Annotated in this window: 94 protein-coding genes, 1 tRNA gene, 5 pseudogenes and 3 riboswitches (1 of these 103 running past the window's edge); of the genes and pseudogenes, 60 read left to right on the top strand and 40 right to left on the bottom strand. The window is 37.8% G+C overall.

Going from position 1 to position 115,343, the window contains the following annotated elements; genetic code table 11:
* The 15 genes from HMPREF9456_RS15150 to cbiD form a co-directional block, all read left to right on the top strand.
* A protein-coding gene (locus HMPREF9456_RS15150; RefSeq protein WP_006844439.1) for a sensor histidine kinase crosses the window boundary here: on the top strand, nucleotides 1-412 show its end. The gene continues 935 nt to the left of window position 1, outside the view; 412 of the gene's 1,347 nt are visible here — the last part of the coding sequence; the start codon falls outside the window, past its left edge; its stop codon occupies nucleotides 410-412.
* Between the two features lie 74 nt (nucleotides 413-486).
* Nucleotides 487-1,785 (top strand): TolC family protein, encoded by a 1,299-nt coding sequence (locus HMPREF9456_RS15145; RefSeq protein WP_006844438.1) that lies wholly within the window; start codon nucleotides 487-489, stop codon nucleotides 1,783-1,785.
* Nucleotides 1,782-2,873 carry an efflux RND transporter periplasmic adaptor subunit gene (locus HMPREF9456_RS15140; protein WP_006844437.1) on the top strand — a complete coding sequence of 364 codons (1,092 nt, stop codon included), beginning with the start codon at nucleotides 1,782-1,784 and terminating at the stop codon, nucleotides 2,871-2,873. Before HMPREF9456_RS15145 ends, HMPREF9456_RS15140 begins: the two co-directional genes overlap by 4 nt.
* Before the next feature lie 2 nt (nucleotides 2,874-2,875).
* Nucleotides 2,876-5,974, top strand: a complete 3,099-nt coding sequence (locus HMPREF9456_RS15135) for an efflux RND transporter permease subunit (protein ID WP_006844436.1) — start codon at nucleotides 2,876-2,878, stop codon at nucleotides 5,972-5,974.
* 109 nt (nucleotides 5,975-6,083) lie between these two features.
* Entirely contained in the window at nucleotides 6,084-6,908 is an 825-nt protein-coding gene (locus HMPREF9456_RS15130; protein ID WP_006844435.1) for a helix-turn-helix domain-containing protein, read from the top strand.
* Nucleotides 6,909-6,978: 70 nt separating this feature from the next.
* On the top strand, nucleotides 6,979-7,326 hold the full coding sequence (locus tag HMPREF9456_RS15125) for a YciI family protein (RefSeq protein ID WP_006844434.1): 348 nt from the start codon (nucleotides 6,979-6,981) through the stop codon (nucleotides 7,324-7,326).
* Between the two features lie 264 nt (nucleotides 7,327-7,590).
* On the top strand, nucleotides 7,591-8,919 hold the full coding sequence (gene nhaA, locus HMPREF9456_RS15120) for a Na+/H+ antiporter NhaA (protein WP_006844433.1): 1,329 nt from the start codon (nucleotides 7,591-7,593) through the stop codon (nucleotides 8,917-8,919).
* A gap of 142 nt (nucleotides 8,920-9,061) precedes the next feature.
* A complete protein-coding gene (locus HMPREF9456_RS15115; RefSeq protein ID WP_006844432.1) occupies nucleotides 9,062-11,431 on the top strand; it encodes a TonB-dependent receptor in 2,370 nt (789 codons plus the stop codon).
* Nucleotides 11,432-11,561: 130 nt separating this feature from the next.
* Nucleotides 11,562-12,356 carry an AraC family transcriptional regulator gene (locus HMPREF9456_RS15110; RefSeq protein ID WP_006844431.1) on the top strand — a complete coding sequence of 265 codons (795 nt, stop codon included), beginning with the start codon at nucleotides 11,562-11,564 and terminating at the stop codon, nucleotides 12,354-12,356.
* A 171-nt stretch (nucleotides 12,357-12,527) separates the two neighbouring features.
* Nucleotides 12,528-12,932, top strand: a complete 405-nt coding sequence (locus HMPREF9456_RS15105) for a RidA family protein (protein ID WP_006844430.1) — start codon at nucleotides 12,528-12,530, stop codon at nucleotides 12,930-12,932.
* A 12-nt stretch (nucleotides 12,933-12,944) separates the two neighbouring features.
* Nucleotides 12,945-13,146: riboswitch (cobalamin riboswitch) on the top strand.
* Nucleotides 13,147-13,429: 283 nt separating this feature from the next.
* Nucleotides 13,430-14,137, top strand: coding sequence for a precorrin-2 C(20)-methyltransferase (locus HMPREF9456_RS15100; protein WP_006844429.1), 708 nt, complete (start codon nucleotides 13,430-13,432; stop codon nucleotides 14,135-14,137).
* 5 nt (nucleotides 14,138-14,142) lie between these two features.
* Complete coding sequence (locus HMPREF9456_RS15095) at nucleotides 14,143-15,273, top strand: ABC transporter substrate-binding protein (RefSeq protein ID WP_006844428.1); 1,131 nt, start codon at nucleotides 14,143-14,145, stop codon at nucleotides 15,271-15,273.
* On the top strand, nucleotides 15,274-16,305 hold the full coding sequence (locus HMPREF9456_RS15090; protein ID WP_006844427.1) for an iron ABC transporter permease: 1,032 nt from the start codon (nucleotides 15,274-15,276) through the stop codon (nucleotides 16,303-16,305). It begins immediately after the preceding gene.
* Nucleotides 16,306-16,309: 4 nt separating this feature from the next.
* Complete coding sequence (locus HMPREF9456_RS15085; protein WP_006844426.1) at nucleotides 16,310-17,311, top strand: ABC transporter ATP-binding protein; 1,002 nt, start codon at nucleotides 16,310-16,312, stop codon at nucleotides 17,309-17,311.
* A complete protein-coding gene (gene cbiD / locus HMPREF9456_RS15080; RefSeq protein ID WP_006844425.1) occupies nucleotides 17,308-19,131 on the top strand; it encodes a cobalt-precorrin-5B (C(1))-methyltransferase CbiD in 1,824 nt (607 codons plus the stop codon). The genes HMPREF9456_RS15085 and cbiD overlap by 4 nt, the downstream gene beginning before the upstream one ends.
* A 6-nt stretch (nucleotides 19,132-19,137) precedes the next feature.
* Here cbiD and cobM read toward each other — a convergent pair whose 3' ends face one another.
* The 9 genes and pseudogenes from cobM to HMPREF9456_RS15040 form a co-directional block, all read right to left on the bottom strand.
* Nucleotides 19,138-20,955, bottom strand: a complete 1,818-nt coding sequence (gene cobM / locus HMPREF9456_RS15075) for a precorrin-4 C(11)-methyltransferase (RefSeq protein WP_006844424.1) — start codon at nucleotides 20,953-20,955, stop codon at nucleotides 19,138-19,140.
* Nucleotides 20,952-22,145, bottom strand: coding sequence for a bifunctional cobalt-precorrin-7 (C(5))-methyltransferase/cobalt-precorrin-6B (C(15))-methyltransferase (locus tag HMPREF9456_RS15070; protein ID WP_006844423.1), 1,194 nt, complete (start codon nucleotides 22,143-22,145; stop codon nucleotides 20,952-20,954). The genes cobM and HMPREF9456_RS15070 overlap by 4 nt, the downstream gene beginning before the upstream one ends.
* A gap of 10 nt (nucleotides 22,146-22,155) precedes the next feature.
* The gene (cobJ, locus tag HMPREF9456_RS15065) at nucleotides 22,156-23,565 is read right to left on the bottom strand and encodes a precorrin-3B C(17)-methyltransferase (RefSeq protein ID WP_006844422.1); all 1,410 of its coding nucleotides are present in this window, start codon (nucleotides 23,563-23,565) and stop codon (nucleotides 22,156-22,158) included.
* Between the two features lies 1 nt (nucleotide 23,566).
* Complete coding sequence (locus tag HMPREF9456_RS15060; RefSeq protein WP_006844421.1) at nucleotides 23,567-25,069, bottom strand: PepSY domain-containing protein; 1,503 nt, start codon at nucleotides 25,067-25,069, stop codon at nucleotides 23,567-23,569.
* A 2-nt stretch (nucleotides 25,070-25,071) separates the two neighbouring features.
* Nucleotides 25,072-26,661, bottom strand: a complete 1,590-nt coding sequence (locus tag HMPREF9456_RS15055) for a TonB-dependent receptor (RefSeq protein WP_420864505.1) — start codon at nucleotides 26,659-26,661, stop codon at nucleotides 25,072-25,074.
* 309 nt (nucleotides 26,662-26,970) lie between these two features.
* Nucleotides 26,971-27,246, bottom strand: a pseudogene (locus tag HMPREF9456_RS17685) (TonB-dependent receptor plug domain-containing protein); the annotation flags it as partial.
* Between the two features lie 219 nt (nucleotides 27,247-27,465).
* Entirely contained in the window at nucleotides 27,466-28,401 is a 936-nt protein-coding gene (locus tag HMPREF9456_RS15050; protein ID WP_006844419.1) for a sirohydrochlorin cobaltochelatase, read from the bottom strand.
* A gap of 5 nt (nucleotides 28,402-28,406) precedes the next feature.
* Nucleotides 28,407-29,528 (bottom strand): ABC transporter substrate-binding protein, encoded by a 1,122-nt coding sequence (locus tag HMPREF9456_RS15045; protein WP_006844418.1) that lies wholly within the window; start codon nucleotides 29,526-29,528, stop codon nucleotides 28,407-28,409.
* Nucleotides 29,529-29,536: 8 nt separating this feature from the next.
* On the bottom strand, nucleotides 29,537-31,732 hold the full coding sequence (locus HMPREF9456_RS15040) for a TonB-dependent receptor (RefSeq protein ID WP_026177122.1): 2,196 nt from the start codon (nucleotides 31,730-31,732) through the stop codon (nucleotides 29,537-29,539).
* Nucleotides 31,733-31,781: 49 nt separating this feature from the next.
* Nucleotides 31,782-31,977: riboswitch (cobalamin riboswitch) on the bottom strand.
* A gap of 110 nt (nucleotides 31,978-32,087) precedes the next feature.
* On the opposite strand from HMPREF9456_RS15040, the gene HMPREF9456_RS15035 reads away from it, so the two are divergent.
* The 3 genes from HMPREF9456_RS15035 to HMPREF9456_RS15025 all read left to right on the top strand — a co-directional run bounded on the left by HMPREF9456_RS15035 (nucleotide 32,088) and on the right by HMPREF9456_RS15025 (nucleotide 35,772).
* Nucleotides 32,088-33,389: a cobyrinic acid a,c-diamide synthase CobB gene (locus tag HMPREF9456_RS15035; protein WP_026177123.1), complete on the top strand. Its 1,302-nt coding sequence runs from the start codon at nucleotides 32,088-32,090 to the stop codon at nucleotides 33,387-33,389.
* Nucleotides 33,390-33,537: 148 nt separating this feature from the next.
* Nucleotides 33,538-34,410 (top strand): endonuclease/exonuclease/phosphatase family protein, encoded by an 873-nt coding sequence (locus HMPREF9456_RS15030; protein ID WP_006844415.1) that lies wholly within the window; start codon nucleotides 33,538-33,540, stop codon nucleotides 34,408-34,410.
* 138 nt (nucleotides 34,411-34,548) lie between these two features.
* Complete coding sequence (locus HMPREF9456_RS15025; protein WP_006844414.1) at nucleotides 34,549-35,772, top strand: GNAT family N-acetyltransferase; 1,224 nt, start codon at nucleotides 34,549-34,551, stop codon at nucleotides 35,770-35,772.
* Nucleotides 35,773-35,874: 102 nt separating this feature from the next.
* On the opposite strand, the pseudogene HMPREF9456_RS15020 reads toward HMPREF9456_RS15025, so the two are convergent.
* The 3 genes and pseudogenes from HMPREF9456_RS15020 to HMPREF9456_RS15010 all read right to left on the bottom strand — a co-directional run.
* A pseudogene (locus HMPREF9456_RS15020) lies at nucleotides 35,875-36,447 on the bottom strand (transposase); the annotation flags it as partial.
* 613 nt (nucleotides 36,448-37,060) lie between these two features.
* Nucleotides 37,061-38,143, bottom strand: coding sequence for a sirohydrochlorin cobaltochelatase (locus tag HMPREF9456_RS15015; protein ID WP_006844412.1), 1,083 nt, complete (start codon nucleotides 38,141-38,143; stop codon nucleotides 37,061-37,063).
* A 20-nt stretch (nucleotides 38,144-38,163) separates the two neighbouring features.
* Complete coding sequence (locus HMPREF9456_RS15010; protein WP_006844411.1) at nucleotides 38,164-40,224, bottom strand: TonB-dependent receptor plug domain-containing protein; 2,061 nt, start codon at nucleotides 40,222-40,224, stop codon at nucleotides 38,164-38,166.
* 117 nt (nucleotides 40,225-40,341) lie between these two features.
* Nucleotides 40,342-40,541: riboswitch (cobalamin riboswitch) on the bottom strand.
* Between the two features lie 158 nt (nucleotides 40,542-40,699).
* Here HMPREF9456_RS15010 and pdxR point away from each other — a divergent pair.
* Entirely contained in the window at nucleotides 40,700-42,106 is a 1,407-nt protein-coding gene (pdxR, locus tag HMPREF9456_RS15005) for a MocR-like pyridoxine biosynthesis transcription factor PdxR (protein ID WP_006844410.1), read from the top strand.
* Between the two features lie 24 nt (nucleotides 42,107-42,130).
* On the opposite strand, the gene HMPREF9456_RS15000 is transcribed toward pdxR, so the two are convergent.
* Genes HMPREF9456_RS15000 through glyA form a run of 4 tightly spaced genes read right to left on the bottom strand, consistent with a single transcriptional unit; the run spans nucleotide 42,131 to nucleotide 45,485 of the window.
* The gene (locus tag HMPREF9456_RS15000) at nucleotides 42,131-42,799 is read right to left on the bottom strand and encodes a phosphatidylserine decarboxylase family protein (protein ID WP_006844409.1); all 669 of its coding nucleotides are present in this window, start codon (nucleotides 42,797-42,799) and stop codon (nucleotides 42,131-42,133) included.
* Between the two features lie 4 nt (nucleotides 42,800-42,803).
* Entirely contained in the window at nucleotides 42,804-43,448 is a 645-nt protein-coding gene (locus tag HMPREF9456_RS14995) for an HAD family hydrolase (RefSeq protein ID WP_006844408.1), read from the bottom strand.
* Nucleotides 43,449-43,466: 18 nt separating this feature from the next.
* Nucleotides 43,467-44,201: a YggS family pyridoxal phosphate-dependent enzyme gene (locus tag HMPREF9456_RS14990; protein ID WP_006844407.1), complete on the bottom strand. Its 735-nt coding sequence runs from the start codon at nucleotides 44,199-44,201 to the stop codon at nucleotides 43,467-43,469.
* Between the two features lie 3 nt (nucleotides 44,202-44,204).
* Entirely contained in the window at nucleotides 44,205-45,485 is a 1,281-nt protein-coding gene (gene glyA, locus HMPREF9456_RS14985; protein WP_006844406.1) for a serine hydroxymethyltransferase, read from the bottom strand.
* Nucleotides 45,486-45,740: 255 nt separating this feature from the next.
* On the opposite strand from glyA, the gene HMPREF9456_RS14980 reads away from it, so the two are divergent.
* The 5 genes from HMPREF9456_RS14980 (at nucleotide 45,741) to HMPREF9456_RS17280 (ending at nucleotide 47,653) form a co-directional block, all read left to right on the top strand.
* Nucleotides 45,741-45,971 carry a hypothetical protein gene (locus tag HMPREF9456_RS14980; RefSeq protein ID WP_006844405.1) on the top strand — a complete coding sequence of 77 codons (231 nt, stop codon included), beginning with the start codon at nucleotides 45,741-45,743 and terminating at the stop codon, nucleotides 45,969-45,971.
* 79 nt (nucleotides 45,972-46,050) lie between these two features.
* Nucleotides 46,051-46,121: transfer RNA gene (locus HMPREF9456_RS14975), tRNA-Cys, on the top strand.
* Between the two features lie 17 nt (nucleotides 46,122-46,138).
* Complete coding sequence (gene pdxY, locus HMPREF9456_RS14970) at nucleotides 46,139-47,011, top strand: pyridoxal kinase (RefSeq protein WP_050797502.1); 873 nt, start codon at nucleotides 46,139-46,141, stop codon at nucleotides 47,009-47,011.
* Nucleotides 47,012-47,037: 26 nt separating this feature from the next.
* A complete protein-coding gene (locus tag HMPREF9456_RS14965) occupies nucleotides 47,038-47,454 on the top strand; it encodes an NUDIX hydrolase (RefSeq protein WP_006844403.1) in 417 nt (138 codons plus the stop codon).
* Nucleotides 47,455-47,485: 31 nt separating this feature from the next.
* A complete protein-coding gene (locus HMPREF9456_RS17280) occupies nucleotides 47,486-47,653 on the top strand; it encodes a hypothetical protein (protein WP_157182006.1) in 168 nt (55 codons plus the stop codon).
* Between the two features lie 16 nt (nucleotides 47,654-47,669).
* Here HMPREF9456_RS17280 and HMPREF9456_RS14955 read toward each other — a convergent pair whose 3' ends face one another.
* The 9 genes from HMPREF9456_RS14955 to HMPREF9456_RS14915 all read right to left on the bottom strand — a co-directional run bounded on the left by HMPREF9456_RS14955 (nucleotide 47,670) and on the right by HMPREF9456_RS14915 (nucleotide 57,967).
* Nucleotides 47,670-48,203 carry a GNAT family N-acetyltransferase gene (locus tag HMPREF9456_RS14955; RefSeq protein WP_006844401.1) on the bottom strand — a complete coding sequence of 178 codons (534 nt, stop codon included), beginning with the start codon at nucleotides 48,201-48,203 and terminating at the stop codon, nucleotides 47,670-47,672.
* Nucleotides 48,204-48,224: 21 nt separating this feature from the next.
* The gene (locus HMPREF9456_RS14950) at nucleotides 48,225-48,983 is read right to left on the bottom strand and encodes a LytR/AlgR family response regulator transcription factor (protein ID WP_006844400.1); all 759 of its coding nucleotides are present in this window, start codon (nucleotides 48,981-48,983) and stop codon (nucleotides 48,225-48,227) included.
* 1 nt (nucleotide 48,984) lies between these two features.
* On the bottom strand, nucleotides 48,985-50,076 hold the full coding sequence (locus HMPREF9456_RS14945) for a sensor histidine kinase (protein WP_006844399.1): 1,092 nt from the start codon (nucleotides 50,074-50,076) through the stop codon (nucleotides 48,985-48,987).
* 14 nt (nucleotides 50,077-50,090) lie between these two features.
* Nucleotides 50,091-51,485 carry a TolC family protein gene (locus tag HMPREF9456_RS14940; RefSeq protein WP_006844398.1) on the bottom strand — a complete coding sequence of 465 codons (1,395 nt, stop codon included), beginning with the start codon at nucleotides 51,483-51,485 and terminating at the stop codon, nucleotides 50,091-50,093.
* 7 nt (nucleotides 51,486-51,492) lie between these two features.
* Nucleotides 51,493-54,642 carry an efflux RND transporter permease subunit gene (locus HMPREF9456_RS14935; RefSeq protein WP_006844397.1) on the bottom strand — a complete coding sequence of 1,050 codons (3,150 nt, stop codon included), beginning with the start codon at nucleotides 54,640-54,642 and terminating at the stop codon, nucleotides 51,493-51,495.
* A 13-nt stretch (nucleotides 54,643-54,655) separates the two neighbouring features.
* Nucleotides 54,656-55,756, bottom strand: a complete 1,101-nt coding sequence (locus HMPREF9456_RS14930) for an efflux RND transporter periplasmic adaptor subunit (RefSeq protein ID WP_006844396.1) — start codon at nucleotides 55,754-55,756, stop codon at nucleotides 54,656-54,658.
* Nucleotides 55,757-55,888: 132 nt separating this feature from the next.
* Nucleotides 55,889-56,713: a phosphatase PAP2 family protein gene (locus tag HMPREF9456_RS14925; protein ID WP_018075059.1), complete on the bottom strand. Its 825-nt coding sequence runs from the start codon at nucleotides 56,711-56,713 to the stop codon at nucleotides 55,889-55,891.
* A gap of 383 nt (nucleotides 56,714-57,096) precedes the next feature.
* Entirely contained in the window at nucleotides 57,097-57,474 is a 378-nt protein-coding gene (locus HMPREF9456_RS14920; RefSeq protein ID WP_006844394.1) for a site-specific integrase, read from the bottom strand.
* Complete coding sequence (locus tag HMPREF9456_RS14915; protein WP_006844393.1) at nucleotides 57,443-57,967, bottom strand: hypothetical protein; 525 nt, start codon at nucleotides 57,965-57,967, stop codon at nucleotides 57,443-57,445. The genes HMPREF9456_RS14920 and HMPREF9456_RS14915 overlap by 32 nt, the downstream gene beginning before the upstream one ends.
* Before the next feature lie 900 nt (nucleotides 57,968-58,867).
* On the opposite strand from HMPREF9456_RS14915, the gene HMPREF9456_RS14910 reads away from it, so the two are divergent.
* From HMPREF9456_RS14910 to HMPREF9456_RS14855, 12 genes and pseudogenes are all read left to right on the top strand, one after another.
* Nucleotides 58,868-59,326 carry an HYC_CC_PP family protein gene (locus tag HMPREF9456_RS14910; RefSeq protein WP_006844392.1) on the top strand — a complete coding sequence of 153 codons (459 nt, stop codon included), beginning with the start codon at nucleotides 58,868-58,870 and terminating at the stop codon, nucleotides 59,324-59,326.
* Between the two features lie 122 nt (nucleotides 59,327-59,448).
* On the top strand, nucleotides 59,449-59,868 hold the full coding sequence (locus HMPREF9456_RS14905) for a rhodanese-like domain-containing protein (RefSeq protein WP_006844391.1): 420 nt from the start codon (nucleotides 59,449-59,451) through the stop codon (nucleotides 59,866-59,868).
* Between the two features lie 10 nt (nucleotides 59,869-59,878).
* Nucleotides 59,879-63,703, top strand: coding sequence for an efflux RND transporter permease subunit (locus tag HMPREF9456_RS14900; RefSeq protein WP_006844390.1), 3,825 nt, complete (start codon nucleotides 59,879-59,881; stop codon nucleotides 63,701-63,703).
* A 14-nt stretch (nucleotides 63,704-63,717) separates the two neighbouring features.
* Nucleotides 63,718-65,223, top strand: a complete 1,506-nt coding sequence (locus HMPREF9456_RS14895) for a TolC family protein (protein ID WP_006844389.1) — start codon at nucleotides 63,718-63,720, stop codon at nucleotides 65,221-65,223.
* Nucleotides 65,210-66,661 (top strand): annotated as a pseudogene (locus HMPREF9456_RS14890) (efflux RND transporter periplasmic adaptor subunit); the annotation flags it as partial. The gene HMPREF9456_RS14895 and the pseudogene HMPREF9456_RS14890, both read left to right, overlap by 14 nt.
* Nucleotides 66,662-66,742: 81 nt before the next feature.
* Entirely contained in the window at nucleotides 66,743-67,141 is a 399-nt protein-coding gene (locus tag HMPREF9456_RS17515) for a heavy-metal-associated domain-containing protein (RefSeq protein ID WP_006844387.1), read from the top strand.
* Nucleotides 67,142-67,175: 34 nt separating this feature from the next.
* Entirely contained in the window at nucleotides 67,176-67,586 is a 411-nt protein-coding gene (locus tag HMPREF9456_RS14880; protein WP_006844386.1) for a heavy-metal-associated domain-containing protein, read from the top strand.
* A gap of 108 nt (nucleotides 67,587-67,694) precedes the next feature.
* Nucleotides 67,695-69,989 carry a copper-translocating P-type ATPase gene (locus HMPREF9456_RS14875; RefSeq protein ID WP_006844385.1) on the top strand — a complete coding sequence of 765 codons (2,295 nt, stop codon included), beginning with the start codon at nucleotides 67,695-67,697 and terminating at the stop codon, nucleotides 69,987-69,989.
* Between the two features lie 213 nt (nucleotides 69,990-70,202).
* Nucleotides 70,203-71,054 carry an RteC domain-containing protein gene (locus HMPREF9456_RS14870; protein ID WP_006844384.1) on the top strand — a complete coding sequence of 284 codons (852 nt, stop codon included), beginning with the start codon at nucleotides 70,203-70,205 and terminating at the stop codon, nucleotides 71,052-71,054.
* 179 nt (nucleotides 71,055-71,233) lie between these two features.
* Nucleotides 71,234-71,593, top strand: coding sequence for a helix-turn-helix domain-containing protein (locus tag HMPREF9456_RS14865; protein ID WP_006844383.1), 360 nt, complete (start codon nucleotides 71,234-71,236; stop codon nucleotides 71,591-71,593).
* Complete coding sequence (locus tag HMPREF9456_RS14860; protein ID WP_006844382.1) at nucleotides 71,556-73,592, top strand: AAA family ATPase; 2,037 nt, start codon at nucleotides 71,556-71,558, stop codon at nucleotides 73,590-73,592. The genes HMPREF9456_RS14865 and HMPREF9456_RS14860 overlap by 38 nt, the downstream gene beginning before the upstream one ends.
* Before the next feature lie 12 nt (nucleotides 73,593-73,604).
* On the top strand, nucleotides 73,605-73,910 hold the full coding sequence (locus HMPREF9456_RS14855) for a helix-turn-helix domain-containing protein (protein WP_006844381.1): 306 nt from the start codon (nucleotides 73,605-73,607) through the stop codon (nucleotides 73,908-73,910).
* Nucleotides 73,911-74,004: 94 nt separating this feature from the next.
* Here HMPREF9456_RS14855 and HMPREF9456_RS14850 read toward each other — a convergent pair whose 3' ends face one another.
* The 4 genes from HMPREF9456_RS14850 to HMPREF9456_RS14835 all read right to left on the bottom strand — a co-directional run bounded on the left by HMPREF9456_RS14850 (nucleotide 74,005) and on the right by HMPREF9456_RS14835 (nucleotide 83,819).
* Entirely contained in the window at nucleotides 74,005-79,599 is a 5,595-nt protein-coding gene (locus HMPREF9456_RS14850; RefSeq protein ID WP_006844380.1) for an N-6 DNA methylase, read from the bottom strand.
* Nucleotides 79,586-80,032, bottom strand: a complete 447-nt coding sequence (locus HMPREF9456_RS14845) for a DUF1896 family protein (RefSeq protein WP_006844379.1) — start codon at nucleotides 80,030-80,032, stop codon at nucleotides 79,586-79,588. The genes HMPREF9456_RS14850 and HMPREF9456_RS14845 overlap by 14 nt, the downstream gene beginning before the upstream one ends.
* A gap of 159 nt (nucleotides 80,033-80,191) precedes the next feature.
* Nucleotides 80,192-82,291, bottom strand: a complete 2,100-nt coding sequence (locus HMPREF9456_RS14840) for a type IA DNA topoisomerase (RefSeq protein ID WP_006844378.1) — start codon at nucleotides 82,289-82,291, stop codon at nucleotides 80,192-80,194.
* Between the two features lie 28 nt (nucleotides 82,292-82,319).
* A complete protein-coding gene (locus HMPREF9456_RS14835) occupies nucleotides 82,320-83,819 on the bottom strand; it encodes a DUF3945 domain-containing protein (RefSeq protein ID WP_006844377.1) in 1,500 nt (499 codons plus the stop codon).
* Nucleotides 83,820-84,123: 304 nt separating this feature from the next.
* On the opposite strand from HMPREF9456_RS14835, the gene HMPREF9456_RS14830 reads away from it, so the two are divergent.
* Nucleotides 84,124-84,915, top strand: coding sequence for a DUF2971 domain-containing protein (locus HMPREF9456_RS14830; protein ID WP_006844376.1), 792 nt, complete (start codon nucleotides 84,124-84,126; stop codon nucleotides 84,913-84,915).
* Between the two features lie 94 nt (nucleotides 84,916-85,009).
* On the opposite strand, the gene mobC is transcribed toward HMPREF9456_RS14830, so the two are convergent.
* Complete coding sequence (gene mobC, locus HMPREF9456_RS14825) at nucleotides 85,010-87,016, bottom strand: conjugal transfer protein MobC (protein ID WP_006844375.1); 2,007 nt, start codon at nucleotides 87,014-87,016, stop codon at nucleotides 85,010-85,012.
* Nucleotides 87,017-87,200: 184 nt separating this feature from the next.
* Between mobC and HMPREF9456_RS14820 the strand changes: the two genes are divergently transcribed.
* Nucleotides 87,201-87,674 carry an HU family DNA-binding protein gene (locus HMPREF9456_RS14820; protein WP_006844374.1) on the top strand — a complete coding sequence of 158 codons (474 nt, stop codon included), beginning with the start codon at nucleotides 87,201-87,203 and terminating at the stop codon, nucleotides 87,672-87,674.
* 261 nt (nucleotides 87,675-87,935) lie between these two features.
* Nucleotides 87,936-89,180, top strand: coding sequence for an SMEK domain-containing protein (locus HMPREF9456_RS14815; RefSeq protein WP_006844373.1), 1,245 nt, complete (start codon nucleotides 87,936-87,938; stop codon nucleotides 89,178-89,180).
* A 147-nt stretch (nucleotides 89,181-89,327) separates the two neighbouring features.
* Here the strand turns inward: HMPREF9456_RS14815 and HMPREF9456_RS14810 are convergent, their stop codons facing one another.
* The 3 genes from HMPREF9456_RS14810 to mobA all read right to left on the bottom strand — a co-directional run bounded on the left by HMPREF9456_RS14810 (nucleotide 89,328) and on the right by mobA (nucleotide 92,889).
* Nucleotides 89,328-91,109 (bottom strand): MFS transporter, encoded by a 1,782-nt coding sequence (locus HMPREF9456_RS14810; protein WP_006844372.1) that lies wholly within the window; start codon nucleotides 91,107-91,109, stop codon nucleotides 89,328-89,330.
* A 98-nt stretch (nucleotides 91,110-91,207) separates the two neighbouring features.
* Entirely contained in the window at nucleotides 91,208-92,467 is a 1,260-nt protein-coding gene (mobB, locus tag HMPREF9456_RS14805) for a conjugal transfer protein MobB (protein WP_006844371.1), read from the bottom strand.
* Nucleotides 92,452-92,889, bottom strand: coding sequence for a conjugal transfer protein MobA (mobA, locus tag HMPREF9456_RS14800; RefSeq protein ID WP_006844370.1), 438 nt, complete (start codon nucleotides 92,887-92,889; stop codon nucleotides 92,452-92,454). The genes mobB and mobA overlap by 16 nt, the downstream gene beginning before the upstream one ends.
* Before the next feature lie 650 nt (nucleotides 92,890-93,539).
* Between mobA and HMPREF9456_RS14795 the strand changes: the two genes are divergently transcribed.
* From HMPREF9456_RS14795 to HMPREF9456_RS14715, 18 genes are all read left to right on the top strand, one after another.
* Nucleotides 93,540-94,292 (top strand): ParA family protein, encoded by a 753-nt coding sequence (locus tag HMPREF9456_RS14795; protein WP_006844369.1) that lies wholly within the window; start codon nucleotides 93,540-93,542, stop codon nucleotides 94,290-94,292.
* Nucleotides 94,293-94,298: 6 nt separating this feature from the next.
* A complete protein-coding gene (locus tag HMPREF9456_RS14790; protein ID WP_006844368.1) occupies nucleotides 94,299-94,760 on the top strand; it encodes a DUF3408 domain-containing protein in 462 nt (153 codons plus the stop codon).
* Between the two features lie 18 nt (nucleotides 94,761-94,778).
* Nucleotides 94,779-95,234 carry a DUF3408 domain-containing protein gene (locus HMPREF9456_RS14785; RefSeq protein WP_006844367.1) on the top strand — a complete coding sequence of 152 codons (456 nt, stop codon included), beginning with the start codon at nucleotides 94,779-94,781 and terminating at the stop codon, nucleotides 95,232-95,234.
* A gap of 2 nt (nucleotides 95,235-95,236) precedes the next feature.
* Nucleotides 95,237-95,995: a hypothetical protein gene (locus tag HMPREF9456_RS14780; protein WP_006844366.1), complete on the top strand. Its 759-nt coding sequence runs from the start codon at nucleotides 95,237-95,239 to the stop codon at nucleotides 95,993-95,995.
* A 154-nt stretch (nucleotides 95,996-96,149) separates the two neighbouring features.
* Complete coding sequence (locus HMPREF9456_RS14775) at nucleotides 96,150-96,452, top strand: DUF4134 domain-containing protein (RefSeq protein WP_018075063.1); 303 nt, start codon at nucleotides 96,150-96,152, stop codon at nucleotides 96,450-96,452.
* Between the two features lie 24 nt (nucleotides 96,453-96,476).
* Nucleotides 96,477-96,809: a DUF4133 domain-containing protein gene (locus tag HMPREF9456_RS14770; RefSeq protein WP_006844364.1), complete on the top strand. Its 333-nt coding sequence runs from the start codon at nucleotides 96,477-96,479 to the stop codon at nucleotides 96,807-96,809.
* Nucleotides 96,802-99,306 carry a TraG family conjugative transposon ATPase gene (locus tag HMPREF9456_RS14765; protein WP_018075064.1) on the top strand — a complete coding sequence of 835 codons (2,505 nt, stop codon included), beginning with the start codon at nucleotides 96,802-96,804 and terminating at the stop codon, nucleotides 99,304-99,306. The genes HMPREF9456_RS14770 and HMPREF9456_RS14765 overlap by 8 nt, the downstream gene beginning before the upstream one ends.
* 71 nt (nucleotides 99,307-99,377) lie before the next feature.
* On the top strand, nucleotides 99,378-99,614 hold the full coding sequence (locus tag HMPREF9456_RS17130) for a DUF3876 domain-containing protein (protein ID WP_157182004.1): 237 nt from the start codon (nucleotides 99,378-99,380) through the stop codon (nucleotides 99,612-99,614).
* 38 nt (nucleotides 99,615-99,652) lie between these two features.
* Nucleotides 99,653-100,273: a DUF4141 domain-containing protein gene (locus tag HMPREF9456_RS14760; RefSeq protein WP_006844361.1), complete on the top strand. Its 621-nt coding sequence runs from the start codon at nucleotides 99,653-99,655 to the stop codon at nucleotides 100,271-100,273.
* Nucleotides 100,274-100,293: 20 nt separating this feature from the next.
* A complete protein-coding gene (traJ, locus tag HMPREF9456_RS14755; protein ID WP_006844360.1) occupies nucleotides 100,294-101,280 on the top strand; it encodes a conjugative transposon protein TraJ in 987 nt (328 codons plus the stop codon).
* Nucleotides 101,281-101,325: 45 nt separating this feature from the next.
* A complete protein-coding gene (traK, locus tag HMPREF9456_RS14750; protein WP_006844359.1) occupies nucleotides 101,326-101,949 on the top strand; it encodes a conjugative transposon protein TraK in 624 nt (207 codons plus the stop codon).
* 3 nt (nucleotides 101,950-101,952) lie between these two features.
* The gene (locus tag HMPREF9456_RS14745) at nucleotides 101,953-102,231 is read left to right on the top strand and encodes a TraL conjugative transposon family protein (protein WP_006844358.1); all 279 of its coding nucleotides are present in this window, start codon (nucleotides 101,953-101,955) and stop codon (nucleotides 102,229-102,231) included.
* Entirely contained in the window at nucleotides 102,224-103,573 is a 1,350-nt protein-coding gene (gene traM / locus HMPREF9456_RS14740) for a conjugative transposon protein TraM (protein WP_006844357.1), read from the top strand. Before HMPREF9456_RS14745 ends, traM begins: the two co-directional genes overlap by 8 nt.
* Before the next feature lie 69 nt (nucleotides 103,574-103,642).
* Nucleotides 103,643-104,605, top strand: a complete 963-nt coding sequence (gene traN / locus HMPREF9456_RS14735) for a conjugative transposon protein TraN (protein WP_006844356.1) — start codon at nucleotides 103,643-103,645, stop codon at nucleotides 104,603-104,605.
* On the top strand, nucleotides 104,605-105,207 hold the full coding sequence (locus tag HMPREF9456_RS14730; protein WP_006844355.1) for a conjugal transfer protein TraO: 603 nt from the start codon (nucleotides 104,605-104,607) through the stop codon (nucleotides 105,205-105,207). The genes traN and HMPREF9456_RS14730 overlap by 1 nt, the downstream gene beginning before the upstream one ends.
* 13 nt (nucleotides 105,208-105,220) lie before the next feature.
* Entirely contained in the window at nucleotides 105,221-105,745 is a 525-nt protein-coding gene (locus HMPREF9456_RS14725; protein WP_006844354.1) for a DUF3872 domain-containing protein, read from the top strand.
* A 95-nt stretch (nucleotides 105,746-105,840) separates the two neighbouring features.
* Nucleotides 105,841-106,437 carry a M23 family metallopeptidase gene (locus HMPREF9456_RS14720; RefSeq protein WP_026177125.1) on the top strand — a complete coding sequence of 199 codons (597 nt, stop codon included), beginning with the start codon at nucleotides 105,841-105,843 and terminating at the stop codon, nucleotides 106,435-106,437.
* Between the two features lie 13 nt (nucleotides 106,438-106,450).
* Nucleotides 106,451-106,894 (top strand): PH domain-containing protein, encoded by a 444-nt coding sequence (locus HMPREF9456_RS14715; RefSeq protein WP_006844352.1) that lies wholly within the window; start codon nucleotides 106,451-106,453, stop codon nucleotides 106,892-106,894.
* A gap of 401 nt (nucleotides 106,895-107,295) precedes the next feature.
* On the opposite strand, the pseudogene HMPREF9456_RS17655 reads toward HMPREF9456_RS14715, so the two are convergent.
* Nucleotides 107,296-107,583: pseudogene (locus HMPREF9456_RS17655) on the bottom strand (hypothetical protein); the annotation flags it as partial.
* 437 nt (nucleotides 107,584-108,020) lie between these two features.
* Here HMPREF9456_RS17655 and HMPREF9456_RS14705 point away from each other — a divergent pair.
* The 3 genes from HMPREF9456_RS14705 (at nucleotide 108,021) to HMPREF9456_RS14695 (ending at nucleotide 112,518) form a co-directional block, all read left to right on the top strand.
* A complete protein-coding gene (locus tag HMPREF9456_RS14705) occupies nucleotides 108,021-109,037 on the top strand; it encodes an IS110 family RNA-guided transposase (protein WP_006844350.1) in 1,017 nt (338 codons plus the stop codon).
* A 504-nt stretch (nucleotides 109,038-109,541) separates the two neighbouring features.
* On the top strand, nucleotides 109,542-111,719 hold the full coding sequence (locus tag HMPREF9456_RS14700) for a TonB-dependent receptor (RefSeq protein WP_006844349.1): 2,178 nt from the start codon (nucleotides 109,542-109,544) through the stop codon (nucleotides 111,717-111,719).
* Nucleotide 111,720: 1 nt separating this feature from the next.
* Nucleotides 111,721-112,518: a cation diffusion facilitator family transporter gene (locus tag HMPREF9456_RS14695; protein ID WP_018075067.1), complete on the top strand. Its 798-nt coding sequence runs from the start codon at nucleotides 111,721-111,723 to the stop codon at nucleotides 112,516-112,518.
* Between the two features lie 86 nt (nucleotides 112,519-112,604).
* Here HMPREF9456_RS14695 and HMPREF9456_RS14690 read toward each other — a convergent pair whose 3' ends face one another.
* From HMPREF9456_RS14690 to HMPREF9456_RS14680, 6 genes and pseudogenes are all read right to left on the bottom strand, one after another.
* Nucleotides 112,605-113,279, bottom strand: a complete 675-nt coding sequence (locus HMPREF9456_RS14690; protein ID WP_006844347.1) for a hypothetical protein — start codon at nucleotides 113,277-113,279, stop codon at nucleotides 112,605-112,607.
* Between the two features lie 11 nt (nucleotides 113,280-113,290).
* Nucleotides 113,291-113,509: a DUF3873 family protein gene (locus tag HMPREF9456_RS17125; protein ID WP_006844346.1), complete on the bottom strand. Its 219-nt coding sequence runs from the start codon at nucleotides 113,507-113,509 to the stop codon at nucleotides 113,291-113,293.
* A 12-nt stretch (nucleotides 113,510-113,521) separates the two neighbouring features.
* Nucleotides 113,522-114,373, bottom strand: a complete 852-nt coding sequence (locus tag HMPREF9456_RS14685) for an SLOG family protein (protein ID WP_006844345.1) — start codon at nucleotides 114,371-114,373, stop codon at nucleotides 113,522-113,524.
* 42 nt (nucleotides 114,374-114,415) lie between these two features.
* Nucleotides 114,416-114,622 (bottom strand): hypothetical protein, encoded by a 207-nt coding sequence (locus HMPREF9456_RS17120; protein WP_006844344.1) that lies wholly within the window; start codon nucleotides 114,620-114,622, stop codon nucleotides 114,416-114,418.
* 24 nt (nucleotides 114,623-114,646) lie between these two features.
* Nucleotides 114,647-114,862: pseudogene (locus HMPREF9456_RS17115) on the bottom strand (PcfJ domain-containing protein); the annotation flags it as partial.
* Between the two features lie 114 nt (nucleotides 114,863-114,976).
* On the bottom strand, nucleotides 114,977-115,343 hold a 367-nt coding region (locus tag HMPREF9456_RS14680), incomplete at its 5' end, for a tyrosine-type recombinase/integrase (RefSeq protein ID WP_006844343.1).

The following is a 115,343-nucleotide window of genomic DNA, read 5'->3' as shown; positions in this document are numbered from 1 at the left end:
ATCCGTTATTCATTATTTAGAGCAATCGAAATATAAGGGAAGGATTTCGTTCATGAAAAATGAAAGCTCCTTCTATATTCGATCGAATAGCCACTTGTTATTTGTTGCCCTACAAAATATGATTGACAATGCTTGTAAATACTCAAATGATGAGGTTAAAATTGAAACCCTCAAAAACAAATCCGGCTTTCATCTTTTAATCTCGGATAAAGGTATTGGCATACCAGCAAAAGAGAAAGATAAAATATTCGAGACATTTTACCGAGCACAAAATACTCATTCATATAAGGGAGCCGGAATAGGCTTATCTCTTGCACATAAAATATTAAAACTTTCAGGAGCTGATATTAGCATAACATCTATAGAAAATAAAGAGACAACTGTTACAATTACCTGGAATATCAATTTCTAATCCTATTCTAATCTCGGTTTAATCTCTTTCTAATTTCAAGAGTCTAGTTTTGTACCTAAAATTAGATTTTGAAGATGAGAAAGTTACTATTATCAATTCTGCCCTGTCTTATATTTACATTTTTCGGATTACCGGTCTTTGCTCAAGAGTTTCAAGTACTAAAGTATACTCCTGTGGAAATTGAGGCTTTGTTCCTAAAACAAAACCTACAGTTGTTAGCCGAAAAAATGAACATCACTCTTGCCGAAGCAGAAATTGCACAATCGAAACTATGGGATAATCCACAACTATCTATTGGTTCGATGAATTTATGGAGCACCGCCAAACAAAGAGAAGAACTTGGAGCTGAAACCTTTCCCCGAAACACACAATTTAGTATAGAACTGAGTCAACTAATTTTAACTGCCAATAAGCGTAGCAAGCTTGTCAACAGCCAAAAAGTTTCAAGAGAAATTGCTATTTTAAATTTTGAGGATGTACTGAGAGGTTTGAAAGCAGAGTTTCGAAAATTAATTTACGAAACAGAATACCTGCAATCATACGAAGATGTCTTATCAGTTCAACGAGAGTCTCTTGAGCTACTTATTTCTGCCTATAAAAGACAAGCTGCACTAAATAATATTGCAAAAAATGAATTACTTAGGCTTCAATCAGGCTTAATAGAACTTAAAAATGAAATAAATGAGACAGAAGTAGCTTTGAATGAACAACAAAAAAGTTTGAAATCCTTACTTAATATCTCACCTTTCTATATCATAACAATAGAAAACACAAACTTCAATTATATTGATCCTAATCAGGTCTCACTCGTGTCTTTATTAGAAAAAGCGCACGAGTTACGTCCTGATATAAAGCGTGAACAACAGCAAACTCTGTTTTACGAAAAATCCTTGATCTACGAAAAATCACAACGAATTCCGGATATAACACTAAGTGCCTCTTATGATAGATATGGAGGCGTATGGAAAGACTTTATCGGATTTGGTGTCAGTTTCGATTTGCCCTTTTTGAATAGGAATCAGGGGAATATTAAAGCTGCTAAAATAAATATTGAGCAAAACAAACTTATTGCTTTGCAGCTACAAAATATTGCTGAACATGAAATAACTGAGGCTTTCTACAATTATAGTCGCACGTACAAATTTTATGAAGAAATAGAGAATAATGATTTGTTAACAGAGTTGGATGAGATGCTTGGTATATATACAAAAAATTTCCTAAATAGAAATATCAGTATGCTCGAATACCTCGACTTTATGGAATCGTATAAAAGCAATAAACAAATAGTTCTCTTATCTCGCAAAAACATGTACAACTCATTCGTAGAGTTTCAATATGCAGTTGGCACTGAAATAAATAAGCAACCATTATGATAACAAAGAAAATTCCATTATTTACATTAACTATTCTTTTTTTATCGCTTGTTTCCTGTACGGGGAATGGAGAAGGTAATTCAGATAAACAAGCAGAAATTGTTCCTGCTTTCTATTCGTCAGTGAAGACTGTAAAGGCAGCATACGAGACAAGGATAGAAATGCTCACTCTTACAGGACAGGTAGAATATGATTCGGATAAAGTAATCAATTATTATCCTCTAACTGAAGGAGTAGCTGGCAGGGTTTATTTTTCTCTCGGAGATAAAGTTGAAAAAGGACAAGCGCTGTTAGATATTCATAGTAAAGATTTATCTGAGCTGCAGAGTGAGCAAAGCTCTCTACAGGCTGAAATACGTATCATAGAGCGTGAACTTAAATCTGCCAGGGAGATGTTTAAAGACAAGATGCTTTCGGAAAAAGAGTTGTTGGAAATAGAAGCTAAACTAAAGCAATCACAGACTTCCTTATCAAAAGTAAAAAATGATATGCAACTATTCGGCTCAGACAAAGGAAATGGTGTCTTTTCGATAAAGGCTCCCATGTCCGGATATATTGTAGCCAAAAATGTAACATCAGGAAGTACATTATCTTCCGACAACGGCTCTCTTTTTACGATTGCCGATCTATCTACAGTGTGGGTAGTTGTTAATGTATATGCCGGTAACCTACAGCTGGTTAAGGAGGGAATGGATGTGAATTTTACAACATTATCTTATCCTAATGAAACATTCGAAGGTAAGATCAACTTGATGTCACAAGTTTTTGACCCTGAAGATAAAGTATTAAAGGCAAGAATTATTATATCGAATAAAGACCTGAAGTTGAAACCCGGAATGTCTACTATTGTTTATCTGAAAAATGAAGTCGGAGAGAAAAATATAGCTATCCCATCTGATGCATTAATATTCGATAAAGACCACTATTTTGTTATAATAAAAAATACCGATGGTGATTTTCAAATAAGAGAGGTCTTTTTAAAAGGGCATAGCGGACAAACAACTTATATTAAGTCCGGATTGTCTGAAGGGGAGGAAGTTGTGATCTCAAACCATTTACTAATCTATTCGGGCCTTAACAATAAATAATTATGCACAAATTTGTTGAGAATATCATTGCATTTGCACTACGCAACCACATATTAGTGCTTTTTCTAACATGTATACTGGCAATAGCGGGAGTTATCTGCTTCCAAAACACTCCTATAGAAGCATATCCTGATGTTACTAACACACGCGTAAAATTAATTGCTCAATGGCCGGGGCGAAGTGCCGAAGAAGTTGAAAAATTTGTCACTTTACCTATTATGCAGCAACTAAATACCATTCCTCGTAAAACGGATGTGCGTTCGACTTCCCTTTTTGGCTTGTCGGTAATTACTGTTTTATTCGAAGATGGAGTTGATGATTTCTTTGCCCAGCAATATGCCTCCAACAGGATGCAAGATCTTGATCTCCCAGAGGGGGTCGAATTATCTATTGAGCCGCCTTCGGGTGCTACAGGTGAAATTTTTCGTTATATTCTCAAGAGTGATTTGCCTGTACGCGAGGTAGCTGCTATCAACTCTTGGGTCGTAGAGCGTGAATTATTGTCTGTGCCGGGAGTCGCAACAATAGCCAGCTTTGGTGGAGAAGAAAAAATTCTAGAGGTGAAAGTAAATCCTGCTGAGCTTGCAAACTATAACCTTTCCCCTTTGGATGTATATGAAGCCGTTGAGCGAAGTAATATCAATGTTGGTGGCGATGTTATACAAAAAGGAAGCCAAGCATTTGTTGTTAGGGGGATAGGCTTACTTGAAAGTGTAGAAGATATTGAGAATATACTCATTGAAGTAAAAGGAAGCTCACCCATACGTGTAAAGCAGGTTGCCGAAGTGGGTATATCCTCTAAACCACGTTTAGGGCAAGTCGGTCTAAATGACGACGAAGATGTGGTACAAGGTATTGTAATTATGTTGCGAGGACAAAATCCAAGTGAGGTGATTATCCATCTGAAAGAAAAAATAGCAGAGCTCAACGAGCGTATTCTACCGGATAACGTTAAGATAGAGCCTTTTCTTGACCGTACTAACCTTGTGAATGCAACCGTGCATACTGTTCTTCGTAACCTCCTCGAAGGTATTTTGTTAGTATCTCTTGTGGTCTTCATATTTCTTTTCAACTGGCGTACATCACTCATTGTGGCATCTGTCATCCCATTATCATTCTTGTTTGCTATTATTATGCTACGCATACAAGGTTTACCTGCAAATCTCATATCGATGGGGGCTCTAGATTTCGGGCTGTTACTGGAAGGAACACTGGTTATTGTAGAAAGCGTGTATGTAGCAATGGAAAAGCGATCGCATGATCTTGGCAGCCGTTTTAATCCGATGTTGAAAGGTGGATTGATCCGCAAAAGTGCTGGAAGTGTAGCTTCATACATCTTTTTTGCACAGATAATATTGGTAGTTGCATTATTCCCTATATTTTCGTTTCAGAAGGTTGAAGGGAAGATGTTTCAACCTTTGGCTTTTACCCTAGGCTATGCGCTATTAGGCTCACTAATTTTATCTTTAACCTATGTGCCGGTTATGTGTAAACTGTTGTTGACAAAATCGGTAAAAGAGAAAACAAATTTCATTAGTCGTTTCTTTACTCGAGTCTTATACAGTCTGTTTGCGTTTGCAAGTAGACATCGTATACAGACTATAGTGGTATTTTTAGTGATACTGACCGCTTGCGTTATTCGTTTTTCATTTTGGGGCACTGAATTCATTCCTCAGATGAACGAAAGTGCAATATATGTGCGTGCTACGCTACCGAATAGCATTAATTTGGACGAATCGGTACGCATAACAAAAGAAATGAAAAAGAAACTTCAAAGCTTTGAAGAAGTGGATTTTATTTTAACGCAAACGGGACGTCCAAATGATGGAACTGATGCTACCGGATTTTTTAATATAGAATTTCACACAGAACTGAAACCTGAAAAAGAGTGGAAACACAAAATAAGTAAAGGTGATCTGATAACACAAATGCAAGACTCATTAAATATCTATCCGGGTGTTGTATTAGCATTCAGTCAACCTATACAGGACAATGTAGAAGAATATGTTGCCGGTGTAAAAAGCTCTCTGGTTATAAAAATATTCGGCTCAGACCTACATCAGCTTGAAGATCTTGCTGATCAGACAGCGGCTACCATCAAAAATATACGGGGGATAGAAGATGTTAACGTATTTCATAGTATTGGGCTACCCGAACTCCGAATAAAATTAGAAGAATCTCATATGGCTCGCTATGCTGTATCTATGAAAGATGTACAAACGGTTGTTGAAATGGCGATAGGTGGTAAGGCTGCGACATCTTTCTATGAAAACGAACGTACATTTGATGTGATGGTGCGTTTTCAAAAAGAGTTTAGAGACAATGAAGATAAAATAGGAAATATTCTTATCCCGACAATGGATGGCAAACAAGTCCCGCTGAAAGAAATAGCTAGTATTGATTTTATTACCGGACCTGCATTTATCTACCGTGAAGGTAGCAGCCGTTATGTAGGAGTTGGTTTTAGTATACGAGACAGAGATTTGGGATCAACTATAGACGAAGCTCAAAAAGCTGTTGGACAAAATATAAAGCTTAAGTCTGAAAATAAAATAGTATGGGCAGGCGAATTTGAAAGCCAACAACGCGCCACAAAACGTTTAACATTTATTATTCCTGCTGCACTTTTGATGATTATATTTCTATTATATATGAACTTCATGACAGTAAAAGACACACTGATAGCCGTAAGTGCTATGCCATTTGCATTTATCGGTGGTTTTGTATCTTTATGGTTAACAGGTACAGTCTTCGGTATATCGGCAGGCATCGGATTCATTATCTTGTTCGGTATCGTTTCTATAGATAGCATCTTGTTGGTAACACTCATGAAGAAAAAAGTACAACAAACGCATAACCTCCGCACAGCAATCAATGAAGCCGTATCTCAACGTGTACGACCTGTTCTGATGATTGCCCTAATGGGATCGATGGGGCTACTTCCGGCAGCTTTATCTACCGATATGGGGTCTGAGATCCAACGTCCGCTAGCTATAATGATTGTAGGTGGAATAATTATATGCATGATTCTTTCTTTTACAGTATTACCTCAAGTATTTTATTTTGCTTATAGAAGGGATAAAAGACTAAGAAAAGAATAGAATCGTTTAATAAAAGAAATTTGTAAAGATTGTGTAAATTTGCTGCAATAGGCAGTCTGTGATTAGACTCTTATAATTCATATAGTATTACCTGTATAAACAATCATATATGATAAAAGAATACTCTATGGCAGATGCTCTTCCTGATAATGCCTTATCAAAATCATTTTTTATAAGGCATTTCGAATCAGGAGAAAATGTAGAGATCGAATGGCCTCATAGCCACTCCTTTTTTTCTTTTGTTTGGTTTACTCATGGAAGTGGATTTTATGTGATTGATTCTGAAGAATACACAATAAGACCACAGAGAGTATTTTACGTTGCACCAAAGCAGATTCATAATTGGAGCTTCTATGATAATGTACAGGGATATATTATTTTTATAGACCAATTAGCCGGTTTAGATATGAATTTGAGCTATAGCTCTCCTTATATTGATATCGACAATGTTGATGTATCGCTTCACTTATCTATTCTTGAGGATATAAAAAAAGAACTACTTTATAAAGATGATGCATCAGAAGAAAATATAAAAGCAGGGCTACTGTACTATTCTCGCTTATTATATAGGATAGCCAAAAGGAAGCAGATAAAAACATATCAAAGTAATACACTAATAGAGCAATTTAAAGAGTTAATTTTATCCGATTATTCGAAATTAGATACAATCTCTCATTATGCAAATAAACTAAATGTACGGGAAGAGAAATTGAATGAAACATGTAAAAAGATACTTGGTATCTCATCCAAGCAATATCTACTTAATCTTAAAATAACCGAAGCTAAACGGCTATTGATATACTCAGACTACAATATAAGTGAAATCACTTATCAGATTGGATTTGAAGATTCTTCGTATTTTGCCCGAATTTTCAAGAAAAAAACAGGACTTTCTCCTAGTGCTTTTCTTAAAAAGTACCGAAAACAGCTCTAAAAGTGCTGATATATTTTTTATTGACATCTTTATATTTGTATTTGTTTTTAATATTAATAAAATGTGTAATATGAAAGATTTTCTATTGATATTCAGATTAAATAAAGATTCGGAGATAAAACCATCTCCCGAACAAGTGAAAGAAAGAATGGAGTGGTTCAGCAATCTAATGAAGCAAAATAAAGTATCTGATAAAGGAAATACCTTATCTCCCACAGGTGTAAAAACAATTCATTCGGATGGAAGTATTGCAAATAGTGCTCATTCAGAAGGTAAAGAGATTGTAACAGGATATGTAGTCATAAATGCAGAAACAATTGAAGAAGCAGTAGAGCTTGCCAAAGCGAATCCTATTTTTAAAATTGGCGGTAGTGTTGAAGTTCGAGAAGTAGCCAAATTCATAAAAGGGAACGATTAATTTATAATTAGATTATACAACTAAAAAAGTCGTGATTTATACTAAAAATCACGACTTTTTGTCTATTAGTTAGTTTTATCGGAAATCATAAATTCATTTACAGAATAAGACGTAAACATTAAACATCTTAAATGTCGATAAATGTTAAAAAATATATGAAGTGGAAAAATATTTTTATTTTTGACTTTTACTTAAGTTTACAACTAAAAATACATTGTCCTTTTATTTTATTGTAGATAAAACATTTTCATAAAAACGATATCGATGACAGAAGAAAAAAGAGAACCCATTGACAAGGTTGTTCAGCCCATTCAAAGGTTTATATTACAAGAAAAGGCGGGAGGGATTATTCTTGGACTAAGTGTTATAATTGCAATGATCCTTGCTAATTCTTCTTGGTCGGAAGATTATTTTCATTTTTTAGAACATAAATTAGGATTTGTATTTAATAGTATTCCTTTTTTTGAATATAGTATCCATCATTGGATCAACGATGGCCTGATGGCGGTATTTTTCTTTGTTGTTGGACTAGAACTTAAACGGGAAATAGTAGGAGGGGAGTTGTCCAATCCTCGTAAGGCTCTTTTACCAATTGGTGCAGCAATAGGAGGAATGCTTGTCCCTGCGCTCATCTATATAAGTCTAAATCCATCCGGAGAAGCCCATCATGGATGGGGTATCCCTATGGCTACCGATATTGCTTTTGCCTTAGGCATTTTGTATCTGTTGGGGAGCAAGATACCTCTCTCTTTGAAAGTCTTTCTTACGGCACTCGCCATTGTTGATGATCTGGGAGCTGTTTTAGTTATTGCATTTTTTTATACCTCCGATATCTCTTTCATAAGCCTTGCTATGGGTTTCGGCTTTGCTTTTATTATGTTTGTTGGCAATAAAATGGGAGTCAGAAGTATTTTGTTTTATGCTATATTCGGAATTCTTGGCGTATGGACATCATTCTTGCTATCTGGTGTTCATGCTACAATAGCTTCTGTTATTGCTGCTTTTATGATTCCTGCCGATGTGAAAATAAGAGAAAATCTATTTGTTGAACGAATAAAGAAATACCTGAATAAATTTAGGGAAGTCGATCCAAAAAGTGAAATTCCGACACTTACTAATGATCAGTTGCATTTACTGGAAGAAATAAAAATAGACACGAATAAAGCAATTCCTCCGTTGCAACGCTTAGAGCACAGAATGCATCCTTTAGTGACTTTCGTTATAATTCCGATATTTGCTTTAGCGAATGCGGGAGTTTCCCTAAACATTGATATAGAGCAGTTATTCAGCACAAATATAGCTTTAGGTGTGGCACTAGGTCTGTTATTAGGAAAAGTGTTGGGAGTTGTAGGTTTTACGCTTTTACTTATTAAATTAAAGGTTGCTCCTTTTCCGGAAGGAATGAATGTGCAGAACCTGTTAGGTATAAGTTTGCTCGCATCTATCGGTTTTACAATGTCGCTATTCATCACATCATTAGCATTCACCGATCCTGAATATATGGTACAAGCAAAAATTGGTATTTTTGCAGCTTCTATTATAGGCGGAGTGTTAGGCTATCTGACATTAAGTCGTTCCGTAAAACAGAAATAGTGTTATCTCCGATTATACTTCTATTTATTTGCAAACAAAATCATGCAATAAAAGATTTCTCTTAGAAGTTTAAATGGTGAACTTATTTCTTTATATAAATGTTGAATTTGTGAGTTTTAATTAATTCGCATATTAAATATTTATGAAAACGATTCTATTTGCATTTATATCACTTTTTAGCATTAGTGTATTCTCCCAGCAGAAGCATTCATTAAAGGGAACAGTCATAGACAAAGGAGACAGAAGCCCTATTCCTTATGCCAGTATAATAGTAAAGGGTACAACTATTGGTACACAAACAGATGAAGACGGGCGTTTTTCTATTCAAAATCTATTACCCGGACCTTATACCCTTCTAGTATCATTTGTTGGGTATAAAGCTGAACAAACCCCAGAATATTTATTGACTGTAAAAGATTTACAAATAATCGTTGAATTAGAAGAAAATAAAAATGAGTTAGCCGATGTTAATGTTTATCCTATGCCTTTCAGGCGTTCTATTGAAAGCCCGGTTGGATTACATGTTATAAGTACACAGGAAATAGAAAAAAGCCCTGGAGCTAACCGCGATATATCCCGCATTGTACAATCTTATCCGGGTGTAGCTTTCTCGCCAGGAGGTTACCGAAACGATTTAATTGTAAGAGGCGGTGGACCTTCCGAAAATAGTTTCTTTCTGGATGGTATAGAAATACCTAACATTAATCATTTTAGTACACAAGGAGCTTCTGGTGGGCCTGTAAGTATCATAAGTGCAGATTTGATCAAGGAAGTAAACTTCTATACAGCAGCTTTTCCTTCGTACAGTAGCGATGCATTAAGCTCTGTCGTAAGCTTCAAATTAGCTGATGGAAATCCGGAAAAGCAATCTTTCAAAGCAACTTTAGGTGCATCGGAAGCGTCTGCAACAGCCAATGGACCTTTGAGTAAAAAGACAACATATACAGTATCCATAAGGCGATCTTATCTGCAACTTCTTTTCGATCTCATAGGGCTCCCTTTCTTGCCGACATACAATGATGCCCTGTTCAAGATAAAAACTCAATTGTCACCCACTAACGAGCTTACATTTATAGGTGTTGGCGCAATAGATGATATGAAGCTAAATAATAAAGCTACTACAGAAGATGCCGAATACATACTCGGCTATTTGCCAACAATAAAGCAGGAAACTTTTACCTTGGGTGCTGTTTATAAACATTACAACAAACGCAATAGACAGACTCTTACTCTCAGCCATAGTTACCTGAATAACCGTAACACGAAATATCAGGACAATTTGAATAACGACCCTGATATGCTAAGGTTAAAATATAAATCGTTGGAACAAGAATCGAAACTTAGATTCGAAAACCTTACGCCGCTTGGTCAATGGAAAATTAATACAGGACTAAATATAGATTACGTGCAATATAGCAATAATAGTTTTCAGGTATTTTTTAATAATGATGAAGAAACGGCTCTCCAATATGATACACAACTAAGCTTTTTCAAATGGGGTCTATTCTCCAATATAGATTATGTTTCAACAAATGAGAGATTCAAATCATCTTTTGGAATAAGGTTAGATGCTGCATCTTATTCACATAATACCAAGCAAATATTCAATCAGATTTCGCCCCGTCTATCTTTATCATATAGGCTTATAGCCAACTTGAATGCCAACGCTAATATCGGACGTTACTTCCAGCTTCCACCTCTTACTGCAATGGGATTGAAAGATAACAATGGTATGTTTGTAAACAAGGGATTGGATTATATGCGTGTTGATCAGGTATCGGCAGGCTTCAATTATCAGTCAATAAAGAATTTCGAAATATCTCTGGAAGGTTTTTATAAATATTACAACAATATGCCATTATCTGTGCAAGACGGTATACCCTTGATGAGTAAGGGTGACGACTACGGAGCTATAGGCAACGAACTACTTGTATCGGATGCAAAAGGTAAAAGCTACGGAGTAGAATTGTTAGCTAGGTGGGTGGTAGCACGTAAAGTAAATGTTTTATCTTCATTTACTTTATTCAAAAGTCAATTTGCAAAAAAAGAAGGCAAGTATCTTCCTTCGGCCTGGGATAATGGATATATATTTAATCTTACAGGAACCTATTATTTTAATTCTAATTGGGGTGTAGGAGCAAAGATAAAGTCGATAGGTGGAGCACCTTTTACTCCTTACGATCAAGACAAATCCTCGCTGGTTTTGGCTTGGAATGCTTCGGGAAAACCTTATCTCGACTATACTCAATACAATACTTTGCGTAACCCTTCATATAGTCAGCTAGACTTGAGAGTAGATAAAACTTTTTATCTGAACAAGTATATGCTTGGCCTTTACCTCGATTTACAGAATGTAACACGCAGTTCATTCAAAAGACAAGATGTTATTGTAAGTACGGGAAATATCATAAATCCGCAAGCACCAATAGAAGAGCAACGTTACGAGATGAAAAACTTGAAACGTTCGAGTGCATCTGTAATCCCTACCATTGGAGTGACATTTGAATTCTAAAAATTAGTAAGATTAATTCATTTTAAAAGATTTATCTTTGTAATATAAAATAGCCTTCACTTAGCATTGATATGTATTGTGCAACATTCTCTCATATTTTAGATTATCTATTTTACATATATAAAGATAAATGTTTTATAAAAAAATTATTCCAATAAAGGCTCTGCAAGATTACATCCAATATTTTTGGATATTGGAGGACTTTACGAATAATTCTAGTGATAGATGTTTTAAGATTATCCCGGATGGATTACCGGCATTAATATTTCAACAAGAACCAAATTTGTTTTTTGATAGTAAGGGACAGGCGTTGCCTCAATTGTATTTATATGGGCAATATTCTAAATATACAGAGCATACAGTTAGTGGATACTTTAGCGTTATTGGCGTATATTTGCAGTCAACGGCTTTAAAAACAATTTTTGGATTAGATGCTTTTGAGTTAAATCATCAAAATATTTCACTTGAAGACATTGTGAGAGATGCTATTCTTGAGCAACTTGTTAACGCAATTTCTTTAGAAGAAAAAATAAGCCTAATTTCTTCTTTCTTTCTTAAGCAAATAGAAAGAGTCAAAAATAATCATAAGAAGTTGGTGCATGCTTCCACATTATTACAAAATGGAAAAGCTCTTAAAGAAGTCCAATTAGAAATGAATTTGTCGGAGCGAACATTAGAAAGAATTATAAAACAGTCTGTTGGATTATCACCAAAGATATTTTCACGGATTATGCGTTTTCAAGAGGGTTTAAATTCTTTGCGTCAAATAAATTTTGAAAACTTTACAGAACTTGCTTATCAATATGATTATTTTGATCAATCGCACTATAACAGGGAATTTAAAGAATTTACAGGAACTAATCCTAGAAACTTCATACTAAATTCAAAAGAGTATTTAGCTAACTTTCCTCAATGGCTTATCTAGAATTTGCTAGCGATGTACTCTTTCTACAATTCTATTTACGAGAACTATTGTATTTCTTTTTCTGAGAGTTGTCGGTTTTATCCAATTTCAAATAATACACTACCTATACTTTTGTATTAAAAGAGAAATACCGCTTTGGTATTTGGATTGTTTATTTAAAGAAAAATTGAAATGAATAGTGATAAAAACAAAAAAATCGTCAGATTAAATCCTGGAAATATTTCAGAGCCTGTTGGAAAATATTCACATGTAACTATAATTCCTAAAAATTCAACTCTATACACTTTCTCCGGACAGATTGGAACTGATAATTATGGAGTTATTCCTGATAGTATGAATGAACAGGTATACAATACATTTAGGAATATTGAACAAATTCTGAAAAGTCAGAATTTAACTTCCGATGATGTTATAAAAGTCAATATCTGGGCTACAGAAGAAATTGATTGGGACTTTTTGGACGCAAGATGGGAAAATCTATTTGGTACAATATACCCATCTATGACTATCGCTTATGTGAAGGCATTAGGTTTACCAGAGCTTAAAATTGAAGTTGAAATTTGGGCTTCAAAATAAAAAAATATTAATACCTTTGCACTCAGATTTCGGTATTGCAATTTCAAAATCGTGAAGTTGTAATAAAAGGGAACCCGGTGTGAATCCGGGGCTGTACCTGCAGCTGTAATTTCTCATAAAATCGGTTGAAAATTCCATGCCACTGTTTCGAAAGAAATGGGAAGGCTTTTAACCGGAGAATAGCCAGAAGACCTGCCAAATCTGTCAAATAAACACCAAGCTTCCAGGGATAGGAGTGGTTGTGCAATACATCTTGTATTCATTGCTATTTTATTAATTTTCAGGAAACTCGTTGTTTTATTTTATTAGTTTTTTACAATGATAAAATAAGATATGAGGCATTACATGTTTTTGAAGGCAGTATTGGTATGCTGCGGAATATACCAACATACAAAATCCGTATCTCTAAACATATTTATTGTAACTACTACAGGTATTCAGTTGCTTACCTTTTGTTGAATTAAGCAGATTGTAACTATAATAATTAAAAAATAAATATGTCTGATTTCGTTACATTTGTATCTCTTGGACCAGGTGATGCAGAACTTATAACACTAAAAGCACTGAAAGCTTTGCAGCAAGCGGACATTATTTTCTGCCCCTCGACTGTTTCACCTGTCGGAAATATGATATCCCGTAGCCGTGATATTCTTTTGGGACTGAATATCGATGATTCCGTTATTTCTCTTTTTGATGTACCGATGAGTAAAGACCGTTCACAGGCTATACTCTGTTATAAGGAGGTTGCTGGACTTATAGAAAAGTATTTTGACAAAAAGTTGAAAATAGTTGTAGTAGCAGAAGGAGATGCCGGATTCTACTCTTCAACTCATTATATATCAGACAATCTTCTATCAAAAAACATTTGTACAAAACGCATTTCCGGCATTCCGGCGTTTATTGCCTGTGCAGCCCTTGCCAATATCCATATAGCTAAACAAGAAGAAGAATTACATATCATTCCCGGGATAATATCATCCGATGATTTAAAGAAAAGAATAGAAACCGGAAACTCTATCGTGATAATGAAGCCTTCTCTATCGGAACAGGCTATAAAGCAGGCTATGTCTTCAATAAAAAAAGTGGAAATACATTATTTTGAGAATGTAGGAATTAAAGAAAAAGAATTCTATACGCAGGATATACATGAAATAATAGATCGTAAATTTCCTTATTTCTCACTATTAATAATTACAAAAGAATAATCTGAATGAAAAAACTACTTTTTATCTTATTTACTCTGGTTATTACATTTTCGGGCTGTAATCAAAATAAGAATGCAAAAACTATCGGAGATCGAAACACTGCAGATTCTATGAATATTAAATATGCCAAAGGCTTCAAAGTGACTAGTTCCGAAAACTATAAATTAGTTGATATAACCGATCCATCCGGGGAGAGCGACATGCATTACAAATATGCTCTGCTAAACAGAGGGGGCAGTAAAGACGGAATACCCGCTGATTATCAGATAATAGAAATACCTATCCGTAGTGTAATTTGCATGACGACACTGCAACTGTCAAATTTTATTAAGCTCAAGGCTTTGGATAAGGTGGTAGGGATCACCAGCACTCGCTTTCTTTTTAATGAACAAATGAATAAGCAACTTAAAGAAGGCAAGACCAGTAAAATTGGTATAGAAGGTGAATTTGACAATGAGGCGATTCTCGCCCTAAATCCCGATATTATACTTGTTTCACCATTCAAAAAAGGGGGATATGATGCGATTCGAAACCTGGATATACCATTAATTAGTTTTTTAGGATATAAAGAAAGTTCTCCTTTAGGACAGGCTGAATGGATTAAGTTTACCGCTATGCTATTAGGAATAGAAGAGCAAGCTAATAAACAATTTGATGATATAGAAAACAAGTATAATAAACTAAAAGCATTATGTACTTCTGTTTCAAAACGTCCTACTGTATTGAGCGGTGAATTACATTCGGGTAACTGGTATGTAGTTGGAGGAAACAGCTATCTGGCACAGCTCTTCAGAGATGCCGGAGCTGATTATTTCATGAAAAATGATAACGAATCCGGAGGTTTTTATGTCGATTTCGAAACTGTCTATTCGCAAGGGGCAAATACTGATTACTGGCGGATGGTGAATAGCCACGATGGAACATTTACTTACGATGCTTTGAAACAAAGTGATGCTCGATATGCAGACTTCAAAGCCTTTAAGGATAAGAAACTTATATATTGCAATCTACGAGAAAAGCCTTTCTATGAGAATACTCCTGTTGAGCCTGAGGTAGTTTTAGCCGACTTGATAAAGATATTTCATCCATCATTGTTGCCGGAACATATTCCTGCTTATTACGAATTACTTAAATAAATGAAACGTCCCCTTACAGTTTTTATACTGATCTTTATTTCCATACTGATTTTCTTTATTCTGAATCTGGTATTGGGCACAATTTCCATACCGGTAGGTTCGGTTTGGAATATTCTATTCGGAATAAAGGAAGAGTCTATAATCTGGGAGAATATTATCTGGAAATCCCGTTTCCCTCAAACCATCACAGCCTTAGTTGCTGGTGCCGGATTATCCATTAGTGGATTACATATGCAGACACTATTTCGCAATCCTTTAGCCGGACCGTCCGAACTAGGGATTAGCTCAGGTGCAAGTTTGGGTGTAGCTTTTATTATCCTGCTTTCAGGGAGTGTTGGAGGAACGGCACTGATCAAGATGGGATTGTTTGGCGAGATAGCAATATCTATCGCCGCTGTGGCAGGTGCTTTGGCTATCATGATTATAATTATAGCTATTTCTCGGTTTGTAAGAGGAAATGTAATCCTCCTTATTATCGGCGTTATGATAGGGTACATTGCAACAGCTATCATTGGAGTTCTGAAATTCTTTAGTAACGATGAAGATGTAAGAGCTTATGTAATCTGGGGATTGGGTAGCTTTTCTAAGGTTTCAGGCAATCAGGTGTATACATTTGTAGGCATCATGATTATATTAATACCTCTTTCATTCCTATTGATAAAAACTCTCAACCTGATGCTTTTAGGTGATGGTTATGCACGGAACCTCGGATTGAATGTAAAACGAGCCCGACTGTATGTTATTGTTTGTTCGTGCATCATTACTGCTATTGTCACAGCATATTGTGGTCCTATCGTTTTCTTGGGACTAGCTGTCCCTCACTTGTGCAGGACTATTTTCGTTTCATCCGACCATCGTATATTGATGCCTGCTGTAACTCTTACTGGTGCTTCTTTGGCTTTGTTTTGTAATTTGGTGGCCCGTATGCCGGGATTCGAAGGCGCATTACCTATTAATTCGGTAACAGCATTGATCGGCGCACCGATTGTGATTTCCGTCTTATTCGGCAAACGTAAAAATGAGGTCGGCTAAAATTATGCATAAGAAAGAAAAGACAATAGAGCTAAAAGAGCTTGCTATAGGTTATTCATCCCAAAAAAATATAAAGATAATAGCCGAACATATCACTTCTGATATATGTAGCGGAGAACTTACCTGCCTGTTGGGTGCAAACGGTATTGGCAAATCTACTTTATTGAGGACGCTAACCGCCTTTCAACCCAAATTGTCGGGTGATATCATTATTCATGGAAAAAAGGTAGAGGAATATTCTGAAAAAGAGCTGGCGACATTAATTGGAGTCGTATTGACTGAGAAGTTCGAAATAAAAAATATGACATCTTATCAACTAATCGGGCTAGGAAGAAGTCCATATACTGGTTTCTGGGGAAAGTTAGCGCAAGAAGATAAGAAAAAGATAGAAGAGGCCATTTCACTCGTAAAAATAGAAAATCTATCTGAGCGAATGGTTGACACACTAAGTGACGGAGAGCGTCAAAAGGTAATGATTGCCAAAGCTCTGGCACAGGAGACTCCTATTATACTTTTGGATGAGCCAACTGCATTTCTCGATTTTCCGAGTAAAGTAGAACTGATGCAATTATTACATCAATTATCTCGCAAAACAAATAAAACAATCTTCTTATCTACTCATGATCTTGATCTGGCTTTGCAAATAGCAGACAAAATATGGCTCATGGATGCTGAACATGGTATTCAGATAGGTACTCCCGAAGACTTATCTTTAGATGGAAATCTAAGTAGCTTTTTTGCTCGAAAAGGCATTGTATTTGACCAATATACAGGTTTGTTTAGAGTAGAGAATGAGTTTAATAAGCAAATAAAGGTTACAGGACACGGACAAATATATGCTATGATCCGTAAAGCTTTTTTACGAAATGGGATTTTAGCTTCACGCGATATTGAGTCTGACCTCTCTGTCGAAATTAAGGAGAACCATATTCTCTTGTACAAGCCGGATCAATCGCCTATGACTATTACAAGTATAGAAGAACTCTTAAACCATATTCTGATATGATACTTATATTTGGAGGAACGACAGAAGGCCGTAAAGTTGTTGCCGTTTGTGAAAGTGCAGCCAAGCTTTTCTATTATTCAACTAAAACCAAATCACAGAAAATAGAAACAGCACATGGTAGCCATATTACTGGAGGTCTAGATGAAAAAGATATAATCGATTTTTGCAAAGAGAAAGCTATAAAGCTAATTATAGATGCAGCGCATCCTTTTGCAGAAGTATTGCATCAGAATATAGCAGAAGCTTCTCGTGAATTGAATATCCCGGTTGTCAGATATGAACGCAGCTATCCCAAACATGAAAAAGATTTGCTTTGGTTTGGGGCTTATAATGAAGCTATTGAGCACCTAGAAAAAAATAATATAGATAATTTGCTTGCCCTAACCGGAGTAAATACTGTTGCTAAACTAAAACCCTACTGGCAGAAGCATAATTGCTGGTTCAGAATATTAGATAGAGACGAATCACGCTCTATTATCCAGAAAGAGAATTTTCCAATTGAACAGGTTTTATATTATCAACAAGGTGGAGATGAAACCTTACTCTTTGAGAAGTTCAAGCCTCAGGCAATCATAACAAAAGAGAGTGGGAAATCCGGTGGCTTCAAAGAGAAGGTTCTCGCAGCCAGGAAACTGAATATTCCCGTTCTTGTCGTGAAACGTCCAGTTCTTTCTCCTGATTTTATTTCTGTCTATGGTGAGAATGGATTAAGAAAGCAGATAGAAAAACTTCTGCCTGAATTCTTTGATCTTAAAACCGGATACACTACCGGCACGTGTGCTACGGCTGCAACTAAAGCTGCTTTAACTGCATTATTAACCAAGGAAAATCAAACAAAAATCAGCATAACTCTTCCAAATGGAGAATGGATAAAACTTTCCATTCATTCGACTATATTAGAAGATAGTCTTGCGAGTTGCTCTGTGATAAAGGATGCAGGAGACGATCCGGATGTTACTAACGGACACGAGATAGTATCTACTGTACAATTAACCCAAGAACATAAAGGAGTTCGTTTTCTGCAAGGAAAAGGAATTGGAGTAGTTACCTTACCCGGTTTAGGTCTTGAGATAGGAGGCCCTGCTATCAATAAAACTCCTCGAATGATGATGAAACGAGAACTTTTCAAAGTGATGCGCCATTATCAGGATAAATTGTCGGAACAGGGGTTAAAGACAGGAATAGACGTTACTATATCTGTACCGAAAGGTGAAGAAATTGCATTAAGAACATTTAATCCGAAGCTTGGAATAACAGGAGGTATATCCATTATCGGAACATCGGGCATTGTAAAACCTTTCTCTTCGGAAGCCTTTATAGCCTCTATCCGTCGCGAAATGCAAGTCGCTAAAGCATTAGGATGTAAAAATGTGGTTGTGAATTCAGGTGCTAAAAGCGAACGATTTGTAAAACAACAATATCCCAATTTGCCACCACAAGCATTTATTCATTATGGTAACTTTATAGGAGAAACTATTATTGCTGCTTCAGAATTAGGTTTTGAGCGTCTTACAATGGGTATAATGATAGGTAAAGCTGTTAAATTAGCTGAAGGTTCATTAGATACCCATAGTAAAAAAGTAGTTATGAATAAGGAGTTTATTTCGGCTTTAGCAAAGGAAGCCGGTTGTTCAGAAACAACAATGGCCGCTATACAACAAATAACTATGGCTCGGCAGTTATGGGATGTTATTCCGAAAACAGAAGCTACATTCTTTTCGTTGATAGTAAGAAAGTGCCATCAAGTATGTATTCCTTTATTTCCCAATGGCACACTAGATATCTTATTAATTGATGAGTTTGGTAATATCAAGCAATGAGCTTTACTAAGACCGAAACAAGTGCTTAAACTGATGTGAATAAAGCTTAGACAATCCCTGACGATTTCCGATAGCTTCTCCTACAACTATCATTGTTGTCAAGGTTAGTTTATTTTCTTTGACAATTTTAGCTAAGTATTTTAGTTCTCCGCGATATATCTTTTCATCTTTCCAAGTCAGCTTATAACAAGCCGCAACAGGGGTTTCTGGTGGATAATGTTCCATAAGTTCCTGCTGAACCTGATCTACGACTGACGCACTCAAGAAAATACACATTGTACTTTGTGAACGTGCCAGCAAATGTAACTTTTCTTTTTCCGGCATAGGTGTTCGTCCTTCTCCTCTTGTCAGAATGATTGTCTGTACTTTTTCCGGGATAGTAAATTGTGATTCTAAAGCAGCGGCAGCAGCCAGAAAAGATGAGATACCTGGTGTAATATGGTAGGACATGTTATACTTGTCGAAGAATGCCATTTGCTCTTGAATAGCACCATAGATACATGGATCTCCGGTATGTAAACGAACAACCAGTTTACCTTTATCATAGAATTCTTTCATTATCTCAAACTGTTCTTCTAAATCCATAGAAGCAGAACTACGCACTGTCGCTCCCTGTTTAGCACAAAAAGTCAGTTCTACAGGTACAAGGCTTCCAGCATATAGAATAAGATCGGCTGCTTCTAAGAAATGACGCCCTTTTACTGAAATTAAATCAGGGTCACCCGGACCTGCTCCAACAATCTCAATATGTCCCTGACGAATTACCTTTCTGTCTATTGCTATGGCAAATGTAAAATCATTCCCGTCGCTCAGTTTTCCCTTTTGTTTTTCGAGTATAAGAAAGCCTCCGCCTGCGCTTTTTATAGCCGAAGATTCAGCTACACCTGCCACAGTAGTTACTTCTTCAACCTTTTCGGATGGATTGGCAACTTCAATATCTTTCAGTTCATTCGCTGTGTAAATATTTACAGGAATACTCATAAAATGAGATTGAAGTACTTTTAGCAAAGGTTCGTCTTTCTTTATATCTATCGATGAAACATCTTTAATAGAAGCTATAGCCATATTATTGTTATTTAAGGCTTCTGTTATATATTCGCTGATACCATCAGGCTTACACTCCTTGCGACAACCAACACCCAGGTGTAAAACCTTCGGATGATAATAAATTGTCTGAATATCTGTTAGTGGATAGCGATAAGGCGTAACGGCAATCAGGAGCTTATATTCTGACAGATTAATATCCTTATAGCTATAATATACCTTTACATGTTCAGGGATTGTACGTTCGAGATATTGAGTTCCTTCATCATTTATATCGAGTAGGAGAGCTGTCGTTTTTTTATTGACAAACGTAGTTAACGGCTCATTGAAATTAGCGGTATTTGATGTAGTTGTCCATCCATATTTTTCGCCAAGGATATCTAATGCCCATAAATTAGTATTATCGCTCTGAGTAGTAAGAATAGCCTCAGCTCCTAATATATGAGCAATACGTTGAGTCAAGTTATTTGCTCCTCCCACATGGCCGGAAAGAACAGAGATAACATATTTCCCGGTACTATCTATATTTACAATGGCAGGGTCGGTATGCTTATCTTTTATATATGGAGCAATACTTCGCACACAGATACCCATTGCTCCGATAAAAATAATTGATTTTACTTCATCTAAAATATCACTTATACAACTATTTATAGATGATATCTGAATTGTTCCTTCAATGTCGGCTTTGGTGAATATTACAGTTTTGTCTAGTTCGTTCTGAATAGTTCTAGCTATTTGCAAACTACTTTCTGATGTTAATATTATAGCATTCTTCATTCTGATATTTTTTTAGCTTTCATTACTTCTATCGTATTAAAATCGTCAACTTTGATAGCAATACATTGTTCCAATTGCAGATTATTCTTTTCGATAGCTTGAAGAAACATCTCTTTACTATCTACCGATACAGAGTTGAAAACAATAACTCCTTCGGGGTTGATAACAGTGGATATCTTTCTCATTATTTCATTCATCTTGCCTCCATGCCCTCCTATAAATACCGCATCGGGTGTTGGCAGAGCAGTAATATCCATATCGGTAAAATCTCCTATAAAGGAATGAATACCTGGGATTCCGAACTTACTAGAGTTCCTTTCTATCAACTCTTTGCCTTCCTCCCTCTTCTCAAAAGCCAATACTTTAAGGTGTGGAAACTGCATCTTTGCCTCGATAGAGACAGAACCTGTACAAAATCCGATATCCCACAAAACTGTTTTATCTCTCAACTCCAACAAACTAAGAGACAACAAACGTATAGGCATTTTGGTTATCATTTTTGCTCGTCCATTCAAAAGATGAAAATCATTTTCGGGAATACCCAAAGGGCGGTATCGGCTGATTGTCCTTTTTAGAATAAGATTGTTCGGAAAAGAAAATTTCTTATCTACAACATCTTTTAGTTCCCATGTTGTGACTTTCTCTTTTTCTTTATTTCCCAACAATTCCCCAATACTAACCTTGTAGTTGTCATAACCATAGTCAAGCATTCGTTGAATAATCGCAGATGGTGTATGTTCTTTATTGTCTGTCAGTACGCCTATCTTATCGTATCCTAGAATTAAGGCTTCATCGAGTTTATCCCATGCTCGGCCTGTAAGTGAGACAATATGCATATCCTGATAAGGTATCAGTAAGCGGTGTGCCAATAATTGTAAAGAATTGAAAAATGGATAAAGAACAATTTCTGCATCCGCCATTTCTCGTTGAATTGTATTTGCAAAACCAAAAAACAGCGGGTCACCTGAAGCAAAAACTACAATTTCTTTATATTTACTATATTGTTCAAAAACAGCAGATAAAGGTATTGTTATATTTATCCAAGATGAGCTTTCCGGCAAAAGAGGCTTAACAATCTCATAATGTCTTGCCCCTCCTGAAAAAACAGAATGGTTATTAATAATGTCCAGTATTTCGGGGTTGAAATATTGGCTTTGATTATCATCTATACCTATTACATAAAATTTCATAACGATCACTTTATACGTCTCTTCCCGGTTTTAATTGTTCCGCATCATTAAAGGTAAGAATGGCGTTTACTAATGTTGCAGCCAGATTACTTCCTCCTTTACGCCCTTCAATTATTAGCTTGGGCACATCGGTAAAAGGCTTGACCATATGCTTTGATTCACATACATTTACGAAGCCAACGGGCGCTGCTATTATTCCCGCAGGTTTTGCCTTATCTTTTCGTGTTAGTTCGCATAGTTCCATCAACGCAGTTGGTGCATTTCCAAATACAAAGAGAGCATTGGGATATTCTTCCACAGCCAAACGAATACCTGCTTGTGTACGAGTTATACCTTTCAGCTTAGCCAATTCAGCCACTCGTTCGTCATGCAGATAACATTTTACATCTATACTCAATCGCTCCAAAGCCCCCTTGCGAATACCCGAAGCAACCATCGTAACATCTGTAATAATAGTTCTTACGTTACCATTTGCAAATTCATAATGAAGCTTTTCAACCGCTCTTTCATCCGTATATAGGATATTTTCCATATCGAAATCGGCTGTCGTATGAATAGCATGAAGTAAAGCCCATTTCTTATCCAATAATATATTCTTGTTCTTCAATTCGCCTTCGATAGTACGGAAACTGCGTATCATAATATCCTGTCCGATGCCTATATCTTCGTTCTTTTCTTCTCTGTAATATCCACGAGGTGTCACGATATGATTTTCACCGAAGATATAAGACTGAGAATTACCTATAATAACAATAGTAAACATATCTATTTCTTCGGGATAAAACTCACCCAAAGTTGTCACATTAATCTGCTGTTCGTTACGTCCGGCCTGACGGATATAGCCGATAGGTGTTTCGGGTGAACGCTCCTCTCTGAACAATTCTATCAGGCGGTGTATCTGCCAGTAGCGTCCATTACTCTTAGGGTTATAAATTGCTGTAACAAAGTCAGCAGAAGCTGCGGCTATAATTCTTTTTTCTATCCTAGCCCAGGGTGTCATTAGATCGGATAGTGAAATGATGCAGAAGTCATGTCCTATTGGAGCTCCTAATAAAGCAGCGGCTTTTTGGAAAGCACTAATACCCGGCAATACTTCAATCTCAATCGGGCTTTGTTTCTCCTTCTTCATCTCATAAACAAGCGGAGCCATTCCGTAAATGCCTGCATCTCCCGAACTGATTACACAGACCGTTTTGCCTTGTTCTGCATATCGGAAAGCTTCTTTAGCCCGTTCCTTTTCTTTCTTCATACCTGTATCGATACAGAGGCTGTCGGGCTTAATAATATCTTCTATAAACTGAAAATAGTATTTATAACCTACAATCACATCCGATATACGAATGGCATCGAATACAGCCGGGGTTATATCTTCCTTCGCCCCCGGGCCTATCCCTGCAACTATTATTTTTCCTGTCGACATATTAAAATGATTTATCATCTTTTCTTTTGAGACAAAGAGATTTCTTAAACTTCCTTACTTTTCTTATAATAAATTTTATTCCCAGCCATACACCCGTAATAGAAACGAATGTACCGCCTATCAATGTTATCCACATTGCGATATTCCATAGGATAGGATGCTTTGCAAAGAATCCCGTTTTGTAACTATGAAATGCCTGATAAGTCCATTTGTGAACCTTACTGTTGGTATTAAAATATCGAACATTCCCATTTTTATGATTAATATAATAAGTACTGTTGTCAGCATCAGCCACCTCTACTTTATATACAGGTAATGGGAGATGGTCTGTTAAGCCAACGTAATAGTTATCATATTCGTTCATTAATGATATTTTCATCGGCTCACTGTGCACCTGAGTCAGATTAGTCTTTATATCCGGTTCTTTGAGATTTAGAAGCTTAAGGCTATCTTCCGAAGCATCTATTGTTAACAGTTTCTTTCCTACGATAGCTTTGTATAATGGTTTTTGCCCGAAATACGCCCATTCTATACTCTTTATCTCTCCCGAATAAGCCTCTACAACTTTTTGAACATTCAGTTTGTAGTCCTGAAGAATAACAGGGTGGGGTAGAAGTATACTTTCCTCTATGGATGGATTGTGTACTTTTGCAATCCAATCGGGAACATCGTTTAAAGACATCATTCCACTAAAAGTAAACGTGAAAACAAATATCCCGAAAACAAAGCCCATGATATGATGCCATTTATATGCAAATTTTCGATACGGGCTTCCCCATTTCTTTTTTTTACGATACTGTATGATGTACGAACGTATACCTATAATGATACCTGCAATGCATACAATACAGCCTATGCCAGATAAACAGGTTATTACATCAGTCCAGAGTTTTGCATTTTGCCTTAATGAAGTAAAATATATCCAATGGGGAATTGCACCCAGCCATGACCAGAAACGATTATCTTTATTTGTAAATTGTAATGCGTCTCCTGTTTGCGAAGAGATATAAAGTTGATGTTTATCCTGATCTCCAAAATAGAACTTATAAATAGGAAAATCTTTCTTTAGATAGCTAAAAGGAATCCATTGTTCAAGTTTGCGAAGGGTATCTACTTTTACAATATCTGCATTACACCATTTTTTAGCATACTCTTCTATCTGACGAAAAGATGGTGTTATTTCTATTTTATTCGATACTGCTCCACTATCCGCAGATATTTGGGTAGTGCCTTCTTTTGACATGGTTTCAAAAAAAGGTTTTCCGGCATACGATCTTAGCGAGAGTTTGGTGAATGTTGTTCCTTCCGATAAGGATTTTACAGCTGAATCTGGAGATAGAATATTCGGGGGTAGGATATCCATGTGTGCATATCTATCGATATTAGATACACGAGGAAATGTATGATAAATCATCACAAATCCAGACAAGAACCAAACAACGAACAGAATACTGAGAATAGTCCCCAGTATTCTGTGTGTAGAATATAATATTCTTTTGAACATATTTATCTAAGGCTATATGCCAATGATAGCATAAAGTTGCGAGGCATACCCGGAACACGTTGTGTACCGTAGACAGCCTGATTACTATATTTCTTATCAAATACATTGTTTACATTTCCCGAAAGCCTTATACCATTTTTTAATGGATAAGAAATGCCCATATCTGTGAGCCAGTACGATGAGAAAGACATACTTTTAGCATAATTCGTATATACCTTATCCATAAAAGATATGCTTAGGTTGTATGACAAACCGCTGAAAACTCCTTTCGGAACAACAATATTTCCGTATGCATAAAATGTATTGTGAGGAACCAATGTTATATTCTGAGTATCTATCTTTACATACTTGTTGGGTTGTATATCAAGAGTTTTTGTATCTGTGTAAGAATATCCCAAATTGAAAGAAGAAAAATGAGTTGGTGTAATAGCCACTTCAATATCAAACCCTTTGGATTCTTCACTTCCTACCTGTCCAACGATTGACTTCATTACAGGATTTCCATTTGCATCAGAACCTACACTTAACCGTCCAAAGCTTCTTACAATATCATTCTTTCGAATGTAAAAAACACTGGCCGATGCCTGTAAAATGCTTTTATAAGTATATCGGGTACCTGCTTCAAACTGATAACCTTGTTCCGGATCGAAAATCCCTTTTCCGCTTTCAATATCTATTTCACTACCATTTTTGTTCAGATAAATTGTATTTGCAGCAGGGAATGTACGAGAAGGACGAAAATAAGACGCTGCCGATGTGTAAATAGAAAGCTCGGATATAGGTATAAATACGATTCCGGCACGGTATGTAAATGCAGAATTGGTCGCAATACTATATGGGGTTTGCTCTGATTTGTGATATTTACGTATGCCATCATAAGTATTTGCCCCGGTACGCATATATTTGTACATATCATATCTTGCGGCCAACAAAAATTTGAATTTTTCGTGGAACTCTATTAAATCCTGAAAATAGATTCCGTGTGTATAATCTTTTGTTATAATTGCTTTACTAAACTTTGATTTCATATATCCCATGCTCTGAGGGTTATTTACAGCTATAACAGAGTATATTCCAGGGCCATAGATATCATATTCGCTATTGAATTTATCGTTTTCCGGAGCATTATTGTAGCCTGTATATGAATTGCGAAACATTTGAGAAAAGGAATAACCTCCTATGAAATTGTGTTTGATATTCCCTGTATAAAAATCGCCGGATATCTCTAGTTGGTTTCCTAGAGTTTTAGCTATATGAGAAAAACGCAAAGGATATGTAAGCTGAACAGAGTCGAGGTTGATATACATCTTGTAAGTCCCCTTATCTATATAATGTTTGTATACAGGATCCATACTGTACAAATAGCTGAGTTCTTCTGTCCCCAGATAGTTTATGTCGTCGTATTTGTATGATAAATAATTTGTTAGTTTCATAGACTTACTTATTTTTTTCTCATACTTTCCTGATATATCCCATCCGTTGTTCTTAAGAAAATCAGATTCATTATTATATCTCTTCTTTTCATTTAACCCCGGAATTTCTTGCCCTGTCTTCAAGTAAAGAGTCCCATCTACTTTATATACATCGGCCATCATCACAGGAGGAAGTCCTGTTTCAGTACCATACCAATCGCGATGAAAACCTCCTCTTACATCAATTTTGCTTGTCGCATCAATTTCTGCACTAAGAGCTAAATATCCGGAAAATCGCTTGTTGCCTGTAGAACGCCATCCATCCTGATCTCCATAATTAAAATTTGCACGGTAATTCACCGGACCGGCAAGGTTACCTCCAAAATCCATATTTGCCTGCTTGTTGTTCCAACTGCCATACGACATTTTCATATTAACTACAGTTTGGGAAGTCGGTGATTTTCTTACAATATTCAATACTCCTCCCAATACAGAATGCCCATACAATACAGAAGCAGGTCCTTTCAAAAGTTCCATAGATTCTACATTGGTAAGATCTGAAAAGGGGTATGAATTTATCATAGTCCGCTCATCTCTTACACCGTCAATCATAATGGGTGTATAAGTCATACCTCGTACATAAAGCGTCTGAAAGGTTCCATAGCTGGTATTCATTCTTACACCGGGTAAAAATTTCACAGCATCTTCAATATTTGAGATTCCTCTTATTTCTAGATCTTTGTAAGAAACTGTACTTACTGACATTGGTAGATATTGTAAAGGAACATTCAGTTTTCCTATCTCTACTTTCTTTTTGGATGCAGCCAGTACCTCAACTTCCTTAATAGAATATACAGTATCGGTCATACTTTTGTTCTGAGCAAAAGTATTTACGGAAACCATTATGATAATAATTATATAAAATATACGTTTCATAAATATTAGTAAAAAATATTAGCTTTTAAGTGTTGTATAGATGAATCTTTAGTATTCAAGTATCATCTTTTCTCCCGTTTTTTCATACATGGATTTTTTCTCCATTATATCGATTTTACGATGAGTAGTTATAAATTGTAGATGAGATAAATATATTTCCCTGATTTTAGGGTTTTCACCTAACCCTTGAAGGTTTTCTGTTACAGATAGACCTTCTTTTTTAAGATTTTCGACCCAATCTCCGGCAATATCATTCTTTGCATGCTCTCCGGCTACAAACATAAATGGCATAAGAACAACCTTTTTTAAGTCCGAAGCCTTTAATTGTGCTAAAACATCATCATATTTGGGATAGCCTTCTACAGTTCCTACAAAGCAGTTTGTATATCCCTTAGCTTTAAGCATATAGTCGAGCATTGCATATTGGGCTGTAGTAGCATCATAAGTTCCATGTCCGACCCATATATAGGCCACATCTTTTTTGTTTTCTGCAGTTAAAACCTTTATAACATCCTCGTAATCGTGAGGAGAATAAAGCAATGGCGTACCTATACGTATATCCTTAAACAGTCGGCTCACTTCTTCTACATTTTTGTACAAAGATTCCATTTCCACCCCATCGATAACAGTGGAAGACTGTATTAATATATGTGTGTAGCCATCAGCATGAAGTTGTTTTAGGGCTTCTAGTGGATTCACTTTATAGATTCCACGTACGGAAAGCCTTTTGATAACAATACGTGAAGAGTACGCTTCTCTTACATCAATAGAAGGGAAAGCCTGTTTCACCTGATTATTGAAGGCTTCTATTGTCAGTTCGCGGGTGTCGTCATGAGTAGTACCAAAATGAACCATCAGAATAGCAGCTTTATCGTCTGCCTGCATACTTTTAAAAATATCTGAATGCTCATAACTACCTCCACTATGTGCAAATGTTGCAACAGTGGTAAATAGTAACATAATATATAGTAAAATCCTTTTCATAATATTTATTCATCTAATGATTTGAAGTAGCTTAATTTATTATTTGTGAATAAATTCGGATGAAATATTTTTGCCATATCTTTCAATATAGAATCAGGATGAATCGGCAAATCCTCAAAATAATGGACTTTGCCGGTATTACATCCCCATATCTGTTTTTTATTGAAAGCGCCAAACTGGGCATATATTTTATCTTCTTGTCTCAGCCTATTATATGTGAAATCTTCTTCCCTGTTGTACTTCAACAGCCAGATATCAGCCAATTCTGCTTTGTCGAGTACCATTTCGGCAGACAAGCGTGTAGATCCGGTTGAATTATCATCGTTCCAAACATACTCAGCTCCGGCATCACGTATCAGATTTGCCAGATAGCTTTTTCCTCCAGCAATCCGCCATGTTTTACCAAATTTCAGATCGTTGAATACTGTTGGTTTGTTGGAAGCATTCTTCACCCTATCTTTTATTTCTTTGTATCTGCGTTCTGTTTCTTGGAAAAGTGAGTCGGCTAACGCTTCTTTTCCATAAAACAATGCATGGTAGCGTATCCATTCGGCACGGCCGAGAGCAGTGTCTTCCATATAATCGGTAGTAGCAATAATAGGAATTCTTAACTTATCCAAATAGCCCATGCCGGTTTCCATCGCTGATACAATAAGTGCAGATGGCATCAGGTTGATTAATTGTTCAACATCCGGTTTGTGCATACTGCCCAAATCTATAATCTTTCCGGCTTTCAATCGTTTTTGTATATAAGGCAGATCTATATATTGGGCCTGACAGACTCCTGTTATCCGATGCTGCTCATCTATTTCTTGCAACATACTACATTGAATCGTAGAAAAAGCGATCACTGTTTGTAATGGTACTTTCACTACAGTTCCTTCTGGCAGCTTCTTCGGAATTTCTTTCTCACGATCAATTAATATATATCGATAGAGAGTACGCACTGTATCCCAAGGGTCACGTACGGTTACCAATTTGTAATCTTCATATTGTTCTACATTGAATCCACGGGCATGCCTCAGCTCATATTTTTCAATATTCCCATTCTCCTTATTCCCATTCGAAGAACAGGAATAAAGAGTTGAGCAGAATACAAACAGGTATAATAAATTTGAAGATTTCATAAACGATCTTACTTGCTAAACTTAATTTTTAGGCTGGCATAAAATGTACGTCCGGGAGATAAGGTCGCATAATTGCGGTTGAAAGGTTTATCATCTACAAAATCAAAGATATTTTCAATACCGAAGCCCGGTTCAAAGACAAGACCGTTTATACTCTTAAATGTATGACGAGTAGCAAAGTTCCACAATTGATAAGCACGTGCGTCATCACCATCATCATAATATCTGCGGCTTTGCAGGCGTCCGTTTAAATTAAAATTTGACTTGAATAATCCAAAGTCCTTAAACCAATTCAGGTTGACATTTCCAGTATGGCGGCTGATACGTTGAAGACGCTTACCTGTATCCAGGTCTTTGGCATTCACATAACTATATCCCCCTCCTAAGGTAAGGTTATAACCGAGATATGAGTTAAAAGTAAAATCTACACCTTGAATACGAGATCTTCCGATATTATGATACGATGATTTCTTATTATATCCTTCAGCTATTTCTTCAGGTGTTAATTCTATTTCATATGTATCGATTTTGTTCTTCAGATTGTTAATATAGCCTGTAACAGCCAATGAAAGGAAATCTTTTATATATTCAGCATTGACAGAATAATAATTTGAACTTTCAGGCTTCAGATCTTTATTTCCTACGCTTAAAGTAGTTTTCCCTTTGCTGGTAACTTCAGTTTTCATGAATAGCTGTTTTAAGTCAGGTGTTTTAAAACCTGTAGCGTATGATACTCTGAAATTGAAATCATTAAGAGTATACATCGCGCTGATTTTAGGTGTAACTCTGTTTTTGAAAGTTTCATTGTATATATATCTAACTCCGGGAACAATATTCAACTTTCCGAAAAGATTTATTTCATCCTGAGCATAAAAAGCCAATGTATAAACATTTCTGGAACCTCCGATGCTATCTGCCGGAGCATATAGGTTGTCTACCTTGTACTCTGACCCTACAGTTACTTTATTGAACTTTCCGGCGTTGAATGTACCTTTCAGATTTATATTATTGTATTTCTGCCTTCTCACAAATTCTTCATCCCCCGGCATAAATGTGACACCATTTTTGTCTTTGGTTTCTTTCAGGTAAGCTTTAAAATATTCAAAACGGTCGGTATTCCAGTCTAATGAAATCAAACCATTATTTTTTAATAAATATTTTGCACCAGCACCAAACGAATAGTCGACGTATTTCATATCGAACCCATAAGCACTTACTGGGCGTTTAAATTTTTTGTCGAAAAGACTTCCCTCTACATACATGCTCAATTCTTTTGTCGCTTTATAACCAAAACGCTGGCTGAAAACATCTGAATAGAAGCGTAACATGGCTTGTTTATCCGTATCTACTTCTTCATCGTTTATTATTTCCTTTTTATTTAGTTGCCATCCGTCAGCCTGATTTCGCTGAAAAGAAGTAGAGGAGGAGAAACCTCCTACATTCAAGTACAGGTTAGCATTTTGAGTAAATTGTCCATACTCTGAGAGGCGTGTCTCTGTAGAGAAGTTCACCAAATCTTTGGGCTTATTGGTTATAATATTAATAACTCCAGCTATTGCATCCGAACCATATAAAGAAGAGGCTGCACCTTTCAGAACTTCTATACGCTTGATATTTCCCATATCAATGCGGTTCAGATCGACGTTACCACCCACATCGCCCCCAAGCTTTTTTCCATCGACTAACACAAGTATATATCTATTACTTAATCCATTCAGCTGCATATACGAACCCATTGCATTAGGAGTGAATGACATAGAGGGATTTAAAGCAATCATGGCATTTTCGAAGGTAGGAATATTCGTGTTTTGGAGTTCCCTCTGAGAAATAACATCTATTGCAACGGGCGAGTTTTTAAGTTTGTTGATTGTGCCGGTACCTGTTACAACAACTTCATTTAGTTTTAGTGGAGAATGTTTCATCCGAATAAGGATGTTGTCATTAGATTTGTTTATAGTCTCACGAGCTCCATTATAGTCGATTGCACTAATCCTTAGAAGATTATTACCTTCCGGAATTTTTTCAAGACTAAATTCACCCTTCAAATCGGTGGATGTTCCAATAGTTGTGTACTCAATCCATACGCTGGCTCCAGCGATCGGCTTTTCATTTTCATCAATAACTCTTCCGCGCAAGCTCAATTGAGCGAACGAAATACTTGCAATACAGCATAGCAATGCTGTTAGCATAATTCTTAGTTTCATTAAAAAAGAAGTATAATGTTAGTTAATTATATTCCTGACCCCGGGAATATCTATTAATTCATGCTAGGCAGGTTTCCTGACTTGTTCCATTTTGAGAGGCCTTCCCATCATTGTGACAGTGGCAGTGGTGATACTCAAAATTTTATGGAATTCACAGTAGCGGGCACTGTTTCGGATTCTGACCGAATTCCCTTTTATGCAACAGACGAATATCTGAATACATCACCTAAGCGGCTTCAAAGGTAATTGAAAAAAAATAGGATTAAAAAGAATTCTTAAAAAATATATTTTCTTGGTAAAATTCATTTCATTGATGGCTTTTTATACTTTTGCTGAAAATAAAACCAGATTACTCATGAAAGAGATTTCCAGCTTTCTTATAGCTGCGCCAAGTTCGGGTTCCGGAAAAACAACGGTTACTTTGGGCTTATTAAGAGCATTAAAGAATAGAGGTCTTAAGGTGCAACCATTTAAGTGTGGACCTGATTATATAGATACCAAATATCACGATATGGCCTCAGGCAATAAATCTGTCAATCTGGATTTATTCTTATCATCAGAGAATCACGCCAGATATCTGTACTCAAAATACGCATCAGGAAGTGATACTTGCATTACTGAAGGAGTGATGGGGCTATTTGATGGATATGACAAAATGAAAGGGAGTAGTGCCGAAATTGCAGAATTATTGGATATCCCTGTTGTTATGGTTATAAATGCCAAATCTATGGCATATTCAGCAGCTCCGTTATTATATGGATTCAAAAAATTTTATGAAAAGATAAATGTCATAGGGGTAATTTTTAACTATGTTGGTTCCGAGAGCCATTATAAATTTCTCGCAGATGCTTGCCACGATGTCGGTATAGTCCCATTAGGCTACCTGCCTAAAAATGAAAACTTGAGTGTACCTTCACGTCATTTGGGATTAAGTATCGATCAAGATTTTCTTTTAGATGACTTTGCTAATATTGCCGCATCAATTGTAGAAAAGCATATTAATATTGGTCGATTATTATCATATACGCAAGTCAAGATAGAAAATTCAGAACCGCATCGAAATAAAAAACCTTCTTCTCGGAATCTGAAGATAACAGTTGCCAATGATGGAGCTTTTAATTTTACATATCATGAAAATATAGAATATTTAAGAAAAATAGGAGAGGTGACATTTTTTAGTCCTTTGACAGATAAATATTTACCAAAGTCAGATTTTGTTTATTTCCCGGGAGGATATCCAGAATTATATGCAAAGCAGCTAAGTGAAAATAAACTGCTACATAAGGATATTAGGGACTATGCAGAAAATGGAGGGCATATTCTTGCAGAATGTGGTGGAATGATGTACCTATCTTCATCTATTACAGACAAGGATGGAATAGAATATCCAATGGTAGACATTTTCAAGCAAAAGGCCTCAATGGAAAACATGAAACTAAAATTAGGATACCGCCAGTTTGAATATAATAATACACCTGTTAGAGGGCATGAATTTCATTATTCTCATATTGAAAATAACATGGAAAGTATAGCCCAGCAGTATAATGCGAAGGAAGTACCGGTAGATACAAAGCTATTACGCTACAAAAATGTAATTGCCGGATATACTCATATATATTGGGCAGAGATGGAAGATTTATTACATTTATTTAAGTGAAAAAGGTGTAGTTTGTATCAAGTGCACCAATTCTGATAATTTTTTATCCGTTCGATTGTATAAACCGTTATAGAAAGTTATAATCTGAGAATATATCATCAAGAAATTACATTTACTTATTACCTTTAATTCTCAAATTAATATTATAATGAAAAAATATCTTATCAGTGCAGTATTATTTATAGCTGCCCTTACTCTAAATGCGCAAAATTTTAATGTCGGAACGTATAATGTTAGAAATGACAATTCATCCGATGTGGGTAATATGTGGAAAGATCGCTTTCCGTATATTGCAAAGTTGATACAGTATCACGACTTTGATTTTTTTGGAACTCAAGAGGCTTTACCAAATCAATTGAAGGATATGAAAATTGCTCTACCCGGTTATGATTATTACGGGGAGGGAAGAGACGGCAACCGACAAGGAGAACATTCTGCAATATTTTATAAAATAGACAAATACAGATTATTAAGTAACGGAGACTTTTGGCTTTCAGCAACCCCCGATGTACCATCTAAAAGTTGGGATGCTCCTTGTTGCAATCGTATTTGTACATGGGTTGAATTACAGGATATCAAATCAGGTAAGAGTTTCTTCGTTTTCAGTGCTCATTATGATTATGAAAAAGATTATGCACGCAACGAAAGTAGTAAATTGATATTGACAAAAATTAAAGAAATAGCAGGGGATAATCCTGTGATATTTATGGGAGACCTAAATGGAGGTATGAATAGTTCTTGGGCTCAGCTCCTTAATAATTCGGGAGTATTAAGAGATACCTATTGTGATGTTGAACATCCGTATGCCAATAACTCTTCATACAATGCTTGGGGAAAGCCTCTTGAAGAATTAGATAATTTGGATAGAGCTATCATAAGCACCAACGAAATATTGGATCATATCTACTTCAGTAAGCATTTTAAAACAAAAAGATGGGGAATGTTAACTGATACTTATAATATCGGCAAATTTCCATCAGATCATTTTCCTATATTAGTAAATGCAGAATGGGCTAAGTAAGCTGAGTTTGAAGAAGAGTGATCGGGATATCTATTTCCTCCTGTTAGCTTACAGTATGGATAGAATATAAACATTTTTTTGTATATCCTGTTAAATAAGAAGACTTAACATCTTTGTATAAATAACATAAATCCAGTTATGGAAAGAAATAAAATAAGGGAGCGTTTAATCTTAAAACCTTTTGGATTAGAATATATAGACCAATTTAATGAACTATTGCGTTATGTATTTCAGGTAACTAATAGCGATATTCAGCAAAGTGGATATAAAGATGGCGAGATTGTAAAGTCTAAACGTCCTATACTCAAGAACGCAGATGTTATCGGATGGTTTAATGATGATCAGCTCGTGTCTCAATTATGTATCTATCCTTGTCAAGTAAATATTCATGGAAAAATATTTTCAATGGGAGGTTTGACAGGAGTAGGTACATATCCTGAATATGCAAACCTAGGACTGATGAATGATCTCATAAAATCAGGTCTACAAATAATGAAAAATAAAGGACAGTGGATCTCTTATCTGTATCCCTATTCTATCCCTTATTATCGACGTAAAGGGTGGGAGATAATGTCCGATCATTTGACTTTTACAATAAAAGATAGCCAGATCCCTAAAAACATTGCGGTAAAAGGCTTTGCTGAAAGATTGCCTGTCAACGATCCGGATGTAATCGCGGTCTATGATAAATTTGCACGGAGCAACCACGGATCTTTAATACGAGGTACACAAGAGTGGGAGGAATATTGGAGATGGGAAAATGAAGAGGAAAGAACAGCCGCTGTTTATTATGATAAAGATGATATTCCACAAGGATATATCTTATATTGGATAGAAGAAGATATATTTCATATCAAAGATATTATTTATTTAAATCAGGAAGCCAGAATAGGGCTATGGAATTTTGTCTATGCTCATTACTCAATGATAGAAAAAGTACAAGGAAACATATACAAGAATGATCCTCTTCACTTCTTTTTGGATGATGGGCAGATACAAGAGACTATTGAGCCTTATTATATGGCTAGAATAGTTGATGTGACTGAATTTCTTAATAATTTCCCGTTTAAGAATCTAGATGTATTCACTCCTTTCCATTTTATAGTTTCCGATTCGATTGCAGAATGGAATAGAGGAGTGTTTGGTTTAGTTAAAAATGCAGAAGGCAGGCTTGCTCATACGAGCGAAGCTGTAGGTAAGTCGGTATATCTTGATATTCAAACATTGACCACTATGCTTATGTCGTATCGTAGTCCTTCATATCTACATCGGATTGAACGAATTCAGGCAGATAATGATATAGTTGAGATACTAGAACAAATAATACCAGATAATCAACCCTATTTTTCCGATTATTTTTAATTACTTTTTCTATATTAATAAATTTATGAATCATTTAAAATTCTACAACTGTTCTCGAAGTGATTAACAACTCGGGGCAATCATAGTCAGAGAATTAAAACCATCGGTTTTACTGTAAGAGTTACGATCACCGAGTTTCTCTAATTGATCTTCATGCTTCTGTAAACGGGGAAGGGAATCTTCCTGTAGCTTTTGAACTTGCTTTTGTTCGATTTTGTCCATTTTATCGAAACACGAGTTTAGCTTGTTGACTTTTTTGCGAAGCAAGTCACTGTCAATAACCTTAGCGGTATCCCTTAACCCTTCTTCTTGCTTGTCCTGTTCAATATGAGTATCGACCATAGACAAAACCGAGCGTATCCTATCTTCATGTTTAGAGTTATACTTTTCCACACAGCCACAGCCACACCAAACAAAGGTATCTATTGGAGGCTGACTCAAACTTAGTGCCATCGATAAAGCTGACAGCAATAAAAGAACGATTTGGGTAAAAGCTCCATGATATACTCTTTCAAGCATTCACCGCGAAAACGGTTGGATGGTACGAAAGTCAGGACGGCTGTTACCTGAGAGCCACAAGAAGTAGATGTTCTCTTCTAAACCTTTAGCAATCTTACGCCAAGAGTAGATATTATTCAGGTAAGCATAAAACAAAACTTTGAACAGCATACTAGGTTCTCTTGTTATGAGAAAACTTTCTCTACCAGCATTAGAAACTATAAATGGCGACTGTAGAATAATAACAGCCAATTGGTGAGTTTGAAGAATTTAGTATTCCTAAGCTAAAAACTATAAATGGGACTCTTGATTTTTCGGGAGAATATTATACAAATAACAGGCTGCCTAATCTCGATTTTTCGCAACATTGAATAGCTTGAAAGCTGTAACGATTAAATCCAATAACGTATTAGTTGATTTCTCCGTCTTAAAAAAAATGCCTTAAGCTCTATATCAGAAAAAGGATGCATCGTTACTGATAATCCTTATAATCCGACTTATACGGATGCTAAAGCTGAGAAATAGATCAAACCATGGATATAGGTTTATATCTATTAAAATTTATTCTGATGAATGGAAAAGAAGGTCTCTCAAAATTGAGTTACCTTCTTTTTTGATTGATATTTATAATAATAGACTTAAATATCGAAGCGCCTAACATTAGACACCTAAAACAAAAAACCGATGAATTTTGATTCATCGGTTCATATGATATTCTAGTATAAATCCTGTCAACTTATATTAGGACGGGACACAATATTATGGATACTGTCAAAATATTCAATAATACTTATTCGCCTAAATGCTCATTCCATGATGTTGCATTTTTGACAGCATGTTTCATATGGTTAAGCCAAATTGTACGTATCGCACTATGATCGCCTAAACCAACAACATTGAAATGTTTCGGATCTGTGTTAGTTCCATCGACACTGATTGTAAATCCAAGTTTTTCTAATTTTAATTTCCAGCTAAACTCTGCTTCATGATCCGGCTCTTCAGGATTTATCTTATCCCAAGTCTGACCATCCTCCAGATCTCCTAATAAGTCATTTTGGGCATGATCCCCGGCAATTGACATCAGAGGAGCCAAGCTAACTGTAATCTTATTATAATTTTCTTTAGTTATACCTTTTCTAGTGGCAAAAGCTTCAATTTCAGTACGTATATGTGAAAACATTTTAGCTCCCCAATCTACTGTTCCTACAAAGATATTTTTCTCTCCACTCAAATTTTGCAATGCGGTTTCAAGTTGGGCATACCTCTCATTGGCATGCGTGTATTCAGTATCAGGATTACCATGCCCCATCAAAGCAACAATCTCTCCTGCATCTAATCGGTTTTTATAATATTTGTAAAGGATTTGAGCAACAGCATCTACATCTTCCTCTGTTTCGAGCAAGCAAGAACTCTTAGCTACTTTAACGTTAGGAAAAGAAATCATAAAGTTTTTCTTCACATCCGTGTTCATTAGGCTAAGATATTCTTCTCCTGGAATAATATGTAGTGATTGTATATATACATTTTTATAGCCAGATTTACCGATTGCACTTAACCATAGATCGGGTTGAGAATAAGCTTTGCCAATCTGTGCATACACACGAGAAATTATAGTACGCGATGTAAATGACATATAGATGTCTGTATTAGGAAAAGCTGCCTGATAATCTTTTATAATTTGATCATAAGTAGCTTGAGGCTGTTCGTAAGTACTACCGAAAGAGCAAAGTAGTAAGGCTGTTTCGTTCTTTTTATTGATTACAACAGCACTTCTATCGTCTTTCTCATCCTCGTTGTCGTTTGAACAAGCGCTGAAAAATCCTATAGAAAGGATCATGGAAAATGTTAGAAGATTCTTTAAGAATTTGTTCATAATTAATAGTTTTAAAATAGTTATTTGTTTTGATTTTGAAATTTTACGATAATAGAAGTGTAGAAATTCCGACCAGGGGACGTTGTCCCTCTATTATGTCCGAAAGGACTCCGATCGACATAATTGAATATGTTATCTACTCCGATATTGATATCTAATTTTATTTTTTTAGAATCAAGAAAAGAATGCGATGTATTGACTCTCCAAATCTGATAGCCCCTTGTATCTCCGTCTGTTGTATAATAGCGTTTTGATTGGTAACGTCCATTCAGACTAAGTCCTAATTTATATTTCTGCCACGGTTTAAGCCATGAAATACGAATGTTTGCATTATGTCGTGAAGTGCCGTTTATATATACATATTTCATATAATCGTTTACCATTTCATCATCCGTACGTTGCCCTTTAGCATCCAGATAACTATACCCTCCTCCTATTTTAATATTCATTGGTAATTCTGTATCAAAAATGAAATCTATGCCATAAGTCCGCCCTTTTGCCAGATTAACGTATTTCATGGTTTCCTCCACCAACTGTAGTTTGTCTTCATAAGAAGTCTCTATTGTCTGAAGAGAAATCATATTACGGATATTATTATGATAGGCGGTTATACTTGTCTTAAAACGTGGTAAATGATATTCGATATTTAATGCATAATAATCCGACTTTTGAGCTTTTAAATCGATATTTCCATAATAAGCTTTGTATTTACTCATTATGGTAGCATAATAATGATAATACAACTCCTTTATAGTAGGAGCTTTAAAGCCATTAGAATACGTCCCTCGTAAATTAAAGTTATGAAACTTGTACAAAGCCGAAATTTTAGGAGTAACTGTTTGACCAAATTCTCGGTGTTGCCCGAATCGAATTCCTGCTGTTATATTAAATCGATCCGTCACATTCCATTCATCCTGAGCATAAGCGGACACAGAGTAAGCTGTAGCTTTATCTCCTTCAAGGCGATAGGGCGATACTAGCTGATCCCAAATATATTCGATTCCTGTGTTTAATGTATTTTGCTCATCTAGGTAAAATACACCTTTCAGATTACTCAATACACGCCGTTGAGATGTTTGAAGGATGCGATCTCCTGCATAGTAAACAATACGGTCTCCGTTCTCATCAAAATAGTCTGTATATTCACGACTTGTATAGTCATAAAAATAATCGTATTTGTCAAATGATAAATCAAATATAAGATAATCTTTATTTTGCATATTGTATTTACCTCCTGTGCTATAGGACTGATTTCTATAACAAAAGTCATACAACCGCCACTGAGGAATACCAGTAGGACGATAAGTCCATTTTTTATAAAAAGAAGCACTCGTATTTAATGTGAGTTTTTCAGATACTTGATACGATAAATTTTGTGAAATAGTATAATCCGTAGAGCGATTTACTGTTTTTGTAACACTGTTTTCATAGAGTTTCCCTCTATACCATTCTTGTGTTGTATTCTGCCAACCATCAGTATGGCTCAAAGAAAATGAAGTACTCGAACTCCACCTTTTATGCTTTAATGCAAAAATATTACTTTGGTCTATATCTCCATATTTGCCTATGCGGGAAGTATTAGAAATACTGAGTTTATCTTTGTTCTTTTTAGTTATAAAATTAATAACACCACCGATTGCATCTGAACCATATAATGAAGAAACTGCTCCTTTTACAATCTCGATCCTCTCAATATTGTTCATATTGATACGGCTTAAATCGTTTTGCCCGCCAATGTCTCCATTTAGCCTTTTTCCGTCTATAAGAATAAGTATGTAATCATTCTTCAGACCATTGAGTTGAATATTACTCCCCATGTCACTCCGGTTAAAAGTAATGGAAGAAGACAAGCCTCCCAATACATCCTCAATATCACGCCCCGCATATTCCTTTAACGTTCTTCCTGAAATCACTTCAGTTTGTACAGGTGCATCTTTAATGTAATGTTCAGTACCAGTACCGGTAACAACAACTTCTTTTAGAGAAACAGATTTTACAACATGCCGAGTCGTATCGGCAATTTGTGCAATTAGCAATTGACAGCAAAGAAATACTGCTGCCAATAATAAATAATACCTCATATCTTATTTTATAATTCTTTAAAAATTAATAAAATAAAACATCGAGTTTCCTGAAAATTAATAAAATAGCAATGTATACATAAAGTATCCACAACCACTCCTATCCCTGGAAGCTTGGTGTTTATTTGTCTTTTGGCAGGTCTTCTGGCTCTCCTCCGGTTAAAAGCCTTCCCATTCTAGGATAAAGAACAGTGGCATAGAATATTTAACCGATATAACACGAGGAATTACAGCTGCAGGTACAGCCCCGGATTTTCACCGAGTTCCCTTTCATCAGGATATGAAATATACTGATTACCAAATCTGGCACAAATGTAAATAAATGTTTTTAAATGAAAAAAGAAAACAACGTTTGTATTTTATTCTTGGTTTAGAAATTTTAATTCTTTCACTTTTATATAATTTCCGCTTAAAATATAAATTGATTGGACTATATTTACCCTTCGAATTAAAAACATATTGATAGTCCAAGAATATGAACTTAAAACTATTACATGCCAAGTTAAACAGATCTGGCGATAAGGCCATCTATATACAGATAGCTGATTTGATAATAGAATCGATTAAGAGTGGCGTACTGAAGGCTGGAGAAACAATGCCTAGTACGCGGCATATGGCTACTGAATTATCAGTTAATCGCAATACAGTTGTTCTGGCATTTGATATCCTTATTAATGAGGGTTGGATTATCTCAGAGGAAAGAAAGAAAACTTATGTATCAAATAAAATACAGATATCTCAAGTTTCAAAAAAGAAAAAATCTCAAATTCAACCAAGTGAGATATTCAGAAATGATTTAATATTTTTCGATGACGGACTTCCGGATGCAGTGTATACTCCGATGAAAGAATTGGCGAGAGCATATCGGCGTATCTTTAGCCGCAAAGCCCATTGGCAAATTATGAATATTGCCAGCGAGTTTGGTGATGATAAATTTCGTGAAACAATATCCAGCATGCTTAATCAAAACAGAGGTATGCAAACATCGGTTGCAGATGTGTGCATTACACGTGGAAGCCAAATGGCATTGTTTCTTACAGCTCATTGTTTACTCGAAAAAGGAGATGTTGTGTTAGTTGAAAATCCGGGATACAGGCCTGCCTGGAATACCTTTGAACATGTAGGCGCAAGATTAATACCCGTGAATGTAGATGACGATGGGATCAATGTAGACCAGATTGAAGATATAGTAAAAAAGAAACGAGTAAAAGCCGTTTTTCTTACACCACATCATCAATATCCGACTACTGTCACACTAAGTCTAGCAAGAAGATTTCAACTTATCGAGCTATCTAACAGATATGGATTTACCATCATTGAAGATGACTATGACAATGAATATCATTTCAATCAACGTCCTATTATGCCGATTTCTTCATTTGAGAGTATTCGTAATTATGTATATATCGGAACACTAAGTAAATTAATTGCGCCCGCTGTAAGGGTGGGCTATATTGTGAGTAATCCGAATTTTATACTTCAAATAGGGCGATTGCGTAAAATGGTAGATCTTCAAGGCGATGCAATCATGGAGCAGTCTATCCTGGATTTGATTATTTCCGGTGATATTCGAAGACATCAAAAACGTATGTTAACTCATTACCAAGCTAAACGAGATTTATTTGCCGAATTACTAGACCAGCACCTAAAGGATAAAGTCTTATATCAGAAACCTGATGGAGGACTTGCTTTTTGGCTGAAACCGATCAACAATACCGACTTATTCCAATTAAAGGAAAAAGTGAATTCCGAACTGATCAGCTTTTATACTCCTGATAGATTTAGCTATGATAGAGCGATATCTGGAATAAGAATCGGGTATGCATCTCTTTCTGAAGCAAATCTTGAAAAAGGTGTGCGTATCCTTAGTAAATACCTCTAGTCGATAAATCCTGTTTATTAACTATTATCTTTTTTTATTTATTGCGATTAAAGTTCTACAGCCGATAACCTTTTGCCCCATCTCAACTTTTATTTCTGTTCCAAGAGGTAAATACATATCTACTCTTGAACCTAGTTTTATAAAACCAAAATGATAGTTTAGTTTTCCAATATCGCCTATTTCCGGATAAGTAACGATTCGTCTGGCCATAGCTCCTGCAATTTGTCGGACTAATATTTGTTGACCATCTTCCCGTTCTAAAACGATTGTAGATCGCTCATTTTCTGTACTTGACTTAGGCAAATAAGCCGCTTTAAATCGCCCTTTATGATGTTGCTTATATATAACATGTACATTGTCTACAGGGTACCAATTTGCATGTACATTAAACACAGACATAAAAACTGAGACCAATAATCTTTCATCTTTAAAGAACTCGGGTTCATATACTTCTTCGATAGAAACAATCTTACCATCAGCAGGTGAAACAATAGAATTTTCAATGTCACCATCGAAGACACGTTTGGGGCTTCTGTAAAAATTTAGAGTGAAACACCATATAATAATCGATATTACAATCAATATACTAACAGCAAATGCATCATTGATGAAATAAATTCCGGCAGTATTTATCAGAACCAGAACTAAAGTCACATTTATTAGAGATATACGACCCGCTTGATGAATATTCATAGTTTTATATATTTGATATAATTGTCTTTAACCAATTCACTGTAATCTGCCGAAAGTCCGAAATTACTGTTATGCATTTGTCCATCAATATTTCTTCTGTATGAGTCGTAGCCAGTCCAGTTACAGACATTCCGGCAGCATTCCCAGCCGTAATGCCAGCTAAAGAATCTTCAAACACAATACAATTTTTAGTTTCAGAAGATAACCTTTTTGCTCCTAACAAAAAACAATCCGGAGCGGGTTTTCCATTTTGTATATCTTTTGCGGATATTATTACATCGAAGAGTGTATCAAACTGCTTCTGTTGGCAAACACGACCTAGCTTTAACTCCGTAGCACTTGTAACTAAGCCCACCCTGATATTATGGAGCTTGAGTTCTTTTACAAAATCAATAGCACCAGGAATATCAGGGAATAGGACTGATTCTTCAAAGAGCCTAAAATCCCGAAGAATTTGTTCTACCTCTTTACCTGATAATGTATTAAAGTAATAACTGAAAATATGAGGAATAGTCATTCCTTTTATTTTAGTCTCAAAGTCTTCAACTTCGATATTATATTGCTTTGCAATTTCATTCCAAAAAATGGTATATTGTGGTTCTGTGTCGATCAGGACACCATCCATATCAAATAATGCGCATATATTCATTCGTGTGTGTTTTTATTTTTAATTAGGCCTTTTCAACTCATTCCAATAGTAACTATCCGGATAAATTCGCTCTCCGAAAATGGCAGTACCAACACGAATAATAGTTGCACCTTCTTCAATGGCAACTTCTAAATCTCCGCTCATGCCCATGGATAGTTGAGTCATATCGACATTCGATATATTCTCTTCAATAACTTGTCGTTGAATATCTTTTAGCAGCCTGAAGCATCTTCTCACCTTTTCTTCTTCAGCGCTGAACAAACCAATTGTCATCAAACCTTTGATTTTTAAAGTGTCATATTTCGCTATCTTTTTTATAAATGGAATAACATTTATTGGATCTAAGCCGAATTTACTCTCCTCATAAGATGAGTTTACCTGAACCAATATATCTATGCTTTTGCCCTCAAACAGTAGACGTTGATCTAACTTTTGTACTACATCAAGTCTATCTATAGACTCTATACAAGTCACATATCTTAAGACTTCTTTAATTTTATTCGTCTGTAAATGACCGATATAATGTTTTTCACAATTATATTGAGTCAGTTTCTCTTCTTTTTCTTTTAATTCTTGTACTTTATTTTCACCTATTAATGTTTCTCCACAGTCTAATGCAAATCGAATTCTCTCAGCTGGAACCGTTTTTGTTGCTAACAATAATCTTACATCATTAACATCACGGTTTGTTCTATCACAAGCTACTTTTATTCTTTGATGAATTACAAAAAGATTATTTTTCACTGTATCCATAATCTAACAATTTGAATAAATGGGAAATTCTGATATAAATTCTCGAACTCTTTCTCTTAATTTATTCAGTGTTATTGTGCACGTTTTATTTGTCAAAACAGAATCTATAAGATTTGCAACGTCATCCATGTTTTGCTCTTTTAGTCCTCGTGAGGTAAGGGCTGCTGTTCCAAATCTAATTCCCGAAGTTATAAAAGGTGACTTTTCATCATAAGGTATCATGTTCTTATTGGCTGTAATACCAACAGAATCTAAAAGCTCTTGTGCAGACCTGCCATCAATGGATTTATTAGATAAATCTATTAGCATTAAATGATTGTCTGTTCCGTCCGAAATAATTTTGTAACCCTTATCCATCAATGAACTTGCAAGCTTTTTTGAATTCTTTACAACCTGAGTGGCATAGCTATAGTAATCTTCACTTAGTGCTTCTTTAAAAGCAATAGCTTTTGCAGCTATAATATGCTCTAGCGGACCGCCTTGAGTTCCAGGGAAGATAGCTGAGTCTAACGATGAGGACATCATCTTGTAGTTACCCTTACTCTCTTTTTTTCCAAGAGTATTTTCAAAATCTTTTCCGAGCATAATCATACCACCTCTAGGACCTCTTAGTGTTTTATGGGTAGTGGTAGTTATTATATGACAATGAGGTAGTGGATTGTTTAACAAACCTTTTGCTATTAGTCCTGCCGGATGAGCAATATCAACTAACACTATTGCACCAATTTTATCGGCTATTTGCCTGATTCGTTTGTAGTCCCAATCTCTTGAATACGCTGATGCACCCGCTATTATCATTTTTGGTTTTATAGCCAAAGCTTTTTGCTCCAGTTCCTGATAGTCTATAAGTCCAGTTTCTCTTTTCACGCCATAGAAATGGGCTTCATACATTTTGCCTGAGAAGTTTACCGGCGAGCCATGAGTTAAATGACCGCCATGATTTAAACTAAAGCCCAATATCTTATCTTTTGGTTTTAATAGAGCATGAAAAACTGCAATATTAGCTTGCGAACCTGAATGCGGTTGGACATTTACCCATTCTGCACCAAATAGTTTTTTTGCGCGCTCTATAGCGAGTGTCTCTATCCCATCAATGTATTGACATCCTCCATAATATCTTTTGTAAGGTAACCCTTCTGCATACTTGTTGGTTAGTACCGATCCCGCAGCTCTCATTACAGACTTACTCACAATATTCTCTGATGCTATAAGTTCTATTGATGTCTGTTGTCTTTCTAATTCTTGTTCAATAAGATTAAATACTTCGTAGTCTGAATTTATCATAATCAAATATTTTTTAGCCGATATTAAAACTTTTCAAAGAGCAAAAGTATAGTGTATTTGAACTAGATACATGGTCCAGTATTTAGATTAAATAGTAGTCCAATAAGAAGCACATGTATACCAACTGGACTATCTATTTATATTAAAACTGTATCACTATAACAATCCAGATATATAATACTTTTGTATTGCTAGAGCTAAGAAATGCTTTCTATGATAACGGAAAGTAATTATTTTATTAAAAACTAAGCAAATATGAAAAAGGCAATTTTTTATCACGCAGGTTGTCCTGTTTGTATAAGTGCAGAAGAGGATATTTTAAATCTTATCCCCAAGGATCAGGTTGAAGTGATCCATCTAGGTACAGATAAAACAAAAGTAAAAGTAGCTGAGAATACAGGTGTAAAATCCGTTCCGGCTTTGGTTTTAACGAATGGAAATGTTTTACATATCAACTTTGGAGCGTCAATAGATGATTTAAAGTAGTCATAATCAGAAGTCCGGAAGCTTTTTCTTTCGGACTTATAGATTATTTAGTTAAAGAAAATGAGTAAAAAAATAAAAAGGTCGGGTGGCCGAGTGGTTAGGCAAAGGTACGCAATACCTTTTAGATAGGTTCGAATCCTCTTCCGACCTCAATACCCTTAAAGAAAATGATTGGCGACAAGGTAATAATAATACACAGCATGGTTTCTATAGGATATGTAGGTAATAATACGATATCATCAGTTTTACAAATGGGTTGTAATGATATCGTAATTGTGCCAACTGTATTATACTCAAATCATCTAGGTCATTCTACTGTAGGAGGATTTAAAATTTCAGAAGATTTGTTAACTGCAGTTTTGAATGGTATTTTAGAGTTAGGTATAATAAAAGAAATCACAACTATTATCACCGGTTTTATCGGTTCTGCTGAACAAGTCAAAATAATAGCTAATTTTGTAAGAACAATAAAAATACTGAAACCTGAAATACGCTATTTATGTGATCCTGTTATGGGTGATATCGATAAAGGACAGTATGTTGAACCTGATGTTCCGAATGCCTTAGTCAAATATCTAGTACCTTTAGCAGATTTTCTAACTCCGAATCAATATGAAATAGAAACTATTATAGGCAAACAAATTAATACCGCTGAAGATGTTCCCCGATTATTGAAAGGGCAATTCAATTTGAATAAGCAAAAGATTGTAATTACAAGTATTAGCTTCAAAAATTTAGATATGAATCTAATATACAACTGCATTCTGGAAGAAAAAGGTTGCGAAATAGTTAAAGTTCAAAAGATTGATTTACATCCACCGGGAACCGGAGATATGTTTACCGCTTACTTATGTCTTTTAATGCAGAGAGGGATGAAACTTAGCGATGCTATAAAATTATCCGGAAATATAATATCTAAAGTTCTTATTAATATGTTAAAAGGAAAACGAATAGAATTTGAACTACAAGATATACTTTACTCTATAAATATACTGCAGACGATGAATTATAATTCTAGCACCGAGATAAAAACCATTTAACATTAGATAAAAAGAATGAGAGACATATGTGCAAAATAAAATTTATTCATACTGTAGGTTTCGTCGTTATAAAAAACTACAAGCTGCTCTTAGCATATAGTAATAATAAGAAAGCATGGTATTTACCCGGAGGAAAGATTGAAGCAGGTGAGTCACCCCAACAATCTTTATTGAGAGAGGTATGGGAAGAACTTACACTTAAAGTAGATGTTGAGTTGCTAAAATACTATTGCCATATTACTGCGCCGGCATATGGAGAAAATGCAAATCTGATAATGAAGCAAGATTGTTATTTATACGAATTGTACGAAAATATATCACCTAACAATGAAATAGGGGCTATCAAGTTTTTTGATAGTTATAGCTATGAACAGGAACCGGCACAAGTTATAGGCGTACTTCAAATATTAAAAAAGCTAAAGGCTGATCGATTAGTAATCTAATAAGAAGGATGAATCAGCTAATTTTATGCGTATGAAAGAAGATCACATGAAGAACGGTCAACTAAAACCCGCTTACAATGTACAGATAGCTACAAAAGAAGAGTTTGTGATCAACGTAGGTATTTACCAACGAGCCCGACATACAGCCGACTTTGTGCACAAATGTCTATTTTTGTTATTAAAAAAAATATCTTTTTAACCTTAGAACGATATATTTATGTCAGCTCCCATTCTTTCTTTAGAATAGCGTATTGAAGCGTATCCTCATATTTTGATGTTCCGTCTTCATTCTGAGTAAAAGAAATAAACTCCATAAAGCATCCTTCTTTACGCATACCAAGACGTTCACATAGTTTTTGAGAACGAAAATTATCATCTTCCACATACGCATAAATTCGCCTTGCATTTTTCTCATGAAAAAGGAATGCGAAATATCTTTTTGCCGCCTCGCTTGCATAACCTTTCCCTTCGTATCTGGCGTTAAACTGCCAACCAACACTGTACGTGTCTGGTTCTTCTTTTAGCGCAAAAAGGTTTCCGATGATTTTATCCTCTTCTTTCAGACAAACGGCAAGTTGTAATTCGTCCTTCTCTCTTTCTTTCACATTGGCTATAGCTTCCTCGATTGTATCCATTTTTTCATCAAGGAAACAATTTACACGCGGATGATAAAGATATTCCAATAAGTCAGATGCATCACTTTGTTGAAAATTTCTTATAATCAATCGTTCCGTCTCAATTCGTATCATAATCTATCAAATTGTTTTGAGCTATCTGTCCAACCATTTTTTCAGCAGAGGCGCTTTTTCTCTACTGACAATAATCTCTACCGACTGATCTTGCTTTAAGGAAATTTTTAACTTCCCATTCATATCATTCTGTATTCTGTTTACACTATCGATATGAATAATAAATTGCCGATTTGCCCTGAAAAATACGTCAGGATCTAATTCGTCTTCCAATTCGTCCATCGTTTGTCCCAGCATTTCACTATTTCTTTCACAGGTAACCAGGTAGGTTATTTTCTGTTCGGTAAATATGTAGGCTATTTCGCTAACAGATATGATTTTATATCCGTTGTATCCGGGTAATAGAAACCTTTTGCGAAAAATTGGACCTTTTTCTCTGAAAAGATTTAATAACTGTTCCTGTTCCAATGCGGGAGCGATCTTTTCCTTTTCCATATCTGCTTTCTTCAGGGCAGCCTCCAACTCTTCCTTTTCAATAGGTTTGAGCAAATAGTCGATACTGTTTACCTTAAATGCTCTGACTGCATATTCATCATAGCTGGTAGTGAAGATTACCGGGCTTGCAACGTCTGCTTTTTCGAATATATCGAAACTTAAGCCGTCTGATAAGCGTATATCCATGAGAATGACATCGGGAGTAGCTTTTTTTTTCAGCCAGTCTATACTTTCCTTTACAGTTCCTAAGACTCCTACCACTTCAAATTCCGGCGAAATATCCGCCAGCAAGCGTTGCAATCTGGAGGCATTATGCTTTTCATCTTCTATTATTAGTATTTTCATATCATCTATTATTGAGTAGAGGTAAAGTAACACAAAAGCAAGTGGAAGTTTCTTTTATTGTGGGTAAAGAAGTTTCTGATAAGAGACGATATCGATCAATTATATTTTTAATTCCGAGCCCTGTTGATGGGAAGAGATTGGAGATCCGTTGGAGATTATTAGACACCTTTACAGTTTCTTTATTTTCAAGAGTAATAGTTATAGTCAGTGGTTGTTTTTGAGTAGCGATATTATGCTTAATAGCATTTTCAACCAGCAATTGTATTGAAATAGGCGGAATGTATAAATCTAATGCTTCGTCATTTAAATCAAAGATAACCTTTACATTCTCACCGTGGCGTATTTCAATCAGATAACAATATGCCTTTACAAAACTTATTTCTTCTTTCAGAGATACCATATCTTTCTTTAAGTTCTGTATCATATATCTATACACTCTGGAAAGGTTTTCTAGAAATCGGATCGCCGTTTCCCGGTCTTCATTAATAAGTTCAGAAAGGGTACTGAAATTATTGAACATAAAGTGTGGATCAAGCTGCATTTTCAACGATTGCAATTCAGCTTGCAGAGCAATCTCTTTCAGCTCCATAGTTTTCAACTGTAGTTCGTTTGCTTCAGATATCGACGTTTTCCATCTTTTTAATAAAAAATAACCGGTATGTACAGCACTAACAAATAATGAAACAATGATGATAACAAAAAAGAATTGCCAAGTCTCCAGAAATTCTTGTTGAGTCAGATGCACATCTTCTGATGTACATTTAAATATCTCAACCTGAATAAAAAGAAGAAGTAGTGTTGAAGCAATAATAAATAAACTCTGTAGTCCAAAACGCAGTATTGGATGATTAGTCCATGTCAGGAAACGATTTAATATCTTTGCTATCCATATACTTACCTCTATAATCAGCCAGCTAAATAGAAACGTAAGCAAAATATCAAATATTAATTCATATGTATTATAAGCTTGCAATTCTATCCAATAAGAGCTGTATGGATTCAGCAGAAAATTCATGGCATAAATAGTAAACAAGACAAATGCACTAAGTCCTATCCGTAACCACCAATTGAATTTTTCTTTTTTTGTATTCATTATCGCATTCGTTTTTATTGCCAGCCACCGCCTAAAGCATAATACAGTTCTATATCTGCCAAAGCCTTGTCTGTATATAGTTGTACCCTTTGTAAACTGGATTGTAAATAGGCTGATTGCACTGTAATTATATCCAGATAATTCACCGTACCAGCCATAAACAGTAGCTGAGTAGAAGTTATACCCTCCTCAAGTACTTTCTCTCTAGATTTAGCAAAGATAAATTGTTTTTCGACTTCTTCTTTATTTTTCAGTGCATTAGAAACTTGTGCGTATCCATCAAGAACTGCTTGACGGAATCTTATAACTTCTTTCTCTCGCTCTATCTGAGCTTGTTCATATTGAGCTTTTAGTCTTCCTTTATTGAATATTGGTTGGGTAATTCCTCCCGCTAAAGAACCGAAAAGAGAGGCAGGAATAGAAAACCAATTTGAAGAGGTCAAACTACTTAATCCTCCTTCTGCCGATATATTGATCGCCGGATACATCGCTGCTTGTTGTATCCCAACTCTGGCATTGGATGCACGTAAAGATAGTTCTGCAGCCTTTATATCGGGACGTGACGCAAGTAATGACGCTGGGTATCCTTCTACCGGTACGGAAATAAACTCTTTATTACCCTCTATCTTCCGTGTTATGGCTCCGGCATACTTTCCACACAATACATTCAATGCATTTTCCTGTAAGCTAATACTTTGCTCTATTTGAGATATAAGTATCTTATTTTCGTTGAGTTGGGCATCGACTTGCCTGATGCCTAAAATATTGGCATCTCCTACCTGATATTGAATTTTCATTATTGTCAGTGTGCTGTCACTTAACACCTTACTTCTGTTAGCTATTTCCAATTGCTCATCCAACATTAAAAGATTGTAATATCCTTTGGCAATATCAGCCACTAGCTTTGTTTGCACAGCTTTACGCACTTCCTGCGATTGGAGATAATTAGCCAAGGCTTCTTCTTTTTCACGTTTTATTTTACCCCAGATATCAATATTCCATGTTAAACCGGCTGACAGGTTAAAATCTTTACTCTCTCGGTTGCCGCCTGCTTGTCCCGATAAACTATTCTGAGAGGCTTTAGTATAACGACTATTTATCTGAGCATTTATTTCGGGCAAATAGTTTAACTTCACTGTACCTAAAGTTGATTCTGCCAAAGCTATATTTTGAACAGCAAGGAGCAGATCGCTATTTTTCTCAAAAGCATTATCAATTAGTTCCAACAAGTATTTATTTGTGAAAAAATCACGTGGATTATGTGACAAAGCACTTGTATCATTATTGGCGTCCGTTTCGTTTCTATATTTCTCGGGTAAGCCTAATTCAGGGCGTTGATAATCTTTCCCGACTTTACAGGATACAACCAATAAGAGACAAATACATATTGCGAAATATCTGGTATACATATAATTTTTATTTATCATTGGTTAAAACTGTATTCTCTTTTTTCTTACCTGCTATTTTTTCATGTAACGTCTGAAATAGAATATACAGAACAGGTATAAATATAATTCCCAGTATTACTCCACTTAACATACCTCCAATAGCTCCTATACTAATAGAATGGTTACCAACAGCAGCAGGACCTGTAGCCAGAGTTAATGGTACCAATCCTATAATAAAAGCCAGTGAGGTCATTAATATCGGACGGAAACGTTGGCGTGCTCCTTCTAAAGCTGAAGCTATAATAGGTATGCCTTTTTTACGTGCCTGAGCAGCAAACTCTACGATAAGAATGGCATTTTTAGCCAAAAGACCAATTAACATAATAAGCCCAATCTGTACGTAGATATTATTCGTTATTCCTGCCAGGTTTATAGCGATGAATACACCTAATAATCCCGTGGGGACAGATAACAAAACGGCTAAAGGTAGAATATAGCTCTCATATTGAGCCGCTAATATAAAATAAGTAAAAAGAATACATAATCCGAAAATCAAAAAGATCTGTTCGTTAGAACGTTTTTCCTCTCTACTCAATCCACTCCACTCATAACCATATCCATGAGGCAGTTCCTTTTGTATAACTTTTTCGGCAGCAGCCATCAATGCTCCATTCCCATAGCCCGAAGTCGGTAATAAATTGACAGCTATACTATTGAACAAGTTATATCTATTCATGGCTTCGGGTCCGTATACCTTCTTCAGTTTTACTAATGTATTTATAGGGATCATAGCTTGCGTAGGGCTTTTTACATATACCTGTTCTAAAGACCTTTCATCCATTCTGTATTGTCCTTCAGCTTTGATATTGACACGATAAAACTTACCGAAACGAATAAAATCACCGCTTTGGCTTCCTCCATAAAATAGTTGTAAAGTGTTTAATACATCTTTTGGCGTAGTACCCAACTGATAGGCCTTATCTTCATCAACCTCTACCTCGAATTGAGGGAAATCATTTCGGAATGTAGAAAACGCCATCGATACGGCAGGTTCTTCATTCAACTTTGTTATTACATTTTTTACAATGTCGCTGAATTTATCGAGATCACCTCCAGTCTTATCCTGAAGCACAAGTTCGGCACCGCTGACACTTCCGAAACCTTCTACCGGAGGAGTACGGAATAAGCTTAGTTCTCCTGATTTTACATCTTCTAATCTGATACTCATTGCCTCTATGATGTCATCCATATTTTGTGTCTCGCCTCGTTCTTTTTTGTCTTTCAAACGTACAAACCCGATGGCATAAGAAGGCCCGGAACTATTACTTAGCATATTGAAACCGGATACACTTGTAACTGAGTGGGTTTCGGGCATAGCTTGCATAGCACTGTCTATACGGTCGATAACGGCTGTTGTATGTTGCAGGTTTGTTCCGGCAGGAAGAGATAGAGAATAGGTGATAAAGCCATCATCTTCGGATGGCACAAAATCTTTAGGTGCATTATTCATCATCCAGAAAGCCAATACTGAAATCAATCCGAGTGCTCCCATAGTAAGCCATTTACGCTTAATTGAGAAATTAATAATTTTCAAATATTTATCAGTAGTTTCTTTAAAACCAATATTGAAAGCATAGAAGAACCGTTGTTTAAATCCGGCTTTAGCTCCTTCCTTTTTTTCATGAGGTTTCAAAAATAATGCACACAAAGCAGGACTCAAAGTCAGAGCATTTACCGCTGATATCAAGATCGCAAATACAAGGGTGAAAGCGAATTGCTTGTAAAATACACCGGCAGGTCCTTCCATAAATCCAATGGGTAAAAATACTGCACACATAACCAATGTGATAGAAATAATAGCTCCGGTAATTTCTTTCATAGCAGTTTTGGTTGCTTCTCTCGGATCCATATTTTCCTCCGTAATTTTAGTATGAACAGCTTCTACTACTACAATAGCATCATCCACAACAATACCAATAGCCAGTACCAAAGCAAATAGAGTTAAGACATTAATGGAAAATCCTGTCAATAGTAGGAAAAAGAATGTCCCTATAATGGATACCGGAACTGCTATCGCCGGAATCAACGTTGAACGAAAATCCTGTAGAAAAATAAAAACGACGATTATAACTAATATAAATGCCTCGATTAGTGTTTTTATTACTTGATTGATCGATTCATCCAAGCGTTCTTTTGCACTTTGGATAACACTATAAGAAATACCCGGCGGGAAATTCTCACTCAATTGTGTAAGGGAAGCTCTGACATCTGTCTCTATTCTATTTGCATTCGATCCGCTGATCTGCTGAATCATCATTGTCACAGCGGGCTGTCCATCTTGTTTGTTGTCACTATCATAAAATGATGCACCGAACTCTACTCTGGCGACATCTCTCAAACGAAGCATTGATCCGTCTGTATTTGCTTTCAATATAATTTTTTCAAATTCTGATGGCTCTTTCAGTTTCCCTTTATACTTCATGGTATATTGCATAGGTGCATTTGATTCTGCACCTAATTTTCCCGGAGATGCTTCGAAGCTGGCACTTTGTATTGCTCTATCTATATCATTTGGTGTAAGATCATTGACTGTCAATTTTTGAGGATCTAGCCAAATACGCATCGAATAATCTTTCACTCCGAATATTGCTATATTACCTATACCCTGAATTCTTTTGAGTGCAGGAACCAAATTTATATTTGCATAATTCTGAAGAAACAGCTCATCATACTTAGAGGCATCATTGCTTGTAATATTGAATATCATAATATTACTATTTTGCTGTTTTGTTGTAGTAATACCCCCCTGTAATACTTCAGCAGGCATCAAGCTATTGGCTTGTGCAACACGATTTTGTACATTAACAGCAGCCTGATCAGGATTAGTCCCAAGCTTAAATACCACTGTAATAGAGAAAGATCCGTCATTTCCTGCCGAGGAGCTTATATATTCCATCCCTTCCACTCCATTTATAGCCTCTTCCAATGGGATTATGACAGAACGGCTTACGCTCTCACTATTTCCTCCGGGATAAGACCCCGAAACATTTATAGTCGGTGGGGCAATATCCGGAAACTGTGTGCTGGGAAGTCTTAGTAAGCTTATTAATCCTACTAATACAAGGATAACTGAGATGACTGTGGCCAATACCGGCCTGTCTATTATTTTTTGCAACATATATTCGCTTGATTTATTCTGGTTGGATGAAAGTTCCTTCTTTTATTGTTTCCAGATCTTTGGTTACAATTCTGTCTCCGGCTTTGAGTCCGGCTCTTACTATATAATAATCTCCTTGTTTACCGTCAATTGTTACAGCTAGACGTTCTGCTTTATTTTCTTGATTCAGACGAATAACAAAGATCTTATCCTGTATGTCAAGTGTAGATAATACAGGGATCCGCAAGGCATTATTTTCGATATAAGGAAGTATAATACGCCCCGTATTCCCTGTCCTTAGCAAACGATTGGGATTTTGAAACATTGCACGAACACTTACTGCCCCGGTATTCGTATCAAACTCGCCATTGATCATTTGTATTTTTCCTGGATAGGGATATTCACTGTCATCAGCAAGTTTTAAGGAAACATCTTCTACTTTAGACAATTTCTCACTCAAATCTTTACCCTCATATCTGGCATTGAATCGAAGGAAATCCTTCTCGCTCATAGAGAAATAAGCATATACTTCACTTATATCAGAAAGTGTAGTCAAGGCTTGCATATCTGATGCAGAAACAAGATTTCCAATACGTTTGGGAATACGCCCGATGAAACCGTCTACAGGTGATTTAATCAGAGTGAAACCCAAATTAATGTTTGCAGTCTCTAAAGCTGCTCGTTGTTGCTCTACATTAGCCTGTGCTGTTTCATATTGTGCCTGAGCTACCTTTAACTGAAAATCAGATGTGACATTATTTCCACTTAACAGAGTATACTTATCAACTTCTAGTTGTGCATTTTTTAAGGCTGCCAATGCTGCATTCAGATTCGCTTTTGCAGTATTGACCTGTTCAATATACTGACGATCATCTATCTTAAATAGAGATTGCCCGGCTTTTACATAAGCACCTTCTTCTATAAATATTTTTTGTATATATCCTTCTACTTGCGGACGTATGTTTACATTCACTTTGCCTTCGATACGTGCAGGAAATTCGGTATATAAAGTCACGGGATCTTCTTTAATTGTAAGAACAGGCAGGCTGAGAGTTTGTATACTCTCTTGTGATTTGTCTGATGAATTACAACTAAACAGAACAGCTATAGAGAAGAAAAGAATTAGATATTTCATGTCTTTTTTTGATGCGAAAATAGGGTTAATTGTAGGGTTGTTTGTTCAATTTTTAGTGCGATTTTACCCAAACGGAAAAATAGGAATCCGGAGTGTGGGAAGGAGAGGATGAAGTGTGAGTTTTTGTATATTTTAGAAGGTATAAGATAGACCAATCCCATATTGGTTTATTCCAACTGAGGGCAATATTACCAGATGCTTACGGCTATCCTTGATCCCAAATATTTTATGCATGGTAGGTAATAACATATAGGCAACCTCTACGCTTAATATTCCTATACCGGCTCCGGTAACGACATCGCTTAGCCAATGTTTATTATTTGTCATGCGTAAAATTCCTGTAGCAGCAGCTATCCCATATGCTCCGACTGCTATCCACGGACAAGTGTCTTTATATTCTTTAAACAAGATATGGCTACCAGTAAACACAGTTGCCGTATGACCGGAAGGAAAAGACTTCATGTTCGAACCATCAGGACGTTGTACATTAATAGTATGTTTCATAGTTTGTATTGTTGCAGACATTAATAAGTATGAAGTTGCCATCACAATAGTTCGATCTCTCAAATTATGCTTTGCTTTAATCCCTACAAGATCCAGAGCATAGACTCCCACTATTGGAGCATACTGAAAATAGTCATCATATTTAACAAATTGGACTTCTTTCACAGAGCTACGAATATTTATATCCATTTCTATAAGTGGCTTGGTATATTGAGCAAGGATTCCATAAGAAATAAGTAGACCGGGGATAACCAGATTGGCTTGAGGTATTTTTATTTGGGAGGAATGTTTGAATTTAAAATCTATAGAAACCGGTTTTATGTCATATCGTTGTTCATATTCTATAATTGATTGTTCAAATAACTTAGGAGATATACTTTCCTGCTTCATCTTTTGGTAGATCTTGACCTCTTTGACAGATATGCTGTCTTTTACTAATTCTGTTTGAGCCATTAAAACAAAACTAGTAAAAGAAAAAATAAGAGTGATGCTAGTTCTTTTATTTATAACAATTCGTAATGGTAATTGCAAGATAAAAAGGTGTTTCATGTCTTTTTCTGCAAATGTAGGACTGTCTTTGATTTTGTTATTTCTACTTTGAGTGCAATTTTACTCTAACGGATAAATGGGAATCCGGGGTGTGGAAATGAATAGCTAAAGCGAAACCTAGATAGCCCCATACGAGAATATTTTGTAACAAATCAATAGAAAAGAAATTGATAACAATTGGAGCAGGACAAGGTTTATTTTTTATCTTTACAAAAGATAAGTCGCTCTTTACGCATATCTAAGAACTAAGCTGGTTTCTTAATCGTTACCTGTAAATGAAAATAATCTTAATAGATACTATACTTCTGATTTGAAATAACCGGGAGTTTATAATTATATTTCTCGGCTATTGTTTCAGCTTCCGGAAGAAAAAGACCCAGATATTTAACGCCTGTCTTGATTCTATTTCCGTGTATTTCTTTCCAACCATCTTTTACCAATATGTTCTCTTTGGAAAAGTATTCGAGATCTACGTATGAAAGACCGTTGAAGCACTGGAATATGAATAAGTCTCTTACCTTATCCAGACTAACAGCAAATTGTCCTTTCGGTATATATTCCAGAATCTTTTTTACTTCATCTTGCATTAGGAATGTAGGATCATCAGACCGACCTTTGATAACTTGGAAATCATCATGAAGTAATTGTTTTGCGTAGATGAGCATCTAAATCCTCTATGTTAGCATAGGTAATATCCTTGAATATATTTATCTTTCCAAATTCGTCATATCGAGCAAAGAATGAGTTAGCGTGCTCAACAGCGGACAATGATGCTTTCTTAGCTCTCATATCTTCCAGAATGAAATCTTTTACAGACATAGTTAAAGAATCATTTTCTTTATCCCAATTATCAACATCATTTAATGATTGGCATTTGTCGGAATATATAAAGGCTTGTACTTTGTAGTATATTTTATCTATCCTTGCTTTTATTGCTGCTGCATTTGGATGTTGCACGATAGAGAGTCCGCCTGGTCCTACATCTGAATACTGTTTTCTTAATATATATTCTCCTGTAGAAATGTATTTCTTCTTTCGGCTTAATTTATCGTAGACCTCAATCTGAATAAGGGCTTCTTTTTTTAATGATTCTTTCTTTGGTTCTTTTAGAGTGATGCCTTTTCTATCAAATACAAATCTTATTGTAAGACTATCCATCGCAGTATGATTTTAAGATAATGAACCAAAGGTATATGAAATATTTGAATTTTGTTCTACCCGATTTTCTACCCAAGATGTTTTTGGTAGAACAAAGCCCATATATTGCCATATAATGGCATATATATACAGACATTCACATACATTGAAAATCGAGACTGGAAGGGGGATAAATAAAAAAAGTCGCTATTTAAGCGACTTTACTGGCGGTATGGACGGGAAAGCCACCTTTAAGGTCTAAATCGCTGTGTTTCAATATGTTACCCTCTTGATTTTGCTTAGGGGGTACGAGTTGGGTTAAGTTATTTTTAACTTACTTTATTTCAACACATTAGCTTTCCAAATCTTTCCGACTGTTTGGGCGGAACGGACGGGAAAGCCACCTAAAGACCTTAAATGACTGGATTTTAATGCTTCATCCCTACGAATTATCTTAGGGGGTACGAATTGGGTTAAACAAAGCTAACTAATTCAATTACAGCGCTTTAATCTCCACGTCTCTATTGACACTTCCATTGTGGTAAGGCTGTACCCGAATCCTCGGATTACCAAACCACACATATTAAGTGAAAAAATCATCATTTATAAGTTTCAAAGTACAAATCAAAGTAAAATCTGCACTCTTGCTGCATATTACTGGCAGTACTTGCTGCCCTTGACGCCGATTTGTCTGCATAAAACTCAGGTTCAAAGTTACAACTATTTCTGAAACAACCAAAATATCTGAATAATAATATTTTATATGCAATGCAAGGTGCAAGTTTATCTATATATAGATACTTGCACCTTGCACATTTAATCATTTGTAGCAAAAAAAACAATTTTATTGTGTTTATATTAAAATAATTATCTACTTTTGCAGATGGCTTACTTTATAAGCAAAATTTTACAGTAATAAAAATGAAGAAGGTTATATCAATATTTCTGTTACTATTAATGCTGGTTATCGGGGCTCATCCCGTACTTGCTATGCATTTTTGTGCAGGAGAATTATATTCCTTTGGAGTTTTAAACAATGAAATAGAAGAGTCCTGCTGTGAAGATATGGAAATGCCACAACAGGGAAATGATTCCTGCCATTCTAACCAAAATGCACAGGAATATAATATATTACCATCTCATGAGAACTGCTGTGACATCCAAAAAATTGAATTTTCCACGGATGACTATCAGTATCAGGCTCAACAATTTAACTTGAATAATGTATTGCCAACATTTGAAAGCGTATGGTTAGCTCTTAATCTGCTTATACCTACAAATAATGAGGGCATAACAAAAACAAGTCAATACTTTCCGCCAGGAGGTTTTAGTTTACATAACATAGACCTGTTGACTTATATTTGCATCTATCGTATTTGATTTGATAAACCTTGTGGCTATATAGTCATTCGCTTGATTATGCATATCCTAAACCGAATATGTAGTAAGGTTGTTTATATCTATAACTAAAGATTAACAAATGTTTATCAAATCAAAAAACAATGAAACCTTTTTATTTTCTAATTGGTATAGCTATCTCCAATGGCTATATCATAGGACGTCCCGTATATACCCATTATAGTACGGATACAGTTCTAATTGATTCGGTTGTCACCCAACCGTCAGTGCCTCTTTATACCCATATTAAGTATCTGGTAGAGAATAAATCCGCTATTATACTTGATGTTCGCACAGAGCTGGAGTATAATGAAGGTCATATAAGAAATTCTATAAATATTCCACTTGATAAATTCAATGATTCTCTTTTTTTCCTACAAAAAAAAGAACCTATTGTTATAGTTTGCCGTAGTGGAAAGAGAAGTGAAAAAGCCAAGTCATTTTTAACACATCAAGGATTTATAAATGTCTATAACGGAGGTGGATGGGAAAAATTGAACGAATTATTATTAACTGATAAATAAAATATGTAGTATGCTTAACAGAATCATCAAGTATTTTCTCGATAACAGAGTTATAACATTGTTATTACTTGTTATCATCATTGTTTGGGGACTATCTACAGCTCCATTCAATTGGCATGGTGGCGTATTGCCACGCGACCCCGTCCCTGTGGATGCTATTCCTGATATAGGGGAAAATCAGCAAATTGTCGCCACCGAATGGATGGGACGTTCACCTAAAGATATTCAGGAACAAATTACGTATCCGTTATCTACTTCATTACTGGGGATACCCGGAGTAAAAACTATCCGCAGTACCTCTATGTTCGGTATGTCGTTTATTTATATCATTTTTGACGATAACATCGAATTTTACTGGAGTCGTTCCAGAGTTTTGGAAAAGCTGAACTCTCTACCTGCGGGAACGCTGCCTGTAGGAGTACAGCCCAGCTTGGGGCCCGATGCCACCGCTTTAGGACAAATATTCTGGTATACTCTTGAAGGACGTAATCCTGAAACAGGAGAGCCTACCGGAGGATGGAACCCCGATGAATTACGGACTATTCAAGACTTTTATGCCAAATATTCGATTTCGGCAGCCGAAGGAGTATCCGAAGTTGCATCTATTGGTGGGTTTGTGAAAGAATATCAGGTAGAAATAAATCCCAATGCCATGCGTGCCTTTAATGTATCCATCATGGATGTGATGAATGCGGTGCAAAAGAGCAATTTGGATATTGGTGCTGAAACGGTGGAAATCAATAAGGCTGAATATCTAGTCAGGGGATTGGGATATATTAAGAATGTTTCCGATCTGGAAGAAGCAGTTATTACTGTCCGCAACGGTGTACCCGTAAAAATAAAAGATGTCGCTTTTGTCAATCTGGGGCCAGCGACACGTCGAGGTGGTCTGGATAAAGAAGGTGTCGAAGCTGTCGGCGGCGTTGTGGTTGCCCGCTATGGTTCTAATCCAATGCAAGTTATCGACAATGTAAAAGCAAAAATCAAAGAGATGGAAGCTGGATTGCCACAAAAAACGCTGGCAGACGGAACTATATCGAAAGTTACTGTTGTTCCTTTCTATGACAGGTCAGGACTGATACAAGAAACTATAGGGACGCTGGAAACCGCTCTTTCTCACGAAATACTGATTTGTATTATTGTTGTAATAGTATTAGTCTTTAATCTACGTGCATCAGTTGTAATTTCCGCCATGCTCCCTATAACAGTATTAGCGACCTTTATAATCATGCGTTATACAGGGATTGAAGCTAATATTGTTGCACTGTCGGGTATTGCTATCGCTATCGGGGTCATGATAGATGTCGGAGTCGTCTTTGTAGAGAATATTATCCGGCATATGGAAATGCCTGAAAATGAAGGTATTTCTAAAGGGAAAGCCTTTGCGAATCTGATATATAAAAGTGTTAGAGAAGTTTCGGGGGCTATTACTACAGCTATGCTTACAACCATTGTGAGCTTCCTGCCGGTCTTTGCCATGCAGGCACAAGAGGGGAAATTATTCCATCCGCTAGCATTTACAAAGACCTTTGCACTTGTATCAGCATTACTACTGGGGCTAAGCCTGTTACCAACACTGGCCTATTATGCATTTTCCATTAAAGTAACTTCCGCCCAGATGCGTAGAATTGCTAATATTATCTTGATAGCTGGAGGTATTCTGTTGTTTGTCTTTACAGGTGTATTTGCTGCGTTAGCACTCACTCTATTCGGACTAAATAACTTCCTTGCCAACCGTTGGACGAATAAGAAGATACCTACTTATATAAATATAGGCATTGCCATTCTGGTTGCCGTCTATTACCTGACTATCGAATGGCTACCTATTGGCCCACAGGAAGGATTCTTTTTAAACCTGATATTTGTTCTTGTAGCTATAAGTATAATCTTAGCCTTGTTATGGATATTGGTAATTTATTACGAACGTATCTTACGTTGGTGCTTGGAACATCGTTGGAAATTTATGCTTATACCTCTGGTTACGGTATTCTTTGGTATTATGATATGGTTGGGATTCGATACAACATTCGGTTTTGTCGCCAAAGGGTTTGAAACCGTAGGCTGGAAGAGTTTCAGACAGACTACTTTCTGGCAGGCTTCGAGTGAACGTTTCCCTGGCATCGGTGAAGAATTTATGCCAAGCCTGAACGAAGGCTCGTTCCTTTTGATGCCAACCAGCATGCCACATACGGGTATAGAGCAGAATTTACAATTTATAGAAACACTGGATAAGCGTATTTCCAATATCCCCGAAGTCGATATAACCGTAGGTAAATGGGGACGTGTCAATTCTGCACTCGACCCGGCTCCAACCCAAATGTTTGAAAATACGATTAACTACCGTAGCGAATATATACTGGACGAAGATGGGCATCGGCAACGATTTAAAGTTAATAGTAATGGTGAATTTCTTTTAAAAGGTGGAGGTACTTATAATCCAAAAGATGGTTTCCGCCTACTACCTGCCGATAGTCTTGTTATCAACAGCAAAGGAGATTATTTCCGCCAGTGGCGCCCTCACATTAAAAAAGCGGATGATATTTGGCAGGAAATTGTGAACGTAACCCATATGCCCGGACTTACATCCTCGCCCAAATTACAACCTATAGAAGCCCGTTTGGTTATGCTTTCGACAGGTATGCGTGCGCCGATGGGATTAAAAGTATCAGGACCCGATTTGGAATCCATTGAGCAAGGTGGTAAAGCATTGGAAACAGCCTTGAAAGATATTCCGTCGATTCTTTCATCTACTGTATTTTATGATCGTGCGGTCGGAGCACCCTATATTGAAATAAAACTAAACCGTCAGAATATGGCGCGTTATGGCATTACCGTGGCAGATTTACAAGATGTGATCGGTGCGGCAGTAGGAGGAATGCCCCTGACCACAACCGTAGAAGGGCGTGAACGTTTTCCTGTGCGTTTAAGGTATCCGAGGGAATTGAGAGATAATCCCGAAGAATTGGCTAAACTGATTGTACCTACAGCAACCGGAGCCCAGATTCCTTTACAGGAAGTAGCAGATATAGAATATACCAAAGGAGCGCAGATGATCCAAAGTGAAAATACCTTCTTGCTTGGTTATGTTATCTTTGATAAAGTGGCAGGGAAAGCTGAAGTAGATGTTGTTAAGGAAGCTGACAAGATACTTAAAGATAAAATAGCATCTGGGCAGTTAGAATTACCCAAAGGTGTATCTTATAAGTTTGCTGGAAATTATGAACAACAAAAAAGGGCTGCTAATCGACTATTGGTTGTTATACCGTTAAGTTTGCTGGCTATCTTATTGATATTGTATTTCCAGTTCAAAACCGTTACAGCATCATTGATCCACTTTTCCGGAGTAATCGTAGCTTTTGCCGGAGGATTTATCCTGCTGTGGCTTTATGGAGAGCCTTGGTTTATGAACTTCTCAATCGGGGATATGAATATGCGCGACCTGTTTCAAATGCATCAGATAAACCTGAGTATTGCTGTCTGGGTAGGATTTATTGCTTTATTCGGCATTGCCACCAATGACGGTGTATTAATGGGTACATATATCCATGATACTTTCCTTGAACGTGACCCACATACCAAAGATGAAATTAGAGAGGCTGTAGTTCATGCTGGATTAAGACGAGTACGCCCTGCTGCTATGACTACGGCAACTGCACTTATTGCCTTACTTCCGGTACTAACGTCGACTGGTAAAGGAGCGGATATTATGGTTCCGATGGCCATCCCTACTTTTGGGGGTATGCTTATCCAGTCGATGACTATGTTCGTAGTTCCAGTGTTTCAATGTTGGTGGCGTGAATCAGCAATAAAAAAACACGGTAAAATAAAAGAATAAAAACAGATTGTATTATGACAACAATAAGAATCAAATATTTAACAATGCTATTAATGATGATAATGGCAACCGGTGCAGTTTCAGCACAAACTGCTGATTCGCTTAGCCATTATCTCAAAATTGCAGCCTCAAATAACCCCGGTGTTAAAGCCGATTTTATGGTTTATAAGGCATCGCTGCAAAAAATCCCACAAGCAGGAGCTTATCAAGACCCTGAACTTGAAATGGGCTTTTTCCTTGAACCGATGGATATTATCGGAGGAAAACAAGTTGCCGAGTTCAAACTGATGCAGATGTTCCCATGGTTTGGTACAAAGAAAGCTGCACAGACCGAAGCCACCCATATGGCAAAAATGTCATTCGAAAAATTCCGTGAAACAAGGGATAACCTTTATCTGGAAATATACACTCAGTGGTTTATCCTTTGCAGCCTTCAACAGAAATTAATGAATAACAGGGATAATAAAGCCCTGCTGACTCAGTTGGAACAATTAGCGTTGCGTAAATTTTCGTCTCCATCAGCTGGTTCAGGAGCAGGGTACTCAATTTCTGCCCCAACCCAGCCGACCAGTACACCTCCGGTTGGAAGTGGAGGTAGTATGTCCTCGATGGGAAGCGGTATGTCTTCAGCTGGTTCTCAAGCAACCACTCAGAGTACAAGTATGTCTTCGATGGGCAGTTCAGGTAGTAGTATGTCATCAGGTATGAGTAACTCGGCTTCGGGAGGTATGTCCGATGTATTACGTATCCAGTTGGAAATAGCTGAATTGGATAATAATATAGAAAGTATTCTTTCGGAAATAAAAGCGGAAAAAGCAAAGTTCAATGCTTTACTGAACCGTTCCGCCGACAGCGAAATACAAATACCCGAAGCCTTTGAGCAACTCTCATTCCTTTTCGATCCTGAAGCTATGACAAAGATTAGTGATCAGAACCCTATGCTGGGAATGATTAATGAAGAAGGGCTTGCCTATAAAGCTAAAGCCGAAATGGATAAAAAGATGAGTTATCCAATGTTCGGTATTGGAGTACAATATATGCTTAATAAAAAAACGGATGATCCGATGTTTGGAATGGGCGATATGAACGGAAAGGATATGATTATGCCGATGATTTCAGTTAGTATCCCACTTTATCGTAACAAGTATAAGGCACAACAACGCGAAAGTAAATTTTGGTGGCAAGCCAGTAAAGAGAAGTACGCCAATACTTACAATGCGATAGAATCTGAATTATATAAGACAAAGCACCTATTGGATGATGCTTCCCGTAAAATTTCGCTTTATAAAAAACAGTCAGACCTTGCTGAAACAACCTACAATTTGGTTGTACAGGAATTTGTTGCAGGAAAAAGCGATCTAACCAATGTCATACAGGTTCAACGGCAACTGTTGGATTATCAACTCAAAAAAGCCGAAGCAGTCGCAAGTTACAATACAATGGTGGCATCCATCCAAAAGCTGATTTCATTTAAGGATACAGAACAAAACGTAAATAACACATATTATGGAAACGAATAAATTTAAAAAGATAATCAATAATAATTATATCAAGTACGGATTGATACTCATTGCAGGACTATTTATCGGATGGCTGATATTCGGAGGCTCATCCAATAATCATAATGAAGTAACTGAGCATGTACACGAGGAAGGTACAGAACAAATCTGGACTTGTGCCATGCACCCACAAATAAGGCAAAATAAACCTGGTAAATGCCCTATTTGCGGTATGGATTTGATTCCGTTGAAAACGTCAGATAGCGCTGATGAGGCGATTGACCCAAAAGCAATTCAATTGTCAAAAGAAGCTGCCGCTCTGGCTAATATACAAACGACTGTAATCAGCCGCCAAAATCCGATAAAAGACATTCAGTTGTATGGTACGATACAAGCTGATGAACGATTGTCACAATCACAGACATCCCATGTCAGTGGACGGATTGAAAAACTCTTTATCAATTTTACCGGAGAAAGTGTGAAGCAAGGGCAAACAATTGCTACAATTTACTCTCCCGAATTGTTAAGTGCACAACAGGAATTATTGGAAGCTGCTAAAATGCAATCAGTACAACCTGCCTTAATTCAGGCGGCACGTGAAAAACTGCGCCTGTGGAAATTGACAGATGAACAGATAGCAAGGGTAGAGCAATCGGGTAATGTATCTGCATTGGTGGAAATAAAAGCCAATACTGGCGGTATTGTAGTAAGTAAAAAAGTGAGCCAAGGAGATTATATTAATCAAGGTAGTGTCCTTTTTGATATAGCCAACCTGTCACAAGTATGGGCTATGTTCGATGCCTATGAAGTAGATCTGCCCTTCCTTAAAGTCGGGGATAAAATTGATTTTACGTTACAGGCTGTACCCGGTAAAACATTTACAGGCCGAATATCCTTTATTGATCCGATATTGGATAGAACGACCCGTACAGCTAAAATTCGGGTAGAAACAGCCAACTCCGGTATGCAATTAAAGCCAGAAATGTATGCCAATGCCATTATCAAAGCCCCATTGAAACAATTCAATAATGAAGTTGTCATACCAAAATCATCTGTGTTATGGACAGGGAAACGTTCGATTGTCTATGTGAAACAGCCGAATACACAGTCTCCAGCATTTATGCTGCATGAAATTGAACTCGGCCCTTCACTCGGCGATTCGTATGTTGTGCTTTCGGGTGTAAATGAAGGAGATGAGATTGTAACTAACGGAGCCTTTACTATTGATGCCAGTGCGCAACTCGAAGGAAAACGCAGCATGATGAATACCGAAGCATCCCGTCCTGTTACTGGACACGAAGGTCACAATATGTCGGGTGGTTCATCAGGTACAAACCAATCCGAAACTTCAACTGGGCATGAAGGACATGATATGTCTTCTATGCAGAAGTAACATGCCATGATAAATGTGCAGAAACTATGTGAAATATCTAAGGAACGCATAAAAAAGCTACTAAAGTAGTTTATGACGCATTCCCCGATTACTGTAAATATAGAAAATAGAAATAATGGAATATTAATAATTTAAAATCAGAATAAAATGAAGAAGTATGTTTTAGTTATAGTATTGGGATTAGGCATCCTGTCTTTTAGTGCGTGCAACTCAAAAAACGCATCAAGTAATGATACTGCCAAAACGGAAACGGTGGCTCAATCGGGTAATGAACATCATCAGGATGAACATGCCATGTTGGGCGTACAGGGACTTTGTGAAACGTGTAAAGAACGGATAGAGACCGCAGCCAAAAGTGTCAAAGGCGTATCTTCAGCTATGTGGGATATAGAAAAAAAGGAACTACACCTGAATTTCGATCCACATCAAACAAATATGGATGCCATCAGTAAGGCGATTGCCAAAGTCGGACATGATACGGATAGGGATACGGCTGACCAGACAACATATGATGCACTGCCTAACTGTTGCAAATACAGAAAATAAATACAAATGATTAATCAATTAAAATAAAAATGAAATGAAAAAAATAATTTTGTTTATAGCAGCGATTACATTTTTATCGGTAAACAGCCTTAATGCTAACAATCAGGATAGCCTGCAAAAAAAAGATACAATACATGCCGGACATGGAGGACATCATCAACATGAAAAAAGTGAGGCGGTGAAAGATGCCCATGCTATGCTCAAAGTAGAGGGTAAGTGTGATATGTGTAAAAAACGCATTGAGACTGCCGCATTAAGTGTGGAAGGCGTGTCTTCAGCTATTTGGGATAAAAAGACGAAAGAACTACACCTTAACTTTGACGAAAAGAAAACGTCTATTGAGGCAATAAGTAAGGCTATTGCTAAAGTGGGACATGATACAGAGAAGGATAAAACAGATAAAAAAACGTATAATGCCCTACCCGGCTGTTGTAAATACAGGTAAATCCTGTTAGAAATATATTAAACGGTAAATAAATAACCGGGATATGCGAGTATTATATTTAAAGGGAATGCTCCGATTGAGCATTCCTCTTATAAAAAGAAGCCAGACATGAAACATACATATACAATAGGCGGTATGACATGTGGTCATTGCCGTTCCAGTGTGGAAAAAGCACTGAATGCGATTGAAGGCATTCATGCAACTGTTACTCTTGATCCTCCGGTAGCCATCATCAGGATGGATAAACACATACCTACGGAAGTTTTGCAGGATGCCTTATCGAAAGTTGGCGATTATACTATAGAAATTGCTCAAAATGTGTCACATAATAATAACCCTGATCATGTAGAAATGAACAGTATGCATCAAGGGCATGACCATACTGGTATGTCTATACCATTGGAACATGGCCACCAAAATCATGACCATGCAGGAGGACATATGGCACATATGGGAAATCTTAAACAGAAATTCTGGATTTCCCTTATCGTAGCAATACCGATTATTCTGTTTTCCCCCATGATGGGGATGAAACTACCTTTTACCCTTTCGTTCGAAGGTTCATATTGGGTAGTGCTGTTGTTAGCTTCATTCCTATACTTTTACGGCGGATGGCCGTTCCTCACTGGAGCTATAGGTGAACTAAAAACGAAAAATCCGGCCATGATGACATTGATTTCAATGGGTATCACTGTTTCTTACATATACAGTGTGTACGCTTTTGTTAGCAATTACATTCTGCAAGTGCCGGGCCACCGAATGGATTTCTTTTGGGAATTGGCGACACTGATTGTTATTATGTTACTCGGTCATTGGATAGAAATGAAGGCGGTCGGTAATGCAGGAAACGCATTACAGAAAATGGCTGAGTTGTTGCCTGGAAGTGCGCATCTGGTACAACCTGACGGAAGTATTAATGATGTTCCTCTTCAACAAATACAGGAAGGGCAGCATGTAATGGTAAAGGCAGGAGAAAAAGTGCCTGCCGACGGGAAAGTTATATCCGGTGAAACATCTGTTAATGAATCAATGGTAACCGGTGAAGCCAAAGCCATAAAGAAAAACGAAGGAACAACCGTAATAGGCGGCTCGGTCAATGGTTCGGGCTCTATCGTAATAGAAGTGACAGGCACAGGCGAATCGGGTTATTTGGCACAGGTGATGAAACTAGTAGGACAAGCCCAACAAGAAAAATCACGAGCGGAATCCATTTCCGATAAAGTAGCCAAAGGACTCTTTTATATAGCATTGATAGTAGGTATCACTGCATTTATTGTTTGGTATATTATCGACAAAGATATAAATATCGCATTGGAAAGGATGGTAACAGTGTTTATTATTGCCTGCCCACATGCTTTAGGACTGGCGATACCACTTGTCGTTGCTCGTTCCACATCATTGGGAGCTACACATGGCCTGCTGATCCGCAACCGCAATGCATTGGAAAAAGCAAAGGATATATCCGTTGTAACTATGGATAAAACGGGTACACTCACTGAAGGGAATTTCCGCGTTTCTGTTGTAAAAAGTCTTTCGGATAGATGGAGTGATGCAGATATACTGAAAACAATGGCGGCAATGGAAGTGCATTCTAATCATCCGTTGGCAGTGGGTATTTTGGATAAGGCTAAAGAGTACAAAACAGATATACCAAAGGCTGAAAATGTAACTCTGATAAGCGGAACAGGTCTATCGGGTACAGTAAGTGGGCAGGAAGCGAAGATTGTCACTGCTGCATATCTGGATAAAAACGCAATACTATATGATAAATCCCTGTTTAATGACTTGGCAGGAAAAGGTAATTCCATAAGCTACCTTTTAATCAATAATGAAGTTGCAGGCTTAATAGCTCAAGGTGATCAGATTAAACCGGAAGCAAAACGGACTGTGGAGGAACTTCATAAAGAAAACATTACCCCAGTCATGCTAACAGGAGATAATGAGGCCTCTGCAAAGTCTGTTGCCGAACGAGTAGGTATTAACGATGTATTTGCTTCCCTCTTACCTGAAAACAAAGAGAAAGTTATTTTGGAATACCAACATAAAGGTAAAACTATTATGATGGTGGGTGATGGGGTGAATGATGCCCCAGCTCTGGCTCGCGCAGATATTGGCGTGGCTATAGGCGCCGGAACAGATGTTGCAATAGATTCGGCAGATGTGATATTGGTAAAAAGCAATCCGTATGACATTATTCATTTTCTTTCGCTCGCAAAGAACACATCGAACAAAATGGTACAAAATCTATGGTGGGGAGCAGGGTACAATATTATCGCTATACCATTGGCAGCAGGAGTTCTCGCTCCTGTAGGTATTATCCTTAGTCCAGCCATAGGAGCTGTGCTAATGTCCGTCAGTACAGTGATAGTCGCTATAAATGCATTAATGTTGCGAATGAAATAAATTCTATTTATTCATTACCTGATGGAAATTTTAATTGTTTTTATTTGATTCTGTTAAGTGTCACACCGGCATATGAAATAACCTGATAAATTGGAGTATATATGTCGGTGTGCTTTATCATAATTTTGACGTTTTTAATAATAAAACTAAAATTATATTACAGGTATATTTTTGGCTTTCATATGCTTAAATTTAAATCTTTCGAATTTTAAAATGAAAGAATATAATTCAGAAATATTAAAAGTAGTACATACAGAATTGGAAATGGTTGATATGGAAAGTTGTAATATTTCCATAGAAGAAGCTGAATCGATGATAAATTTCTTGAATGATTGTTTGGAAAAAATGAGAAGTTATTTTCTTTCTTTAAACTCAATCGATTCATCTGATGAAATATGTTTTTTTAAAGAAATCAAACCCGAAGTATTAGGGTTTTTGCTATATTTCAATAAAGTACACACAATTGAATTAAAATGTCCAAATGGAAGTAATGATACATTAAAAAGTTACTATGAAAATGAACAAGAGAGTCTTACTTATTTTTTTGAACGGAACATAGATTTTTACCAATACTACAGGTCAAAATCAACATATTTAGACGAACATTATTTTCTGAGAAAGAAAAAATCGTATAAACTTTGCATAGACAGCGTTCACTTTATAATGGATAAGTATTTTTCAACCGGATATGATTATAAAGTAGCAAAAATTATCTGTAATGAAATGCTGCGCATTTATCTCAATAAAAAAATGCATCAGATAGAAAAACAAATTATAATAAATAAAAATAGATCTTCATTTCCGGTCAGTGATCTAAAATGGACGGGGCCATTAATCGCTTTAGTAGAATTAGGATATGGATTTGATTCAAGTAAATATGTAAACCGAGGAAAAGCCGATATTAAAGAAATAATGATAGGATTAGAAACTTTGTTCAATGTTGACTTAGGAGAATATTACAGAACATATATATCAATAAAGGATAGAAAGATGGAACGGGCTAAATATTTAAAAATAATTATAGAGAATCTCTTACGACGAATAGACGAAGACGATTCTTCTTAGATTTTCTTTTCATAGAAACTACCAACTTGGTAGTTTTTTTTTGCCTTTATCCTACCTATTCAAAATCCACTAAAACCGTTGATTTCTCGTCAAAAAAAACTCAAAAAAAACATCAACCAAGTTGGCAGAAAAGTATTTTTCGACTTCCCAACTTTGCAGCAAATCAAACAGTTGCATTTATGGATGTCATAACAATAGAATCCCAAGCATACAAAGATTTAGTATCTAAAATCAATGCCATAGCGAAATTCGTTATAGATCATCAGGATGATGATACTACCGATCCAGACGAAATGTGGGTGGACAGTTACGAAGTTTGCACTTTCCTCAAAATCAGTGAACGTACACTTCAACGTTTACGCAGTAACCGGATGATTTCTTATTCTATTATCTCCGGCAAATCATATTATACCATTGCAGAAATAAAACGGATGCTTACTGAAAAGAGAATCCGCAGTACTGATGAATGTATGAATGACCTTATAAACAATCATAAATATCATGCTCAACAAAGACGAACTATTAAGACGAACAAATAACGGTCTTGATGTTTTCAAGCATTATATACCAGTCCAATGGAAAACAGGGCGTAATTTCCTCAATCCCTTGTATGAAGACCGTAAAGCGTCATGTAATGTGTATTTTGACCGTCGCAATGGAGTGTATAAGATTAAGGATTTCGGCAATGACGATTATAGTGGTGATTGCTTCTTTTTTGTTGGAAAACTAAAAGGCTTGAATTGTGGAAATGGTGCCGACTTTGTAGAAATATTAAAGACCATAAACAGGGATATGGCGTTAGGATTGAGTGATTCAGATTACTCACATACTCCGCCAATCGCATCAAACAAGCAACAGGCTCCACCGGAACCGCAAAAAAACAAACCGTATAATATTCTTCAACAAAAATTCACCCAAAAAGAATTGGATTTTTGGATGCAGTCAGGCATTACCCCTGAAATACTTAAACTATACAAAACAGTATCACTAAAAGAGTTCAGGAGTGAAAATAAAGACAATAAGCCATTTTATTATACTTCATCAGAAAATGAACCGATTTTCGGATATATGGGTAAAAGGCATGTGAAGATTTACCGTCCGTTTTCGGAAGTCCGTTTCTTGTATGGTGGTAATATCGGAGAGAATTACTGTTTCGGACTGGAGCAATTACCCGCCAAAGGAGATACATTGTTCATCTCTGGCGGAGAAAAAGACGTGATGACACTTGCCGCTCACGGATTCCACGCTATCTGCTTTAATAGTGAAACTTCTACAATCCCGGCAGGGATTATTTATAAACTGACGTTCCGCTTTAAACATATTGTACTACTCTACGATGCGGACAAAACAGGAACGGATAGTGCGGTAAAGCATGAAAAAGCATTATCCGAATATGGCGTTAAACGGCTTGTACTACCACTATCAGGAGAGAAAAAAGACAAAGATATAACCGACTATTTCAGTAAGGGCAATAGCCGGAAAGAGTTCCGGCAACTATTTCTCGATTTTCTTGATAACCTATATAACGAAACAATGACCATGCTGAAATCGTGCGAAATTGATTTTAACAATCCTCCGGCAAAAGCAGAGGAAGTTATATCTGCCGGCGACGTACCACTGGGCACACAGGGTAATATACTTTGTATTACCGGTGGCGAGGGTACAGGAAAAAGTAACTATGTTGCCGCCCTGATTGCAGGTTCGATAAGAAACGACAATCGTCCAATAGATACGTTAGGCGTTGATGTGCGGGATAATTCCGACCATAAAGCGGTTTTGCTCTATGATACGGAACAATCGGAAGTACAACTTTTCAAAAATGTATCAAATCTTCTGAAACGTGCTAAACTGGAAAAAAAACCGGAAGAATTACGGGCTTTCTCCCTTACCGGAATGTCCCGGAAAGAGCGGTTGCAAGCCATTGTTCAAAGTATGGATAAATACCATTACGAATATGAGGGCATTCGCTTGGTTGTTATTGACGGGATAGCAGATTTAGTATCATCGGCAAATGATGAAGTGGAAAGCATCAGGATTATGGACGAATTATACCGGTTGGCGGGAATATACCGCACTTGTATCGTATGCGTACTTCATTATGTACCCAATGGCTTGAAATTGCGGGGGCATCTTGGTTCGGAGCTACAACGCAAAGCTGCTGCAATCCTTAGTATAGAACTTGACAGCGATCCGTCCATATCGGTAGTAAAAGCGCTCAAAGTAAGGGACGGCAGCCCTCTCGACGTTCCATTAATGCAATTTTCATGGGATAAAGAATTGGGTATGCACATATATATCGGAGAAAAGCCACGGGAGGAAAAAGAAAAACGAAAAGAGAAAGAACTGGCGACGGTTGCCCGTGAAATATTTGATACAAAAAGGCATCTGACCTATATAGAGCTGTGCGACCGCATCCAACAGATAATGGATGTAAAAGAACGCACAGCCAAAAGCTACATTAAATATATGCGAGAAAAAGAAATAATAATAAAAGATCCGTCCAATCAAAACTACTTTATGATAGGGCATATCATCTAAAAATGGAATATTATGTATATAGATAAAGAAAATTTTGAAGCATGGATGGAGCGAATTATGGATCGCTTCGACAGGCAAGACAAAAAACTTGAAAAAATGAGCCAAAGAAGAAATATGTTGGACGGAGAAATTTTGCTTGATAATCAGGATTTATGTATGCTGCTTAATGTAAGCAAGCGCACCTTGCAACGTTATCGTAGTACAGGTGAACTGCCTTTCCAGACAGTTTACCATAAGACCTACTATAAAGAAAGCGATGTACATATCTTTATCCGGGAAAACTTTAACAAGAAAAGGGGCAATAATAAAAAGCCGTAAGAACTTTTGTTTTCGATTTCTTTTATGTTCATATTGATTTTTTAATGTTAATCAAAAGCCCGTACCGTCGTGATGACAGGAACGGGCTTTACTCTTACAATTTGAAATTTTTAGATGATTCCTTCTTCTCCACTTTCGGCGGACTACCGCCCACCGATGCAATAATAAGCCTGTCCCCCATTATTTCTTTTACTCCTTGCAAAGTATTGGGCAATGGTGCATCCTGAACAGTTGATGCTTCGGATTTACCTTGCGACTGGTTCTGATTGTTGGTAGAAACAGTCTTATCAGGTACACTTTCCGCCTGTCCTTCGGTTTCACTGATTGGGGTAAGTGAAAGTTGGATTTCACGGTCTAACTTAATCAAATCGTCTTTCAAAACTTTCAGTTCCGGCTCCTTGCGCCAAGTACCTTCGATTACTTCTTTGAGTACCGGAACGTCTTTTTGCAGTTTTTCATTATCTGCCTGGTACCTTTCCAACAATTTCGGCATCGTTTCAAGTGCATTTAAGAAATTCTGCGCTGCCGTTTTCGGATCGGTGGCCATAACTCCATGATTGTAGTTATACAGAATTTCTCCTTCTCCCTTAACGAAAAAGCGGTTCTGTTTTACAATAAAACCGTCTTTGTTACTTGATTCGGATTTTACAAGCAAGTTAAAACTGTACAGGGTTCCGATAGGCTGATATAATCCGTAAGTTTCGGCTTTATCCGCTATTTCATTGAGCTTTAAGCCGACTTCTTTCAGGTTACTTCCCTGCAATCCGTTTAACTGCACAGGATTGAGCCGTGTGCCATCAGGTGCCTGCTGAACACGTGAATTGAACGCTTCCACATCTTTGGATATACGGTTAATAAATCCGTTATTCTTCTCCACATCAGACATAATTCCTTCCAACTTATAGCGGGATGATGATTTTCCACGCATAAAGGCTTGCCGTTCCGATTCAAGGGAAGCGATTTTCTTTTCTAATCGTGCTTTCTCCAGTAATTCGGTGTTGCCCGAAAGAATAGCGACATATTCAGAGAAATTCATACCGCCTTTTTCGTCCATGCTGCCCTCGTCAATGGTACGGCTACCCAGTGAGTTATTTTTCAACTGCCGGATAAAGAGTTGCTTGTTATGCAATAACCCGAACTTATATGCATCCAATGATTTTTCAACGGCATAAATAAGTACATCTACTTTGTTATCAGCATACAATTTGGCTATATCATTACCTTTGCGAATGCCCCGACCGTCCCGTTGTTCCAGATCTGACGGTCGCCAGGGCGCATCTAAATGATGGATTGCAACACATCTTTTCTGTGCATTTACTCCGGTTCCCAACATTTCGGTAGAGCCAAACAGAACACGGATTTTGCCCTCATTCATATCCTTAATCATGGTTTTACGAGCCTTGTCCGTTTTGGCTTCCTGAATAAAGCGTATTTCGTGAGCCGGGATTCCGTAGTCATCCATCAGCTTACGCTTTATCTCGGAGCATGGGTTCCATTGTCCGGGCTTGTAAGTACCTAAATCGGAAAAGATGAACTGGGTAGCCTTATGCCCGTCATACTTTTTATAATAGTCCGATACCATTTTAGCGACATGGGATGCTTTATTATCCACATTGTCGCCGTATTTAACAGGATCAATGAGCCGCATATCGAGCGACATTTTGCGGGCATAGTCCGTCGCTATCAGCATTTTTGCTTTTTCTTCACTTTCCGATAGTTTCGGACGTCCTAACAGTTCGGCATTACCTGTTTTGGCGAACTCTACCAACTTCTTAATAAACTCCTGTTGGTCGGGTGTAGGCGGAATATTATGCAAGATTTCATTCTTTACAGGTCGGTCGATACCAATATCTTCCGCAGAACGATAGTCCGTAATTTCAGCATAAAAAGCCGCTAATTCGGGTACTTTGATAAAATACCTGAACCGTTCTTTCTGTACAATTTCATTCGTCACCGAAAACTCATAATCTATCGACTTTTTGGCAAAAATGGCTGCCCATGCGTCAAAGGTGGTAATACCCTGACGTTCCAGTTCATTCGGGCGGAGATACTTGAATAACAGGTATAACTCCGTCAGACTATTGGAAATGGTTGTACCCGAAAGGAAAGTCGCACCCAAATCTTTATTCGTCCTGTCCTGAATGGTACGCAGGGCAAAAAGCATATTAAGTGCCCGTTGTGAACCGTCGGCGTTACCCAGACCTGCAACTCTGTCATGGCGGGTAGTAAAGGTCAGGTTTTTAAATCGGTGTGATTCATCAACATAGAGGTGGTCAATACCCATTAGCCGGAAGTCCACCGTATCATCGGTGCGGGTTTTAATCTGGTGGGCTACGTTCTCCAGTTTGGCTTCAAGGTTTAATTGCCTTTTGACTAAGCCTTTTTCCATAGCACGGGAAATCTCTTTGCCCTGTGCCCGTAACACGTCCAGATTTTCTTCCACTGAATCGAGTTCCGACTGTAATATCCGTTGCTGTATTTCGGGCGACTGGGGTATCATGCCGAACTGTTCGTGTGTTAAAATAATAGCATCCCAGTTATTATTTTTCATTTCATTGAAAATCCGCATACGTTTGGCAGGAGTAAAATCTTCCTTGCCCGGATATAAAACCTTTGCATTGGGGTAAGCCGTACAAAAAGTTTGGGCTATCTCATGTACATTGGCTTTGAGAGCCATAATGAGCGGTTTGTTTACCAGTCCCAATCGTTTTTTCTCATAGGCGCTTACACACATTATCAGGGTTTTACCGCCGCCAACCTCGTGGTCGATTATGCCCCCGCCATTGAGTTTGTCCATCCAGACGGCATCTTTCTGGCTTTTATACAGGTCGGGAATACCCAAGCCTTTCAAATCCAATCCGGGGAACTCTTGGTGGCTTCCATCGTAATCAGGACGGACAAAGCAATTAAATGTGCGGTTATATTTATCCGCCAACCGGTTTTTGAACTCCGGCGATTGCTCGTTCAGCCATTCGGTAAAGCCGTTCCGTATCTCGTCAATCTTGGAGTTGGCGAGTTGGATTGATTCGGCATCACGCACTTTTACCTCTACCGTTTCCCCGTCAATTACCTTATTAACTTTCTTGGTAATATCGGGAGAGGTATTGTGTAGGGCGTGTTTCATCAGGGCTACCCCGTCAAATGTCCGGCTTTGAGCTTTTACGGCATACTGGTCGTAAATTTTTACGTTTTTGCTGTCAGCTTTCAGGCTGTACTCATCACGGCTTTGTGCATAGTGAATTGAGACATTGGTATCGAACAAATGTGAAGCATATTTGCTGTAAATACCTGTCGGAATCCACCGTTCCCCGAAATTAAAATCCAAATCCTCGAAAGGTATCGGGCGGGGCGTTGCTTCCCGTAATGCCGTCAGGGATTCTTTTGCCGCTTCATGGTCGGGGTGGTTTTCTACATACTGCTCGACGTGTTCCGCTTTTGAAATGACGTTACCGCTTATGAACTTGTCTTTAATTTCATAAGAGCCTATCATCGGATTAAAAAATATCTGTCCTTTCAGTTCCTCCAGTATTTCATCCGAAGTTCCTCCGGTAAGCCCTGCTATATATTCAAGATTTACCGTTGCATATTTGTTGAGTGAAGCGGTCAGGGCTTCCCGTGCGTTATCGGCATGGGTAATCTCATTCGGATTAAATGCAACCGGTTGTTGGAAAATATCGGCTTTGACGGCTTTACCATCTATATACCGTTCCAGAGAAAGAATTTCCGTTCCTCCGGCATCCATTTTAATAAGGCTAAGATTTTTCGCATCGTTTATGTTTCCGAAACGACGGGTAAAATCATCATACAGTCGGTTGAGCATTTCCCTTAATGCAGGATTGGCTTCCAACTTTGTCGCTTCGTTGCTGTACAGGTGGTGATAAGTGTCCCGTACTTCAATATAAAGGGATGCTTTCGCCTCCTGTGTTCCGGTGAGCTGAAGCGGATGGAACATCGGCTGAAATCCGTCCAAATCACGCAAATAACCGATACGATTAGTTGAGTCGGTAACAAGTGAGCCTTCACGATAATGGGATGGTATATCTTCCAATAGGAAAGGAACAGGTTTCATGCGTTCCTGCTGTTCCCGTTCGGCTTCTTCTTTCAGCCGTTCCAACTGTTCCTCCCGTCGGGCATCAAATACGGGATAGGCTGCGGCAGTTTCCTGTTGCAGCTTTTCCCTTTTCTCATGCGCATTTACTATCATTTCTTCCCGCCAGTCCATAAACGGCGGTTCCTTTGCTTTGCTCGCTTGCGATTTGGATTTTCTACCCCGTTTTTTAGGCTTGTTTACCTGACTGCGTTCCTCTTGGGTAAAGCCAAAAAGGTCATAGAGCGTAATTAATGGTTGCTCTGTAACGGATTTAGGTTTCGCCTCCGGAGTCGGTTCTTTTTTAATGGCAGGATCGTCCATATCGAAAAGAGTACCTGAATAAGTTTGCTGTTGTTTGGACTGTTCCGGTTTAATTTCAATAGCAGGTTTAATCGCTTCGGTTACTTCTATCCGCGATTGCAGTTGTGCCAAACTTTCCTGTGCATGGGATTGATAACGCTGCAAATCCAAATGTTGGGAGAAATCTTCTTTCAACATTTGCCGTAAATCTTTAGCTATGCCGTCAATTCCTCCCTCGTGGGTAAAGACAATCGCAGGTTTACCGTATGGATCGGTGTCGATTTTGGAACGTGTTTGTATAACCCTGTTAAAATCACGGAACAGGTTATTAATCGATATGCCATTGGATAACTTGCGGGATTCGATAAAATTCTGCTGTCGCTGACTGGGTAGGATATTTTTATTGTTCCGTTGTAATACAATCAGGTCACTGCCGACTTCCGTTCCGGCATGGTCGGAAAAGAGGTTGTTCGGCAAACGGATAGCTGAAACCACATCGCAGGTGTCCATCAGGTATTCCCGTATCGGTTTATTCTGTTCCGAATTAAGTACGCCCTGACTGGTAATAAAGGCAATTATCCCGCCCTCTCTGGCCGACATAACACTTTTTACAAAAAAGTAGTTGTGGATAGCCTGTGTTGATTGTTTGACGGCGGGTATTTCATGGTTGGAAAGTAGCGGATCGAATACCGAAACATCCCCAAATGGAATATTGGAAGCAATCACATCAAAATGCTGTGAATAACGTCCTTCCATTTTTTCGTAACCCTCAATCCTTACTTTATCTTCGGGATAGAGGTGTGAAAGAATTTTACCTGTCAGCAGGTCTTTTTCAAAACTGGTTACTTTAGCTTCGGGTGCGATTTCTTTGAAGGAAGAAATAAACGCACCTGTTCCGGCACTGGGTTCTAAAAACCGTGTCGGTGTTATTCCCCTATCCTTTAGCGCATCTGCCAACGCATCAATTACAGGCTTCGGCGTGTAAAATGCCGTCAGGATAGAACTTTTCAGGGAACTGACATAGCGTTTGTAAACTTCCGGTGTGGGGGAATTTTCACGGAGTACCTCGTGAAGTTCCCGTACTAACGGAAAAAGCTCGATTTCGGACTTAGGCCACCGCTCAATATCTTCGGGTTTGTCGGCAGGGTTAAGGATTGCCTTAATTCCTCCGAACCCTGAATATTTAGCGAATATTTCCCGTTCTTTGGGAGTTGCCTTCTTTTGTTCCTTATCGAGCCTTAACGCTAACTTTATTGCATCAATGTTCTGATGCAAATGAGTTCGCTTATTGTAACTCATTTTCGAGCAGTATCAGGATTGTGCCGACAAGCTCTGTATAAAGCGACTGGTACTCTGTCGTTTCGGCATAATCATCACTGAGGTTGTATTTAGCAAATACCGCCTGACATTCGGGCATTAGTTCTTTTGCCTTTGCCTGGGCTTCACCCGGAGAAACTTCGTCGAAAAACTCATTCCAAAGTATTTCGACAATCATATTATAAGGAGAAAAGTGTAAACCTTTGAATAAGGCTTCATTTGCGATTTCGGCTGCCTGAATATGGTCTAAACCGCTTTTTACCGCTTCGCTGTATGCTTCGGCTGCCATATCCCCACGTCCGGCGATAAAGGAAAGGTCATTTGCTTTGTCGGGGTGGGAATCACGTAAATAAGATAATAGATTGAGCCGGAAGTACGACATTTCCGCAGGCTCTAAATTTGAATTGTATTTCATTACTATGAATTTTTTAGTGGAAACTGTTGATTTGAATATGCAAAAGGCACCGGGGTATCCCTCCCCAGTGCCACCACTAAAAAATTCAATAGCACCTGATTTAACAATTTCTCATCAAACCTGTGGCGTATGAACTTCTTAGTGGCAAATATAACATTTTTATTTCCGTTTCTTGTTGAAACCTGTTTTAGGTGGGAACGAAAAGACGGTTTTATATTCGCCGTCAAAGGTTACGGCAGCATCAAAAGGCTTATTCTCTTTGCTCTTAAAGCCCTTAATAACTCCTGTCTTGCCTTTGGTAAGCAGGTCTTTCAGTTGTCCGTCAGTCAGGTCTTTACCTGATTTGTTCCGGAATACCGTCAGTCCGCATCCTTCATTGTTACACTTGACTACCTTTTGGAATATGGTTACCTGACCGTTTTTACATTTAGGACATGGGCAGTTCTCTCTTGTATTGCCACCTTCGATTTTCTTCTCCAGTAATTCGGTTGTAATCTGTGCGGCATATACTTCGATACTCCGATGAAATGTATCGGCATCCATTTCTCCCGTTGCTATTTTATTCAAAGCATTTTCCCATGCTCCGGTCATAGCTACGTCCGCTATTTTTTTATCACGGATAGCCATATAAACTACCAATCCTTTATTGGTCGGGACAAGGGATTTTTTTTCACGCTGGATATATTCACGGGAAAATAATGTTTCGATAATGGCGGCACGGGTGGCAGGTGTTCCGATACCCGATTCTTTGAGAGCTTCCCGCTCGGCTTCATCAGTAAGTTCTTTGCCGCAGGTTTCCATAGAAGATAATAAACTACTTTCCGTATGTAACGGGCGGGGCTTGGTTTGCTTCTCCAATAAATCCATTCCCTTAATGGGAAGTACATCACCATCAGACAGGGACGGAAGTGCCGGAGCATCGTCTTCGCCTTTTTCTTCATCTGGAGCATTCAATACTGCACGCCAACCTGGAATAAGAATAACGCTGCCTTTGACCGAAAACGAAACGCCCGAAGCATCCAATGAAACACTTGTGTTTTCTTTGGTACATTTACCCGAAAAGGCTTCCAACATACGAACGGCAATCATATCATATATGATACGTTGGTCTGCTGATAGTTCGCCCGGTATGTTTTCGGTAATTATCAAGGCGTGGTGATCTGTTACTTTCGTATTCTTTACAGAATGCTGGTTCAGACATGCTTCTGATAACGATTTTGCATAACTGCCGAATGGAGTGTAACCGGATAGCTGACCGATAAGGGCAGGTATCTCGGCAAAAACATCATCGGAAATATAACGGCTTCCCGTTCTCGGATAGGAAATGAACTTCGCTTCATAAAGCGACTGGGCTACCGACAGGGTTTTATCTGCCGAAAAACTATGCCGGCTGTTCGCTTCTTTCTGTAATGTAGTTAAATCGTAGAGCAATGGCGGCTCCTGATTAGCTTCTTTTTTCTCAACGCTTATCACGTTTACGGATTCTGCGGAACGGACACGGTTTAAGATTTCGTCTGCTTCCTGCTTGGTGCCAAATCGTTCTGTGGAAATAGCGGCGAATTGGGTCGCATCTTTTGCCGTATGGAGTTTTACCTGAAAATAAGTTTGCGGCTTGAACTCTTTGTTTTCGAGGTAACGGCTGCAAATCATGGCAAGTGTGGGTGTTTGTACCCGCCCTAATGACCATACCCCGTACCCGGCAGATATTGATAAAGCGCCGGTAGCGTTCAAACCGACAACCCAATCGGCTTGGCTCCGGGCTTTGGCTGAAGCGTACAGGTTGTCGTATTCCTTTCCCGGACGTAGGTTCTCCAATCCACCCCGGATAGCCTGATCCGTGAGTGAACTTATCCAAAGACGGTCGAAAGGTTTGGTGCATTCGAGATAATTATATATGTAGCGGAAAATGGCTTCGCCCTCTCGACCTGCATCGCAACAATTAATAATGAGTTCGCATTTATTAAATAACTCTTTGATAACTTTAAGTTGCTTCATCACGCCGGGGTCATTCTTATACCCCTTACCGTCTTTGATTTGACGGGGTATCAACTTAAATTCTGCGGGAAGTATCGGCAGGTTTTCAGCCTGAAATCCTGTGATACCATAATCCTGTGGCATTGCCAACCCTACGAGGTGGCCGAATGCCCATGTAACGGCGTATCCGTTACCTTCCAGATAACCGTCCTTGCGGTTATTCGCTCCAACTATGGCTGCAATACTTTGAGCCACAGACGGTTTTTCAGCAATCAAAACGTTCATTTACTATTGGATTTTTTAGTGGTTGATATTACATTTTATGTCCTGTGGATTTTTTCACAGGCTTTCTAACTCCTTGCTGTTGCTTCTGCTCTTTGTTCTGATTCTCGGTAGGCTTTTGCTGACCTTGTTTCAGGGGTTCTTTTGAGTGCTTGGTCGCTTCATTGGTTTTACCCTGTGAATTGACAGCAACTTGTGTTTTGCTTTCGTTGGCAGGAGTTACTTCTGCCCCTTGCTTCTTGGCTCTGTCGGGATTCCATTTAAAGAAATCCAGTTTGCCTTTTTCATTATTGACCTTTACATAGGCATTGAAAGGCTCGCCTTTTCCGTCTTTCACCATTCCCTGAACATAAACGGCTTTCCCTTCCCGGAGAGAGTTCTGCTGTTTCTCATCCAAATCAACGCCTAAAAGTTTTTTAGGAATACGGACTTGGTTTTGCTGTTCTCTGCCCTGGCTCTGTTCCTGTTTATTGTTCTGTTGGTACTTATTGCGGTCTAATCCGTCATAATTAAAATCATAACCGCCTTTAGCTGCATTGAACTGAACATAAGCATCAAACTTTTTGGGATTATCGGTTCCGATTGTCTTTTTAGAGGTCATTCCCTCTACGAGTACCTTTTTTCCTTCTTTTAGTGCCTGTTGCTGTTCGGGAGATAGTTCAACGCCTTTCAGATTTTGAGAAACAGTGAGTTTATCAAGGGGTACAGCTTCCAATCGGTTGGTCAGCTTGTCAATAGAAATAAGCGACGGTACTTTTTCGCCCGGTATCGGCTCCAGTTCTACCACCCTGCCACCGTTACCCGTTGCTAACAGGCTTTCTTTTACATCGTTCGGAAGCATGATCCCCTGAAACGGTTTTTCCAAATCAACCTGTTGCTGATATGGATGTGGAGTAAATTTCAGGCTGCCGTCCGGTTGTTCCTCCAGTGAAAGGCGGGCTTGCATGGGATAGTCCACGCCCTCTATATTAGGATTGATATCTACAAGATGCGGGGATTTATACCCGTAACTCATGGCTTTGAGTTCGCCTTCCAGATTTTCGGGTTTAATGCCGTATTTCTGATACTCGCTTTCAGGAATACGGCTTGTATCGAATTGCTTAAATTCGGTCTTTTGTTCGGTTGTTGGTGTCGCTTCCATTTTTTCGTCTTTTTTTTCGGTCACTACTTCTTTTTCTGTTTTCTTAGTCGATTGTTCCTGTTCGTTATTCAGGTAATCCTTCGGATTAATACGGTACTTTTCCAAATCTTCTTCTTTGATATGCAGGATTTTATCAAGCATATCAACTGTTACGGCATAAAATCCCGTATGTGAGGGATTCTTAGCCTGATTAAAGAAGTTTTTGAAAAAGTTTTCGAGGGGATCGGCGTGTTTGTCAATTTTGATAAAATCACTTTGCTTCGCCTTCATGGGGTCTATGGCATCAATCTTTCCTTTTTTGTCGATGCCTTTCACGACTTTGAGTTTGTTGCCTTCTCCTTCATCTCGCATCAGGAGAACCTTGTCTTTCGGATTTAATTTTTCATCCATGATTAAACTGTTTTTAGTTCTGCATCACTATTAATGCAGAATAAAAGTAGCGGTAATCAGGATGTTAGCTGTTGATTTTTAGGCAGGTGGTCGCTTGTGGCTCCGATTTGGCAGTGAGTGGCGCTGAGAGCAAGAAAAACTACGATTATTTAAATCAGTTCAGTGGAGAAGATGTATCTTTGTTTTTGTATTTCAGCACAATATCAATGTCGATGCCGTAATTAACAAACTACAAAAGAAGAAGGGGGACAACGGGTAAATCCAGCTATTCTCCATTTGCTTTTGATTATATAAGAGATACCACATGATGGATGCTAAAACCAATTCAAAAGAAAAAAAGCAGAGGTTGTTGTATAAATACCTCGACATCAATGGCGCAAAAGCAATGCTTTCAAACAGCAATTTGCAGTTTACCAACGCCACAAAACTTAATGATCCGTTTGATTGTCATCCAGCACTTATTGATTTTTCTAAAATTACTCCCGAACAAGCCTATCCTTGGGGAAAAGAAGACACCATTTCGTTAAAAATCAATCCATACGAAAGAAATAGAGATGAAGCATGGATTTGTTGTCTTTCAAAAGTATTTGATTCAATATTGATGTGGAGTTACTACAACAAGCATGAGGGTGTTTGCATCGGAGTAGATGTTCAAAATATCGAACAATACATTAACTATATGCTTGGAAAAATGGTTTTTCCACCTTATGAGGTAGAATATAAGAATATTATCGAGAAACCAGATTTCTTTACCGGGAACAAAGATTTTTTTCTTTATCAGATATTAACGAAAGGCAAAGAATGGGCACACGAACAAGAGGTGAGAATATTTATTTTTGGCCCTCATATGATGTGTATGAATATGCATCTACCTTATGAACTCAAAGACGAGAACGAAGTGATAGATTGGAAAGAAGTTCGCGCCTATCCGACAATCGGTACCGAGTGTTTTGCCGCTCTTTATTTGGGCGTAAATATCAGTCGAGAAGATAAAGAAGAGATAATCCAGTTAGCCAGAAAATTAAATCCAGATATGCGGGTTTATCAAATGTTGGTAAATCCGAATGCGTTCAAGTTGGATTTTGAACTGATCTGAGTCAATCACAGCTAATATAGTTCTTTTACAAAAGAAATAATTCCAACGAAAAAGAGCCGAAAATCCGGCTCTTACATTATATATATGTATAAAATTATTCCTGTTGTAATAAATGAGCCAATGCAGGATCATCCTTAATTCGTTGTAATTCTTCAGCGACAATCTGTTTCGTTTCCTCTTTGATACGGTTGTAGTTAAGTTGTATCTGCTCTTTCATTTTATTTTCTCCGTTTTCGTCTGTAAAATCGGTAATTACAGGGATGGATTGATATACTTTAGTTTCTGCGGCTACCTTCGCATTGTCCACTACAATTTCGCAATGGAAAATTTTCTGCTCAATACGCTCATCAAAATTGTCGGCTATGGCTCCGACAAACATGCCTTGTGTAAGATTGGAAATTTTCGATGGCGGTATCAGGCTATCCATTTGGGTGCTGATAGAGGTCGATTTATCATTGCGGTTGATAGTCATAGACTGACGTTTCTGTAATACTTTTCCGAACCTGTCGGAAAGCGTTTTGGCTGTTTCTCCTACAACCTGACCGGAAAAAATATTTCCGACGGTATTCATCACGACTTTTGCTTCTTTATCTCCGTAATCCCTTGTTAATTGCGAAAAATCCTGAAATCCTAAAAGTACAGCAACCTTGTTGCTTCGGGCAGTTGCGATAAGGTTGTCCAGACCTTTGAAATATATTGTGGGCAACTCGTCGATGACTACCGAACTTTTTAGTTGTCCCTTTTTGTTTATAAGTTTTACAATACGAGAATTATAAAGCCCCAGAGCTGCACCATAAATATTTTGCCTGTCGGGATTGTTGCCGACTACCAATACTTTCGGATCGTCAGGATTGTTTATATCCAACGTAAATTCGTCGCCCGACATTACCCAATATAACTGCGGACTAATCATGCGGGATAACGGAATTTTTGCACTCGCAATTTGCCCCATCAACTGATCGGCTGCACCTCCGAGCCACGCATCCATAAAGGGGCTTAGGTAATTTTCGAGTTCAGGATAAGAAGTTAAAATAGGGAATATATCTTCATATCGTTTGTTCAAAAATTCTATTGCGTGCGGAAATGTGCAATACTTTCCATCCTTATATATGCGTAGATACCATATAATAGAAGCAAATAAAATAATCGGAGATTCCACAAAGAAATCGCCTTGCTTCTGCACCCACGTTTTATTGAGGTTGAGCATAATTGTATAGCTCGATTCGTAAGCATCGCTAATGTCATCCATGAAAGAGGGATTAATCGGGTTACATCGGTGGGAACGTGACGGATCATCGAAATTGATAACATAAAATGTAGGAACTTTTTTATAGCCTAATTGATTATTAAGCAAGTGGTTGTAAGCTATTGTAGAAAGGTCTGGAAATTTAAAGTCGTAAATATACATCGAAAAACCTTTCTCCACCTGTTGTTTTATGTACTGATTAACAACGGCGTATGATTTACCACTACCCGGAGTTCCCAACACGATACTGGCTCGAAACGGGTTTACCACGTTAATCCAACCCCGCCATTCTTTTTTCTTATACCAAAACTTTGTAGGCAGATTTACGGAATATTCACTCTGCAATAGCCGTGTTTCCTGCATAAACGATTCGTTTTCCATATTGAAAACGTCGTCCATAAGATTGTTCTTCAGCAATCGGCTCATCCATAATCCACCAACCAATAGGAACAGATAACCTGCTGACATTGTCAGGATATAAAAACCTGTTGTTGCCGAAGTGGGTAATGGCAGGTCGAGTATCCACCAGTTCATAAAGAACAGGATAAAACCAATTGTCAGAAAAACATAGATTTTCGGCCATGTGATTTTTTCCTCTTTAACTCCCTTAGTTCCCAGACAGGAAAGAGCAAGGAAAACTACGGCAAATAATTTGGTATAAAGAATATTGCCGAATAGTCCGGCAGTCCGATCAAAGTTCAGTAGTATCTTATCAACTACCGAAATATTAATTCCCCATTCCCGCAAACCGTAATAGCAGAACCAATAAATGTTTATCACTACGAATATTATGCTTATTGCCCGCATAAATTCCATGACCTTAGCAAGTCCTCTTAAATCATCTTCTTGTTGCATAATCTTAAAAAATTAAATGTTTGAGAAGCGAAATTAGAGAGGTTGTTCTTGTAAATAATTGATTTTATGCCATGTGGTAGTTTGTGGCTTCGATTTGGCAGTGAGTGGCGTTATTCATCTTTTTTTATCTGATTTATCTATACTATGAATTAATTATAGTATAACCCTTTAAAAATTAAATCACATGGGATTAAAGTATGTAGTAGCCAAACAGGTATTCGGGTTTGACCAAACCAAAACAGAGAAGTTCGTACCAAAACAGGTTGTTACCGGACAAATATCATTCAGCAAATTATGTACGCAGGTCGGGCAGATATGCGGAGCGCACCGGGGTACTGTACAGTTAGTAATAGCCGGACTGGTAGATGCGTTGGTTAATAACCTTGATGACGGCAAAAGTGTAAAGCTGGGAGAGTTCGGAACTTTCCGCCCAGCTATTCGTGCAAAGGCTTCGGATAAAGAAGAAGATGCCAACGCAAATGCAATTTACCGCCGTCGTATCATTTTCACTCCGGGAACGGCACTCAAAGATGCTATGAATAATACAAGTATTACCCGCTATTTGAAACCGGATACGGATTATACAGTGACAGGTAATAATAATGGGAATAATGATTCTGGTAACGATGATGATGGTTTTATTGATCCTACGGCTTGAAAATTAAAAAATGCAGTAAAAGCGAAGTTAAATTGACTTCGCTTTTTTTATGTCCATAATATCAAACGGTAAACAAAAATTTTCCTGTGTTTAACAGAGATATCTTTGCGTTAAACAAAAAAAAATACTTTTTACAGCACCTGAGGTTCCTACATTATTTTTGTCGACAGCATGTAACTTAATAATCAAATAGTTCTGTGTTTATTTATGTGATGCGAAATGAAAAAAGTATCTTTGTGCTGACTTTTAAATTTATACCAAATGTTACAGACAGGGACTTATTTTGAGAAAATAGTAGAAATGCTTAATGCTTTTCGAACAGAGGTTCATACGTGTTCCACTTTAGGATTATTGAATATAAATAAACATTCTGAGAATTTTATTAGGACAATTCTTAATTTGACTTATGGATATGAGTTAGAGAACTTAAATAAAGGCAAATCAAATTTTCCCGGAATTGACATAGGAGATATAGGAGAAGGAGTTGCATTTCAAATAACATCCACAAAAAAATCAGAAAAAGTAGATGACACTTTAACTACTTGCCTTAAATACAAGCATTATGAAACATTTAAAACTATAAATATATTTGTACTCACATCTAAACAAGGATCTTACACCTTGAAAACTTCAACTGAACCTTATTTTACATTTTCCCCGGAAACTAATATTCTTGATTTCAGTGATTTACTCAGAGATATTGAGCAAATAGAGCCGAGACGAATAAAAGCAATTTATGAGTTTGTTAGTTCTGAACTGCAAGCTACAATTAAATTGATTAATGAAGAAGTCAGCGATAAAAGAGTACTTGTTAATATTGCAGAAGGAGCAAGCAAAAGTAATATGCCATATTATTACCGTTGGCAATCCATTGTGTCAAATAAAAACAAGAACATCACTGTTCCTGAGATACATACTTCATTAAACACATTCCTTCCCTCAACAGTTCTAAAAAGTCAATTCTTGCCAACTCTAAATCAGGTATTTCGCACAATAAGCTCAAGCAAAGAAATATTTTATTGCAATAATATATCTGGTAGCGGGATTTCGAATTTTTTCCATGGAGAAGCGTTGTTAATAGAGAATTCATCATTAATAACTGAAAGGGTGGTTTATACTAACGACAAAATTTTAATCAACTTACTGCCTGAAATGTTATCATTAATAACTGAAATTTTGTTCTTCTTCAAACAGTCTAAAAATAAGTTCGAGATTGATATTAAAATTTCTTTGGATTCAAATATTGATACTTATTTTCATCCAAATCAATCCTTAGTAGTTAATCAAGTACTAAATTCTTATATATTAGAATCTCCGTTTGAACTACATGAGAAACTGACTGACATTAAAACACCTACTTTAAGAGAATTACTCCAAAAAATTATTCATGGATTTATCTGTAAACAACCTAACTTTTTAACAAATGAACCATTCTTAGCTATTGACAATGAAAAAACTGAAACTTCAATTAACGGCATTAAGAATTGTTTGAACATAACTGATTGATTTGATATAATACACACATCTGCCTACATACCACATACCTACGTTTCTTCTTTTTCTTGTGATGTGGCTAGGGCATTTCTACTTTAGAGTATCTCTGATTATCAGAATCGGGAATTCATCGTAGCGGTAATTTGGCAGTCAATGGCTTTATATAATCCTACGGTCTCTGATATAGCCTTTCTTCGATAAGTCGATTTCAAATTTTTTATACAACTTAAATCCATCAATAGATTGCTTAAGTATATTAATCCATTTTCCATCAACTTTTTCTTCGATAGCTGATTCCAGAACAATACAAAGGTTTTCTTGAAGATTCATATATGTATCTTTCTTATTATCAGGATCATTTTTGGTAACTTTAGAACCTATTGATACAAATTTCTCAATAGCCCTTCTCATTAAGTCATCAGAAAATATTTTATCTCTAATTATGTGCAACATTTCTGCTTTCACTTCATTCAATACAAGATTGTTTAGTTTATTTTTATTAAATAATTCATCTAAAATATCCAAAAGTCCTAAAAATGGGATTTTACACTTTGTATTTTTATATATGTGAACTGTTTGCTTGAAAGGAAAATACAAATACTTTATTGATGCAACTTCATCTTTCGAAATATAATTAATAAATATATCTTTTTTGTAGTTAAGAATAATATTATATAACATACATTTTATTCCATTTGAAGTTTGCAATTCCATTACCGCACATTCTAAAACATATATAACATTGAAAACTTCTTTCAATAAATGTGCTTTTCGGTTGGCTAAAAGCATTTCGGAATACTTTTTCATTTGTCGCAATGGCTCAATAACTATGTCATATTTTTCAGTCAAGGAATAATGAAGAGTCTTTGAGTAAGAAATATTTTTAGGAGCAATATCTAATATTGACTTCTTTGAGAAAGAATTATATAAGTCAATAATATATTCACAGACCCCTTCTTCATCGTGTTTAATCGCTTTGTTAAATAGTTTTTCCAGATTAATACTAAAGTCAAGATAGTTATACTTGCTAAAATTTAAAAATTGAGAAAAATCTTCTTTATGAATGTTTTCAAGTATCAAATACTCAAGACTAAACAACGACCTAATAATTGAAAATGAATATTTTTCATTTTTCTCTTTAATCGCACAGTCATAAATATCTGACAACAAAGTAGTAAGTTTAAAATACAATCGCCTATAATCCAAACTAAATTTATTTTCTTCTTTATTCTGGATATTTTGCTTAAAAAATAAAGGAATTTTAGATGTAATAATCTCTAAACTTGTGTAGTCATAATCCTTAATACTTGTTATCCCAATTTCATATATGATATTAATTGGGTCTTTATGATAATAAGAAGAAATATTATTTTCTTCTTCAGCATAGATTTCATCAAGTATTCTATCTTCATTTATCAAACCAAAAATTGAATCTATTTTACTTCTACTGTGGGAGTTTTCTAATACGTCATTAAATGCAGGAAAAATAAAGAAAAAACTTACAATTGAAAGAACTATCGAAGATATGAATAAAAAATTAGTATATCCGTCAGCATTTGTTGCCTCTCCCAAATAATACAATGAGTATATGAGTAATATTATAGATGATATCAAAAATGTTATAGATGCTTTTGCTTTTCTATTCTTGAGAAAATTAGAAATAGCGTATCTTCCATAATAACGATGAGATACATTAAAAGATAAAATTAAAAAAGAAAAAACTATACTAACAAACAGCCCAATTATTACAAGAACAGAATTTAGAATTTTGATTTGGCTTTCAACTGTAGGGAAGTTAAGAGATAAAGAATCTGTGTTAAAAATGAAGAAACCTATAATAAAAAGCAGCATCAAACAGAGAAACACTTTCCAATTAAAAAAAATATTATTCCATGGTTTTTCATGTAATAATTTATAATAATGATATTTACATCTTTCCATTGAATGAGTTTTATAAAACTGTACGTTCGCAAATATAAGAAATATATCGCAATGAGAACTTTTATCAATCATTTTAAAATCATATTGTTATACTTACTTTACATCTGCCTCCCATACCTGCGTTTCTTCTTTTTCTTTCGGCGTGGTAATGGCATTTCTTCTTTAGGATGGTTCTCCGGTTCCGGATTAAGGATTGAGAAAAGCCCACCGGTTACACTATCCGAAGTGTAACTGTTATCATGGTGTGTGCCTGGCTGAATATTATTGTAAACATCAGAAAGACGGGTGTCTTTGACTGGCTCTTGTACCTGTTCATGTTTTCCGCCATACAGGTCATTGAAAACATTAGCGGAATATTCCTTACCCAGTCGTGAACCGTTCAGGATAGTACGTGTAGTATGGTCTATAAATGTAGCACCATATATCCGTCCGTCATCATTTCGTCTGAACAGAACATCAATATCCTGCTGCCTTAGCTTCGCTCGGAACTCGCTCTCACTTTGGCTGCCCTGCTTGGCTTCCGATACCGCTTTCAGCGTATGTGCTTTCAGGTTTTTAATTTTAATACGTTCGGCAGATTTCTCCATACGCTTTTCAAGCCCGTCATAGCCGACCGACTTCCCGAATATGGAAGATTTTAACGGATTGCCGACTTTGTTGCCCTCACTATCCAATGCGGAATAAAGCAATCCCCGATACGGTTTACCTTTTGCCTCGCCTTTCAGTTCCTCTACATTTATATTATAGATGGAAAGGACAGCTTTATATTCTCCCATACTCTGAAAGTGGTACATCGAAGCCAACGGTTTGATAACGGATGCAATCTGTTTTTTAAAATCGCCCTTTGAAGCATCGACAGGTATAAGTTCCCACCCTTCGGAACGTTTTTGTCCCTCCGCCGGATGCAGGTTATATTTGCGTTCCAAATCTTCAGTTATGGCTTTGCTGCGCTCGTGCTCTTTGTAACCGTCGATTTTCTTTCCCTCACTATCCACCCGGAGCGAAACAATATGTATATGCTCCCGCCCGATGTCCTCATGCTTAAAAATAAGGTAAGGCTGATTGCCATATCCCAATTTCTCCATGTATTCCCGTCCGATGTCCGCCAGTTGGTCGTCTGTCAGGCGGTCATCAGGATGCGGGTTTATTGATACATGGAAAACTGGTTTTTCGGTACGGAAGTGAGCCGGGACAAACTGCATAAAATCGTTCATACATTCCGAAACATTGAATTGTCCGTCAGTAGGTTCAAACACAAGATTACTTCCCAGAATCTTCCCCAAACCCTCGTCCACTTTCTCCTGATTGTATGCCAACGAACCATACAGGTTGCTACCGATATTTATTTTTGCGACCATTGTTCCTTAAATTCTTCCGATAATTCCAGAATTTTCTTACCTGTTTCTGCTAATTCTACGGTAGCCTTTTCCAATTTATAGAGCAAAGCGAGTGCTTTTTTCTCTGAAAAATTGCTGTGCAATTCCTTTACAACTTGGTTGTAATTCGTTCCAACGGAGCGGAATTGTGCATAAAAAGAAGTGAGTTTGGTAACATATTCCATAGCGGAACGGTCGATTTTTACCACACGAAACTCATCCCCGAATACACGGGCAGCGATAAAACGAGCCTTCGATTGCAGCCCTGATTGCTCAAACATGGTGAGGAACCGGGCATGTTCTACTGCGGTGAAGTTTACCGAATAACGGTAATTCGCCGGATCAGTCTTGGGGTTTCTACCCCCTTTTCCCCTTTTGGGGAGATTCTTTGCATTTTCATTCATACGTCGGATTTTTTAGTGGTACAATCCGTCGTTAGGCACCCTTGCCGTCTTTACAATCATCGCCCGAATGATTCAATCTAAGCAACCGACTTCGGAGGTTGCGCCCCCCGGAGGGGCAAGCATTTTTTGCAGCAAAACGGTTTCCGTGCAGCAAAAAATACAGCTTGCTATTTGCCATGTCGCAAATAAAATCTGTCCTGAACAGGGACAAATATGAATGCGAGGTAACGAGCGAAAATGACGGTCGGATATCTCACGACATTTCATGCAGCAAAGTTACAGGCTAAAGTAACGCACTGTATTACAAGCATCGACGCCACTCGCTGCCAAATCGACGCCACTCACTGCCACCTCGTAAAAAAGTGATGATTCTGCTAATAAATAGGTTTTTATTTGCAGAGAAAATGACTGTATGAACAGACAGCCGGATAGCTGTACGGATATAAAAACATACAATCGGCTATATGGAGATATAGCCGGATGAATAGCTAAACAAATAGCTGACTAAATAAATGACTGGCTAAACGGCTAAACAGCCGGACGGACAAACAGCCAAACGGCTCAACGGTCAAACGTATGGCTGAACAGCCAGACGGTTGTTCAGCCGGACAGAGATACAAACGATGTGTAATAATTTAAAATTTCAGACAATGGAAAAGAAAACTTTGAACGTGGCTTTCAGCACCCAAAAGGGGGGAGCCGGAAAAACAACTCTTACGGTGTTGGTAGCTTCCTACCTGCACTATGTGCGTGGCTACAACATAGCCGTGATTGATTGTGACTTTCCGCAACACTCGATTGCGGAAATGCGTGAGCGTGATTTGCAAATGTCGATGGATGATGACCATTACAAGCTCATGGCTTACGAGCAGTTTTCTTCTTTAGGGAAAAAGGCTTATGAAGTTATCGAAAGTAGCCCTGAAAACGCAATGGAAGATGCACAGGATGTAATTGAAGTATTGAAACCCGACTTTGTGTTCTTCGACCTGCCCGGAACCATCAACAATCCGGCGGTTGTACATACACTTTCTCTCATGGATTACATTATTGCTCCGATCAGTGCTGACAGATTGGTACTGGAAAGCACCCTGCAATATGTGATTACGGTCAATGATGCCCTGATTACGCCCGGCAAAGCCAAAATCAAGGGGCTGTACCTACTTTGGAATCTCGTAGATGGACGGGAGAAAACCGAACTCTACGAAGTGTATGAGGATGTGATTGATAAACTGGGGTTCCCGCTTTTCAAAACATTCCTGCCCGATAGTAAGCGGTTCCGCCGGGAGCAGTCGGTAAACCATAAAGCCCTGTTCCGCTCTACATTGTTCCCTGCGGATAGAGCATTGGTAAGGGGCAGCAACCTCGATGCCCTGATAGATGAAATGTTGGAAACTTTAAAATAACAGGTTATGGCAAAAAAGAAAGAAGAAGTAAACCTGAATGAGATTGATGCCAGTTTTGTCATATCCTCATTCAAGAATAAGGAACGGCGGAATAATCCGAGTTCCATACCCAAAGCATTGGTTCCTGAACACGAAAAGAAACAGGAACAGGATGCAGAAAGCGGAGAACCTGAAAAAACGGAAGTTGTTCAGGAAGAATCTCCTCGTGAGGAAACTAAACGGAAACGCAGTAAATCACCTGATTATGAAAGCCTGTTTATTCAGGAGGTAGGTATCACGGCACGCACCGGAAAATCTGTTTACATACGCAAAGACCACCACGAAAAGATTATGAAGATCGTTCAGGTCATCGGTAAAAATCAGGTGTCTTTATTCAGCTATATAGATAATGTACTGTCCCAACATTTTGCCGCTTATCAGGATGAGATAACGGAATTGTACAATAAAAATAACGAAGGAATTTTCTAACAATAAAACAATCAAATTATGATAACAAGTCCATTTTTAATAGATAGCGGAGATAAGGCAATGATAGGAATTGTCCTCTGCGGTTTGGTGATACTGGCGATAATTATTCTGCCAAAAGTTATGCGCTATAAGAAACGTATGCAGAAAGACTACGAAGAAAAAGCGGCTCCCGAAATAGAAATGATAGTCGTTCCGGGTGAAGAAACGATACCCGAACCGCCTGTGATACCCGGCTATAAAAAACAGTTTCTTGTTAATGTCGGTATCCCCACAAGAAAAGGAAAATTAGTCAGTATCCGTAAGGAATACCATAACCGGATTTCAAAGATTGTAGGGGTTATAGGTAAAAATGAAGTTACCATATTCAGCTATATAGATAATGTATTGAAGCATCATTTTGAAACTTTTCAGGATGAGATTTCAGAACAGTATAAGAAAAATAACAATGATGATTACCTAAACCCCAAAAAGTAAGGATGGAAAAGATATTTATAACTGTAATTGTGTTGTATGCCCTTTTTGTCGGAATCTACTTCCTATGGGCAAGAGCAGGGAAAAGGCGAAAAAAGAACATCGTCGGTCAGGGTAGTTCCATTCAGGAAACGGGTCGTTTGAAGGAAAATATTGTCGGAAAAAGCAGATTTGATTTAAGCGCATCAACGCCACTCGCTGCCAAATCGGAGCCACTCACTGCCACCTCGCTAAAATCTGATAATCAGGCAGAAAATCCCAATATATTTGCTTCGGCTAACGAGGTAAAGCCATCGGCAGAGGTGCCGCAGGAGGAATTGGACGAAGCGTTTTCCGATACTCCACCGGATGAAGATAACGAGCCGATGGATATAGATTATCCGCTCGAATATGAAGTGACGGAAGTAAACGAAGATGAGCCGGAGGATGAGGAAGAAGAAACGGAAGAAGTGGAAGGCACGGCACAAGCCATACTTGCATCAGGCGTTCAGTTCGATGATCTGGGAAATGCGGTTCGCACGGTGAACCGGACGAATGAAGCAACGCCGGAGCAAAAGCAAAAGGCGGGCGATACTTTACTGGAGATGCGGCAGACCGATATGTTTGAACAGGTGATTTCGGGTAAACCTGATGCGAAGCGAATCGTTACCGACCTTATGGCTGAAAGCCTTTCGGCTTTCTATGAGCGGAAAGATAAGGAAGCCGGAACTACCGGAAGCGGAAAGAAGGCTCCAGACAGTTTTAATATCAGAGATTTCGCTTAATGCGAGTATTAATAATAATGTAAAACAAAGAAAGATGAAAGAACGAGATTACGGCTAACGAAGATAGCCCCCACTAAAAAATTCAGTAGTAACAAGATTTATCAACCCGGTATCGGGATTATCCACCCCGATACCATTTTAACAATTTCTCATTATGACAAAGAAAAAATTTCTTATGTCGGCAGCCTTTATCTTGGCTGCTGTTTCAAGTGCATTCGCTCAAGGCAACGGGATTGGAGGTATCACGGAAGCCACCAATATGGTGACAAGTTATTTTGACCCCGGCACGAAGTTGATATACGCTATCGGAGCCGTTGTCGGCTTGATTGGTGGCGTAAAAGTGTACGGAAAATTCAGTTCCGGTGATCCCGATACGTCGAAAACCGCCGCTTCGTGGTTCGGTGCATGTATATTTCTTATCGTTGCCGCTACCATCCTACGCTCCTTCTTCCTTTAATCAACTTCATACAGAAAAAGAGTTATGGAGTTCAATATTAACAAAGGAATAGGCAAAAGCGTGGAGTTCAAAGGTTTAAAATCACAATACCTTTTCATATTTGCCGCAGGCTTGCTTTCCGTATTCATTGTCTTTGTCATTATGTATATGGCAGGGGTGGATCAATGGGTGTGCATCGGCTTCGGTGTAATCGCTGCATCGGTATTGGTATGGATGACCTTTAACCTGAATGAAAAGTACGGGGAGCATGGCTTAATGAAAGTTATGGCTGTAAAACAGCATCCCCGCTATCTGATAAACAGGAAAACTCCGCACCGCCTGTTCAAACGGAAAAGAAAGGAGGTAGGATATGCGTAATATAATGAAAGCATCTACCATTGAAAACAAGTTCCCCCTGCTGGCTGTCGAACACGATTGCATTATTTCTAAAGATGCAGATATTACAGTAGCCTATTATGTGGAACTGCCGGAACTGTTTACCGTAACCAATGCGGAGTATGAAGCAATACATTCATCCTGGGCGAAAGCGGTAAAAGTCCTTCCTGAATACTGTGTGGTGCATAAGCAGGATTGGTTTGTGCGTGAAACGTATAAACCTGCTACGGATAAGGACGATATGAGTTTCTTATCCCGCAGCTTTGAAAAACATTTCAACGAAAGACCGTTCCTGAATCACTCGTGTTTCCTGTTCCTGACTAAAACGACTAAAGAGCGGATGCGGATGCAGAGCAATTTCTCATCGCTTTGCCGTGGAAACATTATTCCCAAAGAAGTCAATAAGGATACGAGTGTGAAGTTCTTGGAAGCTGTCGGGCAGTTTGAACGGATAATGAATGATAGCGGGTTTATTGCGCTTACCCGTATCACATCGGATGAAATTACAGGAACGGATGAAAAGGCAGGGCTTATCGAAAAGTATTTCGCCTTGTCGTTGGATGATACCACCTGCTTGCAAGATATGGAGCTGGGAGCGGACGGGCTTCGGATAGGAAGTAAACATATTTGTCTGCATACGCTTTCGGATGCGGAAGACCTGCCCGGACGTATCGGTACGGATATGCGGTATGAAAAATTATCAACCGATAGAAGCGATTGCCGTTTGTCGTTCGCTTCTCCGGTAGGATTGCTTCTCTCATGTGACCATATCTATAACCAGTATTTATTTATTGAGGACAGTGCGGAAAACCTGCGAAAGTTTGAAAAGAGTGCCCGTAATATGCAGTCGCTATCAAAGTACAGTCGTGGAAACCAAATAAATAAGGAGTGGATCGACCAGTATTTGAACGAAGCGCATAGCTTCGGGCTGACTTCAATCAGGGCGCATTTCAACGTGATAGCGTGGAGTGATGATGTGGAAGAATTGAAACATATCCGCAATGATGTAGGTAGCCAGTTGGCTCTAATGGAGTGTAAGCCACGCCACAATACGGTGGATGCCGCTACCTTATACTGGGCAGGAATGCCCGGCAATGAAGGGGATTTTCCTGCTGAAGAAGCGTTTTATACGTTCATCGAACCTGCCTTGTGTTTTTTCACGGAAGAAACAAACTACCGTAGTTCACCCAGTCCGTTCGGTATCAAAATGGCGGACAGGGTTTCGGGTAAACCGCTCCATGTAGATATTTCTGACCTGCCCATGAAAAAAGGAATTATTACGAATAGGAATAAATTCATTCTTGGGCCATCGGGAAGCGGAAAGTCTTTTTTTACCAATCACATGGTGCGCCAATACTACGAACAGGGTACGCACATCGTGTTAGTGGACACGGGTAATTCCTATCAGGGATTATGTAACCTGATTAATCGCCGTACAGGAGGTCAGGACGGGGTATATTTTACCTATACCGAACAGAACCCGATTGCGTTTAATCCTTTTTATACGGACGATAATGTCTTCGATATTGAAAAGCGTGAGAGTATAAAAACGCTGATCCTTACCCTGTGGAAAAGGGATAACGAGCCGCCGACACGGGCGGAGGAAGTTGCCCTGTCCAATGCTGTCAGTCAGTATATAGAAAAGCTGAAAGGCAACCGAAAACTGGAACCATCTTTCAACACGTTCTATGAATTTGTCCGGGATGACTATAAAAAGATACTGGAAGAAAAGAAAGTGCGTGAAAAGGACTTCGATATTGCGAACTTCCTGAACGTACTGGAGCCGTATTATCGTGGAGGTGAATATGACTTCCTATTGAACTCTGATAAGCAACTGGATTTATTATCTAAACGTTTCATTGCCTTTGAAATAGATGCCATAAAAGACCACAAAATTCTGTTTCCGGTGGTTACGATTATCATTATGGAAGTTTTCATAAACAAAATGCGCCGGTTACAGGGTATCCGTAAGATGATATTAATTGAAGAGGCATGGAAGGCAATCGCTAAAGAGGGTATGGCAGAGTATATTAAGTACCTTTTTAAGACTGTGAGAAAGTTCTTCGGCGAGGCGATTGTGGTAACCCAAGAGGTGGACGATATTATCGCTTCGCCTATCGTAAAGGAGTCAATTATCAACAATAGTGACTGTAAAATTTTGCTCGACCAACGTAAATACATGAACAAATTTGACAGTATTCAGGCGTTGCTCGGATTGACCGAAAAGGAAAAATCGCAGGTACTCTCTATCAATATGTCCAATGTGCCCAGTCGTAAGTACAAAGAAGTCTGGTTCGGTCTGGGTGGTGTACAATCGGCTGTTTATGCCACAGAAGTTAGTCTGGAAGAATATTACACGTACACAACCGAAGAATCGGAGAAAATGGAAGTGATGCAGCTTGCAGAAAAACTGGACGGAAATATGGAACTGGCGATTAAACAGATTGCAGAAAGCAAGCGGCAGGAGTACGGAGGATAGATGCCATGAAAAGGAAAAACAGTAAGCCACTTTTGGCACCGCAGGTTCATACCCGTTTCCCGATGGGAGAAATGTGCGGGACATGGGTTAGCCTCTGTGGTTCCCCCGGACTTAAAATATTCTATGATGGTAGTCGGTTCCGGTTGCAGTTTATTTACAAACAAGATACGGCGTTTACCGTCCCTTTGTGCCAAAGCTGGGGGATTACCTTTTTCTATTTCTACGGCATGATACGCATTGCCTACGATGATGAGCGGGATATGCTTCTGCTCACCACCGAAGGCGAATACAAAAGGGTGTACGACTAAAGTACACACAATCAATAATCATTTAAAAAGCAAAAAGTATGAAACGAATATTTATGTGCCTGATAGTGGCACTTTCTATGTTCTCTTTTCAAGCAAAAGCGCAATGGACGGTTGTCGATCCGACCAATCTGGTACAGAACGTACGCACTGCGATTCAAGGAACAACAACTGCCACGAATATGATAAAAAATGTACAGGAAAGTGTAAAAATTTATCAGCAGGGAAAAGAGTATTACGATGCCCTGAAATCTGTCCACAATCTGATAAAAGATGCACGTAAGGTGCAGAAAACCATTGCAATGGTCAGCGAAATTACCGACATCTATGTGACCGGATTTAATAAAATGTTAGGTGATCCGAACTTTACCCCGAATGAACTGGCGGCAATTTCAACGGGCTATGCCAGACTACTGGAGGAAGGGGGTGCATTGGTAACGGATTTGAGAAATATTGTTACCGGAAGTAACGGGCTTTCCTTGTCGGACAAAGAACGGATGGATGCGATAGACGATATTCATAATAAGATGTTGGACTATCGTAACCTGACTAAGTATTATACGCAGAAAAGTATTTCCGTGTCTTTCATCCGCGCCAAAGAAAAAGGCGATACGGACAGGGTATTATCTCTTTATGGCAGTCCTGCCGACAGGTATTGGTAATCAAATAAATGTAATCAGTTATGAATTTTGATAACCTACATCAGATTCTTGCGAATCTGTACCAAGACATGATACCTCTTTGCAGCAACATGATTGGAGTTGCAAAGGGGTTGGCAGGACTGGGTGCCTTATTCTATGTGGCATACAGGGTATGGCAGGCATTAAGCCGTGCGGAGCCTATCGACGTGTTTCCGTTGCTTCGTCCATTCGCCATTGGGCTGTGCATTATGTTCTTTCCAACACTGGTTTTAGGAACTATCAATGCGGTTATGAGCCCCATTGTTAAAGGAACTCATAGTATTCTGGAATCCCAGACTATGGATATGAAAGCCTATCAGCAACAAAAAGACAATCTGGAATACGAAGCCCGTGTGCGTGAGGGTAAAGCATGGCTTGTCGATGATGAAGTGTACGACAAGAAAATGAAAGACCTCGGCATCACCGATACGCCCGAAATAATTTGTATGTGGGGAGAAAGGCTTTGGTATGATATTAAGGCATGGTTCCGACAGGTAATCAGGGATTTCTTTGAACTGCTGTTTAATGCTTCCGCATTGGTCATAGATACGATACGAACATTTTTTCTTGTCGTGTTGGCCATACTGGGACCTATTGCGTTTGCCTTTTCCATTTATGACGGTTTTCAGGCAACGCTCACCCAGTGGCTTACACGCTATATAAGTGTCTATCTATGGCTTCCTATTTCCGACATTTTTTCTTCTGTCCTGGCACGCATACAGGTTTTGATGCTTGAACAGGATATAGCCCTCTTGCAAGATCCGAACTATATCCCCGACGGCTCTAATGGTGTGTATATCGTGTTCCTGATTATAGGAATTATCGGGTATTTCACGATACCGACCGTAGCCGGATGGATTATCCAATCAGGCGGAGCGGGTGCATATGGAGGTGCGGTAAACAAAACAGCAAGTAAAGCAGGTGGAATTGCCGGAGGTGTTGCGGGATCAGTAGCCGGGAACGTTGGCGGTCGTCTGCTTGGTAAGTAAGCGGTGAGCCACCGCAGGCAATTAATTCATTAATAACGAAAAATAATGGAATTCAAAAGTTTAAAAAATATTGAAACAAGTTTCAAGCAAATACGGATTATCGCCATTGTGTTTGTCGTGCTGTGTGCAGGGATTACCGGATATGCGGTATGGAACTCGTTCAGCTTTGCAGAAGCACAACGGCAGAAAATCTATGTATTGGATGATGGGAAGTCGCTTATGCTCGCTCTTTCACAGGATTTAAGCCAAAATCGTCCTGTGGAAGCCCGTGAGCATATCAAGCGATTTCACGAACTGTTCTTCACCTTGTCACCGGATAAAAGCGCCATTGAATCAAACATCAACCGGGCACTCTTTCTGGTGGACAAAAGTGCTTTCCGCTATTATCAGGATATGCAGGAAAAAGGTTACTACAACCGCATTGTGTCGGGTAATATCAATCAGATTATTCAGATCGATTCTGTGGCATGTAATCTCGATGTTTATCCCTATAAGGTGATGACCTATTCCCGGCAAATGATAATCAGGGCAAGTAATGTAACGGAGCGAAGCCTTGTTACACGCTGCGACTTGATAAACTCTGTGCGTTCGGACAATAACCCTCATGGTTTCACTATGGAACGCTTTGAAATAATAGAAAACAGGGATTTACGAACAATAGACCGGTAAGCCATGATAAAGAAAAAAATTACAGACGTAAGGGACTGGATGGAAGACGGTCTGCGGTCATTGCTGGGGCAGATAACGCCCGACGGACGGATTATCATAATCCTTGTAATGCTTTTTGTATTTGGCGCCGGTTCCATCTACATGACGGTTTCTTCCATATATAATATGGGAAAGAAAAACGGTCAGGAACAGATGCAGATAGACCATATCAGGCAATTGGAACTGGAGCATCAGCAAAAAGCAGATAGTATAAACCAAATAAACAGATTTGATTATGAGTAAGGAAAATGAAGGTAACGAACCGAAACCGGACGTTACCGAAAAAAAGAAAGAGAGTAAGCCTAAAAAAGAGCTTACCCCGCAGGAGATGCAGAAGCGGAAAAAGATGCTTATCTATCCGTTGTTCGTCTTGCTGTTCATCGGGGCGATGTGGCTCATCTTTGCGCCCTCCGGCGGAAAGGATGAAAAGCAACCCGACGGATTTAACCCTGAACTGCCTATCCCCAAAGACGAAGCTATCGTAGGGGATAAGCGGACGGCTTATGAACAGGAAGCCATGCGGAACAAAGAAGAAAGTAAAAGGCGTAATTTACAGGACTTTGCTTTTTCAATCGGAGAGGATGACGGCCGCAAAGCGCAGGATGAATACGACCGTCAGGCACGTATAGCTCCTGTTACTCCCGATTCTCCGGATAACACCCGAAGTGCGGTTTCTCCTATCCAATCATCAGCCCATGCTTATCAGGATGTAAACCGCCAGTTAAACAGTTGGTATGAACAACCCGCAAGCGGAGCCAATGAACAGCAACTTGCTATGGATCGGCGTATGCAGGAATTGGAACGCAAACTGGAAGAAGCCGAAGCTGCGAAAAGTGCGGAGGATAAACAACTGGAACTGATAGAGAAATCCTACCAGATTGCCGCCAAATACACGCCCAATGCACAGGGGCAGGTATCGACCGATACACATCAGACAGGGGATAACACCATCAATTTGCGTGAAAAAGTTACTCCGAAGCCTGTATCACAGGTGCATCACAATGTGGTTTCCCTTTTGGCGGCTCCGATGGATAATGACGAGTTTCTGGAACAATACAGCAAGCCCCGTAACGTGGGATTTATCACGGCTGCCGGACAGGAAGCCATAACGGAGAAAAACGGTATCAAGGCTTGTGTTTACCAGACCATTAAACTTTCCGACGGAAAAGAAATGCAACTGCGTTTACTGGAGCCGATGAGAGCCGGAAATATCCTGATTCCTGCCAACACTATCCTGACGGGGAGTGCAAAGATTAGTGGGGAGCGGCTTCAAGTCACAATTATATCTATACAGTATGCAGATAATGTGATACCTGTTGAAATGGATGTTTACGATTTGGACGGGTTGCGGGGATTTTCGGCTCCTGGTTCGGATGAAATGAACGCAGCTAAAGAAATTGCAGCTAACATGGGTACGTCGATGGGCAGTAGCATTACCATAACGGACGATGCAGGTTCACAGCTTGCCGCCGACTTGGGACGTAGTGCCATTCAGGGATTATCGCAATATGTCAGTAAAAAAATGCGGAAAGTGGAAGTAACATTGAAAGCTAATCATCAGGTATTACTTCTTCCAAAGGTATAAAACAGGGCATAAGCCACCACTAAAAAATCCAATAGTATTAAGTAATTAACAATTAAAACAATTTTTCGTATGAAACAAATTCTTTTTGTACTCGCTATTATCGGGTGCGTATTCACAGCCAACGCTCAGGATGTTGAAAAACAGAGTGTAGAAAAGCAACAAACAGCAAACATTTCTCCCTCTACCGGAGATTATTTTGACGGTCTGACCAGACCGCTAACCTTTAACCGGATGATACCACCGTATGCACTGGAGGTTACATTCTCAAAAACGGTACATATCATCTTTCCCTCTGCAATCCGTTATGTGGACTTAGGTTCTGCCGACCTGTTGGCGGCCAAAGCGGACGGAGCGGAAAATGTACTGCGTGTAAAAGCTGCCCTCCGGGATTTTTCCAAAGAAAGCAATCTGGCGGTAATAACCGAAGATGGTGCATATTATACGTTCAACATTAAATATGCCGATGAGCCGATTAAACTGTCGGTTGAAATGACCGACTTTATCCATGACGGGGAAGCCGTGAACAGACCGAACAACGCTATGGAGATTTATATGAGGGAGCTGGGTAGCGAATCGCCGTTACTGGTCAAGCTGATTATGAAATCTATCTATAAGAATGATGACAGGGAAATAAAGCATATCGGCTCCAAACGTTTCGGGATTCAATACACACTCAAAGGAATATATACACATAATGGCTTGCTTTATTTCCACATGCAACTAAAGAATAGTTCCAATGTGCCGTTTGATGTAGATTTTATTACGTTCAAAATTGTCGATAAAAAACTGGCGAAACGTACAGCCATTCAGGAACAGGTAATCGTACCGCTCCGGGCACATAATAACCTGACATTGATAGGTGGAAAACGGGCTGAACGTGTGATTTTTACTTTGCCGAAGTTTACGATACCGGATGATAAGCACCTTATCATCGAATTGAATGAAAAAGAGGGTGGACGGCATCAAAGTTTTACAGTTGAAAATGCCGACCTGATAAGAGCGAAAGTTATCAACGAATTAAAAGTGAAATAATGAAACGGGATACGTTTTATTACGCGTTTGTATTGTGCTTTGCCCTGATATTATGCTTTGGCATATCGGGCAAAGTGCAAGCACAACGCTGTTTACCCGGTATGCAAGGCATACAGGTAACAGGTGGAATGGTGGATGGTTTCCACTCTTCAGACAAAAAAAATGAACTGGGCTATTACTTTGGGCTGTCGATGGCCACCTATACCAAACATGCAAATAAGTGGGTATTCGGTGCCGAGTTTCTGAATAAATATTACCCGTACAAAGATGACAGGATACCTGTCAGCCAGTTTACCGGAGAGGGTGGTTATTACCTGAAATTCCTTTCCGATCATAATAAAGTAGTCCTTTTTTCTTTGGGTGCTTCGGCTCTTGCCGGGTATGAAACGAGCAACTGGGGAGAGAAAACTCTCTTTGACGGCTCCACACTCCGGAACAAAGACCGGTTCATCTACGGGGGTGCTATTACGTTGGAAATGGAAACGTATCTGTCCGACCGTGTTGTGTTGCTCCTGACTGCCCGTGAAAGGGTGTTATGGGGTACATCATCGGGGCATTTTCATTTCCAGTATGGATTGGGAATCAAATTTATAATCAATTAAAATAGAAATTACAATGAAAAAATTCTTAGCATATTTTTTATACACGCTATTGCTATCGGCAATAGTCTGTGCCTGTAGTGACGATTTGGATGTTCAGCAGGCTTATTCATTTGATCTTGTTACTATGCCCGTCCAGAAAAAAATCGTTCAGGGCGAGAGTGCGGAAATTCGGTGCCAACTGGTAAAGGAAGGCGACTACGAGCAGGCACAGTTCTTTATCAGGTATTTCCAAAGTGATGGGAAAGGTCAATTACGAAATGATGAAGGCACGGTATTTCTACCGAATGACCTGTACCCGTTGAATAAAACGACATTCCGACTTTACTATACATCACACAGCACGGATCAGCAAGTTATCGATGTATATGTAGAAGATTCATTCGGTCAGGTGGTTCAAAAAACATTCAGTTGGCAGAATGATAGGGGGGATGATGACGAGGAAAAAGAAGATTTACAAAAAGTATCAGTCTATGATTTTATGCAGTTTTATAGGGTTAAACGTCCTTTGCTGGCTATGTATAGCCCGGTCGTTGAATAATGCCCCGACAGACGTAGAGCTGTGGGGAGAGGAAATTGAATAAATAAGCAAGTACCCGGATTATTTCGGGTACTTACTGTATTTACAGATTGATTATGAAATACCTAATAATGTTCTTTACCGTTTTGCTGCATTTGCCCGTATCAGGGCAGCCGTTTGATTCTGTAAACAGAAAATCGGAAATAGAAGAATGTACGAAACCTGTCTATTCTATAAATGAGTTCTGGCGGATAGCGGATTCTTTGCAAATGTCTATTGATGAGTTATCCGACTATCCGGTAATTTTTCCGATTAAGAAACCGCTGCGTATTTCATCGGGGTTTGGAAATCGTAGTCATCCTATTTATAAAAGACGAAAATTTCATACTGGGATTGATATTCCTAAAACAAAAGGTACTCCTGTATATGCTACTGGCAACGGGGTCGTAGTTCGTAAAGGTTTTTGTTCGGGATATGGAAACTACATTGAGGTTGAACACGCAGGAAATTTTCGTTCATTCTATGCCCATTTAAGCAGAACGATGGTTAATACAGGCGATTCGGTAAGTATAACACAACAAATTGCCTGTGTAGGCAACACGGGAATATCGACAGGTAGCCATTTGCACTATGAGATCAGGAAAGGTAAACGCTTCCTGAATCCGACAGGATGGTGCAGTTGCCTGTTTAAAATATTGAAAAACAAATCATAAACGAAAAAATAATATGAGATTTCTTACTACATATTTACAACCCGGAGAAGAAATAATGTACAGGGCGAGAATACATATATTTCTATTCCTGCAACCTGCTATATTATTGGCTATCGGATTTATGTGTTATTTTGATGAAGTCCGAATAACACAGTATTTAGGGATAACGTTGCTATTCTTGGGGTTAGTTTCCCTTGTGCAGCGTGTTTTGGTTAAGGTTGGTTCAATTTACGCCGTTACTAATAAACGTGTAATTTTGAAAACAGGTGTAATAAGCCGCAGGACGGTCGAGCTGGTACTGGCAAAATGCGAAGGTGTTCAGGTAGTACAGAGTGTCGCAGGTCGTATCTTTGGATATGGCTCTATTGTAGTTACCACCGGATGGGCTACAAACTGCTATTATTATGTTTCCAGCCCGTTTCGCTTCAAAAGGGAGGTTAATTTACAGATTGGTTAATGATAAAATCCGCCAACAGGCGGATTTTATTCAGTTTCTATTATATTCTCTTGTATCCTTCGCACAACAAGTTCTTCTCCCTGTACAACTTCGTACTTATCTAATTTTTCATAGATTGCCCTTAATGTATTACAGCCATAACGACGTGGCTTATATCTGGGATGTATATTTTTTAGAATAAATCCCAACTGTGAAAACGTAACGTTTTCTTTTTCATAAAAATCAAAAGCCTCATCAAAAATGTGAGCTTCCTTTAGAAGAATAGAATCCGGACTTTCTCCACCCTCTAATTTAACTTTGACTTTGGGCTTCTCGTTATACAGTTTAAGTTTTGCCGAAAGGGAAGCTGGTTTTGCTGAATTTTCTATTTCTTTACTATCATCTTTGACTAAAATGATATTTTCTTGACGACTAGCTTTTTCTTTTTTCTTCTTTTCCTTTTTGGCTTTATCATCAGCGATGATTTCTTTCAGGGAACGGATGGTTGCCGGTTCTTCCCGTTTGAAACGTTTGTAATATATTTCTTCGATAAACTGGGGCAATGGAGCTTTCCATGTTTCCTGTTTATGATTATCTATTTTTCCTAATTTATCGGGGTTCAGTCCCAACTCACGAGCCATTTGGACATGCTTGTCTGACAATTTATGTTTTTTCTGGGCAACTACCCATTTTTCTATTTTTACAGCCATACGATTGAGATTTCAATACAAAGATACCTATTTGCTCAAATGTATGAAAACAAATAGGTTCAAAAGGCTTTTTGTTACTTTTTCTTCCCGTAAAGCTATTAAAGTCATGGAAAACCTTAGGTTTGCATTGTAATTATTTTATAAACTATAATGAGTGAACCATATGGAAAAAGAGAAATGTAAAGTCTATGTTACTATTTGGAACTCATTTTATTCATTTAATTTCAAGAACATTTAATGATTTACGTTATTAATTAAAAAGAAAGGAAAATAACAAGTAAATCAACATGGAAAGTAGGAATAACTTATGTTACTATTACGAACTTGTTATTTGTCTTGGATTAGACCTATATAAGAATTTAATCTGAAAGATATTTAAGGTTTTTAGGATATATTCAAGTGCCTTTCCAAATTATAAATCATTAAATCACTTTATCATGAAAGACTCTTATTTTATTGGAATTGATGTGAGTAAGAAAAACTTGGATTGTTGTGTGTTGAAGAATGGCTCTGTGGTCAAACAAGATGTTATTCCAAATCATCAAAAGAGTATCGAAAACTATTTATCTATAATTTGTGTGGAACAAAATATAGATGCGGAACAAATAGTAATATGTGCTGAATTTACAGGATTATATATTTATCCTTTAGCAATCTCTTGTCAAGTTGGAAACTATAAACTTTGGTTAGAAGACCCTACCCAAATAAAATACAGTTCCGGATTACAACGAGGGAAAAATGATCCGGTAGATGCTAAACGAATCGCTTTGTATGCGTATCGTTATGTAGATAAACTTAAAATATATAATCACCCGACAATAAGTATAGAATCAATAAAGCTATTATCAACAGAATTAAATATGCTATGTGTTGATAGAGCCAAATACCAAGCTCAATTATCAGATCAAAAGGAATATATGCCTGATTATGTCTATAAGTTGAAGTTAAAGAGATTATCCCTGCTTATTAAAGAATTGGATAAAGCAATATCTAATATTGAAGCGGAAATTGAGAGTATTGCAGCAAAAGATGCTTTGTTGTCTCATCAGATGAAATTATTATTGAGTATTGAAGGAATAGGAAAAAAGACTTCTTTAAAAATGATATTGGAAACACAAGCCTTTACGCGATTTACCGATAGTCGCAAATTTTGTTGTCATGCGGGTGTTGCGCCATTTAGTTACTCATCAGGAAGTAGTCAGTTCTCTAAAAATCGGGTTTCCCAAAGAGCAAATAAGAGTATAAAATCTCTACTTCATTTAGCTGCCTTATCTGCTATTCAAAATAAAAATAGTGGATTAAGGGCGTACTACGATAGAAAAGTTGGCGAAGGCAAAAATAAAATGTCGGTATTAAATGCTATCAGAGCTAAGCTTGTAGCTCGGATGTTTGCTGTAATAAAGAATGACAATCATTACATATTTAATTATAATAATCAATATTCCAATCAGTAACGTGGTGTCTGATTATAAAAATATTAAATTCCTGACTATTTGTTAATATGATTTTCTTACCTTTGCCACATGAAATATTTATCCCTCATATTATCCATATATGTATTACTGCTATCAGTAATGCCTTGTTGTTTAGAGGATAAATGTTTATCTATATATGCTGAAATAAGCAATGATATAGGCAATAGTTGTGATGATTGCACCGATAATAGTTGCTGTTCTCCTTTTCTACATTGTAATACTTGTTACGGATTCCCGGAAGCTCGTTTTTATAATCCAATAGTTATAACTTTAGGCTCAACATCTGATTGCGAATCAGAATATATATTAAGAAATAATCTTCCTGATTTTAAATCTTCAATCTGGCAACCGCCAAAAGCATAAATCAACTTTTAATTTTACAGGACATTTAGAATATGCCCTGCGTTTTTTGCGATAATACATTATTTGTAGTATCGTAACTCCTATATCATTTCAAATTGAAGATTAAAAAGAAGAATAAAAATGAAAACAAAAATTATACTGATGTTATTTTTAGCATTCAGCTTTTCCAATATTTTCGCACAAAACACACTTAGAGTCAAATTAATAGATTGTGATAGCAAAGAGATATTAATAGGTGCTAATATTGTGCTACAAAACACAACGAACGGTACATCTTCCGATACCGAAGGTTTGGCGGTTCTCTCCAATATTCCTGATGGAAAACATAAGTTTGAAATTACTTATGTGGGATATGAAAAAACCATCAAAGAGTTTACATTCCCTTTGGCTTCGGATGAAGTTATTGTTATCAGGGTTGAAGCGGACGAAGAAACATTGCAGGAAATAGTTGTTTCTTCGACAAGGGGAACACGTACTTTTAAAGATATTCCTACACGCATTGAATTTATAAATGCCGAAGAATTAGGCGAAAAAGGGGTTATGAAACCCGGAGATATCCGTATGCTTCTGAATGAAAGCACGGGTATTATGACGCAACAAACATCTGCCATATCGGGTAATTCATCTATCCGTATTCAGGGCTTGGACGGTAGATACACCCAAATATTAAAAGACGGTTTTCCTGTATTTTCGGGTGCAGCAAGCGGATTAGGCTTATTACAGACACCGCCTCTCGATTTAAAGCAGGTTGAAATTATAAAAGGTTCTTCTTCTACCTTATACGGTGGCGGTGCGATTGCGGGTTTGGTAAACCTTATATCGAAAACACCTGAAAAAGAAAGGGATTTTTCAATACACCTGAACGGGACAACAGGCAAAGGACTTGATGTAAACAGCTTTTTCGGTCAGAAATTCAATAAAGTAGGTACTACCGTATTTGCATCGTATAACCGTAACTGGGCTTATGACCCGTCAGATGTAGGCTTTACAGCAATACCAAAATTCGATAGGTTTGTATTGAATCCAAAACTATTCTTATACCTGTCTGAAAATACAGACTTAAATTTCGGTATAAACTCCATGATAGAAACCCGTTTAGGTGGTGATATGGGATATTTAAAAGATAAAGGGGATGAAGAACATTCTTATTTTGAAAGAAACAAGACACAGAGGCATTCAAGCCAACTTACATTTGAACACCGTTTTGATAAACAAAACAGATTGAATGTAAAAAACAGTGTAACCTATTTCAGCCGTAAGATTGAGATTCCCGATTTTAAATTTGACGGAGAGCAGCTATCGTCTTTCTCGGAAGTATCCTATATACATACGAAAGAAAAGACAGAATGGGTAGCCGGTGCAAATATATGGACGGATAAATTTACCGAAAGGAAACTGACCGATTTTCCTTTGCGAGACTACAATATGACTACTTTAGGCTTATTTGTACAAAACAATACGAAAATAACGGACTGGATGAACCTTGAAACCGGATTGCGTACCGACTATGTTACCGATTACGGTTTTGCAGTACTGCCCCGTATATCGTCACATTTCAAAATAACGGATAAATTTTCATCCCGTGTAGGTGGCGGATTCGGATATAAAGCACCTACCATTTTTTCGGAAGATAGCGAACGCATACAGTTTCAGAATGTCTTGCCGATAGATGATGATAATAACAAACTGGAAAGAAGCTACGGGGCAAATGTGGATTTCACTTATAAAACAGGTTTGTTTGACGACCAAGTATATTTAAGTATAAACCAGTTATTCTTTTATACTTGCCTGAAAAATCCGCTTGAACTGCAAGCTGCGGATAATAACCGTTGGCAGTTTAACAACATAGACGGTCATGTGGACAGCAAAGGGGCTGAAACCAATATGAAAATAAAATATAAGGACTTTGGTTTATTTCTCGGATATACCTATACGGATGCTAAAGTTAAGGAAGACGGCAGAAGCTATCAGAAAACCCTTACACCGAAACATAAAATCAATTCTGTATTAATGTATGAGGTGGAAGATAAATGGAAAATCGGATTAGAAGCCTACTATACAGGAAAACAAAACTTGAATGACGGAAAAAAGGGAAAAGATTACCTTATCTGCGGATTAATGATGCAACGGATTTGGGAAAGATTCTCAATATATGCTAACTTTGAGAACTTTACCGACAGACGGCAGACAAGGTTCGACACCATTCATACAGGTTCGATGACTAAGCCCGAATTCCGGGATATTTACGCACCATTGGACGGTTTTGTTCTGAATGCCGGGATAATATTTAAATTGTAAAATGAATAAATCAATTTTTAAAATTGAACAAATGGATTGTCCGAGTGAGGAAAACCTCATTCGGATGAAACTTCAAAACGTAGAGGGTATTGCCAAACAGGAATTTGACCTGAAAGGCAGGGTATTGACTGTTTACCATACAGGCGACTATCAAATAATCGAACAACAGCTTGCTACCTTGAATCTCGGTTCACGCTTTATTGAAAGTGCTGAAATGACAGGCGAATTTAAGGCAGAGGAAGATAGTAAACAGCGTAAAGTCCTTTGGATTGTGTTGGCTATTAACTTCAGTTTTTTCCTGATTGAAATGTCAACGGGTATCATATCCAAATCAATGGGATTGGTTGCGGATAGTCTTGATATGCTTGCCGATGCTTTTGTATATGGATTAAGCTTGTTTGCGGTAGGTGCAGCCGTAAGCCGTAAAAAGCGGGTTGCCATGATTTGCGGATATTTCCAGATATTTTTGGCTGCAATCGGTTTTATAGAGGTAATCAGGCGGTTTACAGGTGCAGAAGAAATGCCTGTCTTTCAAACGATGATAGGTGTATCCATACTTGCTTTGATTGCCAATGTCATTTGTTTGCTTTTACTTCAAAGGACAAAAAGCAAAGATGCCCATATACAGGCAAGTATCATTTTTTCATCTAATGATGTGATTATAAATGCAGGGGTAATTCTTGCAGGATTCTTGGTATGGCAATTAAATAATCAGATACCAGACCTTATTATCGGTAGTATCGTCTTTCTTATTGTTATCAGAGGGGCAATAAGGATATTAAAACTTGCGAAGAATTAATTCTTCGCAAGTTTTAATATTTTCTTCAAAATAATTTGGAAATCTCATAAGAATAGTAACGGGCGTTTCCGCCCGTATTATCATATCTACTCATTTTTGAAGTTCGGGAAAACATACCAACTATCCCGATAGCGGTCGCCAATCAGGTTAAAAGTACCTGATAATCCGCTATTATCCGCGTGTTTCTTGGCTTCCATGATAGAGGCAAACTCGCCTAATTTCTTGAATCCTATAAATAATTTATACATGGTGCTGTTCTGTTTATGCTTGATGACTTCTGCCTGTAAAATGGCATACGCTTCATTATAATTCTTCTTTTTTTGCTCCAATTTGGATTTAGATTTGAGTAACTTCTCATCCGTATCTATATTAAAAAATAGGTCGTTGTGTGTCATATAGTCGGTATATTTGGCGATTGCCCTCTCTACCTTAGTTATCTGTGCCTTTGCCGAAGTTACTTTGCCTAACAAAAAATCAAAACCCGTCTGCAAGCCCGTCCGCTTGTCGTATGCACAGTGATATACCCAAATATGCTTACGGGGATATTTGCATACTAACTTTGCCCTGCGCCATTCGATTACCCACCGCCAACGGTCTAACATGGCACGGGGTATGTCGATTATATGTAGTATTTCACGGTTTCTATCCTCGTCCCTTATTTCAAAGGTTATATATACCCAATGTTCTATTTTGAGTTCCCGTTCCGCTTTTGCAAGGTCTTTCGCATCTTGCATCCAATCGTCCATTTTTTCCTGTGCCATGATGTTGGGTATTAGTTGTTATTACTTTTCTTAGTTAGCCATTCATCCCGACGGGTACGGCATTCCTCCAAAGTCGGTGCGACTATTGAAAATAACTCCCCGTCTGTGTGCCTGTAATCGTACTGATAGAATGTCTGTTTCGGGCGGTGTGCAAAACGAAACGTTGTATAGTTCTCTTTTCCCTGTCCGCATACGGAACAGCCGTTGTGATTGATTGAATTTGTTTTCATATCCGTATATATTTATTCTGTTATAAAATCGTAGCTTACTATTCTGTCCTCAATATTATCATACAAGTTATTAAAACTGTCCTGATACTTTTCTAAGAATGAGCCGTGCCTGTCGCACATTTTTTCACGGGGCATACTATATTCCTTTTCCAGTGCGATGTCTGCCAATTCGCATATAATCTCCATTAACAGGCTGTTGGCATCATCTTCCTGTAATTCGATTTTACCCGTTTGGTACTGGTAGTATTGATGAATGTTGCTTCTGTCTGATTCGTGTAGCTGTTCCCAAAATAAGGATTGTTCCGTTTCGGTAGAATAGCCTGAAAACAGGTCTTTTTCTTCACTTGTGGCACTATTCCACCATTCGTTAGCCCGTTGGTAGTCCATCAGGTTAATGACTGCTATATTCTTGGACTTAGCCCGATTTACGGTGTAATATGTACCGCCTTTGCTTTCTCCGTCAAAATAGCTAATTAGGAATGCGGAGTTATCTACCAGATAATCATTACGGCGGTGAAAGCATCCTTTATAATATCGGTCGGTAATCAATATGGATTCATCGCATTGCTGAAAAATGATTCCATACCGTTTTTTATCTTCATCGGAAAACCTTAAAGCCTGTCCCGAAAAGGGAATGACACATATCAGCTTTATGTCGGTATGAAGATTTTTTATCTTCAAAACGGCTTCTGCCGTCAGAAGGTCAAAACCTTCTGCCATACCTGTCATAAAGTGCCTGTACCCCTGCATATAAAAGGCTGTGATTGTCTTTTCTGCCTGTTTGGCAAGACTATCCATATCCATAGTAATACGATTGCTTCTATGTCCTGAAAATGCGATTGTTATTGATTTATCTTGTTTCATATTCTTTTTTGTTGTGGGCGGATTGCTCCGCCCTATGATTTATTAGCGTTCTACAATCTCTAAATTTTGGTTTTTTAAGAATTTTCTGCCACATTCGCAAATGATATGTGTGTCAGTTATGCGAGTGATAACTCGTGTGATACTCTCGTGGCAGATGTACGGTTTTCCGTCAAAATATCCGTTTTCTAAGTCGCCCGAAATGTGGCAATACTTCCCAATTAAATTTTCGTTTACTTCTGTTGCTTTCATATTGTTTACTGTTTAAAATTGATTTTATGCTGCTAATCTGCTTTCTATGAGAGGTATATTGTTCTCTACAAGGTTGATAATTTGATTGTGGTATTTTGTATTCTTGTTGCATACCCCCCTCGATTGGATAACCTGCAATTTTGAAAGGGATATTTCGATGGTTTCTATTTTTTTGCCGTCAATACAGGCAGAGAGTATCAGGGAATCTGTTTTTGAATAGTAACCGCCTACACAATGATGCTTATGTAAAGTGATGCATAAGCATCATTATGCTCAGTATACAGTTATGCACAGTGTTACTTATAATATATTCAAACTAAAAGCTATATATGCAAGACACTGTGCATAATATTTTTAAAACCTTTTCAAAAAATTAATAAGATTGTCATTTTTATTCCAATCGAGGAAGTCACAATCAGGAATATTATCGGGAAAAGATTCTTCAAGAAGTTTGCGTTTGGCTTCGATGTCCAATGTCGCGTAGATCTCTGTTGTTTGCACAGAAACATGACCAAGCCAGTCTCTAATTACAACCATAGTATAGCCAGCTTGAAGCAGGTGCATTGCTTTGCTATGTCTGAGAATATGTGGAGTAATTTTCTCTGGCATATTCTTGTCTTTAACCATATGTGCATATTTTCTCAAAATATGAGTGATTCCGCCTCTGCTTAATGCTTGCCGCCGCTGGTTATAGAATAACGGGTGATCTAATTTATGTGTG

This window comes from Dysgonomonas mossii DSM 22836, assembly GCF_000213575.1.
Taxonomy (GTDB): Bacteria; Bacteroidota; Bacteroidia; order Bacteroidales; family Dysgonomonadaceae; genus Dysgonomonas; species Dysgonomonas mossii.
The sequence above is the reverse complement of the archived record's forward strand: the minus strand, read 5'-3'. Positions and strand labels throughout refer to the sequence as shown.

Excerpts from the sequence above, each read along its gene's own strand:
- HMPREF9456_RS14785 (WP_006844367.1), top strand. The coding sequence starts at position 94,779 with ATGATAACAAGTCCATTTTTAATAGATAGCGGAGATAAGGCAATGATA.
- HMPREF9456_RS14930 (WP_006844396.1), bottom strand. The coding sequence starts at position 55,756 with ATGAAATATCTAATTCTTTTCTTCTCTATAGCTGTTCTGTTTAGTTGT.
- HMPREF9456_RS14705 (WP_006844350.1), top strand. The coding sequence starts at position 108,021 with ATGAAAGACTCTTATTTTATTGGAATTGATGTGAGTAAGAAAAACTTG.
- HMPREF9456_RS14830 (WP_006844376.1), top strand. The coding sequence starts at position 84,124 with ATGATGGATGCTAAAACCAATTCAAAAGAAAAAAAGCAGAGGTTGTTG.
- nhaA (WP_006844433.1), top strand. The coding sequence starts at position 7,591 with ATGACAGAAGAAAAAAGAGAACCCATTGACAAGGTTGTTCAGCCCATT.
- HMPREF9456_RS14770 (WP_006844364.1), top strand. The coding sequence starts at position 96,477 with ATGGAGTTCAATATTAACAAAGGAATAGGCAAAAGCGTGGAGTTCAAA.
- HMPREF9456_RS15135 (WP_006844436.1), top strand. The coding sequence starts at position 2,876 with ATGCACAAATTTGTTGAGAATATCATTGCATTTGCACTACGCAACCAC.
- HMPREF9456_RS15125 (WP_006844434.1), top strand. The coding sequence starts at position 6,979 with ATGAAAGATTTTCTATTGATATTCAGATTAAATAAAGATTCGGAGATA.
- HMPREF9456_RS15040 (WP_026177122.1), bottom strand. The coding sequence starts at position 31,732 with ATGAAACTAAGAATTATGCTAACAGCATTGCTATGCTGTATTGCAAGT.
- HMPREF9456_RS14910 (WP_006844392.1), top strand. The coding sequence starts at position 58,868 with ATGAAGAAGGTTATATCAATATTTCTGTTACTATTAATGCTGGTTATC.
- HMPREF9456_RS14895 (WP_006844389.1), top strand. The coding sequence starts at position 63,718 with ATGACAACAATAAGAATCAAATATTTAACAATGCTATTAATGATGATA.
- HMPREF9456_RS14925 (WP_018075059.1), bottom strand. The coding sequence starts at position 56,713 with ATGGCTCAAACAGAATTAGTAAAAGACAGCATATCTGTCAAAGAGGTC.
- HMPREF9456_RS15000 (WP_006844409.1), bottom strand. The coding sequence starts at position 42,799 with ATGAATATTCATCAAGCGGGTCGTATATCTCTAATAAATGTGACTTTA.
- traN (WP_006844356.1), top strand. The coding sequence starts at position 103,643 with ATGAAACAAATTCTTTTTGTACTCGCTATTATCGGGTGCGTATTCACA.
- HMPREF9456_RS15145 (WP_006844438.1), top strand. The coding sequence starts at position 487 with ATGAGAAAGTTACTATTATCAATTCTGCCCTGTCTTATATTTACATTT.
- mobC (WP_006844375.1), bottom strand. The coding sequence starts at position 87,016 with ATGCAACAAGAAGATGATTTAAGAGGACTTGCTAAGGTCATGGAATTT.
- HMPREF9456_RS14790 (WP_006844368.1), top strand. The coding sequence starts at position 94,299 with ATGGCAAAAAAGAAAGAAGAAGTAAACCTGAATGAGATTGATGCCAGT.
- HMPREF9456_RS15140 (WP_006844437.1), top strand. The coding sequence starts at position 1,782 with ATGATAACAAAGAAAATTCCATTATTTACATTAACTATTCTTTTTTTA.
- pdxY (WP_050797502.1), top strand. The coding sequence starts at position 46,139 with ATGATTGGCGACAAGGTAATAATAATACACAGCATGGTTTCTATAGGA.
- HMPREF9456_RS14815 (WP_006844373.1), top strand. The coding sequence starts at position 87,936 with ATGTTACAGACAGGGACTTATTTTGAGAAAATAGTAGAAATGCTTAAT.
- HMPREF9456_RS14880 (WP_006844386.1), top strand. The coding sequence starts at position 67,176 with ATGAAAAAAATAATTTTGTTTATAGCAGCGATTACATTTTTATCGGTA.
- HMPREF9456_RS14775 (WP_018075063.1), top strand. The coding sequence starts at position 96,150 with ATGACAAAGAAAAAATTTCTTATGTCGGCAGCCTTTATCTTGGCTGCT.
- HMPREF9456_RS14720 (WP_026177125.1), top strand. The coding sequence starts at position 105,841 with ATGAAATACCTAATAATGTTCTTTACCGTTTTGCTGCATTTGCCCGTA.
- HMPREF9456_RS15130 (WP_006844435.1), top strand. The coding sequence starts at position 6,084 with ATGATAAAAGAATACTCTATGGCAGATGCTCTTCCTGATAATGCCTTA.
- HMPREF9456_RS14715 (WP_006844352.1), top strand. The coding sequence starts at position 106,451 with ATGAGATTTCTTACTACATATTTACAACCCGGAGAAGAAATAATGTAC.
- HMPREF9456_RS17515 (WP_006844387.1), top strand. The coding sequence starts at position 66,743 with ATGAAGAAGTATGTTTTAGTTATAGTATTGGGATTAGGCATCCTGTCT.
- HMPREF9456_RS14955 (WP_006844401.1), bottom strand. The coding sequence starts at position 48,203 with ATGATACGAATTGAGACGGAACGATTGATTATAAGAAATTTTCAACAA.
- HMPREF9456_RS14950 (WP_006844400.1), bottom strand. The coding sequence starts at position 48,983 with ATGAAAATACTAATAATAGAAGATGAAAAGCATAATGCCTCCAGATTG.
- HMPREF9456_RS14690 (WP_006844347.1), bottom strand. The coding sequence starts at position 113,279 with ATGGCACAGGAAAAAATGGACGATTGGATGCAAGATGCGAAAGACCTT.
- HMPREF9456_RS14945 (WP_006844399.1), bottom strand. The coding sequence starts at position 50,076 with ATGAATACAAAAAAAGAAAAATTCAATTGGTGGTTACGGATAGGACTT.
- HMPREF9456_RS15070 (WP_006844423.1), bottom strand. The coding sequence starts at position 22,145 with ATGAAATTTTATGTAATAGGTATAGATGATAATCAAAGCCAATATTTC.
- HMPREF9456_RS15010 (WP_006844411.1), bottom strand. The coding sequence starts at position 40,224 with ATGAGGTATTATTTATTATTGGCAGCAGTATTTCTTTGCTGTCAATTG.
- HMPREF9456_RS17280 (WP_157182006.1), top strand. The coding sequence starts at position 47,486 with ATGAAAGAAGATCACATGAAGAACGGTCAACTAAAACCCGCTTACAAT.
- HMPREF9456_RS14820 (WP_006844374.1), top strand. The coding sequence starts at position 87,201 with ATGGGATTAAAGTATGTAGTAGCCAAACAGGTATTCGGGTTTGACCAA.
- HMPREF9456_RS14765 (WP_018075064.1), top strand. The coding sequence starts at position 96,802 with ATGCGTAATATAATGAAAGCATCTACCATTGAAAACAAGTTCCCCCTG.
- HMPREF9456_RS15115 (WP_006844432.1), top strand. The coding sequence starts at position 9,062 with ATGAAAACGATTCTATTTGCATTTATATCACTTTTTAGCATTAGTGTA.
- HMPREF9456_RS14875 (WP_006844385.1), top strand. The coding sequence starts at position 67,695 with ATGAAACATACATATACAATAGGCGGTATGACATGTGGTCATTGCCGT.
- mobA (WP_006844370.1), bottom strand. The coding sequence starts at position 92,889 with ATGAATGAAAATGCAAAGAATCTCCCCAAAAGGGGAAAAGGGGGTAGA.
- HMPREF9456_RS14850 (WP_006844380.1), bottom strand. The coding sequence starts at position 79,599 with ATGAGTTACAATAAGCGAACTCATTTGCATCAGAACATTGATGCAATA.
- traM (WP_006844357.1), top strand. The coding sequence starts at position 102,224 with ATGAGTAAGGAAAATGAAGGTAACGAACCGAAACCGGACGTTACCGAA.
- HMPREF9456_RS14725 (WP_006844354.1), top strand. The coding sequence starts at position 105,221 with ATGAAAAAATTCTTAGCATATTTTTTATACACGCTATTGCTATCGGCA.
- traJ (WP_006844360.1), top strand. The coding sequence starts at position 100,294 with ATGAATTTTGATAACCTACATCAGATTCTTGCGAATCTGTACCAAGAC.
- HMPREF9456_RS14990 (WP_006844407.1), bottom strand. The coding sequence starts at position 44,201 with ATGGATACAGTGAAAAATAATCTTTTTGTAATTCATCAAAGAATAAAA.
- HMPREF9456_RS15050 (WP_006844419.1), bottom strand. The coding sequence starts at position 28,401 with ATGAAAAGGATTTTACTATATATTATGTTACTATTTACCACTGTTGCA.
- HMPREF9456_RS14920 (WP_006844394.1), bottom strand. The coding sequence starts at position 57,474 with ATGCTCATCTACGCAAAACAATTACTTCATGATGATTTCCAAGTTATC.
- HMPREF9456_RS14905 (WP_006844391.1), top strand. The coding sequence starts at position 59,449 with ATGAAACCTTTTTATTTTCTAATTGGTATAGCTATCTCCAATGGCTAT.
- HMPREF9456_RS14940 (WP_006844398.1), bottom strand. The coding sequence starts at position 51,485 with ATGTATACCAGATATTTCGCAATATGTATTTGTCTCTTATTGGTTGTA.
- cobJ (WP_006844422.1), bottom strand. The coding sequence starts at position 23,565 with ATGTCGACAGGAAAAATAATAGTTGCAGGGATAGGCCCGGGGGCGAAG.
- HMPREF9456_RS14865 (WP_006844383.1), top strand. The coding sequence starts at position 71,234 with ATGGATGTCATAACAATAGAATCCCAAGCATACAAAGATTTAGTATCT.
- HMPREF9456_RS14980 (WP_006844405.1), top strand. The coding sequence starts at position 45,741 with ATGAAAAAGGCAATTTTTTATCACGCAGGTTGTCCTGTTTGTATAAGT.
- HMPREF9456_RS14780 (WP_006844366.1), top strand. The coding sequence starts at position 95,237 with ATGGAAAAGATATTTATAACTGTAATTGTGTTGTATGCCCTTTTTGTC.
- mobB (WP_006844371.1), bottom strand. The coding sequence starts at position 92,467 with ATGGTCGCAAAAATAAATATCGGTAGCAACCTGTATGGTTCGTTGGCA.
- HMPREF9456_RS14760 (WP_006844361.1), top strand. The coding sequence starts at position 99,653 with ATGAAACGAATATTTATGTGCCTGATAGTGGCACTTTCTATGTTCTCT.
- HMPREF9456_RS14935 (WP_006844397.1), bottom strand. The coding sequence starts at position 54,642 with ATGTTGCAAAAAATAATAGACAGGCCGGTATTGGCCACAGTCATCTCA.
- HMPREF9456_RS14700 (WP_006844349.1), top strand. The coding sequence starts at position 109,542 with ATGAAAACAAAAATTATACTGATGTTATTTTTAGCATTCAGCTTTTCC.
- HMPREF9456_RS14835 (WP_006844377.1), bottom strand. The coding sequence starts at position 83,819 with ATGGATGAAAAATTAAATCCGAAAGACAAGGTTCTCCTGATGCGAGAT.
- HMPREF9456_RS17120 (WP_006844344.1), bottom strand. The coding sequence starts at position 114,622 with ATGAAAGCAACAGAAGTAAACGAAAATTTAATTGGGAAGTATTGCCAC.
- HMPREF9456_RS15015 (WP_006844412.1), bottom strand. The coding sequence starts at position 38,143 with ATGAACAAATTCTTAAAGAATCTTCTAACATTTTCCATGATCCTTTCT.
- HMPREF9456_RS14900 (WP_006844390.1), top strand. The coding sequence starts at position 59,879 with ATGCTTAACAGAATCATCAAGTATTTTCTCGATAACAGAGTTATAACA.
- HMPREF9456_RS14685 (WP_006844345.1), bottom strand. The coding sequence starts at position 114,373 with ATGAAACAAGATAAATCAATAACAATCGCATTTTCAGGACATAGAAGC.
- HMPREF9456_RS14695 (WP_018075067.1), top strand. The coding sequence starts at position 111,721 with ATGAATAAATCAATTTTTAAAATTGAACAAATGGATTGTCCGAGTGAG.
- HMPREF9456_RS14995 (WP_006844408.1), bottom strand. The coding sequence starts at position 43,448 with ATGAATATATGCGCATTATTTGATATGGATGGTGTCCTGATCGACACA.
- HMPREF9456_RS15090 (WP_006844427.1), top strand. The coding sequence starts at position 15,274 with ATGAAACGTCCCCTTACAGTTTTTATACTGATCTTTATTTCCATACTG.
- HMPREF9456_RS15110 (WP_006844431.1), top strand. The coding sequence starts at position 11,562 with ATGTTTTATAAAAAAATTATTCCAATAAAGGCTCTGCAAGATTACATC.
- HMPREF9456_RS15025 (WP_006844414.1), top strand. The coding sequence starts at position 34,549 with ATGGAAAGAAATAAAATAAGGGAGCGTTTAATCTTAAAACCTTTTGGA.
- HMPREF9456_RS14915 (WP_006844393.1), bottom strand. The coding sequence starts at position 57,967 with ATGGATAGTCTTACAATAAGATTTGTATTTGATAGAAAAGGCATCACT.
- HMPREF9456_RS15105 (WP_006844430.1), top strand. The coding sequence starts at position 12,528 with ATGAATAGTGATAAAAACAAAAAAATCGTCAGATTAAATCCTGGAAAT.
- cbiD (WP_006844425.1), top strand. The coding sequence starts at position 17,308 with ATGATACTTATATTTGGAGGAACGACAGAAGGCCGTAAAGTTGTTGCC.
- HMPREF9456_RS15055 (WP_420864505.1), bottom strand. The coding sequence starts at position 26,661 with ATGGCCGATGTATATAAAGTAGATGGGACTCTTTACTTGAAGACAGGG.
- HMPREF9456_RS14870 (WP_006844384.1), top strand. The coding sequence starts at position 70,203 with ATGAAAGAATATAATTCAGAAATATTAAAAGTAGTACATACAGAATTG.
- HMPREF9456_RS15100 (WP_006844429.1), top strand. The coding sequence starts at position 13,430 with ATGTCTGATTTCGTTACATTTGTATCTCTTGGACCAGGTGATGCAGAA.
- HMPREF9456_RS14745 (WP_006844358.1), top strand. The coding sequence starts at position 101,953 with ATGATAAAGAAAAAAATTACAGACGTAAGGGACTGGATGGAAGACGGT.
- HMPREF9456_RS17125 (WP_006844346.1), bottom strand. The coding sequence starts at position 113,509 with ATGAAAACAAATTCAATCAATCACAACGGCTGTTCCGTATGCGGACAG.
- HMPREF9456_RS15035 (WP_026177123.1), top strand. The coding sequence starts at position 32,088 with ATGAAAGAGATTTCCAGCTTTCTTATAGCTGCGCCAAGTTCGGGTTCC.
- HMPREF9456_RS14860 (WP_006844382.1), top strand. The coding sequence starts at position 71,556 with ATGCTCAACAAAGACGAACTATTAAGACGAACAAATAACGGTCTTGAT.
- glyA (WP_006844406.1), bottom strand. The coding sequence starts at position 45,485 with ATGATAAATTCAGACTACGAAGTATTTAATCTTATTGAACAAGAATTA.
- HMPREF9456_RS15095 (WP_006844428.1), top strand. The coding sequence starts at position 14,143 with ATGAAAAAACTACTTTTTATCTTATTTACTCTGGTTATTACATTTTCG.
- HMPREF9456_RS15030 (WP_006844415.1), top strand. The coding sequence starts at position 33,538 with ATGAAAAAATATCTTATCAGTGCAGTATTATTTATAGCTGCCCTTACT.
- HMPREF9456_RS14845 (WP_006844379.1), bottom strand. The coding sequence starts at position 80,032 with ATGAAATACAATTCAAATTTAGAGCCTGCGGAAATGTCGTACTTCCGG.
- pdxR (WP_006844410.1), top strand. The coding sequence starts at position 40,700 with ATGAACTTAAAACTATTACATGCCAAGTTAAACAGATCTGGCGATAAG.
- HMPREF9456_RS15060 (WP_006844421.1), bottom strand. The coding sequence starts at position 25,069 with ATGTTCAAAAGAATATTATATTCTACACACAGAATACTGGGGACTATT.
- HMPREF9456_RS14810 (WP_006844372.1), bottom strand. The coding sequence starts at position 91,109 with ATGGAAAGATGTAAATATCATTATTATAAATTATTACATGAAAAACCA.
- HMPREF9456_RS14965 (WP_006844403.1), top strand. The coding sequence starts at position 47,038 with ATGTGCAAAATAAAATTTATTCATACTGTAGGTTTCGTCGTTATAAAA.
- HMPREF9456_RS17130 (WP_157182004.1), top strand. The coding sequence starts at position 99,378 with ATGTGCGGGACATGGGTTAGCCTCTGTGGTTCCCCCGGACTTAAAATA.
- HMPREF9456_RS14855 (WP_006844381.1), top strand. The coding sequence starts at position 73,605 with ATGTATATAGATAAAGAAAATTTTGAAGCATGGATGGAGCGAATTATG.
- cobM (WP_006844424.1), bottom strand. The coding sequence starts at position 20,955 with ATGAAGAATGCTATAATATTAACATCAGAAAGTAGTTTGCAAATAGCT.
- traK (WP_006844359.1), top strand. The coding sequence starts at position 101,326 with ATGGAATTCAAAAGTTTAAAAAATATTGAAACAAGTTTCAAGCAAATA.
- HMPREF9456_RS14730 (WP_006844355.1), top strand. The coding sequence starts at position 104,605 with ATGAAACGGGATACGTTTTATTACGCGTTTGTATTGTGCTTTGCCCTG.
- HMPREF9456_RS14795 (WP_006844369.1), top strand. The coding sequence starts at position 93,540 with ATGGAAAAGAAAACTTTGAACGTGGCTTTCAGCACCCAAAAGGGGGGA.
- HMPREF9456_RS14840 (WP_006844378.1), bottom strand. The coding sequence starts at position 82,291 with ATGAACGTTTTGATTGCTGAAAAACCGTCTGTGGCTCAAAGTATTGCA.
- HMPREF9456_RS15045 (WP_006844418.1), bottom strand. The coding sequence starts at position 29,528 with ATGAAATCTTCAAATTTATTATACCTGTTTGTATTCTGCTCAACTCTT.
- HMPREF9456_RS15085 (WP_006844426.1), top strand. The coding sequence starts at position 16,310 with ATGCATAAGAAAGAAAAGACAATAGAGCTAAAAGAGCTTGCTATAGGT.